Source organism: Dyadobacter sp. NIV53 (assembly GCF_019711195.1).
Taxonomy (GTDB): Bacteria; Bacteroidota; Bacteroidia; order Cytophagales; family Spirosomataceae; genus Dyadobacter.
Map to the genome: position 1 here is coordinate 6,006,010 of NZ_CP081299.1, position 115,343 is coordinate 6,121,352.

A 115,343-nucleotide genomic window follows, 5' to 3' on the forward strand; every position below is an offset into this window, starting at 1 on the left:
TAAATACTACATCCACATAATAATTGCTTGATCCGTAGGAATCAGTTGGAAAAGCAGGTACAGAAGTGTATGAATAAACACCATTATTTCCATCTTCCCCATTCGCCAGACCTCTCAGAACGCCGTTTATTTTGGCCTCGGCAAAATACATATTGGTAGCCGAATAATAACCCGCACTGCTATGGTACGAAATGATATAAGTGGTATTGGCAGTGATTGCTACCGGCGATGCAAAACTTACCTGCTGCCAGCCGGATGCTGTTTCATTTACAAAAGTTGCCTCAGCTAATTTCACACCGGCACTATTATATAATTGTCCGGTGTGTGTGCCCGAATTACCGGCTTGTTTATAAAAGCGTACGCCTGTGACAGAACCATCGGTATTGGAATGAAATTTCATACCTAACTGAATACCATTGCCATTGTCGTTATATAATGAACCTGCAGGCGCATCAGTTGCCTCGTTAAATACCGTGCAGGGACAGGATTGCGCCACTGGTGGTGTCACGGTTACATTAACCGTAGCAACCGCACTTATATTTCCTGAATCATCAAAAGCACGGCTGCGGATCACAGTATTTCCCTGTGTGGTTGGGGTCCACGCAAAAGTCCAGGTATTTGTTCCTTTTGCGAGCCGCCAGGTAGTGCCTCCGTCCGTAGAAACCTCTATACCGGCAATGGTGCCGGCATCTGCCGCTGTACCCTTTATGGTGAATGTGGAACCACTTGGAATATTGCCCGAGGCAGAAGGCGAAGTAATGGTATGAGTAGGGGCCTGTGTATCATTAGAAGCAGTTGCTGCTACCAGACCGGCTTGTAAAGTGCCTGGCTGAACGTGCATGTCCGCAAATAAATTAATTGTCGCCTGTTGTATGGCCGGGCTGACTGGTTCATTATTGTACCTGTCGTGATTGATATCTAGTCCCCAGGTCCATTGTACGGTACCCGCTGCAAATACCAGTGCACCGCTATTATGTTTGTAAAGGGTAAGATGGTGGGTCTGGCCATCCAGAATGGTCGATGACAAAATAATCCTTCCTGCCGGATAAGACGAACGGTAGGATTCCTGTTCCGGGTCCCATTCATAACCAAGTGTATTGGGCGTCAGGCTGGCAGTTTCCCCGTCATCCAGAGAAGCCACTGAAGTATTACGCCAGAAACGCAGATTTTTATATTCACTCGGTACCTGTATCGTACCTGAAACGCCATTCCAGCTGGCTTGCCCGCTGAGTTCATTTTCGGGTTTACAGCCATTGGCACCGCCATATTCACATCCGCTTCGCCAAAGCCCTGTCCATTCGGAAGTTGGGTCACATTTGGTACCACATGTATTTTCACCTGAATTTCCTTCTTTGTAACATACCAAAGTGCGGTAATTATTAGTAAGATCGTTAGAAGTATCTGTGATGCTTCTTTCCCAGCGGGTTTTCCAGTACACCTCGTTACCGCCAAAAAAAGCGAGGTGTTTTCCTGCATTACGCGCAGCTGCAACATTGTCCCGCATGCCTTTAGACCAGTATTCATCATGGCCGACTGACATAAATACATCATGATTTAGGATCAGGTTTCCTCGACGCTCCGTATCTACATCGGTCGTATAGGACATATCGTAACCGTTTCTTTCGAGGAAGCGGATCATCGGATATTCGGAATTAAATAACCAGTCTTCTTCGGCACCACCGCCACCTCCGCCTTCACGCGTGAGAAATGGCCGGTTATAGCTCACTTTCGGTGATTTGACGCCACTAACTCCGGTATACAAACTCTTACCATTCGTACTGATATCACCAAATACATTGTAAGCCTGCCAGGTAGCATCCGAAGTCTGGAAAAAGAGGTCAGAAGTGCTCGCGTCATCTCTCACAACAAACGCAATATGACTGGCTCCTAAGTTGTCATTCCGTATCAATTTGGCAAGATAAATACCAGAAACCGCTGTGGCTGGAATAGCCCATTGAGCTGATACTGCCCAGTTTCCGCAATCTACAAGCCCGGTACCATCGGTCTCACATGCCGGTTGTGCTGTAACACCTGTTACATTTAAGGTTGTGATAAGCCTCGCACCATTGCCCTGATAATAACCAAGCCTGTAAATTTTTATCAGGTAACTGCTGGCATTGGTTTTAATCTTGAATATTGCGGTTTCACCTTTATTATAACTGATATCCGTTGCAAATCCCTGGATACTTCGGTCTCCGGCACCGTCTATATCCCATTCGCTGGCAGGATTTCCGGTTTTGGCATTTTCGGTTACAATAGCATTTGTCTGAGCGGATAATTCTGAAAAGCGCAGAAGACAAATCAATAATAAACTAACTGTGAGATGTAATGATCTTAACATATTAATTAATTGATAAGTGAGAAACTGAACAGATTAATCAGGTAGTCAAAAAAAGGAATCGTAATTATTTATTAATTCAAATAGGGCAATACAAGAAACTATGGCCTGTATTTCAGGTCATTATGGACTGGTTATTGCAGGTAAGGTGTTGTTACATTAATACAGGAATATCCACTGAAAAAATATTCATTGCCTTAAATTTATTATGGACGGGTTTATTTTCTGCTAATATGAATTTGATAATATAAATTAGAATTCTGTTGTATCTGCAAAAATAGAAACAAATTGAAATTAACAAGTAAGTACTTCAAATATTATTGTAAATATTTAATTTACAGCTAGTTAAGTAAAATTAGTTCTGTTTTTAGATAAATAAAATGTATTTTCTCTATCTAACTAAAGCGAGCACTTATAGGAATCATTAGGAAGTTGTTTAAAGATATTATTGCAGCACTTATAGTTACTCTTATATATATACGTTTTAACATAGTTGAAAAAACATATCCAAACTGACTACACAAAAAAATACCATAAAATGTACCCTATACCATGGATACACTTTGTGGTATTTTTGCTTTATGCAACTTTGTGTAAGGCAATAAATATTAGCTTACGTTTACTTCCTGCGCTGGTTTATTGGTTTCAGGATTTTTAGGCAGCGTTACGGTCATCACACCATCAACATAACCTGCACTGATGTTGTCGGTCAGTACTTTTCCGTTTAGCTGAAATAAACGTTCAGAAGGAACCAGGCTGATATTCCTGATAAACATACTTGTTTTTACTTTCTTCGACGTTTTCCGGCACACTGTAAGAGATAGCCAGTATATCGTCGCTTACGGAAATTTTGAAGTTGCTTTTATCAAGGCCTGCAGCATAGAGGGAAATAATAAATGAAGTATCATTTTCTTCAATATTGGCGGCCTTGCGATTACCAAAGCGACCGCCGGATGTTTTTCCCCATGGTGATTTGCCACCAAACTGACCGCCAAATCTTTCTGCAAATTTTTTGAAAGGCCCTCCGCCGCATGCATGGTTTTTAGGCCCAAATCCTTGTTGATTCTGTGAATCGGTTGCTGTGTTCTGATTAGTATTCATGACTTTTGTTTTTACGAGTTTTTAATTTGTATTGAATTGTTTTTGTTTAATCGGGCAGCTTATATTCTGCCCGCTTTTTAATTAATAGGCACAATAGTGGCTGCTCTAATGACAGGGTCTGCATTTACAGTCACACGGCTTGCCCAACGATTATGTTTACCAATCGGGCCGAATCCGCCATGGCCAACTTGTCCGTACTCGCCGGAATTTTGCATCATATAATGCCTTCCCGAACTGCGTGCTATCAGCGTCGCTACTCCGGCAATTACTGCAAGTGCTGCCAATAATTTAAAAAGTGTGATCAGAATAAATGAGGCAATACCTACGATCACTGTTGCGCCGATGAGGCGGGGGAATATAAAACGAAATTTATTGTTCATGTTTTTTTGTTTTTAATGGTTAACTTTTAATGATGACGTTTGATTAAAATTTTTACTTTAACTATTTTAAAAATATTTACTTTTCTTTTTTAAGGCAGACGATCCATCCAGGTTTTTACTTTATTTAGTGTAAAACTTTTTTTCGGTTCTGCCTTTCTTATCTGGGTAGACGGATGAGGAAATCGTTTTACTTTAAAGTTTTTGAAAATATTTTTACAGCAATAATTCACCGGGATTATCTGGGAGTTATCCGCATAAGAAAATTGTAAAAACAGAATAGCAGGAAACAAAAAAAGGCCAGCATAAGCGAGGGCACTGAAAAAGCTTCTCAATTATAGGACTACCCAGAGCGGTCAGGTAAATTTTATTTACTTGACCGCTTTTGTTGTTTAAATGTGATCTGCAAATGGACTACCGTCCCAAAATGTTCGAATTTAGGTTTATCAGTGTTTGTCTTTAGTTTTGCGAGCCTAGTTGGTAAGTTTGATAATTCTTTTCAGATTTACTGCGAAGATGGCTAATGCTCCCTGCATCTGCATATTTTCAATTCCATAAGATGTTGCGCGGCCATAGCCATGGACATTCTTTAATTCACTGTTTTTTGCTTCGATCTTATACCGATGTTTTATTTTCTGCTTGTAATAGTCAGTTTCCTGAAAGGCTGTCTGTTGGAGGTGCGAGTCCGATTTTATGCTCACTGAATAGGATTTCGTTTTGGCCCCCCGCTTATAACAGTTCTCACTTAAGGGACAGATTTTACACTTCTCGACATCGAAATAGTAGGTATAGGTCTGATTTGTCCCCACATTCTTCCTTCCCTGACGTGCCTTTCGAATGGCCAGATGCCCGGCCGGGCATACGAACATGTCCGCATCTTTGTTGTAATCGAAGCGGTCTTCATTCTTTCTGGATCCTTGGGTAATAGAAGGGTTCAGCTTGGCAACCACCTTGATATCCTGCTCACTGGTTAGTTGAAGATTATCCTTTCCCGAATAGGCTGAATCGCCGATGATCGTGTCTACTTCAATGCCGTTGTCCTGGCTGATCTGCAAAAGTTCAGGAAGTTGTGGACCATCTCCCTTTTCTCCCGAGGTGACCACTGCGGCGGTAATAATACGTTCTTCTGTCATGGCAATATGGGTCTTGTAGCCAAAGAACTTGCTGTCAGACGATTTATGGCCCGTCCTGGCATCGCTGTCTTTGGAGAGCGTATAGTTCTCCAAAGTATCCTCCATTGTTTCCTTTAACAGGTTTAGTTTTTCCTTGATCGCAGGGATATAGATCAACGTCTGATCCGATTCTATACACTTCGCAAGCTCATTACAATAGGCAAGCTCCTTTTCGAGCTCGCCCGAATCATTCTTTTTAGGCATACGCTCTTTAATGTCAGCATCCACAGCATAAACGGCTTTGCGTAAAAGCTTTGAATGCTCCCTAAGCACCTTAAGGGCTGAATGTGGATTAGATCTGGAAAGCGAATGGGTAGCATCTACGATAATGGATCGAGAGCAAACAATACCCTTTTCAATCGCTATGGAGACTGTTTTGCCTATCAACAGCTTCAATAAGTCGGCATCTTTCAAACGCAATTTTCTAAACTTTGTCAAAGAGCTCGGATTGATGACTTCATCCTCGGGGGCCATGCCAAGGAAATACTTGAAGGACATATCGTAGCGGGAACGTTCGACTACATCTACGTCTGAAATGGTGTAGATTGTCTTCAGCAACAGGAATTTGAACATCCGTACGGGGCTCTGTGCTGCACGTCCGTTATCAGAACAATATTTACCTGCAAGCTCATCATAAATGAAGCTAAAGTCGATCAATTCATTAATCCTGCGAAGAAGATTGTCCTTGGGAATGATCAGGTCATACAATCCGGCGAACGCAGTAAATTGAATTTTTTGTTGGTGAATTAACATCTGAATCCCTTTCTAAATCCACCTTAAGATACCAAAAAAGGAGCAGAAAAACTTAATTTCCTACTCCTTTCTCTGACTCAGATACAAGAGGACTTTTTCAGTACCCTCGCATAAGCTGACCCTTTTCTAAGTTTAAATCTCTGGTAATCGAATGCTGTTTACTGAAACGGATGCATTACCAGCGAATACATTTTATGGTTACAAACATTATTTTACAAACCGAAACCAAGTGCCAGACCTTTTGTCGCACTGCTGAATCCATATTTAAGCTGTGCAGCTCCCGTTACAAGGTCGACTGTGTAAACGCTGGTAGTACCGCCAACTGTAAAAATACCATAAGCAGTACCGGTAGTGTTGCCAATATCAAAACCCAGATCCGGACTTACATCAACACCAAGATTTTTGGGGTCAGTTAAAATTCCATCATTCGGCGGTGTTTGCTTGTAAAGTATGTTAGCCTGGCTGTCTATATCATACAAGGCAGTATTGGCTGCAACCACACCAGGATAGCTATTGGTATAAGCCACTGCGGTGATGAAAGGAGAGGTGCCCGTAATGGTTCCGTCTACAATAGTAACACCGTCTGTGACATTAATCCGAAGGTTTTGTCCATTGTCGCTCACAACCCTGAGCCTGTCTGCTGCGGGATTAAAATCCACTCCAAAGTACGTTCCGCTTAACGTTACAGGCGAGCTGTCAGCAAGTTTCAGGCTCACAAGTTCAGTTGCAAGGCCCGAACCTAAGTCTACTCCGTAGATTTTACTGTTATTTCCCAGTGCATGCAAGCGACCGTTAACAGGCCTGATGTCAATTCCCAAAAGCACTACGCCAGCCGGCAACCCGCCAATAGCTTTGCTTCCCAGCTCACTTCCCGATAAGGGGTTGAAAATGGTGAGTTTGTTTGCAGCATCGAGTGCATAAGCAACAGGCAGCGAAGGAATCGCAATACCAACAATATTTACTCCTGTTGGCAGGTCACCCAGTTTTTGAAGTCTGCCTGAGGTTAAATCCACAAAATCCAGCTCCCACTTTCCATCAAATTTCACTGATGCGATCGGGTATACATCCGATGCATTCACATCCGGTGATATGTCAAATCCGCCTACTTCGCTGATATCCAGGCCAAGTCCGCCAACCGCTACGAGTGCTCCCGGATTAGGAGGATTTTGTATGTAAAGCATATCGGCAGCCGGATCAATATCGTACAAAGTAGTGCCGACACCAGCCGGTGCAGCAGTTACGCCCGCACGGCTATTGGTATAAGCCACCGCGCCAACCATCGGATTGGCCGGTCCGTTCAAAGGAGAATCGCCCGCAACAACGGCTCCGGTTTCAGGATGTAAGCGCAGGTTTTGTGCAGTACTCGTTACCACACGGATTCGGTCGACAGTTGGATTAAAATCAAATCCGATTTCGGCACCTGCGAGTGTAGTAGCAATAGGCGCTGTGCCAATTCTTGTTGCTTTACCCTGCTGGTCACCAGTTTTAAAATTTACCTGGTAAAGGTTACTTTGTTTGCTGATGGCGTATAACTGTCCGGTTGCAGGACGGAAATCAATTCCTGCCAGAACATCCCCGCTTTCAAGTCCGGTAATTGCAAACGAGCGCAGTGGTGAAGCTGTGTTTTTAACATTAATTTCGTGAAGCTGGTTGTTATCGGATAAAGCAAAAAATATACGGTCAGGCAGTGTCTGTTCTACGGGAGGCATGCGATGATCTTCGCAGGAAAATAAAGCCAGCGAAGATGCAAGAGCCAGGACGGATAGTGTTTGTTTTGAAAAATGGTCAAAGAATCTCATAGATTATGTAGATATGGTTAGTAATAGCTATTCCTGACCATATACGTGTAACTGACCTGTTCAGATTAAAATTTGTCAATATTTTTAATATTAATTTAATCCCGTTTTAATGTGAAAATTAATTTGTTCATTTTAAAGCTGATAATCAGTTATTTGTGGTTTTTTTTTTAACCAAAATGATTTTAACTCTTTTGAAAACGAATGTTAAGCATCTAACCACTTAATCCATAAAAAATGCTCAGATTAATATGAACCAGATGTGTTTAAACATCATTTCATATTAATCTGAGCATTTGCCTTTTGAAACATTAAAAGACAGTAATCCTGTTTAAAAATAGTTCATCAAAAGTATTTGCCGGTTACCCGATTACCTTTCTGATATTTTTGTAGCAAAGGTCAACACTGTCAAAAGACGGTGCAAGATCGTATTCTACAAAGAAGTATTTCAATCCTGCAATATCCGCAGCTTCGAAGATCCGTTTGAAATCCACAACACCTGTACCAACTTCTGTGATCGTCTGCAAATCACTTTTGATATCTTTTACGTGCCACAAAGGAAAACGGCCGGGCTGTTCTTTAAACAAAGCAACAGGGTCTTTTCCAGCCTTGGTTGCCCATGCAAGATCCAGTTCCATTTTTACCAGATCTTTGTCGGTTTGGGATAAAACAAGTTCATACGGGGTTTTTCCGCCTTCAACAGCATCAAATTCGGTAGCGTGATTGTGGTAAGCAAAACCAATCCCGGCTTTTTTACTTGCTTCACCGGTTTTTTGAAATACTTCAATAGAATTTTTAATCTCTTCCATGGTACCAACCGGCGTACTTGCGCAAACCAGATAACTGAGTTCACCTTCTGCGGCGTCGTTTACCAGTTGCTGGTAATTGTCACGGAGGTTCATCATAGGCGGAATGGTAATGGGTTTGCCATCCGCACCGAGAGGCATTTTACCACCTGCCGGCATTTTAAAAGGTGCGCCCAGCGCGTGGTGTGCGCGCCATTTCATTCCCAAACCTTCGACCAGTTTTTTAAATTCTTTGGGTGTATAACCATAATAGCCACCGCGTGTACTGAATGCAGATTCTATTTCTTTGTATCCGATAGAAGCTATTTTTTCAAGCGTTGCTTTCGGATCATTATTCATTTTTTCAAATACAGTAAACAGCTGAATTCCGGCCGGCCTTTCAGCCGGAAAAAAACCGGACAAATTTTCAGCTTTTGACAAATAAGGAATTGCAAGGCTGCCTGCTGCCAGTAATCCTGCTTTTTTTATAAAACTTCTTCTATCCGTATTCATGTTGATACTATTTATGAGTTCGTAATGGGATTATAATTTAGCTTCCTGCTGAAATGTGATTTTTGAGAATGAAAGCAGGGGTTCAATAGCTTTGGCCTTATCGTTTTTGAATACCAGATAAATGTCATGTTTACCCTGCGTATCTTTCAAAGTGAGAATAACCGGCGGCCTGGCAAACGGATTGCGTTGCTTTACAACCTCACCGGGCTTTGCATTTTTCTTCTCACTTTCCATTTCCGCCATCACTTTCGCAATATCCACTTCGGGTGCAATTTCTACTTTCTGTTCCCCTACAAGCTGGCCAGTTGGAGAATCCAGCCTGATTTCAATGGTGCCGCCCACGCTGCCTTCTCTTCGTTGTGCCGCAGCGTTCAGTTCTAACTGCTGAATACCACTCAGATCAATTTCTTTGAAACCAAGATAACTGTTCGAGAAAGCAACAGCACTAAATCCCAGTCCGGCTACACCCAATGCTTTTAATTCTATTCCTTTTTGTATCGGCGCTTCGGCTGCATTCATTTCAGGACTTTTTAGTACGATCATTTCTTCCGAAGTCTGCGCAGGAATTGGTTTTGCTCCGTTCACTGCATGGTCTGTAAAAGCCGCACGAATCAGGACCGAACCTTTGCCATTATCACCTTTTGGGATTTCCGGTTTATATTCGCCGGCCACGGGCAAAGTACTCAGTGTTTTATCGGTACTGTTCAGGATATATTTTACAATAACTTCCGCATCGGCAACCGGTAGGGCCGGATGAGCAGCCATCGCTACTTCTCCCCAAACGCCTGAACCGCCTTCCAATACTTTTTTAACCAGCTTGTCAATAGCACCTGGCTGCCCTTTGTATTTATTGGATACATCCGCAAATGATGGACCGACCGATTTGGTATTTGGCTGGTGGCAGACCTTGCAATCACTTTTACTCATCAACACCTGGGCAACGGCGAACTGTGTGGATGCATCAACGCTGCGCTGGTTCTGAATTACTTCTGCATAATCGAAACCTTCGGAAGTGTAATCAATACTTACAGCAACCTGGTCGGCTTTGATCTTGCCATCCGCGAGGCTTCCATCTTCTTTATCGTCCACGGCAACTGCGTATTTGATTGGTTTATTCGGGAAGAAAAACGATTTATTTCCTGCCAGATTTACCGAAACCTGTGGCGGTTCATTGCCAGCCACTATTTTTACCGACTGGCTGTTACTTGCGCCTTTCGCATCCGTTACTGTCAGCGTTGCGGTGTAAACACCATTTTTATCAAATGAAACGGTAGGATTTGCAGTTACAAATTGTTTTGGAGTCGTACCGGGGCTGGTTATTTTCCAGCTGTATTTCAATGCATCTCCGTCAAAATCTTTTGTTCCTGCTGATGAAAGTACAGCCTGAAAGGGAACTTTGCCACCTTTTTTATCAACCGAAGCCTGTACAACAGGTTTGCGATTTCCACCGTTATACTCAATCCGGATCAGGCGTGAATTGTCGCTTTTACGAAACCAGTTGCTGCCATATTCAAGTATATACAAATCTCCGTCGGCCCCGAATTTGATATCAATCGGTTGTACCGGATGGTAATTGGGCAATACGCGTTCCATAGAATCAAAGTCTCCGTTTTCTTTCATCGCGATCGCCATGATCCAGCCACGGGAAAAATCAGCCGCAATCCATTTTCCTTCATAATACGCAGGCCATGGGCGTTTTGGGTTTTTAAAATCTGTACGGTGGTACACCGGCCCGCCTGTTGCACTCCGTGAACCGGAACCAACCAATGGGAATTTCTCCGAAACACCGTATGGATAATAAATAAAGGTAGGTTCGGTCGGAAACAATTCTTTTAAACCGGTATTGTTTGGGGAACTGTTGACCAGTTTTTTAGGGTCTTTTTTTGCCAAAGGTTTATTGGTACCATAATCAAAAACCGGAAACGCCTGGTCGTCGGCTACAAACCATGGCCAGCCAAAATTACCCGGTTTGCGTGCCTGGTTCAGTTCATCATAACCTCTTGGCCCGATCTCGGAATCTTCGCCCGCATCCGGTCCCACTTCACCCCAGTATACGTAGCCTGTTTTGCTGTCCACAGAAATTCTCCATGCATTGCGATGGCCCATTGAATATATTTCAGGCCTTGTGAGTGCAGTTCCTTTTGGATAAAGATTTCCTTCTGGTATTGTATATGTTCCATCGGCCTCAGGATGTATTCTGAGGATTTTTCCTCTCAAATCGTTCGTATTTCCTGCATGTCCCTGATCATCCCAGCTGCTGCGGCCAGGGCGTTCATCTGTTTGTGCTGCCTGCTGGTTTCCGGTATTATTACCCACAGTCAGATAAAGGTTTCCAGCTTTATCCCAGGTCATTCCACCGCCCGTGTGACAGCAAACTTCACGCTGGGTGGTAACTTCCAGAACGACTTTTTTAGAATCATCCACGAGTTGATCGTCACGCATTTCCCAGCGGCTTAATACATGTTTTTTTTCAGTAGGGTGGGCATAATACAAATAAATCCAGTGGTTTTTGGCATAATTCGGATCCAGTGTCAGGCCCATCAGTCCTTCTTCTGCTTCTCTGACAACACCTTCTGCACTGGTATATTTGGTGTTTACAGGTATGGTAGCGATCAGGTCCGTAGTTTTGGTTGCAGCATTGTATTTCTTTAAAGCGCCCTTTCTTTCGGCAATGTAAGCACTGCCATCCGCAAGTACTTCAAAAACCATGGGTTCGTCAAGATTATCAGCAATGACAACAGGAGTGAAGCGGCTTTCGTCGGGTTTGGTGCTATCCTGTAAAGTGAAAGAAGCCAGGAAAGCTATTCCAAAAATATTGACAGAAAGTATAGCCGGCCGAATGAACTTTCGGCGAATAGCATACAAATTTATCATAGGTTTTTTTAAATTTTAGGTTTTGGAAATATACCACTATTTAAATAAAAAATAGTCAATAATAAAGAGTAGCCAATTTTAAAAATATGACTGTTCCCACTATTGACTATTTATATGAAAAAGTAGCTCATAAAAAAGTTGTCAGATCAAATGACCTGACAACTTTCAATAATTAAAATCCGGCATTCTGTTTCAATGAAGAAACACCGCTTTGCGTGCTCAAATCAATCTGACGCTGCGGGATTGGATAGTATTCATTTTTATTGGCACTGAAATTTCCACCGCGAATATCGGTTGTTACCGTACTTTCATAAGTAAAGTAAGCATTAATTGTAGTCTGCGCTGTGCCCCAGCGAACCAGGTCAAAGAAACGGTGGCCTTCCATTGCCAGTTCCAGTTTACGTTCAAAATAAATAGCTTTTAACGCCCCGTCTTTTCCTAAGCCAGCAAAAGCACCGGTTGGATAAACAGCGATTTTATAGTTGGCAGCAGGAGTTGTTGAAAATCCTTCCAGCGGGGCACTGTCATTTTTATATTTATACAAATAATTAACAGGGTCTGCCGCTCTTGCACGAACCATATTTACATAAGTCTGAGCCTGAACAAGGTTATTCAATTGTGCCTCAGTTTCTGCTGCCATCAGCAATACATCAGCAAAACGGATCACATTGTAATTGATGGCCGTTCCCGGTGCCCATGAACTCTGGTCAGAATAAATATCCTGCGTTGCCTGCCAGTATATGTTTTTCTTAGGTGAATAAGGCCCAGCATAAGTTTGCCCCGGACTACGAATCCAGGAAGCTCCAGGATGGTATCCCCAGTCGTGATATGGCAATCCGCGACGTCCTACTGTCCAGTCAAGGCGGGGATCAAGCGTACCAGCATCCGGCGTAAAAGCCTGATTGGAAGCAATTCCGATATCACTTTTTACTACGTGTGAATTGTAATCATTTACATAAGGCAAACCAGTTTCAGCAGTCCGGTAAGAGTTCGCCAGATCAAGGCTAGGCTGATAGAATCCGCAGCAACGGAAAGGGCTGTCTCCATAAGGGAAGTTCAGCATGTCACCCTGATTGGCATTGGCGATATTGTTCGTTCCGTCATTCGCTGCCATTTGTATAGCAAATACAGATTCAGAGCTGTTATCGGTTGCAGCATCAAAATTGTCTTCGAACCGTTTTGTCAAAGCATATTTTAATCCGTTTACCGTTACACCCTGTGCTATTACAGCGTCGAACATAGTTTTGGCTTCTGCATATTTGTGCTGATACAGATAGGTTTTTGCCAGATAAGCACCTGCCGCCCATTTGTTCACTTTGCCAACCTGAGACTGGGTAGCAGCCATATTATCGTAAGCATACTGGAAATCGGCTTCAATTTTAGGCCAGATATCCGTTGTGTTAGGCTGGCTTCCTGCATCAATGGTTGCGATCGTTTCATCAATCCATGGAACATTATTGAACATCTTTTTCAGTTCGAAATAATAATGTCCGCGTAAAAAACGGGCCTGTCCGCTGATATTGGCGCGGTCAGCATCGGATATCTCAGGTACCAGTGCCAATACCCTGATTACAGAGTTGGCACGGTTAACTCCTTCGTAAACGGTTCTCCATTTACTGTTAAAATAACCATTACTAGGGTCGGCTGAAAATTTGGCAATGGCGTCAATCGCAGGCTGATCACTTCCATCACTGCCTTTATGCGCATCCCCGCCTGCAATACTTCCGAAAGTCCAGTTGTCGGGGGAAGCCTCCCATGCGTTTGTTCCTGCAAGATTCAGTGCACTGTTATTTGCGTAAGACTGGCCATCAAGAGCGGCATAAGCACCTGTTAGCAGTGCATCAACACCGGCCGGAGTATTTAGCTGCTCTTCACTTAATGCACCTTGTGCACCAATATCCAAAGCATCTTTGCAGGAATCCAGGACTACACCGCCAAGCAAAACGGATGCAGCTAATATATAATGTTTAAGTTTCATTTCTTTTCGAGTTTAACAGATTAGAATGTTAAATTAAGTCCTATCAGATACTGGCGCTGGTTTGGATAAACCCCTTCGTCAATTCCGAATGAAGTTGTTGAAGAAAAAGATTGATTGGAACTTCCGCCAGAAGTATTGTTGGTGTTGGAAGTGGTGCCAATTTCAGGATCCAGGCCGGAGTATTTTGTTATGGTAAACAAGTTAGCTGCCTGAACATAAACCCGGAGTTTTTCAATCTTAATTTTCTTTAACATAGCAGCAGGAAAGGTGTATCCGATCTGCGTATTTTTAGCCCGCAGGTAAGAACCTTTTTCAACAAAGTAAGAGTTAGGAACATTGGAAGTACTGAATGAACCAACTGTTTCCTGAATTGGGGCAGTTGCATCATGATGATCCGGAGTCCATGAATCGTAAAGGGCTGTCTGACTTTTTGCACCCTGGAAGTTTGAGTTGAAGTCAGTCCACCATTTTACGTTGTTCCAGATATCGTTGCCTTGTGATCCATACAGGAATATGCTGAAATCGAAATTCTTGTAATTTGCTCCCAGATTAACCCCGTAACTGAATTTAGGATTAGGATTACCCAGGTAAGTCCTGTCAGCTTCATTAACAATACCATCTTTATTTGTATCAGCATAACGGAAACGGCCTACTGCCACATCTGTCTGGTATACTGTTGAAGTACTGCCGGTTGTTTGCTGAGCAGTTGCATTGGCAGCATTGATCTCTTCCTGTGAGTTCCAGAAACCGGCAACTTTGTAACCATAGAACTGGCCGATAGAATGTCCGACTGAGTTACGTACAATGTAACTTCCGTTAAAACGGCGCCCTTCCTGATCAAAATAATCAACTCCTTTGGTCAGAGATTTGATCTTGTTGTTATAAGTAGTCAGCGTAACAGTAGCATTGAATTTCAGATCTTTGGTTACATCCAGTGTAGTAGAAGCCGAAAGGTCAATACCATGATTTCTCATTTTGGCAATATTGACAAACGGAACAGTACCTAAACCAGCCGTTGCCGCCAACTCCGGGTTGTATAAAAGATCACGAATTTCTTTGCTGTAGTAATCAACAGTCAGGTCCAGTTTTCCTTTGAAAAGACTTGCATCAATACCAATATTGCTGTTGATATTCTTTTCCCATTTGGCATCCGGGTTTCCAATCCTGGTTCTTTGCAGACCCATGATAGTTTTGTTGGTTCCGTTGATGTCATAAAAGGAAGAAGTCCTGTCCTGACCATAAGTTGTATACGCATTGGCTGCATCTACGTTCAGCTGGTTACCCATTACTCCGTATCCACCTCTTAGTTTCAGATCATCCACCCAGGTAATATTTTCCATGAAAGCCTCTTTGGATACGCGCCATCCTGCACTTACAGCAGGAAACACTCCATAACGGTATCTCTGGAATCTGGAAGAACCATCACGGCGAATTGTAGCTCCGATCAGGTATTTGTCACGAAGGGAATAATCGATACGTCCAATTAAAGAAGACAAACCATCTTTAAAACGTGCACTGTAATTGGTTGGAGTTCCTGAACCTGTTGAAAGGGTTGTGAAATCAGGATCGAAGCTGAAATATCCGGTAGTGGTTCCACCCAGGTAACTTCCACGGTTTTTGTAGTTTTCAGTACCAACCAATATTTTCAGGTCATGGATGTCTCCGAAAGTGTGCTGCCAGTTGATGGTATTACTCCATGTGTAGTTAAATCCGCTGAATGAATTCTCTGTGTAAGAATTTATTGTATTGTTTTCCTGATTTTCATATTCAGGATAAGCGAATGACCGGTAAGAACCTGTGTACAATTCACCTCCAAAACTTGACCTTAATGTAAAATCTTTGAAAAGATCAATTTCAGCATACATGTTTCCGAAAAGACGGTTACTCAGACCGCTGTTATTACGTGTGCGCTGCTGAATGGCAACCGGGTTTTTGGCATTTCCTAAACCTTGTCCGTAACCACCCGCAAAATTTCCCATAATATCATAAACCGGGATAATAGGCTGCTGACGGAAAGCCATACCAATGGCACTTCCTTCTGTAAGCGCATTTACACGTGGATTGTCTGATACCGAGAAAGCAAGATTTTCTCCAACACGAATGTGCTCTGTAATATTATACTGACTGTTTGAACGGATTGTATAACGTTTCAGGTAAGTATTGGCTAATGTACCCTGCTGATTGAAATAATTCACAGAGAACAGATAATTGCCTTGCGGGCCTCCGCCACTTACAGCCAGGTTATGGCTCGTAATTGCAGCCGGATTAAAAATCTCATGAAACCAGTCCGTACCGCTTTTGTTGGCTTTTGTAATTCTGTAAAAACCATTGTAAGCGTCCGTGTTGGTATAATTCGGATTTACATTATATAATGCAGGGTTTACAGAAGCATCTCCTTCACTTGCTCCTTGCGGAGAAATATAGTCAGGAAGAACAGGAGTCGTTCCGCTTCCGTACAAAGGATCATCAATGGCTGCATTTGGATTTACATTTCTGAGCGCATTGAATTTCAGCTGAGCTGTTTCCTGTGGATTCAGAAGATTCCATACATTTCCGCCCTTAGGCTGCTGCGTTCCAACATAAGCGTCATACTGTACTTTCACTTTACCATTTCCACGTTTGGTCGTGATAATGATAACCCCATTCGCAGCACGTGAACCGTAAATAGAAGCCGAACCCGCATCCTTTAAAACCTGCATAGTGGCAACGTCATTGGAGTTGATATCGTTGATATTCTGAGTCGGAACTCCGTCTACAACATATAAAGGAGCATTATTTCCAAATGTGTTGATACCGCGGATACGTATCTGCGGCGCTTCACCAGGTTGTCCTGAACCCAAAACCGTAACCCCCGAAGCGCGCCCCTGCAACTGGCTTGTGATCTGGGAAGTTGGCTGCTGCTGCATATCCGAAACATTTACAATAGAAACAGCACCTGTCAGGTCTTTCTTTCTTTGCGTACCATAGCCTACCACTACCAGCTCATCCAGTGATCTGGCATCAGAGGCAAGTACCACGTCCACGGTTGTTTTATTACCAACGAGCACTTCTTTTGTAGTGGATCCTACGAAAGAAAATACCAGTGTTGCAACGGCACCGTCAGGAATGTTTAAACTGTATTTTCCATCTGCATCCGTAGTGGTTCCGGTTTGAGTACCTTTCAATACCACACTTACTCCTGGTAGTGCGTCGTTGTTATCTCCACGTACAGTACCTGTAATAGTCCGGTCAATATTACTTGCCATGTCGGACGAAACATTATTTTTGTTTCGGACCGGATTACTTTCTGTTTCCGATGATGGCAGTTCGTTTTTTTGATTTCTGCTGATAATAATCAGGTTTTCCTGTACCCGGTATTTCAGGTCCAGTGGAAGTAATGCATCATCTAATACTTTGGAAAGCAGCTGATTTTCAGCCTTCACGTTCACTTTGCGTTTGGACTGGATTACTTTTCCGCTAAATACGAATTTTGCACTTGTTAGTTTTTCGACCTGACTAAAGAAAGCTTCCACTTCCTGATTCTGAATATTCAGACTTACTTTCTGATTCAGCAGTGCCTGAGCGTTGCCATCCTTGGCATAGCCACTGCTCATTACACCTACGGCGATCAGCCATTGAAATAGCGAAATACGCATGACCCGTAATACTAATTGAAAATTGTACCTTTTTTTCATACATTTAACATGTTTTATTGAGGTTAGATTTGGTAAAACAATCCCCTTCATCTTTTTTGAAAGATGCTATTGATTAGGAAAGCAATAACGGGGATTTCATAGGGGTCGGAAATGTTGGCGCATTATCCGACTCTTTTCTTTTGAGTGCACTGCATTATATTACATACGCTGGAAATTAATGGTTAACAAAAACAAACAATTTAATTTTTACATCCTTTACTATATACGACAATCCTGCCATCCAGCATTTCGTAATGTGCTTCTATCACTTCACAAATAATGTCAAGCTTTTCAAACAGGGATTGCCGGGTTAGCGAAGCAGTTACCGGGCAATCATTGAGCAGGTCTTTATCAAAAATAATATCGACCTGATAAGCATCCTTCAGATCGTTCAGAACGGCTGAAGCAGGGATATTTACAAAATCAAAAGTTTTTGGTTTTTCATTGGAAATAACCACTTCGGGTTTGTCGCGTAATGTTTTTAACATGTTCGAGCTTTCGTCCTCGTAGACCATTTTCTGGTTGGCCGTTAGTACCATTCCTTTGGATTGTAACGCTTTCGGGTTTTTTGTCTCGGAAAAATCAGTCTGCCTGAATACCGAAACTTTTCCTTCCGTTACTTCCACCGTCGTTTTATTATGCGCGTTTCGTGCATTGATAGCAAAACTGGTACCAAGGACCTTGGTAACCAATTCATTGGCGTAAACTAAAAATGGCCTTTTCGGATCTTTAGAAACCTGGAAAAATGCTTCACCAGAAAGGTATACTTCGCGTTTCTCGGCCAGAAACTTTTCAGGAAAACTGATTTTTGAATCGGGTTTAAGGATCAGCTTACTGCCATCAGAAAGTGCCACGATTTTATTTTCATTCGTTTCATTAACAATTTCGGTAAGTAATTTCCCTTTCGTGAGATAGGAGTAACTATTTTTTTTGCCGGAAATTGGTTATGATACAGCCAGCCAAGCCCTAATACAAAAAGAATAATTGCTGCTGCTGACAACATGGTTGTTTTTTTGAAAAAACGATTTTGCCAGGATACATTCAATACAACTGGTTCGGAATAACTGTTCTTATTTTTATCCGCACGTACTTTATTTAATAGTTCATGGATTTCATGATCTATTTCAGCATCATTCAAATGAGTTTTGTAGTGGCTGTAAACACTTTCAAGCAACGTAGAGGCTTGTAAAATATCCTGCTGCTGAGAAGGGTTTTCTTTCAAATAGTTTTGCCATGATGCATTAGCAACCGGACGTTTGTAACGCACCCAATCCTGAAACTGAGCATCCAACACAAAATCTTCGAGGCTGTAATCTTTGTACCGATCCATGTTATTTTTGTCTTCTACTTATACATAGGCAGAGACTAACATGAAATAATCAAAAAATTTCACTTTTTTTTGAAAAAGTATGAAAAACGGCTTTCCCGGGCTTTACAGTTTATAAACGTTCTTTAAGTTCCTGTATCGTGCGATACAACAGATTGGCAACGGCTTGTTTGGAAATAGTCATGACCTGGGCAATAGATTCATTGTCCAGGTTTTCAAAAAAACGAAGGTAAATAACTTCCTGCTGGCGTTTGGTAAGAAGTGTAATTTGTTGGTTAAGAGCCTTTAATATCTCTTCGTTCGTCTCTGTTTCAATGATTTTCTGTTCAATTGAAATTTCCCCAAAATCTTCTGCTTCAAAATCCAGATCATCTCCGTCTGTCAGCCATTGCTGTTTAAGGCTTTCCCGGTGAATTTTACGACGTAAAGATTTGAGAAGATAAAATTTTACAAAACCAGTATCACCGAGCGTTGCGCGTTTAGCCCAGAGTTCCAGGTAAAGATCCTGGATACAATCTTTCACAAATTCAGAATCTTTTGAAAATTTGATACCATAGCTGTATAAACTACGGTAATATTGCCTCGCGATTTGTCCAAAAGCAATGTCATTTCCTGCACGGAAGGCATTCCAACGTTCAGAATCTTCCAGATTAGGGTCGATAGAATGCGTCATTTAAAATTAGGAAGTAATTCACTTAATTGTTTACGCTAAAAAGTTAAGATTTGTTGAGTTTTACGGATACAGTTAAATCTTACCGTATCCTGTCTATAAATTGACTTATCCATAAAAATAGTATTACATTTTCGAATTAAAACTATAATCATTTAAACTTTGACTAAAACAGAAACCTTCTAAATGACCCCTTTAAGTATATTGTTGAAAATTTTTATTGTGATGCAAACCAGAATTTCATTTAGTTTACTGATAGTCACATACATGTCTGTTTTTTCTATATTTCTTGTTTCATGCAATGAAAATAAGGATAAACAGCAAATTGAGAAATTGGCAAAACAGGAAAAATTAGTTGGCCAATATTGCAGTTCCTGCCACTTAAAACCCGACCCGTCACTGCTCGACAAAGAAATCTGGCGGGACCGGGTTTTGCCTGCCATGGCAAAACAACTCGGCCTGGAAGTGTGGCGCGGAAGCAAATACTACCAAAACGAAAAGTCTGCTATTTCACTTTCCGACTGGATGCAGATCGTGGCTTATTATGATTCACTTGCTCCGCAGCATCTTCCTGTTGCCAAAGCACCCACGCCATTAGTGAAAGACCAGGCTATTTTTTCTTTGAAAATGCCGCAGGAAAATGCTGCAAAAATTGCCATGACAACGCTTGTTGCAATAGATTCCGGGACAAAGCAAATTTACACGAGCGATGCCGGTTTGGCTGGTTTGTATCAGTGGAACGGCGCTTTACAACAAACTGCGTCCACGCAACTGCCTTCCCCAGCCGTACAAGTAGGTTTTGCAAAAGACAAAAATGCGGTTTTGACCTGTATTGGTGAATTAAAAGCCCAGGATATTCCTTCGGGTAATTTATTGAATATCAATTTAGCAGATAAAAAATTCAGTTCCGAAATTATTGCCTCAAATCTGATAAGGCCAATCCATTCTGCATCTGCGGATTTTAATAAAGATGGGCTCATGGATTATGTTGTGAGCAGTTTCGGGCACAATAGGGGAGGATTATTTTTAGTAAAACAGCTTGCCGGTAAAACTTTCCGGACTATCCCGATCCGGGAAATTGCAGGTGCCACACAAAGTGTAGTCCAGGATTTTAATAACGATGGCTGGCCGGATATTATGGCTTTGTTTGCGCATGGTGATGAGGGAATCTGGCTTTTTCTGAATGACCGGAAAGGTGGATTCACGACTAAAAATATTCTGCGTTTTCCACCGGTTTATGGTTCGAGTAGTTTTCAGGTGGTGGATATGAATAAAGACGGGAAAATGGACATCGTCTATACGTCAGGTGATAACAGCGATTATTCACGGATTTTAAAGCCTTACCACGGCCTTTATATTTTCACTAATACAGGAAATATGGATTTCAAGAAAACCTATTTTTACCCGGTCAACGGCTGTACCAAAGCAATAGCCACAGATTTTGATCAGGATGGAGATATGGACATTGCAGCCATTGCCTTTTTTGCAGATTTTAAGGATAAACCCGAAGAGTCGTTCATTTATTTTGAACAGGACAATACTTCTCTAAAAACTGCTTTGAAGTTTAAAGCGCATGCTGTTCCAATCTATAAAAACGGAAGATGGATCTGTATGGATGTCAATGATTATGATGGAGATGGGGACCAGGATATTGTATTGGGAAATTATTCAAAAGGATTTTTGAATCAGGAAAAATTCAAACCAAACTGGAATATGCATATTCCGTTTATGATTTTGGAAAATAATTTGAAGTAATAAATGTGTTTTTTTACACATGGGAATGTGCAGATAATGCTGGCAAACCGGCAAATTGTATAAGTCGGGTAAAAGAATGTAGCGTAGTTTTGTGATATTATTTAGAATGAGTCTACTTATTGTTAGGTTCGCAGTGATTGCCGATAACTGGTGCTTATCATTGTCAGTTCTTTATTTTTCCACATTTCAGGCTCTTTTACCCGAAAATATATAATATGACAACCTTCAAAAAAATCAACAACTGGCTCCATTTATGGTTGGGCCTTATTTCAGGGATTGTTGTACTGATTGTTTGTATTACAGGTTGTGTATGGGTTTTTAACGAAGAAATTGAAGGATTGCTTAATCCGGAAACTAATATTGAATGGCAGGATAAACCGGTGATCCTGCCGTCACGTATCATGCAGATCGCCGCTGTTGAGCAGCCTGGTGTGAGAGTTTCCTATGCCATTTATCAGCAGGGCCGAACCGTTAATGTTAGTTTGGGCGAACGTCGCGGTTCTAATACCATGTTAAAATTAGATCCTTATACAGGAGAAGTGATCCGTAAGGAAGTACACAAGGAAGGAGAAACCGATTTTTTTCGGTGGGTACTCAATGGCCATCGCTTTTTATGGATGCCATACGAAATCGGAAGGCCGATTGTCAATTACAGTACACTCGTTTTTGTTATTCTTTTGATTACGGGCCTAGTCTGGTGGTATCCTAAAAAGTGGACAAAAAGTACAACAGATAAAAGTTTCAAAATTAAATGGGGAGCATCATTTAAACGTGTAAACCTGGATCTGCACAATGTACTTGGTTTTTATTCGCTCCTGTTTTTAATGGCTATTGCGATGACCGGCATGGTGTATGGCATAAAATGGTATAGCGAAGGGCTGTATTGGGTCACCTCGGCAGGAGAGTCTTTACCGGATGGTAGAGAAGATGCAGCTTCTGACTCCTTAATGGCAAACAAATTTTACACGCCACAGCAGGCAATAGACAAAGCCTGGAATAGAGTAATTGCAAAATATCCCAAATCGGAAGGCTTTTATTATACCTTCCCGGATACATCCAAGGCTAAAACGCCTATTTATGTTACGGTTTATCCCAATAAAGGACAGTTTTACAATCACCGTGGTTTTATTTTTGACCAGCATACCCTGAAAGAACTGACACAGGATAAAGTGTATGGAGCACTTTATGAGGAAGCATCTTTCGGAACGAAACTCAGAAAGATGAATTACGATATTCATGTGGGAAGTATACTTGGTTTTCCCGGAAAAGTTCTCGCATTCCTTGTCACACTGATTGGCGCGAGCCTGCCTGTAACCGGTTTCCTTGTTTGGTGGGGACGTAAAGGTTTTGGCAGGAAGAATAAAAAAGGGAGGAAAAATAATCCGGATACGAGTGCAAAGGACTTAACAGGAAAAGCGGATGAAGGCCAAATCAAAAAAGTACGCCCTAAATTCCAGCCTAACGCTAAAAAAACCTTGATTGGCGAAAACTCAATCATAGATTCATCAGCCAGATAAGCAGTTTAGTACTGACTTTTTTATCGGCAGGTTTAATTTTTATTGTCAAAAACGTATAGCGAATATCGTTTATTTATTGCCTCTGAATTCTTATGGATTATTCTGTTTTAAAAATCTAAATATGTTATTGTCTAAAGAAATTGTTGCTTACTGTGAATCCAGAAAGTTACGTTGCACAGCCAAGCGGCTCATGGTAGCGGATTTCCTGCAGGAAGCTAACGGACAGGCAGATGCAGATGTCTTATATATGATGTTTCGTAGTAATTCGATCCGGATCAGCCCGGCTTCCATTTATCAGATACTCGACTGGATGGTAAAAATTGGTTTTGTAGAAAGAATGCCCGGAAATGATCGCAAGAATATTTATTGCATCAAAAAATATAATGTCTAGTTGTAATCGTTCATAAAGGTTTTGCTTCTTTATTGTTATTTAGAATTGAAATAAATAACTTAGCAGCTTCATTTAATCAGTTCTGGTACGGATTATATCTGTCAGAATGAATAAATACTTTATGAAATACCAGATTACCCATTCCTTGCAGCAAAGTCATGATACTAAAATAAGCCGGAATGCAGATCTGCCTTTGCATGATATGGGCCAGGATTTTTTCGCAATGGAAACGATTCAGGATGGTAACGATTATCATTTTAACGGAACACATCGTCATGATTTTTATGAACTGTTATGGTTTACCGACGCCACTCCCAGGCAGGCACATTTTATTGATTTTATAAAATACCCCATCCATCCAAATCAGTTATTTCTTCTTTTGCCGGATCAGGTTCATAGTATAGAGAAAAAAGATAAAACTGGTTTTTTATTTGCTATTTCCAAGGACTTTTTCGAACGGTTGATTGGAAAGGATATTTTTACACTCTTCTATTACACAGTAAATTTTTCTGTCTTAATCCCTGATTCCCAGTTGCATATTTTTCAAACTTTACTGAAATTAATAAAGGTTGAGTCGGACGGAGCAAAGCGCCCTGCCATATTGGAATCTTATTTGCGGAGCTGGTTTTTACATTGTATTGAATTACAAAAGGCGGGCAGATTTGAGGAAAAGCGGGATATTCGTATGCAATTTTTAATAGAATCCATTGACCGTCATTTCAAGGAAGAACGTAATGCCGGATTTTATGCACACGAATTATCACTAAGTGCAAAAAGACTTAATGAACTCTCAAAGGATTATTTTGGCAAAACGATCAACCAGATTATCAACGACCGGCTCATTCTTGCCGCGAAAAGGGAAATCAGTTCCTGTGAGAAATCCATCAAGGAAATCAGTTATGAACTAGGCTTTTCCGAACCTTCTTATTTTACGCGTTTTTTTGGAAAACAAACCGGATATACTCCCGAGAAATTCAGGGAACGCATGTCGAATATTTTTCAGTAATTGCGTTTAAGCCATACCAAGGATTATCAAACAATCCTGTTAATCCTGCAATCCTGTCTAAAACAATATTTCTCTCCAATTCTATCAGAAACAACGCCCTATTTTGAATACAGGCCTTTTGCCAATTCCACTTTTAAATCCACAGTTTTCCACAGATTCCAAATCCGGCTTTAAATGATTTTCCGTCTGTTTTTGAATAAAAAGTTACATTAAACCACATGTATTACAATTACTGTGAGATACTGAATAATTATCTGAGGAGAACAGAAAACAAAATATTCCCACTGTCCTGATGGAACAGGTTTTGTAAGCACTCGCTCAATTACTCAAAATCAATTATCATCATGGAAAAGGAAACTGGCACTGAGCCAAAATTTAAAACTAAAACTTCTGCCAAAGCGGAGCCGGCTTTAAACGAATTATTTCTGGACAGTATCCGCGACATATACTGGGCTGAAAATCACCTGGTAAAGTCGCTTCCAAAAATGATAGCTGCTGCAACTTCCAAAGAACTAAGCAGTGCTATTCAGGATCATCTTGAACAAACGAAAGAACATGTAAGCCGTCTGGAGCAAATCTTTGAATTACTTGGAGAAAAAGCCATTGCAAAAAAATGTGATGCAATGGAAGGATTGGCGAAGGAAGGTGAAGGCATTGTGGAAGATACTGAAGAAGGAACGGCTACAAGAGATGTAGGTATCATCCTGGCTTCTCAAAAAATAGAACATTACGAAATCGCAACTTACGGCGGACTGACCCAACTTGCAAAAACACTTGGCCTGGATGAAGTTGCCGAAATACTTGGCCAGACATTAGGCGAAGAAAAGGAAGCGGACGAGCTGCTTACCCAGATTGCAGAAAACGATATTAATTACAAGGCATCAGAAGAAGCCTGAGACAACATACTATTAATTAAAAGAAAAATTTCAATGGCAATTAAAAAAGATTTAGCCAAAACTGCTGAACAGCCCACAAACGACAAAATCACTGAATTGGCGCCCGAAGTGAATGATGCTACGGGGCAGTTTATGACAACAAACACTGGTTTGCGTATTAACGACGATCAGAATTCATTAAAAGCCGGAGATCGTGGCCCATCGTTACTCGAAGATTTTATTCTCCGTGAAAAAATAACACATTTTGATCATGAGCGCATTCCTGAACGTGTAGTTCATGCCCGCGGTTCGGGCGCACATGGTGTCTTCAAAGTATACGAATCACTCTCGGATGTCACCAAAGCTCATTTTTTAAATGACAGCTCTTTGGAAACGCCTGTATTTGTGCGTTTTTCTACTGTTGCCGGTTCTCGTGGTTCAAGTGACCTGGCAAGAGATGTAAGAGGATTTGCAGTTAAATTTTACACACAGGAAGGCAATTTTGACCTGGTTGGAAATAACATACCGGTATTTTTTATTCAGGATGCTATCAAATTTCCTGACCTTGTCCATGCTGTGAAACCTGAACCGGATAACGAAATTCCACAGGCTGCATCTGCACACGACACGTTCTGGGATTTCATTTCGATTTTGCCAGAGTCTGCACACATGATTATGTGGGTAATGAGTGACCGGGCACTACCGCGCAGTTACAGAATGATGGAGGGTTTTGGCGTACATACCTTCCGCTTTGTAAATGATCAGGGTGTGGCCAGTTTTGTAAAGTTCCATTGGAAACCATTACTTGGCGTACATTCCGTTGCCTGGGACGAGGCTCAGAATATTTCAGGAAAAGATCCTGATTTTCACCGTCGTGATCTTTGGGATGCTATCGACAGTGGTGCATTTCCTGAATGGGAACTGGGTGTGCAGATTGTACCCGAAGAAAATGAATTCAATTTTGAATTCGATCTGCTGGATTCTACCAAGCTGATACCGGAAGAACTGGTGCCGGTACAACGTGTTGGAAAGATGACACTGAACCGCAACCCTGACAATTTCTTTGCTGAGACTGAGCAGGTTGCATTCCATCTCGGACATGTAGTTCCGGGAATAGATTTCACGAATGATCCATTGCTTCAGGGAAGATTATTTTCTTATACCGATACACAGCTGACGCGTTTGGGAGGTCCTAATTTCCAGGAAATACCTATCAACCGGCCAATTGTTCCTGTGCATAATAATCAGCGGGACGGTCACATGAGGCAGGCAATCAACAGAGGAAAAACCAGTTATAATCCTAATTTGATTGGCGATGCATTTCCTGTTCAGGCTAAAACTTCCGAAGGTGGATATGCTTCATATAATGAAAGGATTGATGCCAGAAAAATAAGGGCAAGAAGTAAAAGCTTTTTTGACCATTTCAGCCAGGCGCGTTTATTTTTTAACAGCCAGTCGGAACCGGAAAAAAACCATATTGTCGATGCCCTGAGTTTTGAATTGGGGAAAGTTCAAAAAATTGCCATTCGTGAAAGAATGCTTGGTTTATTATCTATGATTGATAAAAACCTAGCGGCGGAAGTTGCTTTTGCACTCGGACTGCATGTTCCCCAAAATCCTGAGCAGCCGGTTAATCACAGTATTTCGGCAGATGCAAATTCCGCTGATTATGAGCCGGTTCAGTTTGAAAGTTCATTAAAATCTTCCGCTGCTTTAAGTATGGCCAATACGCCAAAAGACAGTATTGTAACGCGTAAAATTGCTTTCCTGGCAGCTGATGGAGTAGACGACAAATCGTTGAATACGGTTAAAGCCGCTCTTTTATCAGCCGGCGCAATTGTTGATATTATCGCTCCAAGATTAGGATATATTATTTCTGAAAATGATGAGCAGATTCTTGCCGACCAGAGTTTCCTGACTGCTGCGTCTGTCCTTTACGATGCCGTTTACGTGCCAGGTGGTACCAACAGTGTTGCATCCATAGAAGCCGAAGCTGATGCAATTCATTTTCTGAATGAGGCATTTAAACATTGCAAAGCCATAGCAGCAGATTCTCAGGCAATTCAGGTTTTGGAAGCAACTTATTTCAGCAAGAAACTCCCGTCTGATTTTTCGGACAGTACTGTTTTAAGAGAAGGCATTGTGATAGGTGATGATGCGAATAAGCTGGCAGATCAGTTTACAATGGCCATTGCTCAGCACAGATTCTGGGAAAGAGAAAAACCAAGAAAAATCCCTGCTTAATTTTTGATTGAATAATGACAAAAACACCCACTTAACTGATCATTAATGTGGGTGTTTTTTGTAAATCCAAACAGTGCTTTGCCGGCTTGTTATTGTAAAAGTACAATCGCCTCTTCATTTCCCTGCTGTGCTGCGAGATCGAGCACTGAAAGCCCTCTTACATCTACAATGGTTTTGTCGGCTCCGTGATTTAATAATAATTTTACCATTTCATTTCGGCCGAACATTGCTGCAAACATTAAAGCAGTACCTCCGTTACCATGCCGCAGGTTCAGGTCAGCACCGTGTTTAATAAGTAATCCCGCAATATCTGCATAACCTTTAAAAGATACGCCCATCAAAGCAGTATTACCTCCAAAATCCTGTGCATTTACATCTGCTCCGGACTGAAGTAAATATTCTGCCGCTTCATAATGATTATTGTAACAGGCAATGATAAGCGGCGTGTAACCTTTATCATCCCTGGCATTCACATCGGTTTTTTGTGCAACCAATTCTTTCAGCACATCGGTATTTCCCAGCCGGGCAGCATGTATGATAACATGATCGTAATTGTCCATAAATTTTATTTGTTGAGCTTTTGTATAAATTAATATCTGAAATTATAAATTTAACCTGGTCTTTAGATTCTTATTTTGCCGGTTTGAACTGAACCAGCTGTATCGAAAATTCATTGGCAGGACGCTTAACTGGATCTGCAAGTTCATGCCAAACAAAAGTCGGACGTGCACTGCACATAAATGATTATTACAAAAAACCTAAAATGACGATTTAATGGCTATTTGCAGCACATTGTTTCGCACATTCACATCTTTGTCGACCAGATAACGAAACATGTAATCTGCTTCTAAATCCAGTTTTTTATTGAGCCTGTAACCCAGACCGATGTAAGTCCGGTTTTGGTCGAATACATGATTATTGATTTTGCTTTTTCCCTGGATATTTAAAAACAGCTCATTTTGAAAAGCTGCATACATTCCTTTTGTAAATTCCTGATTTGCAATCAAAGGAAACTGCGCCTGAATATTATATCTGAATCGCTGTGCAAAAAAGCGGTCGTTTGGCTGATGGAAAAACCGCTGTTCGAATCTGATACGGTTTGAAACCGTAATATTTTGAATTTTATTTTCGACCTGATACTGTTCGAAGATCCGGTTTTCCGGTTCGTAAACCATTTGGTCGTTTTCTTTTTCCCAGGTGCCTAAATAGGTATAACCTACTGTTAATGTCTGATTTTTAGCAACATTGTAGCCAATCCCCGGCCGGATCAGTACTGTATTAATATATCCAGGCAGATTTGCAGTTCGCACCTGGATATCAGAACTGAATTGCCATTTTTCTGTAATTTTTTGTTGGTGTGACCAAAAAATCCACCCATTGTGTTCAACCGTCTGACTAAAAGAATTGTTAAAACCTGCTAACGGCAACGTGACTAATATCAATAATTTGATCCTCATTAAAATATGATAGGCAAAAATAAAAAGATACTATTTGTATAGATTATATCCGTGCCAGTTACCCTGAGGACTTTTATGGGCCATAGTTAACTTTGTAGAAATAATTTGTGGCTTTTAGGGAATAGTTATTGAAATTGTAGTGTTATTAAGAAAGCAAGTCCGCTTACGGGTAATGATCAATGACTTGTAATACGAATCATATATTTTGCAAATAATTTTATCTGTCTAATAATCAGACAATAACAATCTGAATGTTGAGCCGTCAGATTATTTTCAGAAACAATACTTATGTCAACTAATATAACTAAAAACATTTTAAAAACGGATCAAATCATTCCTGATAACGAACTGGATAGGTTACTTCAACTTTCTGGCTTTGATCTGGACTATACTGAACATCAGAACAGTTTTAAAAATCTTGTTAAACTGGCAGCAAAAGTTGCAGGAACAAGTATCTCACTTGTGAATCTGGTTGATTCCTACACCCAGTGGACGCTTTCAAATTATGGTCTGGAACTAGACCAAATGGCGCGAGAGGATTCAGTATGCCAATATACGGTCATGAGCGATGATCATTTTGAAGTATTGGACTTATCAGCGGATGATCGTTTCAAGGATAAGTTTTATGTAAACGGCGATCCGCATGCCAAATATTATTTCGGGATACCTTTAAGGGTTGGAAATGGCATCAATATCGGAGCCTTATGCGTACTGGATCAGGAAGAAAAGGATCTGGATCCTGAAAAAGTGGAGCTTTTAAAAATAATCGCTGATGAAATTGTGAACCGGCTGAAAACTTTCAAAGTGCTCGAAGGGCTAAAGCTGAAATTTGCAGAAGTAAATCAGATACAAAATAAGGTAGTACATGATATTCGTGGGCCATTGGGTGGTATTATTGGCCTTGCTTCCATTATCCATGATCAGGGCGAAAATAATCAGATGGAGGAAGTGCTTGAATATGTCGACATGATATACAAAAGCGGAAATTCCATTCTTGAAATGGCTGATGAGATTTTAAATGTGCATAAACAGGAACTTGGTGCACAAAGTAACACCAGAATAAGGCCGTTTAATCTGATGGTTTTTAAAGATAAACTGGAAAGATTGTATCAGCCTCAGGCAATTAGCAAAAATATCAATTTTGTTGTCAATACGACTTTTGAAACCGAGTCCATTTCTATTCCAAAAAGCAAATTATTACAGATTACCGGTAACCTGATTTCCAACGCTATAAAATTTACTTCCGACGGCGGGGAAGTGACGGCAGGGTTAACACTGGTTGTAAATAAAGCAGAAAAAATGCTGGTGATTACTGTTCAGGATAGCGGTGTAGGTTTAACGGATAGCAGTAAAGATTCAATTCTGAGTGGAACTGCATGGTCTACCGACGGAACCAGTGGTGAAAACGGATATGGCCTGGGACTGGCGTTGGTTAAACACCTGATTGAAAGCCTTGCCGGAACATTTAAAATATGTTCTGAATCAGGAAAAGGAACCACTTTTACAGTGCAGATCCCTCAGGAATGACAAACTATGGAAATAAATTGAAGATTCAGAGCTTGTTTAAAAATTTAAGCAGGCTCTATTTTTTTGATTTAAAGGGAGGTTTGATATAGATTTCAAGGGATGCGGCCAAGCCCGAAGTCCGGACCGGGATAATTCCAAGAGGAAGTGTGTTGCTTATGTTTTTTCTGTATCCGGCAAATAATTCCACGCCAATCAGTTTGTTAATTTGCCTGTCGTATTGTACGCCTGTATCCAGGTCAATCAGCCGGAATAAAGCACCTTGTTTATCAGCACCGTAGGTATAATAATTTTTGGAAACTGCTTCGCTTCTGAAATACAGGATATCCTTGGGGGATAAATTATATCGGTATGCTACTTTTTTCGGAAGCATAATTTCAATTCCTGATTTGCCGGATGGATTGTTATAGTTAAATACCAAAATTGGCAGAATCCTTAAATTCTGACTTTTGCTTACCATGATACCAAAGCCTATTTCTTTACGATCAGACTTTTTCTTTATAAAAGCTGACATCAAAGTATAGTTCAGAGGGACATTCTGATCAGAATAATTGGTAAGATTTCCGCTTTTGTTAATATTTGAGCCAGCGACCAAATACGAAGTACTGTCCAGCTTTATGAAAGATTTGATATCGACTCCCATCGAGCGGAGCCGCCAGCCAGATAACTGATTGATCGGATTTTCACCATAACTTTTTAATTCCAGCTGTTCCGTTCGGTAATGCGGACCGACAACCAGAGCAAAATTGGATTTGTGAAAAACCGGAATCCATGCCCTTATGTAACAATCTTCCTGTGTATATTTTTTTGACGGGCCATCAATGGATCTGTAAACCTTGCCGGGTGCCATCGAATGTTTTATGGTAATCCACTTAGAAGGCGCCATTCCTGTAAGTCCCGGTTTTAAATCCTGGCATCTACAGGGTTTCATGAAAAGTGCGGAACAGCAAAGAAACGACAATAAGAACCGGTAGTCCATGAATTCAGTGTGGTATTTTTAATATAATAGATATAAAACGGATTAGTGATTTTGAAAAAGCCTGGCCTAAATGCGTAGCAACTTTTCTAATATTAATCGATACTATAAAGATAATAAGTTCTTATTAACTTGAAATATACACGAAAAAATTATTAAACCGTTAATAGTAGAGTTATTTTCTTATAGATCAGGGACTTTGGCTCGCTACGGCAACAAATTCGGGGATTTAATTAGTTCCTTAGAATACAGTTTATAGAATTTTTCAGGCCAATGGTCTTGATGTAAACAAACTTTTATTGGTTAGGAATTAACGGCTCCTTTCTTTTGAAAACTGTAAATCAGATAGAATAACGCAGGTAAAATAAAAACGCTGCCAACAAGGAGTGCCATTCCCAATGTATAAATGGTTTTGTCCTGGCCGCTGTGTTCCATCAGTGAAAGATAACCGCCGTTTTTCAGGATAATAATGTTTGGAAAATGCCTGTAAGTGGTGGTAATCAAAATCATTGTTACCTGAAAGCCTGCAAGCGGGCGAAGTAGAATTGTTTTGCCCTGATATAATAAATACCACATAAACACCAGCGATAATGTAGCCGATAAAATGGCAATTCTTCCTACCCAGTTTCCGAAAACCCATTCAATCAGCGGAATGTTTTCCACTATGGAAGCTATAAAGACGAGTACCCCGCAAATAACCGCAGCTATATTGAAAAACTGTGCTTTATGCGCAAAACGTAACCGGTCCTGTTCATTATCTGTTTCTCCGATCAGATAAACCGATGCAAGGAAACCACAAATCGTAACGGTAAATAATCCGACGGAAACAGCAAACCAATGCAGCCAGCTGAATATATATGCTTCAGGAAATGTATTGGCCTGCGGATCGATATGCCCGGAAACTGCACTTCCCGCAATAATTCCCAAAAAGAATGGTGTAATAAAACTTGACCAGGCGAAGATAGGATTGTAAAGATTCTGCATATCGTCAACCACTGCATCATAATGCCGGAATGTAAATGCAGTTCCACGCGCTATGATACCTAATAGCATGATTGTCAGCGGAATGTGCAGATTGACCGACATGGTGGTGTATATAGTAGGAAAGCCTACAAATAGTATTACAATGGCAATAATCAGCCACATGTGGTTCGATTCCCATATTGGGCCGATGGCAGAATACAAAGTTTTACGGGTTACACTTTTATTTTTCCTGGATGTAAAAAGTTCGATGATACCGGCACCAAAATCTGCACCGCCAAGCAGCAGATAGAGTAGGATGGAGGTCCAAAGAAAAACGATAACAACGTAGAGCATCTTTTTAATGGTTACGGGTTAATTGTTAATTTAATTGGTAGTTAAACCACTTTTTGTCTATTGTTTATGTGATGTTATCCCGCATGTTTTTACTTCGTAAGAAAGTTTAAATTATCGGTGTAACAATTTGTCCTTAACCATTAACAATTACTTTGCCGGGAGATCATACAGTTTTCCTACCATTTTGATCTGGCGATATAACATGAAAATCACGATCATGGCAAGCGAAACGTAGACGGCTGAAAAAATGTAAAACGAGTAAATAATACCAGGCATTGGAGTTACTGCTTCTTCGGTCCGCATAATACCATTGATAATCCAAGGTTGCCGGCCGACTTCTGTTACCGTCCAGCCAGCTTCTACGGCAATAAATCCGAGTGGAGTTGCTGCTACAAAAAGTTTTAAAAGCCATGAACTGGTGAGCCATTGCTTTTTCTTCCATAACGCAATAAAATACAAAACTGCAACCAGCATCATCAGCATACCCATTCCCACCATCAGCTGAAATGCATAATGTGCAATAGCGACAGGCGGATGATTTTCAACGGGTATCTGGTCAAGCCCCTTTACTTCCGAAGTAAAATCACCATGAGCCAGAAAGCTCAGAAATCCAGGCAGCTTAATAGCATAATCCACTTTTTTATTTTCAGTATCGGGAATTCCGCCAAGTACCAGCGATGCGGATTTCTCGGTATGGAAGTGCGCTTCCATTGCGGCAAGTTTTGCGGGCTGTCTCACTGCAACATCCTTAGCAGAAATGTCTCCACTCAACGGCTGAATGATAGCCGCAGCGCAGCCAAATATGGCAGCAATTGTAAATGATTTGGTATGAAAATAAACGTTTTTTCCTTTCAGGATCATAAATGCGTGAACTCCTGCAACAGCAAATCCGGTGGCAACAAAAGCAGCGATTGACATGTGTAATGCCTGTGAAAACCATGCATCGTTGAACATCGCCTGAATAGGGTCGATGTTAACATACTGACCGTCAATGAAGTCAAAACCGGCCGGACTATTCATCCAGGCATTTGCAGCCACGACAAGGATTCCCGAAGCCAGCCCGCTCACACCTACGATAACACCTGTAAACCAGTGAAACCATTTATTGAATTTATCCCAGCCATAAAGAAAAAAGCCCAGTGCAATCGCTTCAATAAAAAATGCAGTGCCTTCGAGCGAAAATGGCATTCCGAAAATCGGTCCGGCGTGTTTCATGAATTCCGGCCATAACAGTCCCAGTTCAAACGATAAAACTGTACCGGAAACAGCTCCGGTCGCAAAGAAAATAGCTACGCCTTTACTCCACGCTTTGGTTACATTTTTATAAACAATATTATTGGTTCGGAGGTAGTAAAAGTGGGAGACGGCCATGAAAAAGGGCATAACCATACCAATGCAGGAAAATATAATATGAAAACCCAGCGAAAGGGCCATTTGTGATCTGGCTGCTATGAAGTTATCCATGAAAATTTATAATTTATTGACAAAACGTTAAGTTGTGATGATACAGAATTGACTGAAAACCAAGTAGCTCAAAACTAATTAAGTCTTATGATAAGAACCATCAATATCATGAAAATTGTCTTTAAAATATCCGTTTTTATATTTCAACCAATCCCCGGATTTACATGAAAAAAATCATTGCTTTCCTGTTATTTACAGCTTGTACAAGTTACGCTCAAAATATGCAGGATTTAATAATAGACAGTAAATTGATAAAATCGGATGACCTTTTATGGGATTTAGAAACATTAAGCAAAAGCCCGGAAATCCAATTGACAGGTAAAAAAGGAAAAGTACAAACATTACTATACAAAAGTGTTAATTATCAAGGTAAGCCTACACAGGTTTTTGCCTATTACTGCAATCCTGATTTGCTGGCTGGAAAGCCTTCTGGTAAAAACAAGTTTCCCGGCATTGTACTGATTCATGGAGGAGGCGGAAAAGCTTTTAAAGTATGGGTGGAAAAATGGGCAGCGGAAGGATACGCGGCTATTGCTATGGACCTGGCCGGAAACGGAGAAGATGGCAAAAAACTAGTACTGGCCGGGCCGGATCAGGGTGACGAGGACAAATTTGCAAAAATGGAAAATGGAAATCTTAAAGATGTATGGACATATCATGCAGTTGCCAGTGCCATTCTGGCTCATTCGTTGTTATTGAATCTGCCCGAAGTAGATGCTTCCAGAACCTGTGTTACCGGAATAAGCTGGGGTGGATACCTGACGTGTATTGTTGCAAGTCTGGATAACCGTTTCAAGGCTGCTGCTCCGGTTTACGGATGTGGATTTTATGATGAATCTGATGTTTTTAAATTCCCCTTACAACAGCTTTCTCCGGATAACCAGTCAAAATGGATGAAGCATTTCGATCCGTCATCTTACCTCGCTTTTGCAAAACCGGGATTTCTATTTGTTAATGGCAATAAAGACAAGTTTTATAACGTGGTTCCTTACGACAAAACGTACCGTCTTATACCTGAAAACCAACGTACCATATGTATCATACCAAATATGCCGCACGGTCATGAGTCCGGTTGGGAACCACATGAAATCCGGTATTTTTTTGAAAGTATGTTGAACCATAAAAGCCAGGTAATCACAGTAAATACAGTTTTAAAAAATAGTGACTCGTTAAATGTGTCTTACAGTTCTCCGGTATCACTTTGGCATGCGGAGTTTTATTATTCCAATGACACTGCTTCAGCCAATGAACAACGTGTCTGGAACAGCCAAAAGGTAGTCATCAATCCTGAAAAACAAACAATTTCCTGTCCAATACCAAAAGAAGGATTTAAATACGGATTCTTTTATCTAAAAGATCACCGGAATATTTCCACTTCCAGTGAGTTTATAATTAATTGATAGATAAAAAATCACACATCTTTATTCTGTTTTTCTGTTAATTTTCTTTTGACCAGGTCAACAGGATAACGAAGTGCCAGTTCTCTGATTTCGTAGGTAAACTCCGTGAAAGTTTCTTCCCATAAACGTGCTTCTTCCGGCGTGTAATCATAGAAACCCTGTGCATTGGAAATACCTCTTCCACCTTCACGCACGATTTTGTCTATCAGTTCGGGCACTTCTGTGCTGTTATTAAGAGTAGGGAAAAGCCGCTGCATTACAGTATGATATGCAGGAACGCCGGTTAGGTCCATCCAGCGGAAAATACCAACAAAAGTCATAAAATAACCAGCATTGTTCCTGCACGATCTGTCCACATCTTCAACGGTTGCATAGCCATTCTCTACAAGGCTTATCGCTTCCCGGTACATGGCGTACATAAGCCGGTTCGTAATAAATCCTGCAATATCTTTCCTTACCAGAATAGGTTCTTTGCCCCATAAATAAGAAAGTTCGTATAAGTATTCACCATTTTTAATATCGCTGTCGTCACCACAGATGATTTCAAGAAATCGCGTTGTATGCGCAGGCTCAGTCCAGTGCAGGCCTAAAAATCGTTCAGGATGGGCCGTCAGTTTTTGTAATGTACTTATTGGAATTGCAGATGTATTACTGGTCAGTAACGCCTCAGGAGTAATAACATTTTCTATTTTCTTATAAACACTTTCTTTAATTTCAATATTCTCAATGGTACATTCAATCACTAACTGGCAGGAACTTAATCGGGAATAATCTTCCGTAATGATCAGATTTTTAAAGTAGAAATCAGGTGTATTCCGGATTATACCGTTTTCAAATGACTTTTCAAGATGTTCCCTGATCCTTTTTTCGGCATGCAGCAAATCGGCACTGATTGGGGCAATGGCAACAACAGGATGGTTTGCCAGCAATAAACAGGTAACAATACTGCACCCCATTAAACCAAGTCCGACAACGCCAACAGGAATTTCTTGAGTATTTATCATTTTATGTTAAATAAGGTATTTGTGATAATTTAATATGAATGATGTAAAAGTGTTTTAGTTTTGCTTCTTGCCCTAACTATTCAACTTTTCTATCATTTTAGCTCTATGCAAAAGTTACTACTCGTTATATTAATTCTGATTTCAACAGGTATTATTAAGGCTCAGGATAAAATTGATTTACAAAAAGTAAAATCGGCAGCTCAAGATAGCGTGTCAGAGTTTTACTTTCCTAAGCTCGTAAAAGAATTTTCGGTAGCACCAGAGTATTTTCCTTTAACAAAAGGAAAATATCTGTATTATAGGTACATATATTCGCCAACTTATAAAGTTTACGATTTTAGTAAGAATAGAAGTGAGTTTGATAAGTTTTTTGACCGGAGAAATTGGAAAAAATCGATTCCGCTTGGAGAAAAGATTTTGTTAGATAATCCTATAGATGTGGGAATGCTGAATAGAATGGTTTATTGTTATAACCAGACTAACGAATTGGACAAGGCTGCCTTGTTAAAAGGGCGTGCTGATGTCTTATACCGGGTCATTTTATCCAGCGGAGAAGGAGAAAGTGAAGAATCCTGTTACAAGATCATTAATATAGGGGAGGAATATATTATAATGGCTGGCAAAGGAATAAAGGGCATATCCCGGATATCAAAAAGAAAAGAAAACTCTGTAATGGATATTTGGATGACAAAAGATTCTAAATCAAATCAGGAGAAACGCTTATATTTTGAATTACTTCAGAATATGGATGCAATGCCTAAATTCAAATAAGTATCCTTGCGCTAATCCATTTTAAGTTGGCTAAACCGCGTAAAACTTTTCCTAAGCTTGACACTAAAAAAGCCCCTGAAACGATTGTTCGAGGGGCTTTTTATCAAATATTTATATTAAAAAACTAGTTTGACCAGCTATTCACTTCCGTTTCTACTTCTTCACGGGTCTTACCTAATTTTTTTGAAGTTTTCCAAGAAGCTCATCTTCTTTTCCTTCTTCATATAACAAATCGTCATCAGTTAAATCAGCATATTGTTGTTTGAATTTTCCTTTCAGGTCATTCCAGTTTCCTTTTATTTGTTGTGTGAAAGCACTCATGATTTCTAAAATTTAAAGTTAAAAACTGCTGCTTTTTTTAAAGCATTTGTTTCTAAAACAAAAAATAATCATTCCAGACATGAATACCAGATCTTGTAAATTTTAGAATGTAAAACTTAAATTACAGAGTAGGTTTCAAACCGCTGGTTTAACGGGAATTAGCTGTATAAGTGAATTTTAAAACCACGCAATTTTTATAAGAATTTATTAAATGTATAAATTGAAACCGAGAACGTTTTTCCCGAAACTGCCGAATTTCTTGCGTATCTGATACGAATTATCTACAATAATATCATTTTGCCTTGAATGGATATGTTTTAATTTATTTTCAATTCTTCGCCAATAACTTATCCAACCGGATTATCCCCTGTACCATTGAGCGAACAGAATGATAATTGACTTTCCATGAATGACTCATATGCTTCCAGATCGGTTCTCCCTGCCGCGTTAATAATGGCAGCCATTCACCCACTTCATGATGGATCATTTTGTCAAAAACAAAGCGATGCGTGGCATCATAAGCTTTCAGATATTTTTCGTCTCCATAAACCCTGTAAGCATCCAGCATACCAATGATCACTTCGGCCTGCTGCCAGAATTCTTTTTCACGGTCGTACACCTCCCCTTCATGCGAACCTTCTACATAGACTCCGCCAAACTCCCAGTCAATTCCATGCTGAACGGCATGATTAAATGATTTGAGTATCTGACTTTCATAAGTAGAATAGGGAATACCTGCTATGTCCAATGCATGCATGAGGAGCCAGGCAAACTCCACATTGTGGCCATAACTGGTGTTATCTTCCGCGGAGCTCTTGAAACCATCTTCCGAAAAGCGGTCCCAGCCCCAGATAATGTCAAATTTAATCTGGGGTGCCACAGCCCAGTCTGCCCAGAACTGCGGTATGCCGGTTCCATAAACAGGATGCATAATTTTGTTGACCAGCAATTCAATAATTTCGATCAGTTTGCGACGGTGAACCTGTTTGCCACTTGCTTCGTACAAAGTTGTAAAAGCTTCCATGAGGTGCATATGAGCATCCAAAGTTTTGCGATCTCCACCTGCGGGACCAGCACCTTTCAAATCCCAGTTTTTGTGGAACATTTCAAAATAGCCACCATAACACGTATCTGCACCATATTTTTGAAGCAGGTCGAATACCTTTTCAGCATATTCCAATCCACGCGGATCGCCGGTTGCGAGTGTATATTCGGCCAGGCTATATATAGCAAAGCTGTGTCCGTAAACAATTTTCTCATCAATTTTCACATTTCCCTTCCGGTCCATCAACCAGTAAAAGCCACCATTTTCGTTGTCCCACATTTTGTCAATCAGAAATTCAACACCATGTTTGGCAATATCAGCATAACGTCCTTCACCATAACCGGCACGGTGGGCAGCTGAAAAAGTATAAACTGTTCTGGTTTGTGCGATCAGTGATTTTTCATCTTCGCCGGAATCATTACCTGCATTGTCAAAATGAGTAATAAATCCGCCGTTTTCCTTATCCACACAACGCGTTTCCCAGAATGGCAACAGTTCCTTTGTCAAATGATGCAATGCTTCTTCGCGGTAACTTTTAATCTGTTCAGGGTTCATGGAAAAAGTTTTTTGATAAATGTTTTGTGAAAATGTTGCTGCCTTTGCCAGTGTTGTTACCTGTTATTTTGTGCCGTTGCTGGTGTTATTACCAGCAATTTCAGGAGCATACTGAAAGACTTTTAAGATATTAGTTACAAAACTCCCATTAGTTTAAAGCGCATTGAAAATTGTAAGTTGGCTATTGAGAATTAAAGTTTTTTCCTCAATAACATATTAAGCCAATTTTACAGTCTTCCCAGTTTTTGCGGCCTGGTAAATAGCCTCTACAATACGGATATCCCGCATACCTTCCTCACCCGGAACCATTTGCGGTTTACTTTGCATGATCGCCATGGCATCTTCGTCCATTTGTTTTGCCTGTTGGTTATCAACCGGGAAATTGATTATGCCCAATGTGCTTTCACCTTTGTTGCCCGTATAAGCTGAGAAATTATCCATGTGTAAAGACCCTTTGTCGTAATTTACTTTCAGGAAATTGGTATTGATTCCGTGGCTTCCGGTACAATTTGCAACAGCACCGCTTGGAAAATGCAGCTGAAAATGTGTGATCTCATCCGCATTTTTAAAAATTTCCGGACGGTTTACCACATGTTCTGCTGTTAGCGAAACCGGTTCTTCGCCCGCAGCCAAACGTGCTCCCTGCAAAGCATAAACACCCATATCGTACATAGCGCCACCACCCATCGCACGATCTACTTTCCAGTTTCCGGCACGGCTTTCCTTATACCCGGCGGCACAGGATATCAGCTGTACATTTCCTAATGATTTTTCTTTGGCAATGCGCATAAATTCCTGTGTGTTAGGATCATGCTGACAACGATAACCAATCGACAAACTTCTTTTGTTATCATTACAGGCCTTTATCATTTCCTCGCATTCCTTTACGTTCATGGCCATTGGCTTTTCACAAAAAACATGTTTTCCGGCTTTTGCTGCTCGAATTGTGTACTCCTTGTGCATAGATGGCGGTAATACAATGTAGATCACATCGATGTCAGGATTGTTGGCAATCTGATCAAAGCTTTTATAATCGTAGATATTTTTATCAGGAATATTATACTTTTTCTTCCATGTTTCGGCCTTTTCCGGAGACCCGGTTACAATACCTGCCAGATAACAATTTTTGGTTTTTTGTAAAGCAGGAGCCAGCAGATCGGTGCTGTAATAGCCAAGTCCCACCAATGCCACACCTAATCTGTCTTTCGGTTTTCCCAAAGCAAATATGTTCGGCGAAAAAAGCGACGCAGTAATTATGCCTGTGCCGGCAACAAGAAAATCGCGGCGTGAAAAAGGAGTGATTATTTTTGTATCCATCGTTCAGGTTTTTTTCTATTTAAGACCCGGGTTTAAAATAACTACTTAATTTAACTGCAATGGATGCACTAGTTTAACGCAAAATGCATAATTGATACAATGAATAACAGAGATGGATATACTAAGTTATCTTACTCCCATTGTATTAATCTATTGTGCCCATTGCGGTTTCGATTTGTATATTCGCAGATATTTTTTAACCCGTTTTCCCTATGAGCAATCCCGAGATTGTAGAGTTACTCGAACTTACTGCCAAACTGCTTGAACTCCACGGCGCTGATCCTTTTAAAATTAAGGGCTATTCCATTGCTGCTTTTTATTTGGATAAATATAAAGACGGAGAACTCGAAAACATGTCCCAGGAAGAGCTTGTTAAGCTTCAGGGTGTAGGCAAAAGTACAGCTGCAAAAATTATTGAGATTGTTAAAACAGGTACATTTCCGGAGTTGGAAGAATTACTTCAGAATACGCCCTTAGGTGTAATGGAAATGTTCAATATCAAGGGAATTGGTCCAAAGAAAATTGCCGTTTTATGGAAAGAACTTGGTATTGATAACCTTCATGAACTGGAACTGGCCTGTCTGAATGGTTCGGTTGCGAAACTAAAAGGATTGGGTGGCAGTCTTCAGCAAAAAATACTGGATTCCCTGGCTTTTATCAAGGATCAGGCAGGGAAGCTGCGCATGGATAAGGCCGAGGTGGTAGCAGGTTTGATTACGCAAGAGCTTAAGAAAAGTTTTGAAGATATAGAACTCGCAGGAGACATTCGCCGGAAGGCTGAGATTGTGGATACTATAAAGATACTGGTAAAAACAGATTCTCCGGCACTGCTGCAAACGACATTGGGAGAGATTGAATTTCTTGTCCAGAATGAAAAAGTGTCTTCTCCGTTTACATGGCGCGGAAATGTACTGGATTTTGCTGTTAATGTAGAAATTATCGCTGTCAAACCTGAGCGTATGGTAAACGAGCTGTTTCTTGAAACCGCATCTGCTGACCATTTAGGTTATCCGACTGCTTTGGGAAGTACGGTTTGGCGGCATGCAAACTTTGATGTGCTTGATAATGAAGAAACGATATTCCAAAGTGCGGGATTGCCATATATCGTTCCTGAAATGCGGGAAGGTGCTGGTGAGTTCCAGTGGGCTGAGAAATATGCGGCAGACCAGCTTGTAACCTGGAACGATCTGAAAGGTATTCTGCATAATCACAGTACTTATTCCGATGGGCAAAATACATTGGAACAAATGGCATTATACTGCCGGGAACTGGGTTTCGGGTATTTAGGAATTGCGGATCATTCCCAAACAGCCACTTACGCACAGGGATTAAAGGTGGAGGAAGTTATTAAACAACATGCAGAAATTGAAAAACTGAATGCAAGATTTGCTGCTGAAAATCCGGAAAAACCATTTAAGATTTTAAAAGGAATTGAGTCGGATATTCTGGGTGACGGTTCGCTGGATTATCCTTCCGAAATTCTTGCAAGCTTCGATTATATAGTGGCATCCGTGCACAGCAACCTGACTATGACATTGGAAAAAGCTACAAACCGATTGTTAAAAGCAATAGAAAATCCTTATACAACGATTTTGGGGCATCCGACCGGCCGCTTGTTATTATCACGCAGAAGGTTATCCGATCGACCATAAAGCCATCATTGATGCCTGCGCAGAACATCAGGTAGTTGTTGAAATTAATGCTTCTCCCTGGCGTCTTGATCTGGACTGGCGCTGGATCTCTTATTGTATGGAAAAAGGCGTGCTGCTTAGTATTAATCCTGATGCGCATTCAACAGCCGGTTATCTGGATATGCATTACGGAGTGGCTGTTGCACGTAAAGGTGGCCTGACTAAGGACATGACTTTCAATGCATTGTCGTTGGACGAGATGGAAAGATATCTAAAGAAAAGACTGGGAAGGTAATTTTATATTTCTTATCCTTAATTCCATTTATTTCCATTCTGCCTCTAAAATCAAAAATAGTTATACTATTTTTATGGTGTACATGTAAAATAGTATAACTATTTTTGATTCAGAGAACTACTTTGGTATTGGCAAATTTGAATTAACTATTCCACAAAATCAGGCTTCACAAAACCCTCATTTCCTTACTACCTTCAAAAACCACCTGCGGTACATATTCCATTATTCCGGTTTTCAGGGCTTCAATTAATCTTGTCTTCATTTGCTCGCGGTTCACAACCAGACAAACTTCACGTGCTGGTTCAGGATATTTGAAATTGCGGACATATTTTTTTCGGTCTTCCGGTAATTCAGCAATGGCGAGTTCGGGTAAAATAGTGATCCCGCCGTTACGGTCAACCATGCGCATAAGTGTTTCAATACTTCCTGACCGGTAATTAAAACTATTGCCAAACTGACTGTTGCGGCTCAGTTCGCATAAACGCTGGATTTGTGTCCTGAAACAATGCCCTTCTTCCAAAAGCCATAATTCATTGGGTTCGATATCTCCCGGAAGAATATATTGCTTGTTATACAAACCGGTATTTTCTGACACGTATGCATAGAAACGTTCCTTATATAAAGGGATTTCCTGCAAACTGCTTTCACCGGAAACAGACGCTACAACTCCAACGTCCAGATTTCCCAGTTTCAGTTCGCTGGTAATTCTTTCTGTAATCATTTCCGAAACATGCAGACGAATATCCGGATAAGCTTCTATAAATGGCTGAACCAAATGCGGTAGCAGGTAAGGCGCGATGGTTGGAATAATACCAATTCTTAATTCACCCGAAAGATCTCCATTAAAATGTTTGGCAATTTCGTTCATACGGCCTGCTTCCTGTAAAATCGTTTTGGCCTGATCAATAATTTTTCTTCCAATGCTGGTTGGAACAATGGGTTGTTTGGTACGGTCAAATATTTTTACTGCCAGTTCGTCTTCCAGTTTTTTAATCATCATGGAAAGTGTAGGCTGCGTCACATTGCAATGCTCGGCCGCCTGAACAAAATGCCGGTGATTATCCACAGCCACAATATATTCTAATTGCTGAATATTCATAAAGGGTACAGATAGTATAAATTAAATCTATGTAAATATATGAACAATTGGTTTGATTGATAATTTATATCATGTAGCCTGCTGAATATTTTAAAATTCCATGTACTCTATTTGCATTAAATTGATATTAAATTTTATTTATATCTTATTTTGGTGACAATTATGCACTGTGTAAGTCTTATTTTTACATGGCAAATGTTAACCATTATTCACATATCATAAAAGCATATGAAAAAGTTAAAAGCATTATTGATCGCAGTGTTTTTCTTAACAGTTGGAAATAGTTTTGCGCAAACCACGCAACCTGCAACGTCAGCTGCAAAAAGTGCAAAGAAGGAAATTAAAACCAAAGCAGACGGAACTCCGGACAAACGTTACAGCGAAAATCAAAAACTGAAAGCGGATGGCACACCGGATAAACGTTACAGCGAAAATAAAAACCTGAAAAAAGACGGTACACCGGATAAAAGATTCAAAACTGCTAAAGCTGATTCTATAAAAACGGCTAAGAAAAAGAATTAACAAGTATTTGTAATTGAAGTAAGTGTCTGGTTACGTTATTGTTATCAATAATATAGCCAGGCACTATTTTCTTATAAAAGAGCTGGCGGAACGGAAAATACAAAAACTGTTTTCTTGACAACTTGTAAGGTTTATTGATTTATTTGTTTACCAAATTTTTTTATAACCATGAAAACAATGACTGTGGGTGAATTCAAAGCCCAGTTTTCCAATGTGATTGAGCTGGTAAAAAAGGGTGAAGAAATAGCAGTGACCTTTGGTAAAAAAGAAGGAAAGCGTCGGATACTATACTCCAAAAGTAATGGATTTCAGAAGAATCTGGTACTCATATCAAAAGATGTAAATATGCCACCTTATATTCATGAAGGTTTGCAGTTGCTTTGGTAGTAATATATTGATGTTGTATCGTAAACAAAAAGCTGCCCGTTTAAAGCAGCTTTTTAAATCATTACGACAAATAATAATATTTTCTAAAATAATTCCTTCGCTTTTTCCAGTGCTGTATCCAAACCGGCAACATCCGATCCGCCAGCAGTTGCAAAGAAAGGCTGCCCGCCACCACCGCCACGAATTTCTTTTGCCAGTTCTTTTACAATTTTCCCTGCATTGAGGCCAGCCGACTGCACCAGATTTTCAGCAATAAAAACAGAAATCTGTGGTTTTCCGGCAATATCAGCACCAAATACCGCAATCAGATTTTCTACCTGGTCTTTCAGTTCGTAAGATAATTGTTTAAGCGAATCAGCGTTGGGTACATCTACTTTTTCAATGATTAAATTGAATGACTGATAACTTTTAGCTTTTTCAATCAGTTGATTTTTAAGTGCCTGTACTTTTTCATTTTCCATTGCACTGATTTTTTTCTGCAATGCATTACGTTCGTCCAGCAAATTTTCAACTGCTTTAACGACATCGGTAGGCCCTTTTAGAAGATCCTTGATTTTGTTTAAAGTTGCTTCCTGCTCGCGCATTAATTCAAGTGCTTTTTCTCCTGTAATGGCTTCAACACGGCGAACTCCGGCAGAAACTGAGCCTTCTGATATAAACTTGAAAATACCAATTTCACCAGTCGATGGGATGTGTGTACCACCACAAAGTTCAAATGAAAAGTTCGGATCAAAAATAATCAGACGTACAAAATCCCCGTATTTTTCACCAAATGTGGCTGTTGCTCCTTCCGCTATTGCCTGTTGGATTGGTACATTACGCCTTTCTTCCAAAACTATGTTTTCCCTGATCTTCTCATTAACGCGGTCCTCAATTTTTTGCAGTTCTTCATCTGTTACTTTGGAGAAGTGAGAAAAGTCAAAACGCAGAACTTCATCATTCAGGAAAGAACCTTTTTGAACAATATGCCTTCCCAAAACTTCCCGCATGGACGAAAGCATCAGGTGGGTTGCCGAGTGGTTTGCCTTTATCTTAAGACGACGATCGTGATCAATTTCTGCTAAGACCAGACCTGCCTGCTGTAAAACTACATCCAGGTTTTTATCCTTTGAAACATGTACGAAAAGATCATTTTCTTTTTTTGTATCAACAATATTTACAATGATCTGCTCTACACCATCATGCCACCGCAATGTTCCTGTATCTCCAACCTGTCCACCCATTTCTGCATAAAAAGGTGTACGATCGAGTACAATATGATATTCCTCGCCGGTCTTGGTTTTAACCTTTTTGTACTTGACAATATGGCTATGTGTTTCTTCAAAATCATAACCCAGGAATTCAACGCCATCCGATTCACGAAGTTCGATCCAGTCGGTAGCTTCTTTTGTGGCATCCTGTCTGGACCTTTTTTCTGTTCTGCCAAAGCAGACTGAAAACCGGCTTCATCAATCTGGAAACCTTTTTCCCTTGCGATAAGCGCAGTCAGATCAACCGGGAAACCGAATGTGTCACTCAGTTCAAATACTTCATCACCGGCAATTGTATTGATTTCTTTGTCCTTTAACGAATTTGTTATAACGTCAAGGCGTTTCAACCCGGATTCAAGTGTACGTAAAAAGCTTTTTTCTTCTTCCAGGATTACTCGCGTTACAAACTCTTCCTGAGATTGTAATTCGGGGAAAACATCTTTAAACTGAACAGAAAGAACAGCAACAAGCTTATAGAAAAATGGCTCCTGAAAACCTAAATAAGAATAGCCATAACGTACTGCGCGACGCAAAATCCGGCGGATAACATAACCGGCTTTTACGTTGGAAGGAAGCTGCCCGTCGGTAATAGCAAAAGCAACAGCACGAATGTGATCAGCAATAACACGCATCGCAATATCCGCAAACGGCTCACTGTTGGCGCCGTAAGTTTTGCCAGACAATGTTTCCAGAACGTTAATCGTATTCTGAAAAACGTCGGTATCATAATTGGACATTTTGGCCTGAACCGCCATGCAAAGACGTTCGAAACCCATTCCGGTATCCACGTGTGTAGCAGGAAGAGGTATCAGCGAACTATCGGCTTTACGCTCAAACTGCATAAATACGAGGTTCCATATTTCTACAACCTGCGGATGGTCATTATTAACCAGTGACTTGCCGGATATAGCCGCAACATCAGCCGCGGGGCGTAAATCAATGTGAATCTCCGAGCAGGGACCGCATGGGCCTGTATCGCCCATTTCCCAGAAATTGTCTTTTTTGTTACCTAAAATAATACGGTCCTCTCCAACAATAGGCACCCATAAATCCCAGGCTTCCTGATCAAATGGTACACCATCTTTCGCATCACCTTCAAAAACAGAAACGTACAGGCGGTCTTTTGGCAATTGGTAAACCTCAGTCAATAATTCCCAGGCCCAGGTAATGGCTTCTTTTTTGAAATAATCACCAAATGACCAGTTACCAAGCATTTCAAACATGGTATGGTGATAGGTGTCAAAACCTACATCTTCCAGGTCATTGTGCTTGCCGGATACGCGAAGGCACTTTTGTGTATCCGCGATTCTTGATGACGGAGGAGTTCCGTTTCCTAAAAAGAAGTCCTTAAACTGTGCCATTCCTGAATTATTAAACATCAGGGTAGGGTCGTTTTTAGCCACAAGTGGTGCGGATGGAACGATTAAATGTCCTTTACTTCGGAAAAAATCAAGAAAAGCCTGTCGTATTTGATGCGAGGTCATAAAAATTAGTTGCGATTTAGCATGTTTGAATCCGAAATTTTTATCAGATTCTCGTCTTTAAAATTCCCGCAAAGGTAGTGAAAAAATATGTGTCTGATATGAACTGATACAGTTTGTATTATCCTGATGATGGCTTTAAATGTCCTTCTAATCCGCATTGATGGATTGCCCGGAATAAAAATCGGAAGGTTTTCCGGAACCCAAACAATTCGTAAACCTGTTCAATTACATTGAGTATAAAATTCAGGTTGATTTCTTTTTTTAATTGACACGTCGCGATTTATAGCACATTGGTAAGATCGGAAATGACCTGTTATCATCAATATCATTGAACAAACTATTACTATAACGAATTAACGTGCTGTACATGAAACCGTATTCGGATTATTCGGCCGAAGAGTTAGCGATGGAAAATCTTTTTATAAGATGGGTCCGTTTTCCGGATGATCCTTCTATATGCACTTTTTGGGAAAACTGGATGACTAAATATCCTTCCAAAAAGGATACTATCGAAAAGGCCCGCGAGTTGGTGCTTGTTGCGTCCGACTGGAAACCAGATGTACTTTCCAATCAGGAAATTAATTCATTATGGGGCAGGATCAGGAGTTCACTGGAAATAATTGGTGAAGCAGAACCAATCAGCCCATCCGTGACATTGTTAGGAAACAGCAAGTTAATCGGTGGAATAATCCTATTAATTATGTCGGTTACCTTCCTGTTTATTGTGCTTTATTTCTTCTTTGGTAATTTCTGATTGCCAAAGATAACTCCATCGTTGCACAGCTGATTTTCCCCTCTCTTTTTATTCCTTCCCAGATCAGGTTTATTTTCTTTCACCAAGTCAGTTCTTCCCAAAGAAAAATTCGTCATAATCTTAGGTGCGCAAAGGATATTTTTGATAAAATATAAGCTGATATTCGCTAATTGTGTTTTGTGGTTGAAATTAAATCTGAATAATTGAAGAGTAATCTTCTCAGATTTATATTGATTTGGGCAAAGATTGATTCTTTTTTCTTATCCGTAAAATACTGATAGCAAATAAATTATGACCAGTAATTTTCTGCAAATTTGATTACCTGAGAAAGTTTTTTTTAATTCAAATTGGAATTTTATATTGGTAATGTACTATAAATGCTTGTGTATTACATATGACGCAGTTTCTACAGGCGCATCATATTGGCGATAATCTACAATTATTTATTTGATGAATTCTAAATTGGCAACGTTCCCGATAACGATTGCATAAATAAAATTGACAATTCGCTTCCAATTGTCTGTTCCAATTTCTAATCTCATACTGTATTCATAATTGTATTATCTGTTCAATTAATTGACTTATTAGATATATCCTAATTCTATTTGATTGAAAAAACATTCCTTAAAAAAGTAATTCTTCCTTTAAATTTTATCACAATATACATTCTGAATTAATGAAAAATCAAAGTTGCGCGTATAAGAATCACAGTGCTGTTTTTTAATAATTTAAATAATAAATTGAATATTATTGTAATGGTGCCCAACCTAATCCTCGTCTTCTAAATTATTTACAAGAATCCTTAAAATCCTAATTGATAAATCCAATGAAAAGAAACTTTACAAGTATCAGGCAGTACTTATTTCAATGTGCCTTGGTGAGTGTAATAGGAATGGGCACTCTTGCTCATGGATCTCCTTTGAATTTGCCCGACTTGAAAAACGAAGTACGTATTGACAGAGCAGTGACGGGACAGATCCTGTCAGCGGACGATAACACTCCAGTCCCAGGTGTATCGGTCGTTGTGAAAGGTACCAGATCAGGTACAAATACAGATGTTGACGGAAAATTTAAAATAGATATCCAGGATAATAATTCAATACTGGTTGTTTCCGCAGTAGGTTTTGTGACTCAGGAAATTACCATTGGCAACCAAAGCGTTGTCAATATCAATCTGGTCAGTGATTTGAAAACACTGAGTGAAGTAGTAGTAGTAGGTTATGGTACGCAAAAGAAAAGCCAGCTGACAGGTGCTATTTCATCAGTTAATTCCAAGATGATCAATGAAATGCCTATTACCAATTTGGGCCAGGCATTACAGGGAAGAGTAGCAGGAGTCGATGTGGCTCAGTCGGGAAGTAAGCCGGGAACCGTGCCGAAAATCCTGATCCGTGGCCGCCGTTCATTCAGTGCAGGAAATAATCCATTATATGTAGTGGATGGTATTCCACTTTCCGGTGATCGTAATGAATTACTTGCTACCCGCCCATTTGATTTTGTATCAGGAGGTTATGAAGATATGAACCCAAATGATGTAGCGTCTATGGAAATCCTGAAAGATGCCACCGCTACAGCAATTTATGGTGCAAGAGGCGCAAACGGTGTTGTACTGATCAGTACTAAAAGAGGTGCAACCAAAGGTAAAACAACAGTAAGTTACGATACGTATGTGGGTGCTACAAATGCATTGGACAAGGTAAATCTGATGAACGGAGCGGAATATGCTGAATTAAAAAGAGAATCCCGCAGGACAACAGGTACTTATAAAAATGAAGCAGGTGTTGTAGTCCCAACCGGAACTGTTGACGCCTACGCGGATTCAAAACTGTTTGAAGCGATTGAACTTGACGGAATTGCTAAAAACCGCACCACAAATTATCAGGATATGATGGTTCGTACCGGTTTCCAGCAGAATCATTCTCTCGGGGTTCAGGGAGGAAATGAAAAAACGCAGTTTTATATTTCAGGAGGGTTCTTTAAAGATAAAGGTATTATCCCCGGACTGGATTTTACACGTACTTCGGTTCGGGTAAATCTGGATCACAATATTAACAAGCGTGTTAGGGTCGGAATTTCGTCGTATACCATGTATAGTGTGCGTAACGGGGCCACAAGAAATCCTTACGGTTTTACTTTGCCGCAAAATCCATTGGCGCGGGCTTATGATGACGAAGGGAAAATTATTTTCGCCCAGACTACGGATGCCTTGCTGACTAATCCAATGGCAGAACTTGTTGAAGGTGCACAGATTGACCAAACCAAGAAATACCGTTTCTTTAACAGCTTATACGCAGAAGTTCAGATTCTTCCCGGATTAAAATACCGTGCGAATTTTGGCCCTGATTTTAGTATTTCGCGCGCCGGCCGTTTTATCGGAGGGCAAACTAATGATATCAAAGGTGGATTGCCAAGAGCAAGTATTAATAACCAATATGGTTTTAACTACACAGTTGAAAATATCCTGACTTATGGTAAAACAGTAAATAACGTCCATAACTTCAATATTACAGCACTTCAATCCATCCAGAGGGATAACTTTGAATACAATAGTTCATCCGTACAGGGTGTGCCGGTTGAACCCCAGGAATTTTATAATATTGGCAACGCCGGATCAGTCTTGTTACCAACCAGTAATCTGATTCCATGGACACTGAACTCCTATATGGTTCGTGTGAATTACGATTATAACGATAAATATCTTGTTACGGTTACAGCCCGCCGCGATGGATCAAGCCGTTTTGGTGAAAATACTAAATATGGTAATTTTCCCGGAGTTGCGCTTGCCTGGAACATTTACAATGAACCATTCTTCAAAGGAGTTAAATGGATCGATCAGTTGAAAGTACGTGCCAGTTATGGAAAAACAGGTAACCAGGGAGTGGCACCTTACCAGACTCAGGGGTTGTTAAAACGGACTTCTTATGCATGGGGAACCAATGCGGCTTATGGCTACCGTCCAAATTCAATCGGAAATAAAGATTTGAAATGGGAGTCATCTGCAAGTAAAAACATAGGTATTGATTATAGTTTCTTTGGAAACCGCGTTTCAGGTTCTATTGAATTATATCAGACAAACACGACTGATCTGTTACTTTCCGATCAGCTTCCAACTTCCACTGGCTTCAATGCGGTAACCCGTAATGTTGGTGAAACCCGTAACCGTGGTATAGAAATCGGAGTTTCGACAGTTAACGTCAATACGAAAGGCGGTTTTAAATGGAGCACTGACTTTGTGTTTTACAAAAATAAAGAAGCAATTCTTTCTCTTTACAACGGTAAAGTGGATGATACAGGTAACAAATGGTTTATCGGACATCCGCTTAATTCATTTTACGATTACAAAAAACTGGGAATCTGGCAATTAGGAGAAGAAGACGCAGCCAAAGCGCAAGGTTTTGCAGTAGGGCAGGTTAAGCTTCAGGATACTGATAAAGATGGCAAGATCACAGCAGCAGACCGAGTGATTTTAGGATCTGATATTCCTAAATGGCAGGGTGGTATTACCAATCGTTTCAACTATAAAGGTATTGACTTGTCATTTTTTATATTCGCCCGTGTAGGCCAAAAAATTCTGAGCAAGTTTCACCAGGATAACCTGACCTTACAGGGACGTTACAACCAGATTAAAGTAGATTACTGGACACCAAACAATCCTACAAACGAATTTCCGAGACCAAACTTTAACCAGGAGTTTCCTGTTTACAATACCTCGTTCATCTATTTTGACGGTTCTTTCGTGAAGGTTCGTAACATCAATGTTGGTTATACTTTCTCACAAAAATTTGTACAAAAACTTGGCCTGGAATCACTCCGTTTGTTTGCAAGTATTCAGCAGCCGTTTATTTTCTCGAAATACCGTTCAAAATACAATGGTATAGATCCTGAATCTTCTGATGGAAATATCAACAGCGACGTAACACCTGCAACAAGGATCTCGACTTTTGGATTAAATGTTAAATTCTGATAGGATTGCCGGCCGGATGGTAATTATAACCATTTCTGAACGGATCAATATCAGTAGCCAGTTACTAACACTTTTAAATTTCAAAAAATGACACGTACATATTTATCAAAATCTTTTAAAACGCTAAGCATACTGGCTTTCCTCTTTATGGGCCAGTCGTGTAAAGATTTGCTGGATGAAAAAATAGTTTCCAGTATAAACGACGATTACATTTCAACCGCCCCCGGTTTCAATTCTGCCACTAACGCCGCTTATTCTTCGTTAAGAAATTTTTACGGAACGGAGAGGGGAATCAGTATGACTGAATATGGAACAGACCTTTATTCGGCCGGTGCAGATGGAAGTTTTAAAGGTTTTCACTTTTACGATTCCCAGCTGATCGGTACCGTAAGTATTATCCAGGAGGTTTGGGAAGAACTATACAAAGGTATCAACACCTGCAACGCGGTTATTGAACGTGCGCCAGAAGTAACAGGATTAACTGATGCTGTAAAAGCACAAAGAGTAGCCGAAGTGAAATTCCTGCGGGCGCATTATTATTTTATTCTTTTGCAGGAGTTTGGCGGCGTGGATTTACGTTTGACAGAAACGATCCTGCCTACAAAAACGACTAAGCGTGCTACGGAGGCGGAAATGTATTCTGCCATTATCAAAGATTTAGAAGAGTCATTGCCAGGTTTGGAAAACAAAGCAAAATCATCTGAATATGGACGTGCAACCAAAGCAGCTGCTGAGAATTTACTTGTAAAAGTTTACCTGGCCAAGGCAACATCCAGCGTAAAAGCAGCGGATGACTACGCGAAAGCGGAAACATATGCTAAGAATGTAATAAATAATTACGGCTTCAAATTGCTGCCGGATTTTGCAAGTGTTTTTGCGCAGGGTGCCGGTGAAATTAATGATGAAGTTATTTTTTCTGTTCAGTATACAACAGATCCGCTTACCAATATTTCTGATCCGACTACAAACGGAAATGGTAACAACCTTCACTTAATTTTTGGGATGCAATATGACGTACAGGCTGGTATGGTCCGTGATATTTTCTACGGCCGTCCGTTCAAGCGTTTGAAACCAACCCCTTATGCATTGGAAACGGTGTTTAAAGACCGGGTCAATGATTCACGTTACAAAAAGACTTTCAGGGATACGTGGCTTTGCAATACAGCGGGCGGTACTTTTACCAACGTTTTTGATAATTCCAAGAAATCCGTAACATTCAAACCAGGTGACACTACTATCTTTATTCCGGGAGTAGAATGGACATTAGCGCAGCGTGCTGCTAAGCCTTATCAGGTTCTGGTACCAAGTTTGTATAACCTTTCGCTTTTCCCTACACTTGTGAAATTTATGGATCCTAACCGTATTGACAGAACTTACGAACCAGGAAGCCGCGATTTTCTTGTTTTCCGTCTGGCAGATACATACTTAATGTTGGCAGAAGCACAGGTAAAACTTGGAAAAACTGCTGATGCTGTTACGTCAATAAATATGGTTCGCCGTCGTGCAGCATTTGCTGGTAAAGAAGCTGCAATGGAAATTACAGCGGCTAACGCAACGATGGACTTTGTCATGGAAGAACGTGGACGCGAATTGCTGGGAGAACAGACACGCTGGCTGGATTTGAAACGCTGGGGAATTCTTGTTGATCGCGTTAAAAAATATAACACAGACGCTGCTGCCAACATCAAAGAAACCCACAATTTACGTCCCATTCCACAAACCCAAATCGACAGAAGTGATAAAGGTACCGACGGAAGTTCTGTATTTCCACAGAATCCGGGATACTAAATTGTTAACATGATTTATGCATTGAATAAAACCAGTATAGATGAGCTTTTGAATAGCTGTCTTTATTGGTTTTATTCGTTAAGACCATATTTGAAATAATAATTTCCAGATACAAAATCCTTAATCATGAATGATCATAACATAACACATCGTCGCGAATTTTTACGAAATATTGTATTGGCTTCCGGGGCAATGCTTACAACTTCGGCGTGGGCAGAGGCTCAGTTAAAAAAGGGCGATATCAAAATAGGATATTCGGCCATTACCTGGGGTGGAAAAGACGAACAGGCAATTACGGATCTGTCGTCACTTGGTTTCAAAGGTATTCAGTTGAGAGCCAATACTTTTGCACCTTACCGGACCAAAGTATCCGAGTTAAAAGATATGCTGGTTAAACATGATTTAAAATTAGCCATGTTTTCGAGTGGCAACGTGGAAATCGATCCGGCCAAATTACAGAGTACGATTGATACACATGTTGCACACGCAAGTTTTGTAAAAGCTCTGGGTGGAAATGCATTGCAACTAACCAATAGCCTGCGTCCCAAAGACCGTGCTCCATCAATGGATGAGCTGAAAAAACTGACAAAAGTGATGAATGAAATTGGTAAACAAACCGCAGATTTAGGCGTGCAGACTGCTTATCATAATCACATGCATCAGCTGGGAGAAACACCGGAAGAAGTGGATGTAATTGTACAGGCAATGGATCCGCGTTATGTCAAATTATTACTGGATATTGCACATTACAAACAGGGCGGAGGAGAGCCGGAACAAGCTGTAATAAAATATAAAAGCATACTTCATTCGCTTCATTTAAAGGATACAAAACCAGCTGATACCAAAAATGGTTACAAATTTGTAGAGCTTGGACAGGGACGTGTGAACGTTCCGGCGGTTTTTGCTGCTTTGGATAAAATCCAGTTTAAAGGATGGGCAGTTGTGGAACTCGATGGTGTGCCTGATCCTGAGAAAACACCGCTGGTTTGCGCTGAGATTAATAAAAAGTATATCGTTGAGACTTTGAAATATCCTTTGGCTTAATAGATATCAATACAGTTTTACATAACCTAATTAAAATTTTAGTTACAAGGTTCTTAAACATTTATATCAAATCATTGCTTTCTAAAAGCTGAATTAAAAGATTGTCCGGAATATCACTTTGAGCAGATTTGTCGTAAATGGAAATAAGAGTAACACTTTCATTAACGATTTTAATGCAGGTAATTATTCTTGCACCACCAGATTTGCCCTTGTTTTTAGAAGAAATAGCCATGCGCACTTTAAAACAGTTATTTCCCAATGCATTGCCCTGAAAGGGATTTTGGGTTAAATCCAGAAGTAAAGTTTTTAGATCTTTTATGATGGAAGGATACTTTTTGACGAGTTTCTTTAATTCGCGATCAAAATGCCCGATCGTATAAATTTGATACATAAAGTTGTAAGAAAACTAAGCGTCTAATTCATCTAACAGTGCCTGTATCGGACGTGCTTTGTGGTTGCCTTGGTCAACCAATTTTAGTTCTTCAAAGCCTGTTCTTATGTTTTCCCATGTTTCTTTTTGCTCGGGAGTTAAACTTTCTTCATGCTGGGAAGATTCTGCTACCTGCACAAAATTCAACTCTTTAATCAATTTCATAAAAAAAGAAAACTTACTTTCAGGAATACTAAGCGTTATTTGTTTCATGACTATTCGAGAAATAAGTACAAACCAAATTTAAATCATAAATCAGACACAAGCAAAACAATCAGTTTTTCTCTTTACAATTCATACTAAATATACTAAACCTTTTGTCAGGGTAAAGACATCATTCTGTCGTTATATAATTCAGAGTCTGATTCTTGATAGAAGACAATATTATACTCCATTTTTACCAATCGTCGTCACATCATATTTATATGAAGAAATACACAATACAGATTGCAATTTTACTTTTTAGTGTATCCATTTCTTTAACGCACGCTCAAAAATCCAAAGATGGCTGGCAGGATTTATTCAATGGAAAAGACTTGGCTGGCTGGAAACAATTGAACGGCAAAGCCAAGTACGAAGTTAAAGATGGCGCCATTGTCGGTACTTCTGTCATGGACACACCCAACTCATTCCTGACAACTGAAAAAGACTACGGTGATTTTATTTTGGAATGTGATGTAAAGGTAGATAACAAACTGAATTCGGGTATACAGATCCGGAGCCTTTCTACGGAAGATTATCAGAATGGCCGAGTACACGGATATCAGGTAGAAATTGATCCAAGTGACCGGGCTTATTCCGGCGGATTATATGATGAAGCACGCCGGGGATGGCTTTATCCGATGGATATTAATCCGGAAGGAAAAAAAGCATTTCGGAAAGATGCCTGGAATAAATACCGGATTGAAGCTATTGGAAACACTATACGCACATTTGTAAACGGAATTCCAACTGCTTACGTAGTAGATGACATGACAGCGAGCGGATTTATTTGTTTACAGGTTCATGCAATTGGCAATAAGGACAAAAGCCTCAGAAGGCACACAGGTAAGCTGGAAAAATGTCAGGATTAAGACAACAGATCTTAAACCAAGTCCTGAAACCAATATCCGGATTGTAAATCTGATCCCGAATCTGATTACGGATCCTGAAAAAAAACAGGGCTGGAAACAATTATACGATGGTAAATCGGTGGATCAATGGCAGGCTTATGGTGGTACTGATTTCCCTTCCAAACGCTGGTCTTATAAAGACGGTACAATTACAATAGAAAAATCGGACGGTTCTGAAACTGGAAATGATATCATTACAAAACAACTTTATGGGCCTGCATTTGAATTTCAGTTCGAGTTCAAATTAACAGAAGGAGCCAATAGCGGTGTCAAATATTTTGTTGATCAGAAATTCAGTTCAGGTGGAAAATCCGGGATTGGCTGTGAATTTCAGGTATTGGACGACGAAAAACATCCTGACGCTAAATTGGGTAAAAATGGCAATCGTACTATTGGATCTCTTTACGATATTATAGCTTCGCAAAAACCTGCCAACGCCATTAAGAAAATAGGAGAGTGGAATCAGGGAAGAATTGTGGTACAGAAAGATGGTACTGTTCAGCATTTCTTAAATAATTATAAAGTTGTAGAGTATGTTCGCGGATCACAGTCTTTTAAAGACTTGGTAGCAGAATCGAAATTCAAAGGTTTTCCCGGATTTGGGCTTTCTGAGAAAGGAAATCTATTGTTACAAGACCACGGCGACAACGTTTCATTCAGAAGTTTAAAAGTAAAGGAAGTAAAGTAAGTGAAGAGTTCTGGAGGACCATTTAACCGTTGACCTTTTAACCATTAACCTTTTTGCCTTTTTCGAATATTCCAATTGATAATTAACCATTAACAATTAAAAAATAATGACAACAAGAAGAGATTTTATAAAAAGTGCTGCCCTGGCTTCTGCAGGAGTTGCAGTTGGTAGTAATGCTTTTAGTGCATCCAGCTATCGCCGCATAGTAGGCGCTAATGACAGAGTTCGCGTTGGTATTATTGGTTTTTCAGATCGTTTCCGCAGTTCTCTGGCGCCAAGTTTTGCCGAACATTCCAAAGATCTGAACTTTGAATTTATGGGCGTTTCGGATATCTGGAACCGCCGTCGCGATGAGGCTGAAAGTTTTATCAAAGGCAAAGGCTGGTCGGCAAGTGAATTTGTGAAAGCACGGAATAATGAGGAACTGCTTGGACGCAAAGATGTGGACGCCGTGATAATCAGTACTGCTGATTTCCAGCATGCTTTACATTGTGTTGAAGCGGTAAAATCCGGTCGTGATGTGTATGTGGAAAAACCCTTTGCTGAATCATTGGCCGATGGAAAACTGGCACTGAAAACAGTGGAAGGTTCCAAGCAAATTGTACAGGTAGGTTCGCAACGCAGAAGTGCGCCAAACTATCATGCCGCCAATGACTTTATCAAATCGGGTAAGTTTGGTGATATTTCGATGGTTGAAATGACCTGGAATGTAAATCAGCCTGGCCGGTGGAGAAGAAAAGAACTGGTTGAGCAAATCAGAAAGGAAGATACCGACTGGGACCGCTTTTTGCTGAATCGCCCTAAGGTTGAATGGAACCCGCGTTTTTATTTAGAGTTCCGTTTGTTCTATCCGTATTCATCAGGTCTGCCGGGTCAATGGATGTCGCATCAGATTGATACGGTTCACTGGTTTTCAGGCTTGGAAGCGCCTCGCAGCGTAGTGGCAAACGGAGGTATTTACGTTTGGAAAGACGGCCGTACAAATGCTGATACATTCTCAGCTACGTTTGATTACGGCCCGTTTGATAATCCGGATAAAGGCTTCCAGGTGATTTATTCTGCTCGTATGCACCAGGCTGCTGGTGATGTGAAAGAATATTATTACTCGAATGGCGGTATGATAAATCTGGATACAAATAAGATTACTTCGGAAGGTGGATTGAAAGAAAAAGATGCGGCGGCAATGGGTATGAAAGCCAATTTGTTGCCGGAAACATCTCTGAAAACGGATGATAAAGTTTCTACGGACGCTAATACAGGTTCTGACCCGATGACATCACTTCACATGCGTAACTGGATGGAATGTGTACGGAGCCGTAAAGAACCTAATGCTCCTGCCCGTGCCGGTTTCAACCATTCGGTGGCAAACATTATGTCCACGCAGGCACTGCACACAGGTAAAAAGGTTACCTGGGATCCCAAGAAAAGTGATATTGTTCTAAGTTAAATTTTTTAAACGCACTTTTAAACGCATGGTAAAAGGGAGTCTGACGCTGAGTTTCATGAGATTTTAATAAAAAATAACTTTGTGAAACTCTGCGCCAAATCCATCAAACTCTGCGTTTAAAATGCGTTTAATATAATCCGGCAAACAGGTGAATCTAAAAAATACAATTACGGTACTAGCACTTCTTTCGTTTTCTGCCATTCCGGGTTTTGCCCAAAAGGTTGATCTGGTTGATAATAAAAAGGATAAAAAGGTTGAGGTTAGTATTGATGGTAAGCCATTTACATCATATTTCTATCCGGGAGAGGATGTATTGAAAAAAGCGGTGCTTTATCCGGTTATGACTGCAAAGGGAACGCTAATAACCCGTGGCTGGCCATTAGACCCACGTGGGAGTGAGCGAGTAGATCATCCGCATCATGTGGGAATCTGGCTGAATTATGAAGATGTGAATGGTAACGATTACTGGAACAATTCCAATGCTGTCGATCATGCGAAACGTGCGTACGGTACGATTGTTCACACAGGAATTAATTCCATGAAAAGCGGTAAAGATAAAGGTGAACTAACCGTTACTGCCGACTGGATTGATAAAGATGGAAAACTTACATTGAAGGAAATAACCACTTTTACGTTCAGCGGCAAAGGTGATACACGTATAATTGACCGCTCGACAACATTAACTGCTGTTAACGGAGAAGTTGCAATGCCCGACATTAAGGATGGAATGTTTGCAATTCGTGTAGCCCGGGAGTTGGAACTTCCATCCAGCAAGCCTGAAATATTTACAGACGCCAGCGGTATTGCCACCAAAGTTCCTGTGATGAATAACAGAAGGAATTACTGGAAATTACCGTAACAGCAATGGAATTGAAGGTGAGGAAGTTTGGGCAAAAAGAGCCATCTGGTGTAACCTGACTGGTAAAATTAAGGATGAAGATATCAGTATTGCAATCATTGACCATCCTAAAAATGTAGGTTATCCTGCCTATTGGCATGCAAGAGGTTACGGGCTGTTTGCAGTAAATCCATTAGGACAAAAAGCATTCAGTGATGGAAAAGATGTGCTGAATTTTAAACTCAAAAAAGGAGAATCGACAACATTTCGTTACCGCCTTGTTGTTGCCTCAGAGCATTTAAAAGATGATACATTAAATGCACTTGCGGCTGATTATGCCAAGACAAAATAAGTATTATTTAGATTATAGTAAGAAAAGCCATGGAATCATCCGTGGCTTTTTTGCTTTTATTAAGTAATATGGATATTCCTTTAGTTTAAATTTAATAAAAATCGGGTGGAACAAAACCAATCTATATGAACACATACATAGCAATCCTGCGGGGAATTAATGTAAGCGGTAAAAATATGATCAAGATGCCGGCTCTTATAAAAATATTTGAAACCCTCGGTTTAGAGAATGTAAAAACGTATGTTCAAAGCGGGAATGTGATATTTAAGTCTGAATCGGTAAATCCGAAAGATTTAGAAAAACTAATTCAAGAGCAGATTAATAAAGATCTCGGGACAGGAATTCCTGTTATTGTTTTAGAAAGTTACTCTATTTTAGAAATCCGGAAAAACAATCCATTTACTAACAAACAGGATATTGACCTGACCAAACTGCATATTACATTTTTGTCGGAAGAGCCGGGCATGGTGAATATTGCTAAAATTGATCCTGCCAAGTATATGCCTGATGAATTTATAATTGATGCAAAAGCCATTTATTTATATTGTCCGGGAGGTTACGGAAATACGAAACTGAATAATAATTTTTTCGAGAATAAGTTAAAAGTGATTGCTACAACACGAAACTGGAATACAGTGAACAAGCTGGTTGAGTTGACGGAAGAATGATTAAATCATTGTGATAGGCACTTTTGAATACAATTACTTTATTTTTGAATACAAATTTTACCTTACTTTGTTTTATAAGATGGGCGTAAACTTGAAATTTACCCTGGTATTTTAAAATTAAGATCCCAACACAAATAATCCCCGCTGTAAATACAGCTTTTTAAATCACAATTATGGAAAACAAATCAAGACGCAAATTTTTACAAAATGCCGGATTGGCTACCCTCGTATCAGTTTCGCCATTGGCTGCTGAACCTGAAAAAACAAAAGAGCTTTTTATACATCACGTTTATTTCTATCTGAAGAACAAAAACAATGCACAGGATGAAGCCAAATTAATCGAGGGCCTGAAAAAACTAGCTAAAGTACCCACAATTCAGTATGTGCATATCGGCACGCCGGCAGCAACGAGCCGACCTGTGATTGTGAAAGATTACGCGGTTTCCTGGATGTGTTTTTTTAAAAATATTATTGAAGAGGAAATCTATCAGACGCACCCGATCCATCTGGAGTTTATCAAGGATTATTCTCATTTGTGGGAAAAGGTAGTTATTTACGATTCAATCGGGCCTAAAAAGGTTGATTAGCGGACAATCGACAGTCGGCTCTCTGATGTATTTCATTGAGAGAACCGGCTGTCGGTTTTTTAAAATTTGATTCGGCGTTATACTAAACTTCACATGACTAATACTCTGCGTTTCTTCCTATTTTCTAATCTTTTTTACTGCTTCTCATTTTTTGATTCTGCATTTGCCCAAAAAGTTTCAACTGAAATCCGGCTAAATCAAATAGGCTTTTATCCAAACGGAGAGAAGATTGCCGTCATATCAGGAGAAAAAAATACTGATTTTACAGTAAAGGATGCAGGTACCGGCAGAGTTGTTTTTAAAGGAAAATTAAGTGAGCCAAGAACCAGCCAGTATTCCGGGAAAATTAATAGGATTGCCGATTTTTCAACAGTTCGGAAAAGCGGAAAGTACGTTGTTGAAGTTGCAGATATAGGTAAATCTTTTCCTTTCGAGATTAAAGATCAGGTACATAAAGAAGTAGCAATTGCTTCAATAAAAGGATTTTATTATCAGCGTGCCTCAACCGATTTGCCTGAAAAATTTGCAGGGAAATGGGCAAGAGCGGCTGGCCATCCTGATGACAAAGTATTAATCCATGCATCGGCAGTTTCACCAGGGCGTCCGGAAAATGATGTGATCAGTTCTCCGAAAGGCTGGTATGATGCCGGCGATTATAACAAATACATAGTGAATTCCGGAATTACAATGGGAACATTGCTGTCACTTTATGAGGACTTTCCCGAGTACTTCCAAACTTTTAACACTAACATTCCGGAAAGTAATAATTCAGTGCCTGATTTGCTGGACGAAGTAATCTGGAATCTTCGCTGGATGCTGACTATGCAGGATCCGGGTGATGGCGGTGTTTATCATAAACTGACAAATCCCAAATTCGATGGTATGATCATGCCGGATGCATGTAAAAATCCTAGATATGTAGTTCAGAAAAATACGATCGCAACCCTGGATTTTGTTGCTGTAATGGCACAGTCGGCCAGAATCCTGAAAAGCTTTGATGCACAATTACCCGGCCTTGCAGATTCGTGCATAACAGCTTCCGTAAAAGGGTGGGAGTGGGCAAAAAAGAATCCGATCGTTTTATACAATCAGGATGAAATGAACAAAAAGTTTGATCCGGATATTGTTACAGGAGGATACGGGGATAAGAATGCAAGTGATGAATGGATTTGGGCGGCAGCGGAAATGTATGCTTTAACCGGGAAAACAGACTATCTACAAGGAATTTCTTTTGAAACAGACAAGATTATGCCTTTGCCATCATGGAATCAGGTAAAAGCGCTGGGTTATTATACGATTGTACGTACTAGTGAAGCATTAAAAACAGAGAATAATTTTACCAACCAGGTTCAGCAAAGCATTCTTAAATTTTCAAATGACCTGTTAAACGATCTGGAAAAGCAGCCTTATCACACTGTTATGGGAAAAACTGCAAAGGATTTTGCGTGGGGTAGCAATGCTGTGGCAGCAAATCAGGGAATCGCTTTAATATGTGCTTTTAAGATATCGAAGGATAAAAAATATTTGCAGGCTGCACTTGGAAACCTGGATTACATTTTGGGCAGAAATGCAACGGGCTATTCGTTTCTGACTGGTTATGGCTCAAAACAGGTTATGCATCCGCACCATCGGCCATCTGTTGCGGATGGTATTTTAGCACCTGTTCCGGGACTTTTATCAGGAGGCCCAAATCCCGGACAACAGGATAAATGCACAACCTATACGAGCAGGTTTGCAGATGAATCTTTTACCGATGACTATTGTTCGTATGCATCCAATGAAATCGCAATTAACTGGAATGCGCCAATGGTATATCTGACAGCGGCAATCGAATCAATAATGGAGGAAAAAAGTAGTAAATAATCAACCGATTACTGTTTTGTTGATTTTACAGGCACCGTTGGTGGTGTTTCATTGTAGCCCTTTTCTTCCGTCATATTACCTTTTTCAGACTTCTGAACTGATTCCTTTTCTACCACTTTTGATGGCTTTCTGCTATCATCCTCCTGTTTGGGCTTGTAGTTGTGCGGCCCGGAAGGCGATGGTGAACCGCCTTCGACTTCTTTGTCTTTCTTTTTCATGATCTTAACACTTTTTTTATAATATCTCAATTCTTGTGCCGATACGTGTACTTGCCCAATATTTGTGAAAACAGACTCTTGTACATTTGTTATGTTTACTCAATTCCCCACTTTGCCGCGTCCGGGTCGTAGTCAACAAAAATGTAAATCCAAATCGCCCTGCCAAGGCGCGTGATAACGGGTTGTAGAAGAAAAAGAGATAAAGTCAGAATTACAAAGAAATGATCAAGGGAAAGTTTAAAATAAGCCAGCAGTGAAATGGATAAAAGTGCCATAATAAATATGACAATTGGAAAACTTGTCCATAAAGCGCCAATATAAAACCCTGGTTCAATCTTGAAATCCTGATTACAAACCGGACAGGAATCATACATTTTGGTTCCTTCTTTAAAGTTATAAGGATTTTGTGTCGTAAATAAATTCCCTTTACGGCAACGCGGGCACTTTTGCCGGGCCACGCTTAGCAATTTTGATCTTTTTTTGATTGCACTTTGCTTTTTGCCGTGATCCATTCTGGGTATTAATATCGCTGGTTTAAACTTTGTAGTAAAAGTAAACTATATACTTTAACAAAAAATAATCCAATCGACGTAGAAATAAATCAGAATGCGTATCTTTTTGACCACCTAACCTTTAAGCATCCATCATGAAACCATCATCATCCAGAACTGCCTTAATTGTAGGGGCAACCGGACTTATTGGAAGTCAATTATTTACAAAACTTTTACATACGCCTTACTATGATAAAGTGGTAGTATTGACAAGAAGATCACTGGAAATTACAAATACAAAACTTACAGAAGTAATCTTCAATTTTGATGAGCCGGATACTTCTAAGGTGGTAGCGGATGATATTTTTTGCTGCCTGGGTACTACAATTAAAAAAGCAGGTTCAAAAGATGCCTTCAAAAAAGTTGATTTAGAATATCCGTTGACAATTGCCGGGTTAGCTCAAAAAAATGGTGCTGAAAAGTTTATGATTGTTACTTCAATGGGTGCTGATGCAAAATCTGGTATTTTTTACAATAAAGTGAAAGGAGAGGTAGAACAGGGATTAATTGCCATGAAGTATCCTGTATTACATATTTTCCATCCATCATTATTATTGGGTGATCGTAAAGAATCCCGGTTGGGAGAGCAGGTTGGTGAAGTACTGGCTGCGGTTTTCAAACCTTTGATGTTTGGCCCGTTAAAAAAATACCGTGCAATTGATTCCGAAAAAGTAGCCAACGCGATGCTTTCTTTTGCCAAAAAAACAGATAAAGGAATCTTTGTTCATGATTCAGCAGAATTGCAGGCTTTTTAAAAATATGGATAAATTATTTATCAGAAAGGTAATAAAGGATGATGAGGAAACGGTCTATCAGATGATCTGTGACCTGGAAAATGCAGTTATAAACCGGGCGAATTTCGATATGGTTTTTCAGAGAAATCTGGTTTCAGACAATATCACTTATTTCATTGCTGAATTCAATGGAAAGCCGGTTGGAATGGTGAGCTGCCATATCCAGCCTTTGTTGCATCATGCTGCACTGGTGTCAGAAATTCAGGAAATGTTTGTCGAGCCGGAATTCAGGTCGCATTTTATCGGACGTGCCTTAATACAGCATGTTACTGAATTTGCACAAACTAATGGCGCGATTCAAATGGAAGTAACATCCAGAAATATCCGTGAGAGAGCACATCAGTTTTATCAGCGGGAAGGTTTTGAAAAATCACACGTGAAACTGGTCAGGTATTTTTAAACACAATAAAACCAAAAATCATAGTCATAAAAAAACATCCCGCACAAAACAGGATGTTTTTCCTAATTACCTTAAACCTTCAACTGTCTTATCTTAATATCTGCCGCGTTCACGCGCCCAGTCGTTTCCTCTTCTGCTACTCATTCTATGGGTATCAGCCATTAGTCTCTGCAATTCTGATCTAAGAATTCGTGCTTCTCTATTCGATAACCTGCCTCTGTGACTAAATTTTCTTTCCAGATTTTCAATACGGCGGTATTCGCGCATCAATACATCCGCTTCACGTCTGGAAAGTGTCCTGCGCTCAAAACCTGCATCAATACGTTGGCGTGCTTCTCTCTGCAAATGATTTATTTCTGAGTCTCCGCCACGTTCGTAATCATCTCTTCCGTTTGGATATTGAGGATAATTGTTATCCCGGTTATCGCGGTGATCGTATCTTGAATCATATTGGGCATTTGCGTTTGTAAAACCTAATGCAAGAATAGCGGCAACAAAAAATATCTTTTTCATGACTAATAAATTTTAAAGTTCATGGGTTAGAGGCAAAGGATTGAGATAAGTTTAAAGAAGGTTTGTTAACGATTTGTTAAAGGAAAAAAGAAAGGAGAAAGGGGGATGGAGTAGGAGGAATGGAGAAATGGAGGAAGGGAGGAAGGGGAAAAATGGAGGAGGGGATTTTCCGTAGGTTTTGTTTTTTACGGCCAAAGTTTGCAAAGACGCAAACTTTTAAGTCTGAGTTCATAGTTTGGACACAAAAAAGTTGGTGAAGACCCTAACTTGAGTGGAACTACTGGTAAAAAAAGCGAATTTTCGACCGCCGACCGCCGACCGCCGACCGCCGACCGCCGACCGCCGACCGCCGACCGCCGACCGCCGACCGCCGACCGCCGACCGCCGACCTTACTCTTTGCTAAGTATATTCTGAATGGCTGTTTTTGCTTCTTCGAGGATATCTTCTACTTTCTTTCCGGATGGTTCAATGCCGGGCAGTACTGTCCATGAAAGTTTTGAAAAGGATTTTAGCGGGAATATTCCTTTGGGATTAAATGCACCGGTTCCGTTGATTGCAACTGGGACAATCAGTGCATCAGGTGCTCTTTTCAACAATGTGGCTACTCCGCCGGCTACAAATGGTTTCATAATTCCAGAGGCAGTACGTGTTCCTTCCGGAAAAATAATAGCAGATCCTTTCTCGTCCTGTATCAATTTTCCCAGCCTTGCAATTTCAGTAATTGCCTGTTTTCCATCTTTACGGTTAATCAATGCAGCACCGCTTTTACGAAGATTATACGAAATGCTTGGCACGCCTTTTGCGAGTTCAATCTTGGAAACAAACCGTGGATGGTATTTTCTTAATAACCAGATAACAGCAGGAATATCAAAGGTGCTTTGGTGATTTGCCACGAATATTATGGGACGGTCGTTGGGTAAATCAGTCAGATTCCTCAGGATAACATTAGCACCGGTTAAGTACAATCCGAATGTTAGAAAAAAATTGAGGTAATCGACTGCAACCTTATGCACCTTTTTTCCGAATACATTAAAAGCAATGATCTGAATTACATGAAAAACCAGCAGGGTTAAACCGAAATGGATCAGATATATAATACTCAGGATGTAGTCGATGATTTTTTTCATTCAGGTTTTTTTACGCAAAAATAGCTTAAAACTGTCTGGATTGTAAAAAATTATGAAGTATGAAATGAGGAATATCATATTAAACTTACATTAAATTACCGTACTTTGTCAAATAGTAGCAAGAGCTTAAACTCAAATTAACAATGGAAACCGCACTTTCAGCAGAAAGACTAGAAGTCATGCAACATGTAGAGAAGGATTTGGACTCACTCATGACCGAATACTTAAAGCCAATCGAGGAAAATTGGCAGCCTACTGATTTTTTGCCGGATTCCAGCAAAGATAATTTCTTTACTGAAGTAAAACTGTTACAGGAAAGCTGCCGTGATTTGCCTTACGATTATATGGCCGTATTGATTGGCGATACCATTACAGAAGAGGCTTTGCCTACTTATGAATCATGGTTGATGGATGTAATCGGTGTAGATCAGGTAGGCCATCCATCCGGCTGGGCCAAATGGGTGAGAAGCTGGACAGCAGAAGAAAACCGTCATGGCGACCTTCTGAACAAATATTTATACTTGTCCGGCCGTGTAAATATGCGCGCTCTGGAAGTATCTACTCAGTTTCTGATCGCTGATGGATTTGATATCGGAACGGATCGTGACCCATACAGGAACTTTATTTATACTTCATTTCAGGAACTGGCAACCAATGTTTCCCATCGCCGTACTGCATCGCTGGCAAAGAAATTTGGCAATCCGCATTTGTCCAAAATATGTGGCGTAATTGCTGCTGATGAAATGCGTCATGCAAAAGCGTATAAGGCATTCGTAAGCAGGATTCTGGAAGTAGATCCGTCAGAATTAATGCTGGCTTTGGAAGATATGATGAGGAAAAAGATCGTAATGCCTGCCCATTTCCTGCGTGAAAGCGGAGTGAAAATCGGGGACACGTTTTCGCATTTTTCCGATGCAGCTCAGCGATTAGGAGTTTATACAACCAATGATTACATAGATATTCTCGAAGCTTTGTTGCTGGAGTGGGAAATAGGAGCCGTACGTGATATTAATGAAAAAGCCGAGAAAGCGCGCGATTATCTGATGGCATTACCTGCTCGTCTGAGGCGTATTGCAGACCGGACCAGAATCCCGGAATTACAATACGAGTTTAGCTGGATCAACTGATTTCCCAGGATATTATTCTGTTATTAAGAGAAGTCAGCTTTTTAAAAGCTGACTTCTCTTTTTTTGCTTTAATTTCTTATTTATATTAAATTATTTTCAGTTGCCAGATAATCCTCAAACGCTATAACTTTTATACTTCCAACAGTAGGGGACATATTTTGCCAAACCCAATTATAATGTTCTATAATTGCTTTTGCGTTTAAATGTGGCCTGTCTGCGGTGGTATGGCCATCTTCTATAACGGTAATTTGATAATCTTTTATCAATGCCGACTGAATAGTTGCCTCTATGCAAAAATCGGTTGCGCTGCCCGTGATAGTGATGTGACTGATGGCATTTGTCTTCAAAAAACTATCCAGATTTGTTTGATAAAATGAATCATTGACTGTTTTGGAAACAAATACATCAACCGGATCAATGATTAGCTCAGGAAGGATTTCCCAATCAGGAGTAACCGGAAAATAACAATCTTCCTTTGTACCGTCGTGCTGAACGAAAATTACTTTGTTGCCGGTTTCACGATATAAAGTGGATAGGTGATTAATTTTTTCAATTAGTTTTTCTGTATCGTATCTGGGAGTTTCAGGGGTAAAAGAGCCGGCTTGCATGTCGATGATCAGGAGTGCTTTCATTAGTTTGGTTTTAATTTTTGTAAATAAAACGAAATTTTATGGATTCGCTTTTCCGTACCAAATATTTAGAATACTGCTGTTTCAATAAAATTATAACACTGAAATTTGAACCATTTATCTGATCAGTAATACAGTACCTTCTTTTTTTATTGTTTTTCCTTCTTCTGTAATCCCTTCAAGTTTAAAGACATAATGACCTGCAACTGGTTCGGCGGTTTTAAAACGACCATCCCATCCCTGGTCCAGCTGATTTGAATAGAAAACCACTTCACCCCAGCGATTATATATCTGAAAATAATTCAATGCCGTAATTTTATTTGTTACGAGCCTGAGTATTTCATTTTTGCCATCTCCATTTGGTGTAAACGCCGAAGGAACAAAAATGGAAGGAGGTGGAATAACATTCAGATTAACCTGGGAAGTGCCTGCACAACCGTCCGGAGATGTAATTTTAATCACATAAGTTTTGCTTGATAAAATCGTGGCAACAGGATTTTCAATAGCAGGATTGTCCAGTCCTGTTGGCGGCATCCAGATATAAATTACTCCAGCCTGGCCATCGAGCTGAGGCGAAGATGCACTGAGCTGGAAGGGTATTCCTGGCTGAATTTCAGTATCCGGAGTAACTATCACTTCAATATCCGGGACAACAGTAATCGTTACGGTGTCCTGCACCGGACAATTATTTTTGGTGGCTGTTACTATATATTGGGTCGTGACTGTTGGCGCTGCAATGGGGCTTACAGCTGACGAATTATCCAATCCGGTGCCCGGAAACCAGGAAAAAGCTGTGGCATTACTGGTTGTCAAAAGTTTTACCTGCTGCCCTTCACAAATGACAGTATCACCAATTGTTTGTACAGCAGTAATATCCAGCGAATCCACGGTCACTTCTTTAATAGAAATGCAGCCTTCGCCATCCTTTACATAAACTCTATAAGTAGCCGGTGTTACCTTAAACTCTGTTTCTTTCTGGTAATTAACAGAATCAATAGAATATTCATATGGCGAAACGCCATTTATGGCCGTTACGGTAATTGTTGCCTCATCGGTATTAGTACACGCACCTGCGTCTAATGAAGTTACCAAATCCAGGCTGCTTATATTGGCCGGTTTCTTGTTGGTCAAAGTTTTATTGCAGGATGTATTCGTTACAACCAATGTAATATCCTTTGTCCCGGGTGTATTCCAGTTCACTACAAACGGCCCCATGCCGGTACCCGAAACAACGGTGCCGCCATCCCAGTCCCAGTCGAAAATGTAGCCGGTTCCCGGTGCTTCTATATCACCTGTATATATAACATTAACATTTGCCGGATACCCACAGCTTGGATTAGGATTAATTGCAAAGTCGGCGGTTGCATTAATACTGGCTGTGTAACAAATCTGTTCCGCAACAGCTTCAACATTACTTTGTGTAGAATACTGGTCAGTGAATGATAAATACGCAAAATTAGCCTCACCGGAATCACAAGCCGTAGCAGCATCGTCCCTGAATATATAAATAGGTACTCCGGCTTTTCCAACATACATACCCCGGGTATCATTATATGAAGCAAATAAGGTATTGTTTACATAAACGTCGAATATACCGGTTAGTCCGTTCCTTGTAAATGTCAGAAGATAATAGGTAGAACTATTAAAATAGGGACAGGAACCAACAATTCCGAAAGGGTAAAAATCAAGACACCGTTCCTCAGAACCGGCTGTGTTTTTGAAGTAAATCCCTTCATCTGCTTTTCCAATAGAAAAATCTATAATCCGCGACCATTCTTTTCCCCAGTCAGTAACCCTGACATACATCTGAATGGTGTAAGTTCCTTTTATAACCCCGGTAGTATTCGGATACGCCAGTCCCCAGTTTAAATTGTTGTGATAAACCTGACGTTTTGCACCGCAGGGAAGTGCATCTTCTATAAAATCACCAGGGGTTGGAGCAGAGGGGCAGTTTCCGAGGGGCTGCGCCTGTGTAAGATCCGGGCCGCATTGAGGGAGTGCAACAGAAAAATTTCCGTAAAACCGGTAGGTATGTTTTACTGCTTGGGCATTTACTTCTATTACTGAAAACCAGGCGAAAATGAAAAACAACAGAACCCTGGATTTCATATAAACGTATAAATCATAAATTTGAAACTTAAAAATCCTGAAATTAAATTAAAAATTAATTTATAACTGTCCTGCCCGTTGCAATATCATTATGAAATATCAACAAACGGATAATAATTCAAATTACGTGATATTGATTGAAATATGTAAATATATTCGATTTATTTTATACAAATAATTCTATTGTTTTGCATCGTTTAAATAAATTATGCCGGAATATATTTTTGTTAGAAATATTCAAAGACTTTTAAACAAAAAAAGACCTGAAATGTTCCAGGCCTTTTTAATATGTAGGTCAACGCATTTTTAATTATTCAGCAATGGTAAATGATCGGTTCTGATCATGCGGTTTTCTTTTACCTGAAGGTTATCCCTGTACATGTGTGACGTTACAGCTGCAACTCTTTTCGTGGCACCAGTTCTCAGATCGGTGCTTGCCGGGATTCCCATTACATCAAGTGCTTTCCGCAAAAGTGTTTCATTTTCATCACCAAACGGCAGATAAGGAACGCTTGAATCTTCCACAATATAAGTTGGTGTCATTCCATCCACGGTGCCATAATCGGATTGATCATTGGCATTGGCAGTTTGGCCCAGCATCATATAAATTCCCCATTTCCAACGACCCTGATCGTCGCTGATCAATGAGCCGAAAAGGTTTTTCCCGGCAGTATGTTCTCCGATCGTAACTACGTCCATATAAGGCTTTAATCCGTTGATTACGAGCTCGCTGGCTGATGCAGTTCCATTGGAAGTAAGCACAAATACACGGCTGAGGCTGGAACCAATATTATTTGCTTCATCCAGGAAACTGTAATTCAGTGCATTGGCTCCATTTGCTTTTTTCCAATATGCAGTATACTTATCATTCCATTGTTCTTTATAAAAAATTTTGGAACCGGATATACTTTTTCCAACCAATGATGCAAGTGTTTCTGCGGAACTGATGTATCCTCCTGAATTGAAACGCAGATCCAGAACCAGTTCATTTACACCCTGGCTTTTAAAATTAGCAAATACGGCACGGAGTTCATCATCATACTTTTTGGCGTCTGCATCAGTACCCGGAACGAACTGTGTATAAACTACATAGCCAATCGTTTTGCCATAATCTGCTTTGGTAATAACACTGGAAAAGACAACGGGATCTTCATTTACCACAGCTCTTGTAACTGATATGGTAGTGCTATTAACTACAATTACTCCATTTGTGAGTGTTCCAAGCGTAAATACTGCGGTTTCACTGCTGCTTAAAAGTGATGAATAATTGCTGGAAGTGAGCTGAGTCCCATTTACTTTCATGACAATATCACCCCGTTTCAAACCCGCAGCCTCCGCCGGACTTCCTTTCACCACCAGATTCAGGAACATGCCAATGCTTGTTTGGGTATTGTCGAGATATGATAAGGAATAACCAATTCCATAAATTGTACTTATGCCATTAAATTCATTCTCCAAATCATCAATGTCATCGGTTATCATCGAAAACCTGTCAACGGTTGTACGTTGGTAAATTAGTTTTTCAAAGAAATCAAAAGGGCTGATAGTTTTGTCCAGCGTGCTTTCCGTAGGCATATCGTCGTACCAGAAATACGCATCGTTCATTAATTCATAAACCCAGCTGTTGACAGAAGTATAAGTAGTATCGGTGGTGCTTACGACTTCCGGATCGACATCACTTGTTTTACAACTTACTGTAAAAAGCAGTAATGCCAGACATCCGGTTAAACCATAATTCTTAAATTTTAACATTTTTAATCAATTTGAAATGAGGAAAATCAATTAGGTACAAACGACGAAGCGTATTTATTAAATGTGTTAACGCATTTAACTAGTATTACGTGAGGCCAGGAACAAGTGTGGCGGGAAACGGAAAATATCAGGCATAAAAAAAGTCCGGGAAAACCCGGACCATTTTATTCAGATAACATCTTTTCAGGGAAGTTTTAATAATATCAATTTTTAAAGGTAACCGGAAATGCAACTTTAAATACCTGTAAGGCCTCTGAAATATTCCCGCGCCATCATGGCATATTCTAAAGGATTTGCTTTTGCCGGATCCTGTTCGGCTTCCAAAACAATCCAGCCATTATAATTACTTAAACGAATGACTTCGAAAAGCGAAGGGAAATCTATACAACCTTCCTGATCACCGGGAACTGTAAATACACCTTGTTTTACCGAGTTTAAAAAGCTCCATTTTTCATCATGTACTTTTTGCAAAACATCAGGACGGACATCTTTCAGGTGTATATGAGCTGTGCGTCCGATGTATTTTTCCAAAGCGGCAACCGGATCTTCTCCTGCAAAATAAAAATGCCCGCAGTCATAATTCAGATATACATTTTCAGGATCAGTTTCATTGAGCAAACGGTCCGTCTCAGCAATGGTTTGAATGCAGGTTCCCATATGATGGTGAAAAGCCAGTTTCATACCACGGTCCTGCGCAATTTTCCCCAATTCATTTAATCCAAAAGTGAAACTGCCCCATTCTTCTTTTGTATTTAACATGCCTTTTCCCTCAAAAACCGGTACATACATTTGTCCCTGACAGCTGTTCCCTGTTTCGCCGCCACCAATTACTTTTGCTCCCATTATTTCCAGGAAGTCAAGAAGCTGCGTGAAATTCGCCCTGTTTTCGGCAAAGGATTTTGTTGTCAGTTCATAACTGTTCCATTGATTGCAGATTTGCAGGCCTCGTAATTCCAGCGCTTTACGTAATACATTGGTGTCGCGAGGAAACTTGTTTCCAACCTCGCAACCTGTAAATCCGGCCAAAGCCATTTCGCTGATACATTGTTCAAAGGTATTTTCACCGCCAAGTTCCGGCATATCGTCATTGGTCCAGTTGATAGGAGCAATGCCCAGTTGTATGTTTTCGTAGTTCATTTTTAGATAATGGATGGTAGAGGAAAGGGAGGAAAGTGGGAAAGTGGCATTCCCTTGTTCATCATCCGATTCCAATTTTTGTATAATTATTTAAAAGACGTTGAGTAAGTGGGCACATTTAATTCCGAATATTTTTGACGTTTACAAATGATTAAAGATATAAACCTGATTGCTTCATTGATTTTAATAAAGCAGTGATTATATGCCGCTTAGCGGCTACCGTTTGTAACAATTGGTTCAATCCTTTTTTAATGACTAATTTGTCCCAGATTCTTATTAATAATTACCAGAAAGTAAATTAGTCCCTATGTAAGTCACACTTTTCATCTTCCTGTATTACACCCTTTTACAAAAAGATCCTTTGTTCTTTCTTGTTCTCTTTATAAGTTTCAAATGCCTTTTTAACCGATGCAGATTCTGAAACTTCGGCTACCGGAACTTCCCACCAGGCATGGTAACCTTTTACCGTTCTGTACAAACTGGTTTCAATATAAATGACCGTAGTTCGGGTGTTAATTTTTGATTGTTCCAATGCTTCTTCCAGCGAAGTGCGGTCAGTAGCTTTGATGACAATAGCTCCCAGACTTTCCGCATTTTTTGCCAGATCAACAGGAAGGAAATCTCCGGATAATTGTCCTGAGTGTTCGTCACGGTAATTGTACATAGTTCCAAAACGTTCACTGCCAATGCTTTCGGAAAGCCCGCCAATACTTGCATATCCATTATTATTCAAAAGTAAAATGGTGAATTTTACACCTTCCTGGATTGAAGTAACAATTTCATGGTTGTTCATCAGATAACCGCCATCGCCGCAAATCACATAAATTTCACGCGTAGGATCAGCCATTTTTGCACCTAACCCGGCAGCAATTTCATAACCCATACAAGAAAAACCGTATTCTAGATGGAAGTTTTTTGGATCGGTTGCACGCCACAGTTTATGTAAATCGCCCGGTGCACTTCCGGAAGCATTGATCATCACATCACGGCGGCCCATAAAGTTGTTTAACGTTCCAATCACTATGGCCTGATCAATAGGAGGGACGGTACTGTTTCCTTTCAGATAGATTTGTGTAACTTCTTCATCCCACGCCAGGTTGTAATCCGAGATTTTTTTACGGTATTCTTTTTCAACTTCATAGTCACCTAGTAATACGGATAATTCCTCCAAAATTACCTTAGCGTCGCCAATTAGCGGTAAAGCAGCATGTTTGAAAGCATCGAATTCACTAATGTTGATATTAATAAATTTGACATCAGGATTTTTAAAAATAGACTTCGAGGCAGTTGTAAAATCACTGTAACGCGTCCCGATCCCGATTACTACATCGGCTTCGTTGGCAACTTCAATCGCGTATTTTGTGCCTGTAGCGCCCAAGCCGCCAATACTATATGGTTCGTCAAATTTAACTGCTCCTTTTCCGGCAAAGGTTTCGCCCACTGGAATTCCGGTTTTTAATGCAAAATCGTGTAAAATACCATCTGCACCGCTGTAAATTGCTCCGCCACCAGCAACGATCACCGGGTTTTTACTGTCACGGATCAATTGAGCAGCTTTTAGTAGAGTCGGCAGATCTGGGCGCGGGCGGCCAACATGCCAGACTCTTTTTTGAAATAATTCTTCGGGAAAATCATATGCATGCGTTTGTACATCCTGCGGCATGGATAGTGTTACAGCTCCCATTTCTGATTGTGAAGTCAGCACACGCATCACTTCCGGCAAAGAATATATCAGCTGTTCAGGCCGGCTGATCCTGTCCCAATATTTGGAAACAGGTTTGAAACAATCATTGACAGAAATATCCTGTGTGGATGCACTTTCCAGTTGCTGTAAAACCGGATTGGGCTCACGGGTTGCAAAGATATCTCCGGGTAATAGTAATACAGGCAGCCTGTTGATCGTCGCCAGTGCAGCACCGGTAATCATATTAGTTGCTCCCGGGCCAATTGAAGTCGTACAAACGAACGCACCAAGCCGGTTTTTTACTTTGGCATAAGCTACGGCCGTATGAACCATGGATTGTTCGTTTCGGCTTTGATAATACCGAAAATCAGGATTTTGCTGTAATGCCTGGCCTAAACCAGCCACATTCCCATGACCAAAAATACCGAAGCAACCACCGAAATAGCGTTCTTCAATGCCATCGCGTTCAATGTATTGATTTTTTAAAAATGTTATAGTAGCCTGGGCTACCGTTAGTCGTCTTGTCATAACTGATCCTGTGTTTCAATTTTGAAATTCACTGCCTTTGCCCGAACATCCGAACAGATCAAATTTTTTCAACATAAACTTTTTATATTCTTCCATGAAAGTCTTTCCTGGTGTAGTAGGAGCGAATTCTTCCGGTTTGTTCCTGAAAAATTCCCGGTTTACCATCGTCCACAGCAAACGCATATCTGTTGCAATGTTAATCTTGCAAATACCCAATGGAATTGCTTTTCTGATTTCATCTTCCTGTACACCTTTTGCGTCTGTTTTCAGGTTTCCGCCCGCTGCATTAATGCGTTCAACCACTTCTGCGCTCACGTTGGAGCCACCATGAAGCACCAAAGGAAAGCCAGGTAAACGAGCCTGGATTTCTTCCAGGATTTGCAACTGCAAACCTTGCCCGCCCGAAAATTTATAAGCGCCATGACTTGTTCCGACTGCAATTGCCAGACTGTCACAATCCGTTGCTTTCACAAAATCTTCTACTTCCTGCGGATTGGTATAAAATGAATGTGCTGCGTCCACAGTCAGGTCGTCTTCTACGCCGGCTAAAACACCCAGTTCTGCTTCCACACTAATATTTTTTTCATGTGCTTTTGCTACAACAGCTTTGGTCCTTTCTATGTTTTTGTCAAATGGGTCATGCGATGCATCTATCATTACCGAAGTGTAACCGCCTTTATCAATGGCCTCGAAAATATGTTCTTCATAACCGTGGTCCATATGAATGGCATATACTGTTTTCGGATAGATTCTGGCCGCTGACTCAATCATGGAAAGCAACATATCTGCATGCGCATAATCACGGGCAAAAGGGGTTGTCTGCACAATAAACGGGGCGTTAGCTTCCTGTGCTGCCGCAAAAAGGCCATGAATTTCTTCCATAAAAAACACATTCACAGCCGGAATAGCATACCGGCCATAGCATTTCTGGAAAAGTTGTTTAGTAGTTAAAAGCATAGTTTAGCAGTCGGATTTCGGCTGTCAGCTATCGGCAGTTTTTCAATGGCCGACTGCTGATAGCCCAAAGCAATTATTTAATTTTACCAGAATACCGTATACAAAGCCGCAATGATTCCACAAACGAAGATTGAACCAACCACAAAACTTCTGCCCGGACTGAACATTGCTTCGTTAATTTCGAGGCCTTTTGGATTGCTTTTACTATTAGGATCAGCCAATGTGATGACTACGATAATGGCCGATAATGCCAGAAAAATAATTCCCATCCGATCCAGAAAAGGAATTTCGGGCCAGAGAAATTTACCGGCCGTTGAAAGCGGAATAGTAAGTAAAGCGGCAGTCAGAGCGGCGGCGGAAGTGGTTCTTTTCCAGAACATTCCAAAAATAAAAATCGCGAAAACGCCTGGTGTGATAAAGCTGCTGTATTCCTGGATAAACTGGTAGGCCTGATCAAGAACACGAAGCTGTGGAGCCACAATAATACCAATTCCCATAGCTACCCAGATGGTCCATCTCCCGATTTTGACCAGTTGTTTTTCACTTGCTTCCGGATTGATGTATTGTTTGTAAATATCCAGCGTGAAAATGGTTGAAATACTGTTTGCTTTTCCTGCCAAAGAAGCAACGATGGCAGCGGTTAATGCAGCAAATGCCATTCCTTTTAATCCGGAAGGAAGCAAATTTAACAGTACCGGATATGCATGATCAGGTTTTACAACACCAGCCGGATCAAGCATTTCCTGCTGAAACATGCCGTTTTGATATAATACATATGCTGCAATTCCTGGTATTACTACAATAATCGGAATCAATAATTTGAGCACAGCTGCAAATAAGATACCTTTTCTGGCAGTCGATAAATTAGCGCCTAAACTTCTTTGGATAATGTATTGGTTACAACCAAAATAGGCCAGATTGTTGATCCACATTGCACCGATGATGACAGACAGACCAGGAAGATCTTTGTAAAAAGGATTTTCTTTTGGAAGAATCATGTGAAAATGGCTTTCGCCTTTTTCCTTTAATAATGCCAGAGCGTTAAATATTCCGGGCCTGTTGAAATGCTCAGATACCAGTTCCAGTGCCAGATAAGTAGTAGCCAAACCGCCCAGAACCAGCACAATTACCTGTACCACATCCGTATAACCGATCACCTTCATTCCGCCAATTGTAATGATAACGGCAAATATGCCCAAACCAATAATTACATAAGTAAAATCAAGCCCGGCAGTAACTTCCAGCGCCAGTGCACCGAGATAAAGAATGGAAGTGAGGTTAACAAAAACATATAACAACAACCAGAAAACAGCCATAATTGTGGCAACCGTCGGATTGTACCTTTGCCGTAGAAACTGCGGCATGGTATAAATTTTGTTTTTGAGATAAACCGGAAGGATGAAAACTGCTACAACGATGAGTGAAGCTGCTGCCATCCATTCATAGGAAGAAATGGCCAGACCGATTGCAAACCCTGAACCGGACATGCCGATAAAATGCTCCGCTGAAATATTGGAGGCTATAATGGATGCGCCAATCGCCCAGAAAGTAAGGGAACCTTCTGCCAGAAAATAATCCGTCGAACTTACTTCTTTCGACTTTTTCTTTTTGTAAATCCAGTAACCATAAGCCGATACTCCAATCAAATAAATAAAAAAAACGATGTAATCCAGAGGCTGCAATCCGGTATTTAACATACGGAGGATATTTATATAATTTAAATAAAAAATAATTGAACTTTTCCTATTGCAAACGTTTGCAATTTTCGAATGTATGCAATGTATTGCACACTATGCGTTACATAGACAAGAATTTTATTTGAATAAAGGCAGCTGTATTTGTATTTTGACGGTAATAAAATGCAGCAAACCTTTTCTTCAAAAATCCTAGATCTGGCTTAATTCAAGTATTTCATCTACCCTCACAATACGATTTTCAGTAAGTGATTTCATCGCTGCAATTCCGATTGCCGTTGCCATCAGACCATCATGTGCATCCACTGGTGACGGGGTGTCATTTTGGATACAGTCAATAAATGATTTCAGGCAGTTGCGATAGGCCGTTTCATATCTTTCGAGGAAAAAATGCAGTGGTAAAGCAATATGGCCTCCATCGTTATCATATCGTACCAGATTATCGGTAGTATTATTTTCCGCTTTTGCCATCCCTTTTGAACCGAATATTTCGAGCCGCTGGTCATATCCATAAACTGCTTTCCGGCTGTTATCAATTACCCCAATCGCCCCGTTTTCAAAAGTGAGCACAATAACGGCTGTATCAATATCACCGAATTCTTTGATTTCAGGATGGATTAAAGCGTCTCCTTTTACAAAAACCTCTTTTACCTCACTGCCGACAATGTAACGCGCCATGTCAAAATCGTGAATGGACATATCCAGGAAAATCCCACCGGAAATTTTCAGATATTCAACAGGTGGAGGTGCTGGGTCACGGCTCGTAATACGAAGAATGTGCGGATTACCAATTTTATCATTTTTTACCAAGTGGCGCACATTGATGAAATTGGTATCGAAACGCCGGTTAAAGCCAAGCATTAATTTCACCCCGTTATCATTAACCGCTTTTTCAGCAGCAAGAATGGCCTCGATAGTTACATCCAAGGGTTTTTCGCAAAATATATGTTTTTTTTGCTGAGCTGCTGCTACTGTATAAGGAACATGAAATGGAGTAGGTGAGCAAATAATAATCGCCTCAACATCGGGATGGTTGATAACATCGTAAGCATCTGTTGTCACTTCCGGAACACCCAGCTCAGTCGCGAAAGCCAATGATTCGGGTGATACGTCTGATGCAATAATAACTTCTGCATCAGGCATGTGATAAATGAGATTGCTCAGGTGGATCCGGCCAATCCGGCCCAGGCCAATCACACCGGTTTTAAGTTTTTTTGACATAAATTTAATGAGAAAAAGGGGTTAAGGGTCAAAAGATTAATGGTTAAGGGAAAAGGGATAAAGGTTAAAAGTTAAATGGTCAAAAGTGTTAGCGGTCGAAAGCTGATAGCCGACTGCCAAAAGCCATCTTAAAATTTCCTGTTCCATTCTTTCAGCCATCTTTCAATGACTACTTTGGTTTGGGTGAAAAATTCTACTGCATGTTTTCCCTGCCCGTGCAAGTCACCATAAAAACTGTCTTTCCATCCTGAAAAGGGAAATTGCGCAACCGGTGCAGCCACACCAATATTGATACCAATATTTCCTGCTTCGGCTTCATGACGGAACTTGCGGGCATTGGAACCACTGCTGGTAAAAACACAGGCCATATTCCCATATCTGCCCGAATTGATAAACCGGATCGCTTCATCAATTGTATTAATGTGTACTAAACTTAAAACCGGCCCGAAAATCTCTGTGGAAGCCAGTTCTCCATCCAGCGGAATATCTTCAATGATAGTAGGGGCAATGAAATTTCCCTGCTCAAATCCCGGAACCTGTACATTTCTTCCATCGACAAGTACACGACCTCCTTCGCTTATTCCCTTATCTATTAAATGATTTACCCTGTTTTTACTATCAGCAGTAATCACCGGACCCATTTGTACATCACTTTCCAGTCCGAAACCTGTCTTGCGGTTTTTGGCCGATTCTACCAGGCTTTCTGTAATTTCTTTGTGTTCGCCTACTGTAATGATTGTAGAAGCCGCAAGGCAACGTTGCCCGGCACAGCCATAAACACTGTCAATTACGATTTGCGTCGTCATGTCAATATCTGCATCCGGCAATACAATAACCGGGTTTTTTGCACCTCCCTGAGCCTGTACGCGCTTGCCATTTGCGGCACCTTTTGCATATACGTGTCTGGCAACATTGGAAGAACCTACAAAACTGATTCCTTTAATGACCGGATGTTCCAGCAATGCATCCACTACCTCGCGACCACCCTGTACCAAATTCAGGACGCCTTTTGGTAAATCAAGCTGTTCCATCAGAGCTACTATTTTGGTCATAGTCAGCGGTACTTTTTCGGATGGTTTAATGATATAGCTGTTGCCGCAAGCCAGTGCATAAGGTAAAAACCAGAAAGTGATCATACCCGGAAAGTTGAACGGAGCGATACATGCACATACACCCAATGGCTGCCGAATCATGTACTCATCAATTCCTTTTGCAATATCTTCGGAAAATTCGCCCTGCATCATGGCGGGCATTCCACACGCATTTTCTACGTTTTCTATCGCACGGATCATCTCTGCTTTTGCTTCCAGAAATGTTTTGCCGGATTCAAGTGTAATGGTCCTGGCGATGTCATCCAGGTTATCTTCCAGTATTGTTTTTAGTTTAAACAGGTACTGGACACGTTTGGAAACGGGCGTACTTCTCCACTCCTGAAATCCTTCGTGGGCAGCACTGGCAGCATCCGCAACATCCTGTCCGGTACCGAAAGGTACCTGCACCAGAACTTCCTGTGTGGCCGGATTGACCACATTCATAAATTGATCTGAATGACTATCAACCCATTTTCCGTTGATATAATTTTTTAACTTTTCCATAATATTATTTATGATTAATGTTTAGGTTACACAGAGAGCCACGGAGTTAAGGAGAGAACCACAGAGAGCTTTTTTTAAAGAGAATATACATATAAAAAAATCTCTGTGGCTCTCTTTTTAGTCTCTGTGGTTCTCTGGGTAACCTTCTAAAACCCACCACGACTTTCTACGAATTCCATTACTTCAGCATTTGTAGGCATAAAATTCGCGCAGCCTTCTCTGGTTACAATAATGGCTCCGCAGGCATTTCCCATTCTGACACTTTTATACAAATCCCAGTCATTTAGCAAACCATAAGAAAATCCGGCACAGAATGCATCACCTGCACCCAGGACATTCAAAACTTCTACGGGAAAGCCAGGGACTTTCACTTCCTCTTTATCAGGCTGAAAAATGGATGCACCATCTTTACCTCGTTTTACAACCAATGTTTTTACCCCGGATTTCATAATTTCCTGAATTGCATTGTCAATATTTCCCCTGATTTCCGGTGCGGATATTTGCTGATGTTTGATAAGCAGCTGTTCTTTGTCAGTAAGATAAGTGGCCAGGATTTCTTCTTCCGTTCCGACAACAATACTAAAACTGCTTAAAGCTGCACGCAGAGTTACGCCAAATGACCGCGGATCATCCCATTGATCAGCCCGGAAATCAATGTCAAGAAGTGTCGTAATATTATTTTTTTTGGCAACTTCCAATGCGTAAAACATGGCAGTACGGCTTGGATCTTTACTAAAAGCAGTTCCTGAAAAAGCAGCAGCTTTAAATTCCTGGAATGGAATAGCATTGACATGATCAATGTTCAGATTGATATCAGCACAATTTTCGCGGTAATATACCAGTGGAAATTTATCAGGCGGTTCAATTCCTAAAACCACGGCAGAGCTTCTGGTTCCTTCAATAGTCGGAATCCATTCTGTTGCAATTCCTTCCTCATTCAGGAAATGTTTGATGAAATTGCCAACCTGGTCGTTTCCTATACCAGTAAGAATGGCAGTTTTCAAACCTAAACGCTGGCCTCCGGTTGCAATGTTCAGTGGACATCCACCCACAAATGCATTAAAGGCAGATATTTTTTCAAAAGGACTGCCAACATTAGCCGAATACAGGTCAATGGACGAGCGGCCAAGAGTCAGGAGATCATATTTTTTGGTCATATTAATAGGCTATCGGCAGGAAATGCGGTCTGAACGCTCTTTGCGGGCTGAACGCGGAATACGATAAATTGAAAGTCTGTTATATTAGGCATACGAAATTTTTAACTTGGGATTCAGCCCGCAAAAATGCGTTCAGACTCCTTTATCATTCACCCATTCATTTCTGCGGTCACAAGCGGAAGTCTTGGATCTGAACCTTTCCATGTACCATATATCCAGTCGTGATCCGGATCGGACGTATTAGCTAATGACTGATCACTGCCTGCGAGAAAATTGAGATAATACACGTGATATCCATGGCCGGCCACAACAGGATGATAACCTCTTGGAACCAAAACTGCTTCATTGTTCTTCACACGGATAATTTCATCCAGAGAACGATCTTCTGTATAAACCTGTTGAATGGCGTATCCCTGCGGTTTATCAATTTTATAAAAATAAATTTCTTCCAGGTTGGCTTCTAATAAATTCCCGTCAGCATCTGTTTTTCTCTCATCATGTTTGTGTGCCGGAAAAGATGACCAGTTACCCGACGGCGTATACACCTCAACGCATACAATTTTGTGGCAATCAAAACCTGGTTCGAGCAGGCTGTTAATCTGGCGGTTTGCATTATCCCCTCCGCGGTATTCAATGGCTGCTTCCTCCGGACGTTTCATTCGAGGCGGATGGTCTTCATCAGATGCTACCCAGCAAATGGCAATGTCCGTCTTATCAGATTGTGCCGTTAAAATGTAATCCGTATTTCTTGACAAGTACATCGCATGACCAATTCCACTGAAAACGTCTTTTCTGCCATTTCCTGTTTCCCATGTTTGTCCTTTGGCTTCGACTTTAAAATTACCGCCAAGCAACGCAATGCAATATTCGTATTCACCGGTATTTCCTGTTATCTGTTCGTTCAGATCCAGTATTTTAGCCTCAAAATTCAGGTAAGTCCACCCGGCCTTTTCACTTGTTAAATGGTGATACGTTTTTTTGTCCGTTTCCGGTTTGATCAGTAAATCATTCATTTTTGTATTACATTTCATTTCCACAATAATAGCGTGGTATTAATGAAGTACAAAATATAAATTTGTTTATATTGTATGCAAACGTTTGAAAAAATTTATAAAATTAAATTGCAATTATCCTACTAATGAATTCTTCTCGTCCGGTTACAATTAAAGACATTGCAAAAAGATTCCGTTGTTCACCTTCCACCGTATCCAGAGCGTTGAATGACCATCCTGCGATTAATGAGGATACCCGGAAAAATATACAGGAATATGCAAGAGAAGTTGGTTACCAGCGCAATGAAGTTTCTCTTAGTTTGTTGAATAAAAAGACAGCTTCACTTGGCGTTGTGGTGCCTACGATTAGTAATTACTACGAAACAGCAGTGATAGAAGGGCTTCATAATGTGCTGCAGCCAATGGGTTACACGCTGAATATATGTGTGACGAACGAAAGTTATTTTTTGGAAAAAGAATATCTCTCAAAACTGCTTTCCAACAGAACGGAAGGTATATTTTTATCAGTTTCGCAGGAAACATACGACTCAGGTTATTATGAGCATCTGGAACAGGTTGTCTTAAGAAAAACACCATTGATCTTCATTGACCGTGAATATGAAGATTTTGAAACAAGCCGTGCTACTGTTGACGATTACCACGGGGCATTTGCCGCTGTTGAACATCTGATCACGATGGGTTACAAACAAATCGCACATTTGAAAGGTCCGAATGGTTTAACCGTATCTGAGCAGCGGCTGAAAGGATATATTGATTGTCTGAAAAAGTACGGCATTGGAATTAGGGAAGAATTAATTGTGAATACCAATTTTCGGTTTGAAAGTGCCATTTTACCTACGAGGCGATTGCTGGAAATGGATTTACCACCGGATGCGATATTTGGAGTAAATGACCAGGTGGCTATTGCTGCCATGCGGGTTGTAAAGGAAAAAGGGTTGAGAATCCCTCAGGATATAGGGTTAATAGGATTCGACAATTCACCGATTTCAGCCTATACATTTCCATCATTAACGACTGTGAACCGTCCCGGCCGGAAAATTGGAATGGAGGCATCACGCTTGTTTTTGAGCCAGTTGAACGGTTCTGTTGATTTTTCGCATGAAAGCATTGTATTGCCTTCGGAGCTAATAATCAGGGAATCTTCGCTGAGGGTTTAATGGGGATTAGAAATTTGGAACATATAAAACGTAATATTTATATTGAGGTAATTTATACAATGTATTGTAAAATTTATTCATAGTTTTAGGATATCAATTAACCCTCATTCTAAAATTATTCTATTGACTGGTACCACTAATTCCGTCAAATTTACTCTGTTAGTTTTTTTGGTTTTGATTTTTTCAGGAGTTGAAGTCATAGCTGGACCCTCGGTTGGTATTAAACCTGCACCCTCCTGGCTGCTTCCGGTCACTCCCGGTGGAAAAGCCCCATCATCCAAAGATTTCTCTGATGGCTATTATGTCGTATTTTCTGACAGGCAGGTTCATTTGGATAAAAAAACAGCTTATTACCATCATATCAGACAAATAGCGTCTGAAAGCGGCATTCAGAACGGATCCGAAATTTCGGTGGTTTTTAATCCTTCCTATGAACATATAGATTTTCACAAGATCACTGTATGGCGGGATGGAAAAGCTGTTTCCGAAATGAAAGCTTCGGATTTTAAGATTATTCCGGTGGAAACAGATCGTCAGCGGTTCATTTACAACGGAGATTTTTCTGCTTCGGTAATTCTGAAAGATATTCGCAAAGGTGACCGGATTGAATATGCATATTCTCTAACAGGCTGGAACCCCGTTTTGCTGAACAAGTATTCCAGCACTTTTAGCTTTGGCGTTTATGATTACATTTCACACATACATTATGCAGTGATTACCGATAGTGACCGCAAAATTTATTTTAAAGATTTTAATAAACCTCCTGGCAAAACAACCAGAAAGACAAATTCTGGTACAAGTTATGAATGGGATCTGAAAAGTATTAAGAATATTCGGTACGAAGATGATGTGCCATCCTGGTTCAGCAACCAGCCTGCTGTTCAGATTACAGAATATGAAACATGGAAAGAGGTTGTAGACTGGGGGTTGAATTTTTATCAGATACCAGCTGTTGGCGGTCCCCTCAAAAACAAAGTGGAAGAATGGAAAAAACTAGCCAAAGGTAGCCGGCATGCCTATATGGAATCTGCTGTTCGTTTTGTACAGGATGAAATCCGGTATCTCGGTATAGAAACAGGAGAAAATTCGCATCGTCCACATAATCCGGACGAAGTTTTCAGGCAACGTTATGGCGATTGTAAGGACAAATCATTTTTATTATGTGCGCTTCTTAAAGCAAACGATATTGACAGCGATCCCATGTTGGTTAATACTTATAAAAAATCGCATGTATCAGAGTACCTCCCTTCTCCGGCAGATTTTAACCATGTTGTTGTCCGTGCCAGAATCAGAGATGAAGGGCCAAATTTAAGTAAGGAGAATGCATTTGTCTTTATTGATGCCACTTTTTCATTACAAGGCGGTGCCATTTCGAAATTGTTTTTCCCGGCGTATGGAGCAGGCTTGCTTCTCAGAAAAGGGCAGGAAGATATTATTCCTGTTCCATTACAAAATCCCGGATATGTTACAGTTGAAGAAGAAATAGTGCTTCCGGCTCAGAATCAAGTGTTAGCAATGGGCTCATTTATCACAAAAACAATCTATTTTGAAGGTGAAGCAGATGATATGCGTTCTCAATTTCAGGATAACAACTTATCTGAAACGGAAGAAACGTATCTCAATTATTACCGGAAAAATTATAAAAATGCCGAGTTTGAAACTTTGAATCCACTGGAATATTATGATCAGCGGGAAGCCAATAATTTTTCCCTGATTGAACGGTATTCCATGAAAAATGCATGGCAGTATGATAGCACCAGACAAAAATATTATTTTAGTATTTGGGGTAAAATGCTTTATGATCAACTACTTGAATTACCAAATAAGCCACGTAAAGAGCCCGCATATCTGAAATTCCCATATCATCTCATGTACACAATACGAGTACGTATGCCCGGTCCCTGGAACGTTCCTGATGATAAATGGGAAATTAAAAGAGATGCATATGAGATCGCTTTCAAATCAGAATTTGTAGCGGCTGAAAATGTCTGGCAGTTATATTATGAATATGAAACGCTAAAAGACCATATTACACCTGATGAGAGTAAACAGTTTAAAGAGGATATTTCGAAAATTGTAGATAACCTGGATTATGAATTAAATAGCCCAGCAACGGATACAGAAACCAAGAATATCCCGATGATGCTGTTAGGTTTTGCAGCCGTTCTGGTAGGTTCTGGATTTGTATTCGGATTAATAGGGGCTTTTGTTTTTCTTATTTACAAACTGGTTTTAAAATGGAGATCACGGGACCATTGATAAGAGGGAGGGTACAATTTGTACCTGTCCGTTCGTAGAAATTTCTAACTTTTATCGGAAATAAAAAGAAGAAGAAACTGAGCAAAAGGATAAAAAATCAGATTTTAAATAGGCAGAAAAAAAGAAGTCAAGTTTTTGAAACTTGACTTCTTTGGTTTAATATACAATTAAAATTTCTCAATACCCGTCATTCTGCTTCAGATACCCCGGAAGGTTCGAAGCGCCGTCAATGGCAGTTTGCGGAATAGGGAAGATCCTTTTCTTTACGTCAGTATTGGTTTTTTCAGTCCAGGTTCCCTCGTATTTTCCAAAACGGATCATGTCCGTACGGCGAAGCATTTCCCAGTAAAATTCAAAACCGCGTTCACGGAAAAGTAGATCCAGAGTCATGGATGTAAGTGCAGGAGGCGGATTAGTTGCAGTACGTGATGCCCTTACAATATTAACATCGGCCAATGCACCGGCTGCATCGCTTTTACGTAACCTGGCTTCGGCACGCATCATGTAAACATCAGCAAGACGTATGATCGAAATATCAGCTTCTCCTTTATTTCTACCCGTATTGGATACCCGGCTGAATTCATATTTTTCTACACGATAGCCTGAATTGTAATTACTTCCGGCAGTTGTGAAATCTATATTCTGAGAAAAGCTTACAGCCAGATCCGCTCTGTTCCGCGTTACATAAGTAAGTCTCCCCACTTTTAGTTTGCCATCAGGACATCTTACAAAAGCACCGTTTACACGAAGTGCGCCGTATTGCTGACCTCTGAGAATACCACGGTTGATTTTATAATCTGCATCGTTAAGACAAGTGTCAGCTTTATTTGTATACACCGACATGTTTTCTTTATAAAATCTCGGATCACGTGTTGGGTCAACAGTACCATAAGCCTGTACCCACGACTGGTAAAAATCGGAGGTTATGGCTGGTCCGTCTGTTCCGTTTGCTGCCGGGAATTCTGCCAATGGGAACTGGTCGCCTGATATAGAGAAATAGGCCATACGGTTATGACCATTCAGATCCGGGCGCTGGTCAACTGCAAAGATCAATTCCTCATTGGTATGGTTGTCGTTACCAAAAATGGCAAAGTAATCACTTGATAACTTGGATTGCCCGGATGCAATGATCTTATCACTGTATGAGATCACTTTATCCATATCTGCGCTCGGGAAATCAAACGTGGTACCGTAAATGTTTCTGTAAACCGGCGCGTTCAGATAAAGCCTGGCGAGTAATCCCCAAACGGCCGCCTGGTTCAGTCTGCCCGGACCAACTACCGATTTTGGCTGCATCAATGGTTCGATGGCCAGCAATTCACTTTCAATATACTTCACAGCTTCGTCGCCGCGGATAATCTGGGAAGTAGTACCAGCGTCCTCTTTTACGAAAACAATACCAAACATATCCAGGGCAATCAGATTATAGTATGCCCGCATTCCTCTTGCCTCGGCCAGAAATGTTGCCGCATTTGGATTAGCTGAATTTTTAAAACCTGCAATAGCTGTAATAGATCTCGAAATAGATTGGACCAGCGTATTCCATGTACTGTTGACGTTAGGATCCGTACTGGTTGTATTGTGCTGATGCAGCGCCAGGTAAATTCCATTGTCACCCCAGTCAGTTCCTCCCCGATAAGGCAAAATGGCCTCATCCGTAGAAATTTCCTGTAATGCGAAGTAAGTGGTATGCTGAAACAAGTTAGGCAACAAAGCATATACTGGCGCAAGCAAACCGTTTGCTTCGTTCTCTTCGGACAGTTCTGTACTCAGGGTTTCATCCAGAACCTGTTCATTCAGATCGGTACAGGCAGTGGTTAATAATAAAATTCCTGCAACCGTAAATATGAGAGATAATTTCTTTTTCATCGTGTATTTATTAAAAACCTAGATTAACACTGAAAATAACTGTTTTAGCTTTTGGATAACTGAGGTAATCAATACCATAAGAAGTAATCCCATTTACCGAACGGTCATTGTTTACTTCCGGATCGTACCCATTGTATTTTGTCCAAACGAACAGATTCTGGCCGGTTACTGAAATGCGTGCAGTTTGAATCCATTTTTGGATGCCTAATTTGGTCGTGTTCAGATTATAGCCAAGTACAAGGTTGTTTAATCTCAGAAAAGAGCCGTCTTTCAGGTATCTGGTTGATACAGGCGCTGAATTGTTAACAGATTCAGCCGCGTCTGCCAGTGCTTCCGGTGTTACGTTAACTCCTTTTGATAATTTAAGTTTATAGAAATTGGAGTTGGCAGTATTGTCATATACTTTATTTCCTGCAACACCATTGAAATTTGCAGTCAGGTCAAAACCTTTGAAACTAACATTACCATTGAAATTGTACATTTTGGTAGGAAGTGCAGTTCCGGCAGCAACTCTATCTTTATCAGTAATGATTCCGTCACCGTCCACATCCCTGAAGGTACTGATTCCGTCTTCATCAAATCCGGTAAATTCTTTCAGGAAAAAAGTACCAATAGGCTCATTATTGATATATCCGTTAATCGTAGCAGACGTAAGCCCTGAACCTTGTGCAGCTCCTGACGGAATTACAGAATAAGGTGAGTTTTTTACAGTGTTTTTGATAAATGTAATATTTCCGCCAATCGAATATCTAAGCCCGTTATCAAGGGATTTTCTGAAATTTAAATCAAACTCAAGCCCTTTGTTAATGATTTGCATATCGGGAACGTTAGTCCAGAATGTACCGGCTGGCTGAACCGGATCGGCTGGGATTACTTCCAGAAGGATTTTTTCGGATGTTTTTGTGAAATAATCGATCTCTCCGCTCAATGCACCTTTAAATAAAGCAAAGTCTAACCCCAGATCTGTTTGTGATGATACTTCCCACTGGATATCCGGATTGGCTAAACGGGTGTATGTCGTTCCGGCAGGGTAGGGCCCCGTTCCATTTAAGGGATAGCTTGTGGTTCCGGATACTACTGAAGTAAATCGCGCCTGGGTAATTTTAGATGGTATTTCCTGGTTACCTGTTCTTCCCCAACCTGCACGAAGTTTCAAATCCGAAAATGGGGATGATTTCATAAAGGCCTCTTCTGAAATTCTCCATCCTAATGAAAACGATGGGAACGAACCATATTTATTGTTTTCACCAAATTTTGATGAACCATCGACCCGTACTGTTGCGGTTACCAGATATTTATCTTTAAAACCATAGTTGACACGGGAAAAGAAAGATTGCAGTTCATTGATCGTCGCAAAGCCACCCGGCTGATTTAATATCAGCGTCAGATCCTGTCCTAATCCGGGATTATAAATCGGTTCGATTTCAGAGATCGGGAATTTATTGATACTGAAATTCCTGCTCTGGATAAAAATCCGCTGATACGAATGACCTGCCAATGCAGAAAAACTATGATCTTTTTTATTTAAAGTATAGGTCAGATAGTTTTCAATTAAATGATTGGAATTTTTTAAGCCATAAGTGTCCAGCCTGCCAATGGAATACGGAACTTCATTCGGAAGGCTCTGGATATCCTGAGTTGCAGTTGAATGATCAATACCGAAATTCAGTTTATACACCAGTCCTTTTCCAAGATTTACAGATGGCGAAATACTGGCCAATACTCTGTTTGTACTTAGCAGCTGTTTGTTTAAAGCCAGAGGGATCAACGGGTTGGTGCCATCCTGATACTGAAAAGGATTGCCATCGGCGTCATACGGTGCATAAGTCGGGTTTGCAGTAATTGCTCCTCCTATCATTCCTAAAACATCCGGTTTCTGGTTTTTAGTATTGGTAGCATTCAGGTTCACATCAAGCGTAACCCGGTCGTTCAGTAGTTTTTGTGAAATGTTGATACGCCCTGTGTAACGATCCTGCTGGCTGCCTTTTAATATTCCTTGTTGCCTTTGGATACCAAATGAACCATAATAAGTCATTTTATCGCTTCCTCCGCCAAGAGAAATATTGTGATTGTGCGTAGTTGCTTTTCTGGAAATTTCCTTTTGCCAGTCTGTATCGGCGCCACCATTAATTACAGTTGTTCCAAGTTTAGCAGCTTCTGAAACGAATTCAGGGCCGGATAAAACATCCAATGGCCGCGCCATAGTCGATAAACCCAGACTTCCCGAGTAGGTCACACTTGCCTGTCCTGATTTCCCTTTTTTTGTTGTGATCAGGATAACACCATTTGCACCTCTTGCCCCATAAATAGCAGTTGCAGAAGCATCTTTTAAAACATCCATAGATTCGATATCCTGCGGGTTTAAAAAGTTGAGCGGATTGGTGTCGCCGCCTGTGCTGCTATTGTCAAGTGCCATACCATCTACTACAAATAACGGTGTACTTCCGGTACGAACTCCACCCGGACCGCGAACAGTAATACTGGTTTTTCCGCCGGGTTCGCCGGTAGCTGAGGTTACATTCACACCCGAAACTTTGCCCTGCAATAATTGTTCAGGGGAATTAATAATACCGGAATTAAATTCGGCGCTTTTCAGAGATTTTACCGAGCCGGTAATGTCCTTTTTTACAGTACTTCCATAACCGACAACCACAACTTCTCCGAGATTGGAAGCTGACTCTTTCAATTTTATTACTATTGAATTTTTGTTCGATTCAGTCAGAAGAAAATCATTCACCGACTGCTTGTCAAAACCAATGTAACTGAACTGGATATTGTAGATCGTACCTGTCTGTAACCTGGTAAACGTGAATGATCCTTTTTCATCCGTTGTTGTCCCTTGTTTATTATTGCCGTTCACATCGCTGATGAGAACCGTGACGCCAGGTAATCCTTCATCACTTTCTTCGGTGGTAACCCTTCCTGTTAGGGTAGTTTCCTGAATCGTTTCCGGCTGGCTAATACCGGTATGGATTCGCGGGTATGTGGCGTTTGCGAGAGCTGCTACGCAAAGCCCGCATAAAGCAGTCAATTGCAGTATACTATTTCTCAGTAATCGCCTCTTGCTAAATAGAGTCGAAGTTTTTTTCATAGATTAGATGGATTAGATGTAAATGGTAATATATAAAACAGATATTCCGGTATCCTTCTTATAGAATACCGGCACAATTTAGTAATTGTATTAATAAAATAAATAATATAAGTTACCTAATAAATAGTGCAAACGTTTGTAATTTTTTGAAGCCTTTCGTTTATGAGCATTGCAAAGTAATTCCGTCGGTGCCAGCTGACCTATGATTCTATTTTAACTTTATATTAACAAAAAATGGCCATCCAATCAGGAAGGCCATTTTTTGTTAACGGAACTTAGCATTATAAATTTATATCAAAAAAAATTTGAAAATTATTTCTAACAATCCATTGAGGTAGTATTTCACTGTTTTTTGGATATTCTGAAATTAAATTATCAGTTACATCTATCAGGCGTATTGAATAAAATAATTTACGGTTCTGATTAAAGAATGGTATTGTATTATCATACATTTCCTTAATAATATCAGGCTTTACTTCATGCCCACCATTTAAATGTCGAATTCTTGCTCTGTCGAAGCAAAGTTCCAGATTATCAGTAAAAAATAATATCAGATGTACCTGAATGGATTTTCCAATTGATAAAATAGATTTGAGATAATCATAGTGCGACGGAAAACCTAAATTCAGTTCAAGGGCAAAATCCTCTCCTGAAAATACATGATCTTTAATTTTCTGATTCGAGCTAAAAGAGGCCAAATCATGATAATTGTTAAAACCTAGTTTTTTATATTGATAACCTGCTAAATCCTGATCAATAATTGGTATTCCTTTCGGTATCAGTTCTTTTGCATTTGTACTTTTTCCAATTCCTGGCGGTCCTGCTACCAAGTATACGTTCATCGAATTATTTGAATGCTGCCGTTTTTATATTCAGCTACAGTATGACCGTCATATCGTTTGTAGACCAATGGTTGACCGATAGAAAACAGATAATCTCTGGCATTTTCAGCACACTTTATTTCCCAGACTTTTCGCTCCTTATCTGTCATACTACGTGGATCTTTTACCATTTTGCCAACCTGGTATTTAATATCTTCGTTCATGTTAGTATATTTTTATATCAAAAATAATGAAATCGTACCTGATATCATAAATCATTAATTGCATTTATCCATAGCCTTTACACATCCTGCCGTAAAACTTCCAATGGCGGTCGGGACAAGATTCCCCGGCTGTTAATCAACCCAATGATAACGGTTAATGAAGATACAAAAAGGAAAACTACGATAACTGGTAAAATCTCCGGCTTAAATTCGGCTTCAAAGCTGAATTTGGCTAGTGACCAGCTTCCTGCAACAGCGAGCAGAATTCCCGTAAATGAAGCCAATGCACCCAGAAAGAAATATTCCAAAGCGGTAATTGTAAAGATCTGTTTTCGGCTTGCACCCAAAGTCCTTAACAAAACACTTTCCTGCAATCTCTGATATTTACTGATCAGAACGGATGAGATTAATACGATCAGTCCGGTTAGGATACTGAAACCAGCCATAAACCGAATAACAAAACCGATCTTGTTAAATATGTCATCCAGTACTTTTAATACCAGTGCCAGATCAATAATAGAAATATTGGGAAATTGCCGGACAATCGCCTGCTGAAATTCCGCAGATACTTCGGGATTGGGAACATGGGTTAATATGACATGGAATTGAGGCGCTTCTTCTAAAACACCATTCGGGAAAATAACAAGGAAATTGGTTTGTACTTCACCCCAGTTTACTTCCCGCAAACTGGCAATTACGGTGGACATCATTGTTCCCTGTACATTGAAAACCATGGTATCACCAAGCGATAGTCTGCTTCGGTCTGCAAATCCCTGTTCAACAGAAATAGGGATCAAACCATCATCGGTTTTATAAATGCCTTTCCATTTCCCTTTTGTAATCTTTTCGGATGAAGTCAATGAATCGCGGAACGTTACACGGTATTCACGACCGAATATTCTCTGCGATTGTTCAGCTGAGGTATCTTTTTGGAAATAAGCAGCGTTGTGGCCATTTACTTCTTCAAGTCTCATATTAACTACGGCGACACTTTGATTAACCGGTACATTCTGAGCCTTTGCAATGGCCAATACACCACTCTTCTGATTAGACTGAATATCAAATAAAACAATGTTCGGCTGGTTACCACTGGTAGATAAATTAACGCGTTCCAGTAAAATTGCCTGCGTAAAGAACAAGGTACAAATCAATGCCGTACCTAGTCCAATGGAAACTATTAGTATAGCTGTCTGATTATTAGGTCTGTACAAATTGGCTAGCCCTTGTCTCCATAAGTAGCTCCATGAGGTTGGGAAATATTTTCGGACAAGCCACATTAATAACAAAGCCATTGCAAACAAAACCAGAAATGCACCAAGAATACTGCCTGTAAAAACCAATGCTTCAATCCAGGTTCGCATTTGCAGGTAAGAAAAACCAAAAATGAACAGAATTATTAAAGCATACAACATCCAGGTAACAGGGTCTTTATCCAATGTTGTTTCGTCCGCAGAAACACGTAATACATTCAGCGGAGAAACCTTTCGGATTGACATCAAAGGGGGCAAAGCAAAAAGAATAGAAATTAAAACACCAATTGCCAGCCCTTGTCCGATTGCCAGCCAGGAAATATCTGTGGTTAACTCAAAAGGGAGGAAATCTTTAATGACTATGGGCAAAAATTGCTGAATGGTAGTTCCAAGTATTGCTCCCAAAACAGAACCAATTATACCAATTCCGACAATTTGTATCAAATAAATCAAAAATGCCTGAGTTGCTTTTACACCGAGACAGCGAAGAATTGCAATCGAATTCAGTTTTTCTCTGATGTATATATGAATCGCACTTGCCACACCAATACAGCCCAATAGCAAAGCCACAAATCCTACCAATGCAAGAAATCTGGTCAGGTCGCGGAATGACCTGCCGGTATCTTCTTTCTGGCTTTGTACCGTTTTATAGTCCAGATCGGCGGCTTCAAAACGTGGTTCCAGTGTTTTTACCAGCTTTTGAACGTCGGTTTTCGGCGCATATCTGATATAGTAACGGTAAGCAACGCGGCTTCCTTTTTGCATCAATCCGGTGGCATTCAGATATCGCATCGGAATATAAACCGACGGCGCGACTGTACTTGTCAGACCGGTTTGCCCCGGTGCTTTTTGTAAAATACCCGCAATAGCAAAAGTCACTTCCCCGATTTTGATGGAATCTCCCACTTTTGCCTGGTATTGCAACATCAGCGTTTGGTCTACCAATGCCTCTTTTTTGCTCCTGAAAGTTTTGCCTGCTGTTATTGGAATCGTTTCCAGATCGCCGTAGTAAGGAAAATTGCCTTCCAGTGCTTTTACCTGGGCCAGACGGTTTCCTCCATTTTTTGGAAAGAGTACCATGGATGCAAAACTTCTTTCTTCGGATCTTTCAATACCCAGGGAATCCACCAGGGTTTTTACTTTTCCATTTACCGCTTTATTGCCGGTCAGTGCAAGATCAGCACCAATTAATGTTGCAGCCTGGCTATCAATATTCTGGCGGAGATTATCTCCCAATGAATAAATTGCTACCAAAGCAGCAATACCCAATATAATTGAAGAAACGAAAAGTAATAACCTTGAACGGTTTTTCCGGCTATCGCGCCAGGCCATTTGAAAAAGCCACGGAAAATTTAAACCTTTTGTATTCATTATTGAAAATAATAACTGAGCAAAATTTTACTGAGATGGCGTATCTGAAATGATTTTTCCTCCCTTGATCCTGATAATCCTTTGGGTTTTTGCTGCAAGATCCAGATCGTGGGTTACCAGTACGAGCGTTGTACCTGCTTCTTTATTAAGGTCAAAAATTAGTTTTACCACTTTTTCGCTTGTTTCCGCATCCAGGTTTCCGGTTGGTTCATCAGCAAAGAGAATTTGAGGTTTGTTTGAAAAAGCACGCGCAAGAGAGACACGCTGCTGTTCGCCGCCGCTAAGCTGGGTAGGATAGTGGTGGCTGCGTTCTGCAAGCCCGACTTTATCCAGCAGATCCAATGCCCTTGGTTTGATGTTTTTTTCTCCTCTCAGTTCCAGCGGAACCATTACATTTTCCAATGCCGTAAGTGTGGGCATCAGTTGAAAGTTCTGAAATATAAATCCGATGTATTGGTTTCTGACGGCTGCAAGCTGATCTTCGCTCAAACCATTTAATTTGGTGCCGTGCAATTCAACAAGACCAGAGCTCGACCGGTCCAAACCCGCACATAATCCTAATAATGTTGTTTTGCCACTTCCTGATGGCCCGACTATTGATAGCGTTGAACCTGCTTTTACAGCAAAATTTATATTGTCTAAAACGGTTAAGGAGCGGTTTCCACTTTGATATATTTTACCTACCTGTTGCAGATCGAGAATGTTATCCATCAATAGTCTGAAATTTATGTTCTGTTATGCTTGCAAATTGCCTCCCGTTCGAGCAGGAACCTAAGCCTTGGCAACTGCTTTTAATTTAATTTGGTTCTTTTCAACCGGGTGTTCTATATAATTATAGTTTAAACGGCGTTTAAAAGGAAATGAATGGTTGAAGTCTTAGAAATCTCCTTTGAAATGTTACTTTTAAGATTCATCACAATCAGATTTTAACAAATTATTATACCAGGTTTCATTTTTAATCAACACATATGAATTATATACGCTCAATAGCAACATGCTTTATTCTCGCAGCACTGTTCTTTTCCTGTAATTCTGACAAAAATAAGGGCGCAGACAATACAAAAGACCCGGCACAAACTGCAACAAAAGTACCTGCTGCAAAAACCAGGACTATCGTTTTCTTTGGAAACAGCCTCACTGCCGGTTATGGCCTGGATGACCCATCTCAGGGTTTTGCCGGTTTGATACAAAAAAAGATTGACTCATTGGGAATTGCTTACAAAGTGATTAATGCCGGTGTAAGCGGTGAAACTACATCCGGTGGAAATAGCAGAATAGACTGGCTTTTAAAACAACACCTGGATGTGTTTGTACTGGAATTGGGAGGTAATGACGGGTTGCGTGGAATTCCGGTTTCAGAAACGAAGAAGAATTTGCAGGAGATTCTTGATAAAGTAAAAGCGAAATATCCTGATGCCAAACTGGTACTTGCTGGTATGCAGATACCACCCAACATGGGCAAACAATATGCAAATGATTTCAAAGCAGTTTACAAAGAGCTTGCTGATAAAAATAATATCACTCTTATTCCTTTTCTTCTGCAAGGGAGTAGGCGGGGAATCGAAACTTAACCAGGCAGACGGAATTCATCCGACAGCAGAGGGCCATAAGATTCTGGCAGAAAATGTATGGGTAATGATAAAAGATCTTTTATAAATGAGCCTTTTACCTGAAATACCGTATGCCGCATGACAGACCGGTGCATGAATTTATTATTCCAAAATGCCAGCGGCATGACCAATCTTGTAGCCATGGATTCATTCCATGGTTTAAAATAGTTTTCAAATAGTTGGTTTAATCATTTGCCAGAGTTCAAGTTTAGCTTTTAAAATTTCTTCCGGCGACACGTAATTGTCAAATGAATCTGTTTTTAAACCACCCTGGAATTTTGGGTTCATAATCCTGAGAATATAGTCCCGGTCGCTGAATGGATCCAGCCAGCGGTCGGAACCCGGTTCCTGAACAAAAATAAGATATCCCCAGTTTGATTTATTTTCGTGTACGTAAAGCCATACGGACACCTTGATACGTGTTCCATCTTTACGTGTGAATATTTTTTCGTGCGTCATTTTTCAGAATTAATCTGTATAACTTTCGTTTCCATGTAATTGTTTTCCACCTAAGCTATTCCAGACGGTGATAATTTCCAAACGGTCCTCCACTGTTTTTGGTGTAAATGAAATAATTGTTCCTCCTTCTTTAAGTGTGTTCTCATACATTTCCGCATGCTCCTTTGATATTCCCGATCCTACCAAAGCGCCGATAATCCCACCCGAAATTCCGCCTGCTCCTGCTCCGGCGACTGTAAACGCAGCCAGCATCGGGCCGCCAACGGCAATGCCGAGTGGTGGGATCAAAACGGCAGTGGCCAGCGTTGCCAGTGCCCCGATAATTGCTCCGGTAGTCCCACCAACTGCAGATCCTGCGGCCGTTTTTCCTGTATTATCCTTTTCTGAATCATCTGTATCACTGGTTATATGGACCTGGTGCATACTGTCTGATAGTAACACATTTATTTCGTCCGGCAGATAATTGCGTTTTAACAATTCATTATAAGCTTTTTCTGCATCCGACGGATTGGCAAAGGCTGCGTTAACATGCGTTGGATATTCGTAATCAGTTAAATTTTCCATAAGAAGAGTGACTTTATTTTTTTGTAAGAATCGGATACCATTTACACAAAAAGCTCCGGATTCATTTTATAGAAACCGGAGCCACATATATAATTTATTTTCCCCTAAACTACTCTGTCTCCTCTGATAACCCGCAGGATGATAGCTATAACCGCGATTACCAAAAGAATGTGAATAATGTTGCCCATTCCAAAACTTGCAAAACCAAAATAGCCGATAAGCCATAAAATCACAAGAATTACAGCAATTGTATAAAGAAGATTTCCCATTGTAATGATAATTGGTTAGATGTAAAGATGCTTTCTACCATTCAATTTAAATGCCAGGACAGTTTTTAGTATGAAGTTAACAGTTAAAAGTTTAAAGTAAACAGAGCTTAATTGTTGGTTATCAGTAATTTGAATACAATAATAAGCCCTAAACCACACTTAACTTAACATTTGGTGTAAATGTCAATAATTCCCGGTTTCTACAATAAATGATGTTAAAGGATTTTTTAGAGCAGGAAGTTGTAGAAAAATTCTCACAAAGTGTCTGATAATTACGAAATGTGAGATAATATTTTAATTGAGGCGCTTTTTTATAGTTTGTCTGCCCAATCTTCGGATTAACGGGGTTAATTTGTGCACTGATTTAATTGAAAAACAGAATGAAAATACTTCAATGCACCATTCCGGGGAAGTTTGAATATAAAAATGCGGATTATCCCCAATTACTGGAAGGTACAGCGATCATACGGATACGGAGAATAGGTATATGCGGAACGGATCTGCATGCATTTCAGGGATCGCAGCCGTTCTTTGATTATCCGCGGATTCTGGGCCATGAGCTTGCCGGTGACGTTGTAGAATACAATGGTGACGGAGATTTCAAACCCGGCGATATAGTAACCATTATTCCTTATTTCAATTGTGGTAAATGTATTGCATGCAGAAGCGGAAAGACCAATTGCTGTGCAAAACTGAAAGTTTCAGGCGTACATATCGACGGTGGCATGACGGAGTATTTGCGTGTGCCGGCTTACTCTTTGGTTCATAATGGCGGACTAAGTTATGATGAACTTGCATTGGTCGAACCACTTTCCATAGGTGCACACGGGGTAAGAAGGACGCAGGTCAAAGCAGGGGAGTTTATATTAGTTGTTGGTGCCGGTCCAATTGGTTTGGGTTGTATGGAATTTGCCCGGATTCAGGGAGGAAAAGTCATTGCTTTGGATGTAAATGAGCAAAGGCTGGATTTCTGTCAAAAGAGTTTAGGAGTTGATTATATTATAAACGCCCGTTCGAATGATGTTTTTGAACAATTGGAAAAAATTACCAACGGTGATATGCCGACTGTTATTATGGACGCCACCGGTAATCTGACGGCCATTAACAACGCCTTTCGCTTTCTCGCACACGGTGGTCGTTATATTTTGGTTGGTTTGCAAAAAGGAGATATTTCGTTCAGTCATCCGGAATTTCATAAAAGAGAAGCCACACTCATGAGCAGTAGGAATGCTACCCGTGCAGATTTTGAGTATGTAATGGATTGTATGCGAAAAGGTTTGATCAAACCTGAAACCTATATAACGCACCGGACTCATTTTGATCGGATAAAATCACAATTTGAATCCTGGCTTGATCCCGCCAACGGTACCATTAAAGCAATCGTGGAGGTTGATTAGGCTTCAATAATTATTTACTTTTTATTCCTTTTACAGTTTTACAAAATGAAAAAAGCGATTTTTCCTTGCCTTTTATTCCTGATAATATTTTCTTACTCTTTACATGCCGCAATTGTTGATACAGTTGATACTTACAGCCCGGCAATGAAAATGAAGCTCAAAGCAGTTGTGATCCGGCCGGATCATTATGTGTCGTTAAAAGAAATGCCGGTTGTTTATTTATTGCACGGATACAGTGACAGTTACAATGGATGGATTAAAAAAGCCGGCGGTTTTGAAAAAGCGGCGGATCTGTATAACATGATTATCGTTTGTCCGGATGGGGGATATGGCAGCTGGTACTGGGATAGTCCGGTGGACGAAAAATTTAGGTACGAAACTTATATTTCAAAAGAACTGGTAACCTGGGTTGATAGTAAATACAAAACGATTAAAGACCGCAAAGGCCGTGCTATTACAGGATTAAGCATGGGCGGACATGGCGCATTGTATCTGGCTTTGAAACATCAGGATATTTTTGGTGCTGCCGGAAGTATGAGCGGAGGCGTTGATATTCGTCCGTTTCCCAACAACTGGGATATGGCAAAACGACTGGGTACTTACGCCGAACAGCCGGAAAGATGGGAGAAAAATACGGTTGCCAATATGCTTTACCTGCTTACTCCAAATAAATTAGCACTTGTAATTGACTGCGGATCAGAGGATTTCTTTTTTAAAGTGAATGAAAATTTACATGAACAATTGTTATTCCGGAATATCCCGCATGATTATATTACCAGGCCTGGCGGACACAATTGGCCTTACTGGACCAATGCAATCAAATATCAGTTGCTGTTTATGAATGATTTTTTCAGCAGTGCGGAATAGGAGTTATGAATCGATCAGGTGCGTCACACAGTAAATCAGTGGCACGGCTGATTCTAATAGTTTTTTACGAAGCCTGATGGCTCAGCCATGCCACCGGCAACAACGCATCAAAAAGACAATTGATTTAAGTTAAATACCTAATCAAATATGAAAAAAGCAGCGCTACTTGTGGTTCTTATACTTGTCGAATATCAGGCTTTTGCCCAAAATGAAAACAATTTAAAACTTTGGTACAAACAGCCTGCATCACAATGGGAAGAAGCCTTGCCGGTTGGTAACGGACATATTGGTGCGATGGTTTTTGGCGGAGTTGAAGAAGAGTTGCTGCAGCTCAATGAAAGTACATTTTGGTCGGGCGGGCCGGTAAAAACGAGGATTAACCCTGAATCACCAAAATACCTTCCTCAAATAAGGGAAGCGCTTTTGAAGAGTGCCGATTATGAAAAAGCCAATGAACTCGCGAAAAAAATGCAGGGACTTTTTTCGGAATCCTATTTACCATTGGGTGATCTGAAAATTAGCCAGGATTTCAAAGGTGTTAAACCAACAGCGTATTACCGTGACCTGAATATTAAAGATGCGATAGCGACAACAAGTTTTACGATCAATGGAATTGAATATAAAAGAGAGGTATTTACTTCTGCACCGGATAATATATTGATGATCAGGATTTCTGCTTCGCAACCAAAGTTGTTGAACTTTACAGTTTCCGGAACCAGTCAGTTGAAATATACCATTCAAATTGCTAACAGGGAATTTCTTGTCAATGGTAAAGCACCTGCTCATATTAACCCTACTTATTACAATCCAACCGGACAGGATCCGGTAATTTATGAAGATACTACCGGCTGTTATGGCGCCAGGTTCCAGTTCAGGATTAAAGCAGCGAGCAAAGACGGGCTTATAGAAACGGACACATCCGGTATCCATGTGAAAGATGCCACGGAAGTTTGGCTTTTTGTTTCGGCTGCAACAAGTTTTAATGGTTTTGATAAATGTCCGGACAAAGAAGGAAAAGATGAAAATGCCCTGGCCAAAAACTATCTGGATCACGCAGTTTCCAAGCCTTATCCTGTTTTACTGAAAACACATCTGGATGACTTCCATGCTTATTTTGACCGTTTAACTTTGGATGTAAAAGATACAACGCAAAGTAACCCCAATATCACTTTACCTTCTGATGAGAGATTACAGAGTTATTCGAAAGGAGCTTACGATCCAGGAATTGAAATGTTGTATTTCCAATTTGGCCGGTATTTACTTATTTCTTCTTCACGGCCCGCACAATTAGGTGTTCCCGGCAGTCCGCCTGCCAACTTACAGGGAATTTGGAATAAAGAAAAAAGAGCACCGTGGAGCTCAAATTATACGATTAACATCAACACGCAAATGAATTACTGGCCGGCTGAGGTAACCAATCTTTCAGAAATGCATGTTCCGTTGTTAGACTGGATTAAAAATCTTTCAGAAACCGGTAAAGTAACGGCCAAAGAGTTTTATGGTGTCGGTGGCTGGGTAGCGCATCATAATTCCGATATATGGGCAATGTCAAATCCGGTTGGCAATTTGGGTGATGGTGATCCGGTTTGGGCCAACTGGTATATGGGTGGAAACTGGATCAGCCAGCATTTATGGGAACATTACAGGTTTACAGGTGATAAAGTTTTTTTAAAAGAAAAAGCATACCCAATCATGAAGGAAGCGGCAATATTCAGTATCGGCTGGCTTGTTGAAGACAAAGACGGGTATCTGGTAACAGCACCTTCCACTTCTCCTGAAAATAAATTCAAGGATAAAGATGGCGAAGAAGTTGCAGTTTCAATGGCCACAACGATGGATATGTCTATCATTTATGATTTGTTTTCAAACGTAATTGATGCAGCGGATGTACTGGGAGATGATACTGATTTTAAAAAAATGCTGATTGCCAGGCGGGCGAAATTGTATCCTTTAAAGATTGGCGGTCAGGGACAATTGCAGGAATGGTACAAAGATTTTCCTGAAACAGATCCTCAGCACAGGCATGTGTCACATTTGTTTGGCCTGCATCCCGGCCGGCAGATTTCTCCGATTACAAGCCCCGAATTTTTTCAGGCTGCAAGAAAAACGCTGGAAATCAGAGGTGATGCAGGAACGGGCTGGAGTAAAGGATGGAAAATCAATTTCTGGGCCAGGCTTCTGGACGGAGATCATGCATATAAACTGATACGCCAGCTGATGCAATACACTAATACGAATTCTGAAATTTACAAGGGAGGCGGGACATACCCTAATTTTTTTGATGCACATCCGCCATTCCAGATCGACGGCAATTTTGCTGGTACGGCCGGAATGTCTGAAATGTTAATTCAAAGCCATTTGACTGATATTTATCTTTTACCTGCATTGCCATCTGTTTGGAAAGAAGGTGCCGTAAAAGGATTGAAAGCAAGAGGTGGATTTGAGGTAAATATGGATTGGAAAAAGAACAAACTGGTCCGTGCTTCTGTGAAATCTTTTTCCGGACAAAAATGTGTGATCAGAACGAATAATCCTATTGTTGTAACAGGCGTAAAAACCATTACACAAAAAACAAATTTTGGATACCTGAACACTTTTCCGACTGAAAAGGGGATGGTTTATGAAGTTGTTGGGAAATGATATTTAGACAGGATTACAGGATTGTATGATTGAGAGAATTAACTGCCGCATGATCGCCTGCAGCAGGATCGCCTGCCGCTGTGATTTATTGATCTGACAAAATAATTTATATTAATGGATAACCGACGGGATTTTTTAAAAAAATAATAGCAACTACTTCTGTTGCAGCTGTATTGCCAAAGTTGGTAAATGCTCAGTATATAAATAAGAATATTACTAATAAACCCCAGGATGGAATTACAATCCTGTTCCAGGGAGATTCTATTACGGATGGAAACCGGACCCGAAATGAGGATTGGAACCATGTGATGGGACACGGATATGCATATTCAGTTGCCAGTAAATTATGGTATGAACATCCATCAAAAGGTTTTCATTTTCTGAACCGTGGAATTAGTGGTAATCGCATTACGGATCTGGCAGCACGCTGGCAAACAGATACTTTGGATCTGAACCCCAATTGGTTGAGCATTTTAGTAGGCGTTAATGATACAGAAGCAGCAATCAAAGGAAACACAGCATCTACCGCAGAGCAGTTTGAAAATGATTACCGTGCATTGCTCAAACAAACTCAGGAAAAACTTTCTCAGGTACGTTTTATACTTTGCGAGCCGTTCGTTTTACCAGTAGGAAGAGTAAAGGACAAACTGGAAATGTATCAGAGCGAAGTTGGAAAAAGACAGGAAATAGTGAAACGACTTGCTATTGAGTTCAATGCAATACATGTACCTTTTCAGGCTGCATTTAATGAAGCATTGACACAGGCTCCTGCCGATTACTGGATATGGGACGGAATTCATCCGATGCCTGCCGGACACGAATTAATGGCGAGATTGTGGATTGAAAAGGTAGGGGATGAATTAGGTATTTGATTAAGTCGCCAATCAAAAATCGGTTTGCTTAAACTCCGTTTTATTTCGTACGTTTAGTTTTACGAAATCACTCCTGAAAATGGAATGATATATCACTTCATCAAAACTAAAAATACACGAACTTGAAACGCGACGACACGCTTTGGAAAGGTATACTTGAAAATTTATGTAACGATTTTATCCGCTTCTTTTTTAAAGATGCTGATACTTTGTTCGATTTGGATAAAGGCTTTCAGTTTTTGGATAAGGAGCTCGAACAATTGTTTCCCAATCAGGATAGCGAGGCTCCCAAATTTGTAGATAAGCTGATAAAGGTATTTACTAAAACTGGTAATGAAGAATGGATTCTCTGCCACGTAGAAGTCCAGGGATACGATGATAAAGACTTTGCCAAACGTATGTTTACCTATTTTTATCGTATTCTGGATAAGTATGGTAAATCAGTAACGGCTATTGCCATCTTTACCGACGACAATAAGAAATTTCGTCCAAATGTCTACGAGTATGAATATTTGGGCACGAAAAATACGTTCCAATTCAATACATACAAGATTTTGGAGCAGGACGAAAAAATACTGACACAAAACGATAACCCTTTTGCTATCGCAATACTAACCGTTTTACTGGCATTGAAAAAGAAGAAACTGGACGATGAAAGCCTTTATAATTTGAAGTATACACTGGCCAAAAAACTTCTTCTGAAAAAGATACCCAAGAAGAAGATAGATGATCTGCTGATCTTTTTACAGCTCTATGTAAGATTTGCAGATTCAGGATATAATGTTAAATTTGAGAAGGTAATTGAAGAGTTAACTGAAAATAAGACAACTATGGGTATCAGGGAAATGGTGATGGAAAGAGCCAAAAAAGAAGGGTTGGAAAAAGGTTTGAAGCAAGGCTTAGAACAAGGTATTGAACAAGGTATTGAACAAGGTCAGGAAAAGGGTATTGAATTAAGTAAAATCGAGTTCGTTAAAAACCTGTTAGCAACTGGCAGATTTACAATTAATGAAATTACCAATCTTGCTAATGTTAGCGAAACGTTTGTTAATGAGGTAAAGAATAGTTTAATATAAATTTTTGTATAGACTTGATAGCTTTATATACAGGGATTCTTTGATTTATAATCTGGTTATGTAGCAAGAAACCATAATAATGTCAGGTTTGTATTTAAATCTTCAATAATAATAGTTGTACTTACTTAACTGATAATAATCAGCATTTGTACTAATCCCTATCAATTTTTCTATCCTGTCAAACTCCTAGTTTTGGATCTTGAAATTTACCTGCAAGATCATGATCCGGAACAACTCAATACATACTTTTCATATCCCGGTTTTAGGACTGGGCTATTCTGTTGATACCCCTATAAAAGTTTCCCCATACGGTATTTCTTCTGTTGCGTCCATTGTGGATGATGAGATGATAGAACGTATGAGAAAATTCCATTCAATTAAAAGCGGTGAAGAATTTATTCCCATTCTTTCCAATGAACATGATTTCCGGAGCAATCGAATTACGGCTTATCTGAATCTGATGGAAAGGATTATTAATACACAATTTGATATCATTCGCCAACAACCTTTTGAAGAAGGAACTGAGATTACCCGTTATTTTGATCTGTTGCCTGAAACTTCTCTTTTAAAAAGGGAATATCTGAGAATGCTAGATTCGAAGGATCCGGAAGAGAAAATATGGATGCAGGGGTCATTGCGGAATAAAATGGTAAAAGGAGCTATTGATGTCAATATTATGTCCAAAGTGGATAAGATAAATGTTGATGTCAACGGTAAAATCCTTGAAGACCAGTATTCGGATGCGTCGGCTGCATTACGCGGTTTTGCTAATAGTATGCTGACGTCTTCGTTGGTTTTATCAGCTGGAATGAACCCGCGATTATACAACTATCTTGAAAATTTCAAAGATTTTTATCCGGATGAAAACGGTCAATTACAAAAAAAGATCATTTTAAAAGTAAGTGATTTTCGTTCTGCTTTTATTCAGGCTAAGTTTCTTGCAAAGAAAGGAATCTGGGTTTCAGAGTTCAGGATTGAATCAGGATTAAATTGTGGCGGGCACGCTTTCGCAACGGAAGGTTATTTATTAGGGCCAATTCTGGAAGAGTTTAAAGCCAGGAAACAGGAGATGCTGACGGATCTTTTTGCATTATATCAATCCGCATTAAACACAAAAGGAATAGAAATTAGTCACACACCTGCTTTGAGAATTACGGTACAGGGTGGAATTGGAACAGCAGAAGAAGACCGCTTTTTACGGGATCATTATCAGGTAGATGCAACGGGTTGGGGAAGCCCTTTTCTGCTTGTGCCCGAAGTGACCAATGTGGACGAACAAACATTAAAAGATTTAACAGAGGCTAAAAGTGAAGATTATTATGTGAGTAATTCGTCTCCGCTTGGTGTTCTGTTCAATAATTTCAGAAAAAGTACAGCCGAAAAACAACGATTGGAAAGAATAGCGCAAGGCCGGCCGGGAAGTCCGTGTAAGAAAAAATACCTCGTTTCAAATACTGAATTTACCACTCAGCCGATATGCACAGCATCCAGACAATATCAGAATCTGAAAATTAAACAGCTGCAATCCATGGAGCCCAGGCCGGCAGATTTTGAACAGCAAATGAATGCAATTACGGAAAAACTTTGTCTTTGTGAAGGTTTGAGCACATCCGTATTACTGAAAAATCATTTGCTTTCACCACGGGAGAATAAAGCCGTATCCATTTGTCCGGGACCCAATCTCGCCTGGTTCTCAAAAGTATATTCGCTGGATGAAATGGTGAATCATATTTATGGGAAGATTGACTTACTAAATAAAGTAAACCGGCCTAATATGTTTATCAACGAGCTGAATCTTTATGTAGAACATTATAAAAAAGAAATGGAAATCCACGCCCGGAATCTGAATGATAAAAAGTGGAAGTATCTGGTGAAATTTAAGGAGCAGTTGTTGCTGGGCATTGAATATTATAGGGAATTGATTCCGCAGCTGGCAAATCAGAATGTTGAATATCGGAGGGAAATGATTGGGCAGTTGGAAGGAGTGGAGAGTTGGTTGAAGGGAGAGAAATGTTTGGTTTTGGGCTGAGGTTGAAAAGGGACACAGAGAGTCATAGAGCTGAAAGAGAGTCACGGAGATTTTTTCTGTGGCTCTTTTCTTGCATTTTAGTTTAATGTCAGATAGAATAAAGCATTTTGTGTCTTATGTGAACGGTAACCATAAGTTTTTCTTTTGTCACCTTTCCCGCTCTGAATGAGCCGCTTTACGCTCAGATTGGCGTTCATATTTGTCGGGTAGGACATGATGTAAAAAACTTTGATTGGAAACAGTTTTTAAATTTCTCTAATTTACAATTTAATAAATAGAACCTACCTTACATTTAATTTTACTATTCGACTAAATGAGCAACTATTCCGCGCCTGGCAAAGTACTGGCCCCTGCCAAATTTACTGATAAAAAATACCTCATAACCCTCATTTTTGTCACTTCCCTGTTTATGTTTTGGGGAATTGCTATTACGATGGGTGACGTTTTAAATAAACATTTTCAACATGTTTTAAGTCTGACTAAAACCCAGTCAGCCTTTGTACAGTTTGCTATTTTCGGGGCTTATGGGGTAATGGGCATCCCTGCCGGATTATTTATGAAACGCTTTGGATATAAAAACGGCGTTTTGTTTGGACTGACACTTTTTGCCTTAGGTTCGTTTTTGTTTGTTCCGGCAGCGGCGGCTGCATCATTTCCATTTTTTGGTGGTGCTTTATTTATCCTGGGATGTGGGATCTCCACACTCGAAACAGTAGCGCATCCATTTGTGGCTTCACTTGGAGACCAGCGGACCAGCGATCTCCGTATCAACTTTGCTCAGGCTTTTAACGCGCTGGGCACTATTATCGGGCCTGCAATTGGTTCCTATTTTCTTTTAAGAAGCAATGTTCCGGGCAGTACGGATCTTACTTCGGTAAAAACATTGTATATCGTTATTGGTAGTGTAATAGCAACAATTGCCGTATTATTTTCCTTTGTGAAAGTTCCTGCACTGATTGATCCTCATGCCGTGGCAGATGTTGATCCGGAAGCGGTTAATGTTGATGCCGAACCGGGAAAAACACTTTTTCAACATAAACATTTTGTTTGGTCGGTAATTGCGCAGTTTTTCAATGTGGCGGCACAGGCCGGTACCTGGGCATTCTTCATCAATTATGGACACGAAAAAATGGGTTTCACGGATGTAGTGGCAGGAAATTACATGATCTTGTTTTTCGTGCTTATGCTAACCGGTCGTTTTGTAGGCACTTTCCTGATGCGTTACATCGCCCCACACTCCTTGCTGGCTATTTTCGCGGCTTGTAATATCGTGATGTGTTTGCTGATTACGCAAAGCCTTGGCTGGCCTTCATTTATTGCATTACTTATGCTGAATTTCTTTTTCAGTATTATGTTTCCAACCATTTTTAGCTTAGGATTGAAAAACCTTGGTTCACATACACAACAGGCATCGTCCTTTATTTCGATGGGTGTTGTTGGAGGAGCTTTTTTCCCGTTTGCTATGGGAGCGGTTGCGGAGTATGATGTTGCGGCAGCTTATTATTTGCCGATCATCTGCTACACAGTAATTTTCCTTTTCGGTTACAAATTTTATAAAGTTCATTGAGGTTTAGAAATGGGTTTGATTGAAATCCATTTTAAACTTAATTTAAATAAATAATAATTTTTAATACAACGAAAGCTGATTGCTAAAAGCCGACAGCCAATTAACATGAAACTCTGGGGAATAGACTTAGGAGGCACCAAAATAGAATGTGCCGTTTTGGATTCAAATAATAATCTGGAAGTGGTGGTGCGTATGCGTCTGCCAACAGAATCGGACAAGGGATATGAGCATATTTTGTCCCAAATAAAAATGCTGATAGATCTTGTTGCAGAGCAGGTAGGGGAGAAACCATCCAAAATTGGATTTGCTACTCCTGGTGTACTGGAACCGGATTCACAACTGATGAAAAATTCCAATACGATCTGTCTGAATGGGAAACCAATGCAAAAGGATTTGGAAGATGTTCTGGGTATTCCGGTTCAATTGGCCAATGATGCCAATTGTTTTGCGCTGGCAGAAGCATTGATCGGTGCCGGGAAGGAATACCCGAAAGCAGAAGTTGTTTTTGGTGTCATTATGGGAACCGGTGTTGGCGGTGGACTGGTGGTTAATAACCGGATCATTGGCGGACATCATGGTATTGGTGGAGAATGGGGGCACAATATTCTGGAAGAAAATGGGGATCAGTGTTATTGCGGGAAAAAGGGTTGTGTTGAACAGGTTATTTCCGGTCCGGCATTGGAGCGTTACTATGAAAAAGTGAGTGGTGAAAAGCTTTCTATGAAAGTGATTTTAGAACAATACCGGGAAGGCAGGAATGCACATGCAGTTGCCACGATCGAACGCTTACTGGAATATTATGGCAGGGCAATTTCTACTTTGATCAATGTTCTTGATCCGGGCCTGATCGTGATCGGCGGCGGGGTTGGGAATGTAGATCTGTTATATACGGCAGGTTTTGAAAAAGTTAAAAAGTATATATTTAACAAAGGGGTTTGTACTACGCCAATTCTGAAACCTAGATTGGGTGACAGTGCCGGTGTTTTTGGTGCAGCATTGCTTTAAAAGTATCTTACAACTCAAATCACTTATCTATATGAAAAAGCTATTATTGGTTATCCAGTTTGCAGTCATTTCATTTGGAACCTTTGCACAGACCAAATGGCAGAATGACAAAAATCATTCTCAGTTGAAATTCGATATTACGCATATGGGTGTTTCGACTGTAAGCGGCGCCTTTACTGACTTTGATGCTACCATCGTTTCGGCCAAACCAGATTTCAGTGACGCTACTTTTGAGCTGACTGCCAAAACAGCCTCAATTAATACAGGAGTTGAAAAACGTAACGACCATTTAAAATCAGCTGACTTTTTTGATGCTGCTGCCAATCCTGAGATGACTTTCAAAAGCACCGGTTTAAAAAGTACCGGTAAGGATAGATATGCACTAACAGGCAATCTGACTATGCATGGTGTAACCAAGCCGGTAACTTTGGAGCTTACATTTCGGGGATTAATCGAAAACCCGATGAACAAAAAGCAGATTGCCGGTTTCCGTGCAACCGGAACGGTGAAACGTGCAGATTTTGCCTTAGGAACAAAATTTGCTCCTCCTATGCTAAGCGAAGAAGTCACGATCATAGCAGATGGTGAATTCGGGCCGATGATGTAGTCATTAACCAAACATTTATGTACAAACTGAAAATCATTTCCTCCACAGTGAGGCCAGGAAGAAAAGGCCCGATTGTGGCTGCATGGATACTGGAAACAGCAAGGCAATACGGCAGTTTTGATGTTGAGCTTTTAGATCTGGGCGAAATTAATTTGCCTATGATGAATGAGGCTAATCATCCTTCCATGAAAAAATATGAGCATGAGCATACTAAAAAGTGGAGCGCAGTTATTGACGAAGCGGATGCTTTTATTTTTGTAACAGCTGAATATGATAATAATTATCCGGCTCCACTGAGAAATGCTTTGGATTATCTGGTTCAGGAATGGGCTTATAAGCCGGCTGGGATTGTCAGTTATGGAGGTATATCAGCCGGGACCCGTGCAGCACTTCATCTGAGAGGTGACCTGGCATTTTTCAAAACTGTACCATTAACAGAAGCAGTAAACTTTCCCTTTTTTGAACAGTTTATTAATGAACAGGGAGAATTAATTGCCAACGACACTTCTAAAAAAGCAGCGAAAAAAATGCTTGATGAATTAGTGAAATGGACAAAGGCGCTGAAACCTATGAGGGAAGAAAAGTAATAACAAATAGATTTCACGGGAGCGCCCGCAGCGCAAAGAGGTAAAGTTTAAAAGCAAAGAGCGCAAAGTTATTCATAGCGTTCTTTGCTTTTTCTTTATATGCTTTGCGCTGCGGGCGCTCCCGTGAAATCTTTCTTATTTTATTTCTGAATAAGTATCTTGCAACTTCATATCTGTCAATTAGTTAATCAATAATTTTATGGCGTCTCGGAATGTGATTTACAGTGAACCTTCTTTACGGATAAGATCCATCGATACAATTCGTGGAGCCATTATGATCATCATGGCATTGGATCATACGCGCGAATTTTTTTTATTACTGCTTTTACTGCCAATCCGCTTAATCCTGAAACAACAACAGTAGCAGTTTTTTTTACGCGTTGGATCACTCATTATTGCGCTCCTACTTTCATGATGCTATCCGGCATTTCAGCTTACTTATCAGGAAAGAAGAAAACGGTTTCTGAAACCAGTGGTTTTCTGGTTAAAAGAGGCTTGTGGCTGATTATTGTAGAGATATTAGTGATGACGTTGATCTTATCATTTGATTTCAAATACAAAATAATAATCCTGAATATATTATGGGCGTTAGGAACCAGCATGTTAATACTTGGTTTGTTGGTGCGTTTTCTTCCAGTTAAGAGTATTTTTATTGTTGGAATAGTTCTGGTATTTGGCCATAATCTCCTGGATTTTGTGAAAGTTATTCCTGATTCTCCTCTGGATATTTTTCTGAGTATTTTTTTAACCGGAGCGGGAAAATTCATACCCCGTGGTGATGGCGGAACGATAGGGATCTTCTATGTAATTTTACCCTGGACAGGCATAATGTTAAGCGGTTATGGACTTGGGCAGATTTATGATAAAAACATTGACGTTCTGAAAAGAAAGAAATTGTTGTTGATGCTGGGGATTGGCGGTACTTTCTTGTTTTTAATTTTAAGGTTGCTGAATGGATATGGAGATCCTTCATTATGGGTACCCCAAAAAGAAGAATGGCGTACAGTTTTGTCATTTTTTAATGTTACAAAATACCCGCCATCATTACTTTTTACACTCATGACGCTTGGGCCAATTCTTATTCTTCTGGCTTTCACTGATAGTACAAATAACAAGTTTACAAAATTCGTATCTGTTTATGGAAAAGTACCTTTCTTTTATTTTATCATACATTTTTTACTTATACATATCACCAGTGCCATTGTTGTGTTATTATCAGGCTACACTTGGGAACAGGCGACAGACGAGAAATTATTCTTCAAATTCCGTCCGGAAGATTTTGGTTTCGAATTGGGCTGGGTATATCTGATCTGGATCAGTATCGTGTTAGTTATGTATTTCCCTTGCAAATGGTTTGGGAAATATAAGTCGGGAAATAAGAAATGGTGGCTGAGTTACTTGTAATTTAAGGTTATTCAGAGGGCCACCGGGTTAAGGAAAGAACCACAGAGAATTATGAAATCTGTGGTTCTATTTTTTACTCTATGGTTCTATGTAACCTATGTTTTCAGTAGATATTAAGGAATTCATATTTATAATCGTGAAATTCTAAATTATCAGATCGATGAAGAAAATTTTTCTATTTCTGCTCCTGCTTTCCCGGCAAAATCTTTCCGCACAGAATCCGACTGAAAATTACACTGTTGATCCCGCATCAGAAGAGCAATCCGGCGTTCCCAAAGGAGAGGTTTTAAAATTCATTTTTGATCAATCCAAAATTTTTCCCGGTACATGGCGTGAATACTGGGTATATGTTCCGGCGCAATATAAGCCTGATAAACCGGCTTGTGTGTACATAAACCAGGATGGAATCCAATGGAAAGCGCCTACCGTTTTTGATAATCTCATTCATAAAGGTGAAATGCCGGTAACTATCGGTGTTTTTGTGATGCATGGAAAAGTGAAAGCCCAAAATGAAAATGAGGCGTTGGACAGGTTCAACAGGAGCTTTGAATATGATGGGCTTGGAGATAACTACGCGCGATTTATTCTGGATGAAATTCTTCCGGAAGTAGAAAAACAAAGAACCAGTGACGGGCGGATCATCAGGTTATCCGGAAACGGGAATGACCGTGCTATTGGTGGATCAAGTAGCGGTGCCGTTTGTGCTTTTACTGCTGGATGGGAACGTCCGGACGCTTTTACCAGAATTTTTAGTGCAATTGGTACGTATGTTGGTTTGCGAGGAGCCGACCGTTACCCGGCCTTGATCCGGAAATATGAACCCAAACCATTACGGATTTTTTTACAGGACGGAAGTAATGATCTCAACATTTACGCAGGTGACTGGTGGATGGCAAATCAGACCATGCTTCGTGCATTGGCGTTTTCCGGTTATGAAGTAACACATCAGTGGGGAGAAGGCGGGCATAATGGCAAACAGGGAACAGCGGTATTTCCGGAAGCCATGCGGTATTTGTGGAAAGACTGGCCAAAACCGGTTAAAGCTGGGAAATCGCAAAATCAGTTGCTTTCTGATATTTTGATAGATGGCCAGAATTGGGAATTAGCCGGCGAAGGATATAAGTTTACTGAGGGCCCTTCCGCAAATCAATCTGGTGAAGTATTTTTTCAGGACATTCCCAATAGTAAAACGTATAAGATCGGGTTAGATAAAAAAGTTGAAATCATTAATCAGATTTCACAAAACGCTTGTGGTACCGAATTTGACAAAGTTGGGAACCGCTATGAAGTGGCCAAAAAAACTTTATCAATTGTTAAGCATGGTGCGGATAGTAAAAAGCAGGATTTCGCCAAAAATATTTCCGCGAACGATTTAACCATAGCACACAATGGAAATATGTATGTTACCGCACCAGACGGAAAAGAAAAGCCCTCGGTATTGTATCTGATAAGGCCGGATGGTGAAAAAATAGAAATTGATAAAGGATTGCTGTTTGCAAATGGGCTTGCACTTTCTCCTGACCAGACGTTGCTTTATGTAACAGAATCTACTTCTCATTGGATTTGGGCATATCAGATTTTAGCTGATGGGACATTGGGACACAAACAAAAATTTGGCTGGCTGCATGTTGGAGATTCCGAAGAAAATGCATGGGCAGATGGTATAACCTGTGACCGGAATGGGCGGATATATGTCGCGACCAGTTCAGGAATCCAGATTCTGGATCAGACTGGAAGGGTGAATGCAATTCTTCCAACACCTAACGGCTCAGCTTCGAATGTTGCTTTTGGAGGTAAGGATTTTGATACCATGTATGTAACTGCAAATGATAAAGTATACTGCCGTAAATTAAATATACATGGTGCGAATGGCTGGGATAAACCTAATAAACCTGTTGCTCCTAAGTTGTGAAAAAAGTGTCTCACGCTATGTCTCCTCCCTCCGCGGGAACCCACTTTAATGTAAATAGGTAGCCAGAAACTTTTTGATCTTATCCCGATGCGCTTCCACATCAAACATTTCACCATAATGTGGTGCGTCTTTTACAATCGTAATGTCATGTTTCACACCTGCCAGTTTTAAATAGGAAGCCAGTAAAAGTGATTGTGTATAAGGAACCGATTCATCTTTTTGGCCATTAAAAATCAGGAACGGCGGATCATTTTTATCGACATAAGTGTTTGGGCTGGCCCATTTGGCAAGATCCGGCCTTTCAATAATTGTTGCCCCAAGCAGTTTGCCAATTGCATCATCCTTATTAGGTGCATCAGTTTGGGGAGTAAATGCCAGAAACTCCGATGGCCCGTAAAAATCAATTACCGCTTTTATTTTAAATGCGGGTGTTTTTCCGTTATAATAAAATTGTTTGACGTTATTGTTTCCGGACAAACCCAATAAAGAAGCCAGATGACCGCCGGCAGAAAAACCAATTAATGCAATTTTGTTTTGGTCAATTTGGTATTTCGTTGCGTTTGAGTAAAGGAATTCAACGGCCTGGTTGCAATCCTGAATTTGTGCCGGAAATATTGCATCTGTACTTTGCCGGTAATCTATGGATGCAAATGCATAACCATCATTCAGAATTTGCTGAATTGTGTTTTTCATGTAACCCATATCCGCATATTTATCTCCGTGCATCCATGCTCCTCCATGAACCCAAATCACCAGCGGTAATGGTCCTTTTACATTCGGAGGAAGATAGATGTCAAGCAAGTGCTTTTTTAGGGTATCTTTTGCATAGGATATGTTTTCATGAAACACAGTTCCCTGAGGAAAAATATTTCTGATCCTGTCCGGCATTTGTGCAGATGTCTGGTTTGCCATCCATATCACCAGCAGAGCGATCTTTATTGAACTTTGATAATATTGCTTCATGAACCAAAAGTAGTTTAGTTATTGGCAAAATTTAAAAACAGATCTTCTGCTTTTTCTAATGCTTGTTTTTGCGATTTGTTCAATTCCTGAAATGGGAAAGTTTCAACTGTGATATTCTTTCCTTTTACTATTCGTTTCCAGGTTCCGGCTAACATTCCCTCAATAATAAACAGGTGATAATTCCCGGCTTTTACTGCCTGTTCGAGCAGAGGTTTTAACTGGGGAGAAATCAGTGCGCTCCGGTCTTTGTAGCCCATACCATATTCATCATAATCTGGCATGAGAAATGTAGGTTGGGGCACTTTTAAGTCAGGAACATCAGTCAAAAATATCAATTCCTGGCCATCCGCCATTTCTCTTTTAAATTCATGAGATAAAGAATTAGCACCATCGCGTGCGTCTTTCATCGTCAGTCCGGACCAGGTCACAAAATCCTTTAGTGAGGCCGGGCCTCTGCTTGTGTAATAAATATTGCACAATTCGTACAATGCTTCCTGACGTGTTAACTGTCTGACTTTCGGAACCCTTTCTTCCAATAGTGCATACGTAAATTGCTTCCCTTTTCTGGGGCCGCTGCAAATAATTCCATCCAGTTCCGCATGCATCATAATACAGCTTAAAGCTACACCGTCAGCATATATGTTTTTTTGTTTGAGGATTTCCTGCAATTCAGTTCTGGTCAGATATTTTTTTCCTTCCAGTTCACTTGCAATTAAATCATTTGTTCTGGCCAGAAAACCTGAGTCGTAATTCAATTTACGATACC

The 115,343-nt window shown here is 40.3% G+C and carries 90 protein-coding genes and 5 pseudogenes (2 of these 95 only partly in view); 41 read left to right on the plus strand and 54 right to left on the minus strand.

Features of this window, described 5'->3' with window-relative positions:
• The 13 genes from KZC02_RS24730 to KZC02_RS24790 all read right to left on the minus strand — a co-directional run.
• Positions 1-2,341, minus strand: partial view of a N,N-dimethylformamidase beta subunit family domain-containing protein gene (locus KZC02_RS24730; protein ID WP_221391117.1) — the 5' portion only. Its footprint begins 5,912 nt before the window's first position; the window shows 2,341 of its 8,253 coding nt (coding positions 1-2,341); its start codon is at positions 2,339-2,341; its stop codon lies off the left edge, out of view.
• A 605-nt stretch (positions 2,342-2,946) separates the two neighbouring features.
• The gene (locus tag KZC02_RS24735) at positions 2,947-3,114 is read right to left on the minus strand and encodes an Hsp20 family protein (protein ID WP_221391118.1); all 168 of its coding nucleotides are present in this window, start codon (positions 3,112-3,114) and stop codon (positions 2,947-2,949) included.
• Positions 3,080-3,439: an Hsp20/alpha crystallin family protein gene (locus tag KZC02_RS24740; protein ID WP_221391119.1), complete on the minus strand. Its 360-nt coding sequence runs from the start codon at positions 3,437-3,439 to the stop codon at positions 3,080-3,082. The genes KZC02_RS24735 and KZC02_RS24740 overlap by 35 nt, the downstream gene beginning before the upstream one ends.
• Before the next feature lie 77 nt (positions 3,440-3,516).
• Positions 3,517-3,819, minus strand: coding sequence for a hypothetical protein (locus KZC02_RS24745; protein ID WP_221391120.1), 303 nt, complete (start codon positions 3,817-3,819; stop codon positions 3,517-3,519).
• 470 nt (positions 3,820-4,289) lie between these two features.
• Positions 4,290-5,741, minus strand: coding sequence for an IS1182 family transposase (locus tag KZC02_RS24750; RefSeq protein WP_221390362.1), 1,452 nt, complete (start codon positions 5,739-5,741; stop codon positions 4,290-4,292).
• A 212-nt stretch (positions 5,742-5,953) separates the two neighbouring features.
• Positions 5,954-7,540: a DUF4394 domain-containing protein gene (locus tag KZC02_RS24755; RefSeq protein WP_221391121.1), complete on the minus strand. Its 1,587-nt coding sequence runs from the start codon at positions 7,538-7,540 to the stop codon at positions 5,954-5,956.
• A 359-nt stretch (positions 7,541-7,899) separates the two neighbouring features.
• Positions 7,900-8,835: a sugar phosphate isomerase/epimerase gene (locus KZC02_RS24760; RefSeq protein ID WP_221391122.1), complete on the minus strand. Its 936-nt coding sequence runs from the start codon at positions 8,833-8,835 to the stop codon at positions 7,900-7,902.
• 30 nt (positions 8,836-8,865) lie between these two features.
• Positions 8,866-11,709 (minus strand): PQQ-dependent sugar dehydrogenase, encoded by a 2,844-nt coding sequence (locus KZC02_RS24765; RefSeq protein ID WP_221391123.1) that lies wholly within the window; start codon positions 11,707-11,709, stop codon positions 8,866-8,868.
• A 172-nt stretch (positions 11,710-11,881) separates the two neighbouring features.
• Positions 11,882-13,687: a RagB/SusD family nutrient uptake outer membrane protein gene (locus KZC02_RS24770; protein WP_221391124.1), complete on the minus strand. Its 1,806-nt coding sequence runs from the start codon at positions 13,685-13,687 to the stop codon at positions 11,882-11,884.
• Positions 13,688-13,707: 20 nt separating this feature from the next.
• A complete protein-coding gene (locus KZC02_RS24775) occupies positions 13,708-17,322 on the minus strand; it encodes a TonB-dependent receptor (protein WP_229253776.1) in 3,615 nt (1,204 codons plus the stop codon).
• 239 nt (positions 17,323-17,561) lie between these two features.
• Positions 17,562-18,215 (minus strand): FecR family protein, encoded by a 654-nt coding sequence (locus KZC02_RS24780; protein WP_221391126.1) that lies wholly within the window; start codon positions 18,213-18,215, stop codon positions 17,562-17,564.
• The gene (locus KZC02_RS24785) at positions 18,188-18,691 is read right to left on the minus strand and encodes a hypothetical protein (protein WP_221391127.1); all 504 of its coding nucleotides are present in this window, start codon (positions 18,689-18,691) and stop codon (positions 18,188-18,190) included. The genes KZC02_RS24780 and KZC02_RS24785 overlap by 28 nt, the downstream gene beginning before the upstream one ends.
• 109 nt (positions 18,692-18,800) lie before the next feature.
• Positions 18,801-19,361 (minus strand): RNA polymerase sigma factor, encoded by a 561-nt coding sequence (locus KZC02_RS24790; RefSeq protein WP_221391128.1) that lies wholly within the window; start codon positions 19,359-19,361, stop codon positions 18,801-18,803.
• Between the two features lie 222 nt (positions 19,362-19,583).
• Between KZC02_RS24790 and KZC02_RS24795 the strand changes: the two genes are divergently transcribed.
• The 6 genes from KZC02_RS24795 to KZC02_RS24820 all read left to right on the plus strand — a co-directional run bounded on the left by KZC02_RS24795 (position 19,584) and on the right by KZC02_RS24820 (position 27,146).
• Complete coding sequence (locus KZC02_RS24795; protein ID WP_229253777.1) at positions 19,584-21,113, plus strand: VCBS repeat-containing protein; 1,530 nt, start codon at positions 19,584-19,586, stop codon at positions 21,111-21,113.
• Positions 21,114-21,328: 215 nt separating this feature from the next.
• Positions 21,329-22,630 (plus strand): PepSY domain-containing protein, encoded by a 1,302-nt coding sequence (locus KZC02_RS24800; RefSeq protein WP_221391130.1) that lies wholly within the window; start codon positions 21,329-21,331, stop codon positions 22,628-22,630.
• Between the two features lie 121 nt (positions 22,631-22,751).
• Positions 22,752-23,021: a Fur family transcriptional regulator gene (locus KZC02_RS24805; RefSeq protein ID WP_221391131.1), complete on the plus strand. Its 270-nt coding sequence runs from the start codon at positions 22,752-22,754 to the stop codon at positions 23,019-23,021.
• A 106-nt stretch (positions 23,022-23,127) separates the two neighbouring features.
• Entirely contained in the window at positions 23,128-24,027 is a 900-nt protein-coding gene (locus KZC02_RS24810) for an AraC family transcriptional regulator (protein WP_229253778.1), read from the plus strand.
• Between the two features lie 344 nt (positions 24,028-24,371).
• Entirely contained in the window at positions 24,372-24,923 is a 552-nt protein-coding gene (locus KZC02_RS24815) for a ferritin-like domain-containing protein (RefSeq protein ID WP_221391132.1), read from the plus strand.
• A 33-nt stretch (positions 24,924-24,956) separates the two neighbouring features.
• Complete coding sequence (locus tag KZC02_RS24820) at positions 24,957-27,146, plus strand: catalase (RefSeq protein WP_221391133.1); 2,190 nt, start codon at positions 24,957-24,959, stop codon at positions 27,144-27,146.
• An 89-nt stretch (positions 27,147-27,235) separates the two neighbouring features.
• On the opposite strand, the gene KZC02_RS24825 is transcribed toward KZC02_RS24820, so the two are convergent.
• Positions 27,236-27,706: an ankyrin repeat domain-containing protein gene (locus tag KZC02_RS24825; protein ID WP_221391134.1), complete on the minus strand. Its 471-nt coding sequence runs from the start codon at positions 27,704-27,706 to the stop codon at positions 27,236-27,238.
• Between the two features lie 198 nt (positions 27,707-27,904).
• A complete protein-coding gene (locus KZC02_RS24830; protein WP_221391135.1) occupies positions 27,905-28,603 on the minus strand; it encodes a DUF2490 domain-containing protein in 699 nt (232 codons plus the stop codon).
• A gap of 288 nt (positions 28,604-28,891) precedes the next feature.
• Between KZC02_RS24830 and KZC02_RS24835 the strand changes: the two genes are divergently transcribed.
• Positions 28,892-30,130 carry a GAF domain-containing sensor histidine kinase gene (locus tag KZC02_RS24835; protein WP_221391136.1) on the plus strand — a complete coding sequence of 413 codons (1,239 nt, stop codon included), beginning with the start codon at positions 28,892-28,894 and terminating at the stop codon, positions 30,128-30,130.
• A gap of 55 nt (positions 30,131-30,185) precedes the next feature.
• Here the strand turns inward: KZC02_RS24835 and KZC02_RS24840 are convergent, their stop codons facing one another.
• From KZC02_RS24840 to KZC02_RS24850, 3 genes are all read right to left on the minus strand, one after another.
• Positions 30,186-31,058 (minus strand): DUF6268 family outer membrane beta-barrel protein, encoded by an 873-nt coding sequence (locus KZC02_RS24840; protein WP_221391137.1) that lies wholly within the window; start codon positions 31,056-31,058, stop codon positions 30,186-30,188.
• A 348-nt stretch (positions 31,059-31,406) separates the two neighbouring features.
• Positions 31,407-32,420 (minus strand): cytochrome d ubiquinol oxidase subunit II, encoded by a 1,014-nt coding sequence (locus KZC02_RS24845; protein ID WP_221391138.1) that lies wholly within the window; start codon positions 32,418-32,420, stop codon positions 31,407-31,409.
• A gap of 147 nt (positions 32,421-32,567) precedes the next feature.
• Positions 32,568-33,884: a cytochrome ubiquinol oxidase subunit I gene (locus KZC02_RS24850; protein WP_221391139.1), complete on the minus strand. Its 1,317-nt coding sequence runs from the start codon at positions 33,882-33,884 to the stop codon at positions 32,568-32,570.
• 164 nt (positions 33,885-34,048) lie between these two features.
• Here KZC02_RS24850 and KZC02_RS24855 point away from each other — a divergent pair, with 164 nt between their 5' ends.
• Complete coding sequence (locus KZC02_RS24855) at positions 34,049-35,284, plus strand: S9 family peptidase (RefSeq protein WP_221391140.1); 1,236 nt, start codon at positions 34,049-34,051, stop codon at positions 35,282-35,284.
• 11 nt (positions 35,285-35,295) lie between these two features.
• Here the strand turns inward: KZC02_RS24855 and KZC02_RS24860 are convergent, their stop codons facing one another.
• Positions 35,296-36,288: a 3-hydroxyacyl-CoA dehydrogenase family protein gene (locus tag KZC02_RS24860; RefSeq protein ID WP_221391141.1), complete on the minus strand. Its 993-nt coding sequence runs from the start codon at positions 36,286-36,288 to the stop codon at positions 35,296-35,298.
• A 105-nt stretch (positions 36,289-36,393) separates the two neighbouring features.
• On the opposite strand from KZC02_RS24860, the gene KZC02_RS24865 reads away from it, so the two are divergent.
• A complete protein-coding gene (locus tag KZC02_RS24865) occupies positions 36,394-37,059 on the plus strand; it encodes a DUF4919 domain-containing protein (protein WP_221391142.1) in 666 nt (221 codons plus the stop codon).
• Between the two features lie 124 nt (positions 37,060-37,183).
• Here the strand turns inward: KZC02_RS24865 and KZC02_RS24870 are convergent.
• From KZC02_RS24870 to KZC02_RS24880, 3 genes and pseudogenes are all read right to left on the minus strand, one after another.
• Positions 37,184-37,380: pseudogene (locus KZC02_RS24870) on the minus strand (CsbD family protein).
• 328 nt (positions 37,381-37,708) lie between these two features.
• Positions 37,709-38,980: an AGE family epimerase/isomerase gene (locus KZC02_RS24875; protein WP_221391144.1), complete on the minus strand. Its 1,272-nt coding sequence runs from the start codon at positions 38,978-38,980 to the stop codon at positions 37,709-37,711.
• A gap of 216 nt (positions 38,981-39,196) precedes the next feature.
• Positions 39,197-40,297, minus strand: coding sequence for a Gfo/Idh/MocA family protein (locus tag KZC02_RS24880; RefSeq protein WP_221391145.1), 1,101 nt, complete (start codon positions 40,295-40,297; stop codon positions 39,197-39,199).
• Between the two features lie 212 nt (positions 40,298-40,509).
• Here KZC02_RS24880 and KZC02_RS24885 point away from each other — a divergent pair, with 212 nt between their 5' ends.
• Positions 40,510-41,949: a helix-hairpin-helix domain-containing protein gene (locus KZC02_RS24885; protein WP_310590374.1), complete on the plus strand. Its 1,440-nt coding sequence runs from the start codon at positions 40,510-40,512 to the stop codon at positions 41,947-41,949.
• Between the two features lie 97 nt (positions 41,950-42,046).
• Positions 42,047-42,223 (plus strand): hypothetical protein, encoded by a 177-nt coding sequence (locus tag KZC02_RS33155; protein WP_310590375.1) that lies wholly within the window; start codon positions 42,047-42,049, stop codon positions 42,221-42,223.
• A 166-nt stretch (positions 42,224-42,389) separates the two neighbouring features.
• Here the strand turns inward: KZC02_RS33155 and KZC02_RS24890 are convergent, their stop codons facing one another.
• Positions 42,390-43,322 carry a hydrogen peroxide-inducible genes activator gene (locus KZC02_RS24890; RefSeq protein WP_221391146.1) on the minus strand — a complete coding sequence of 311 codons (933 nt, stop codon included), beginning with the start codon at positions 43,320-43,322 and terminating at the stop codon, positions 42,390-42,392.
• 228 nt (positions 43,323-43,550) lie between these two features.
• Here KZC02_RS24890 and KZC02_RS24895 point away from each other — a divergent pair, with 228 nt between their 5' ends.
• Positions 43,551-43,844 carry a hypothetical protein gene (locus KZC02_RS24895; RefSeq protein WP_221395254.1) on the plus strand — a complete coding sequence of 98 codons (294 nt, stop codon included), beginning with the start codon at positions 43,551-43,553 and terminating at the stop codon, positions 43,842-43,844.
• Between the two features lie 168 nt (positions 43,845-44,012).
• On the plus strand, positions 44,013-44,231 hold the full coding sequence (locus KZC02_RS24900; RefSeq protein ID WP_221391147.1) for a type II toxin-antitoxin system Phd/YefM family antitoxin: 219 nt from the start codon (positions 44,013-44,015) through the stop codon (positions 44,229-44,231).
• Positions 44,232-44,314: 83 nt separating this feature from the next.
• Here KZC02_RS24900 and alaS read toward each other — a convergent pair.
• Positions 44,315-46,965 (minus strand): annotated as a pseudogene (alaS, locus tag KZC02_RS24905) (alanine--tRNA ligase).
• A 367-nt stretch (positions 46,966-47,332) separates the two neighbouring features.
• Between alaS and KZC02_RS32120 the strand changes: the two are divergent.
• The 4 genes from KZC02_RS32120 to KZC02_RS24925 all read left to right on the plus strand — a co-directional run bounded on the left by KZC02_RS32120 (position 47,333) and on the right by KZC02_RS24925 (position 54,515).
• Positions 47,333-47,719 carry a hypothetical protein gene (locus KZC02_RS32120; protein ID WP_229253779.1) on the plus strand — a complete coding sequence of 129 codons (387 nt, stop codon included), beginning with the start codon at positions 47,333-47,335 and terminating at the stop codon, positions 47,717-47,719.
• A gap of 826 nt (positions 47,720-48,545) precedes the next feature.
• Positions 48,546-51,683: a SusC/RagA family TonB-linked outer membrane protein gene (locus KZC02_RS24915; protein WP_409014221.1), complete on the plus strand. Its 3,138-nt coding sequence runs from the start codon at positions 48,546-48,548 to the stop codon at positions 51,681-51,683.
• An 87-nt stretch (positions 51,684-51,770) separates the two neighbouring features.
• The gene (locus KZC02_RS24920; RefSeq protein ID WP_221391148.1) at positions 51,771-53,471 is read left to right on the plus strand and encodes a RagB/SusD family nutrient uptake outer membrane protein; all 1,701 of its coding nucleotides are present in this window, start codon (positions 51,771-51,773) and stop codon (positions 53,469-53,471) included.
• A gap of 126 nt (positions 53,472-53,597) precedes the next feature.
• Positions 53,598-54,515, plus strand: a complete 918-nt coding sequence (locus KZC02_RS24925) for a sugar phosphate isomerase/epimerase (protein WP_221391149.1) — start codon at positions 53,598-53,600, stop codon at positions 54,513-54,515.
• Between the two features lie 61 nt (positions 54,516-54,576).
• Here KZC02_RS24925 and KZC02_RS24930 read toward each other — a convergent pair whose 3' ends face one another.
• Both KZC02_RS24930 and KZC02_RS24935 read right to left on the minus strand, forming a co-directional pair.
• Entirely contained in the window at positions 54,577-54,906 is a 330-nt protein-coding gene (locus KZC02_RS24930; RefSeq protein WP_221391150.1) for a hypothetical protein, read from the minus strand.
• Positions 54,907-54,921: 15 nt separating this feature from the next.
• A complete protein-coding gene (locus KZC02_RS24935) occupies positions 54,922-55,158 on the minus strand; it encodes a hypothetical protein (RefSeq protein ID WP_221391151.1) in 237 nt (78 codons plus the stop codon).
• Positions 55,159-55,370: 212 nt separating this feature from the next.
• On the opposite strand from KZC02_RS24935, the pseudogene KZC02_RS33425 reads away from it, so the two are divergent.
• The 6 genes and pseudogenes from KZC02_RS33425 to KZC02_RS24965 all read left to right on the plus strand — a co-directional run bounded on the left by KZC02_RS33425 (position 55,371) and on the right by KZC02_RS24965 (position 62,500).
• A pseudogene (locus KZC02_RS33425) lies at positions 55,371-56,745 on the plus strand (DUF1080 domain-containing protein).
• Between the two features lie 106 nt (positions 56,746-56,851).
• On the plus strand, positions 56,852-58,192 hold the full coding sequence (locus tag KZC02_RS24945) for a Gfo/Idh/MocA family oxidoreductase (protein ID WP_221391152.1): 1,341 nt from the start codon (positions 56,852-56,854) through the stop codon (positions 58,190-58,192).
• A gap of 166 nt (positions 58,193-58,358) precedes the next feature.
• Positions 58,359-59,382, plus strand: a pseudogene (locus KZC02_RS33160) (PmoA family protein).
• A 125-nt stretch (positions 59,383-59,507) separates the two neighbouring features.
• Positions 59,508-60,050 (plus strand): DUF1697 domain-containing protein, encoded by a 543-nt coding sequence (locus tag KZC02_RS24955; protein ID WP_221391153.1) that lies wholly within the window; start codon positions 59,508-59,510, stop codon positions 60,048-60,050.
• A 173-nt stretch (positions 60,051-60,223) separates the two neighbouring features.
• Positions 60,224-60,637: a Dabb family protein gene (locus KZC02_RS24960; protein WP_221391154.1), complete on the plus strand. Its 414-nt coding sequence runs from the start codon at positions 60,224-60,226 to the stop codon at positions 60,635-60,637.
• Between the two features lie 93 nt (positions 60,638-60,730).
• Positions 60,731-62,500 carry a glycoside hydrolase family 9 protein gene (locus tag KZC02_RS24965; protein WP_221391155.1) on the plus strand — a complete coding sequence of 590 codons (1,770 nt, stop codon included), beginning with the start codon at positions 60,731-60,733 and terminating at the stop codon, positions 62,498-62,500.
• An 8-nt stretch (positions 62,501-62,508) separates the two neighbouring features.
• Here the strand turns inward: KZC02_RS24965 and KZC02_RS24970 are convergent, their stop codons facing one another.
• Positions 62,509-62,718 (minus strand): hypothetical protein, encoded by a 210-nt coding sequence (locus KZC02_RS24970; RefSeq protein WP_221391156.1) that lies wholly within the window; start codon positions 62,716-62,718, stop codon positions 62,509-62,511.
• 95 nt (positions 62,719-62,813) lie between these two features.
• Positions 62,814-63,230 (minus strand): DUF983 domain-containing protein, encoded by a 417-nt coding sequence (locus KZC02_RS24975; RefSeq protein WP_221391157.1) that lies wholly within the window; start codon positions 63,228-63,230, stop codon positions 62,814-62,816.
• A 134-nt stretch (positions 63,231-63,364) separates the two neighbouring features.
• On the opposite strand from KZC02_RS24975, the gene KZC02_RS24980 reads away from it, so the two are divergent.
• Positions 63,365-64,024 (plus strand): NAD-dependent epimerase/dehydratase family protein, encoded by a 660-nt coding sequence (locus KZC02_RS24980; RefSeq protein ID WP_221391158.1) that lies wholly within the window; start codon positions 63,365-63,367, stop codon positions 64,022-64,024.
• 4 nt (positions 64,025-64,028) lie between these two features.
• Entirely contained in the window at positions 64,029-64,463 is a 435-nt protein-coding gene (locus KZC02_RS24985) for a GNAT family N-acetyltransferase (RefSeq protein ID WP_221391159.1), read from the plus strand.
• A gap of 93 nt (positions 64,464-64,556) precedes the next feature.
• Here KZC02_RS24985 and KZC02_RS24990 read toward each other — a convergent pair whose 3' ends face one another.
• On the minus strand, positions 64,557-64,976 hold the full coding sequence (locus tag KZC02_RS24990; protein WP_221391160.1) for a hypothetical protein: 420 nt from the start codon (positions 64,974-64,976) through the stop codon (positions 64,557-64,559).
• A 390-nt stretch (positions 64,977-65,366) separates the two neighbouring features.
• Positions 65,367-66,104 (minus strand): 1-acyl-sn-glycerol-3-phosphate acyltransferase, encoded by a 738-nt coding sequence (locus tag KZC02_RS24995; RefSeq protein ID WP_221391161.1) that lies wholly within the window; start codon positions 66,102-66,104, stop codon positions 65,367-65,369.
• A 143-nt stretch (positions 66,105-66,247) separates the two neighbouring features.
• On the opposite strand from KZC02_RS24995, the gene KZC02_RS25000 reads away from it, so the two are divergent.
• Complete coding sequence (locus KZC02_RS25000; protein WP_221391162.1) at positions 66,248-67,231, plus strand: acyl-ACP desaturase; 984 nt, start codon at positions 66,248-66,250, stop codon at positions 67,229-67,231.
• Positions 67,232-67,311: 80 nt separating this feature from the next.
• Here KZC02_RS25000 and KZC02_RS25005 read toward each other — a convergent pair whose 3' ends face one another.
• The 11 genes from KZC02_RS25005 to iolB all read right to left on the minus strand — a co-directional run bounded on the left by KZC02_RS25005 (position 67,312) and on the right by iolB (position 82,725).
• Positions 67,312-67,863: a cysteine hydrolase family protein gene (locus KZC02_RS25005; protein WP_221391163.1), complete on the minus strand. Its 552-nt coding sequence runs from the start codon at positions 67,861-67,863 to the stop codon at positions 67,312-67,314.
• A 114-nt stretch (positions 67,864-67,977) separates the two neighbouring features.
• On the minus strand, positions 67,978-69,969 hold the full coding sequence (locus tag KZC02_RS25010) for a gliding motility-associated C-terminal domain-containing protein (RefSeq protein ID WP_221391164.1): 1,992 nt from the start codon (positions 69,967-69,969) through the stop codon (positions 67,978-67,980).
• 306 nt (positions 69,970-70,275) lie between these two features.
• A complete protein-coding gene (locus KZC02_RS25015) occupies positions 70,276-71,721 on the minus strand; it encodes a S41 family peptidase (protein WP_221391165.1) in 1,446 nt (481 codons plus the stop codon).
• A 234-nt stretch (positions 71,722-71,955) separates the two neighbouring features.
• Positions 71,956-72,933 (minus strand): myo-inosose-2 dehydratase, encoded by a 978-nt coding sequence (gene iolE / locus KZC02_RS25020; RefSeq protein ID WP_229253782.1) that lies wholly within the window; start codon positions 72,931-72,933, stop codon positions 71,956-71,958.
• 271 nt (positions 72,934-73,204) lie between these two features.
• Positions 73,205-75,070 (minus strand): 3D-(3,5/4)-trihydroxycyclohexane-1,2-dione acylhydrolase (decyclizing), encoded by a 1,866-nt coding sequence (gene iolD, locus KZC02_RS25025; protein WP_221391166.1) that lies wholly within the window; start codon positions 75,068-75,070, stop codon positions 73,205-73,207.
• A 15-nt stretch (positions 75,071-75,085) separates the two neighbouring features.
• Complete coding sequence (locus tag KZC02_RS25030; protein WP_221391167.1) at positions 75,086-76,027, minus strand: class II fructose-bisphosphate aldolase; 942 nt, start codon at positions 76,025-76,027, stop codon at positions 75,086-75,088.
• A gap of 83 nt (positions 76,028-76,110) precedes the next feature.
• On the minus strand, positions 76,111-77,724 hold the full coding sequence (locus tag KZC02_RS25035) for a sodium:solute symporter family transporter (protein ID WP_221391168.1): 1,614 nt from the start codon (positions 77,722-77,724) through the stop codon (positions 76,111-76,113).
• A 189-nt stretch (positions 77,725-77,913) separates the two neighbouring features.
• On the minus strand, positions 77,914-78,942 hold the full coding sequence (iolG, locus tag KZC02_RS25040; protein ID WP_221391169.1) for an inositol 2-dehydrogenase: 1,029 nt from the start codon (positions 78,940-78,942) through the stop codon (positions 77,914-77,916).
• Between the two features lie 128 nt (positions 78,943-79,070).
• A complete protein-coding gene (locus tag KZC02_RS25045) occupies positions 79,071-80,537 on the minus strand; it encodes a CoA-acylating methylmalonate-semialdehyde dehydrogenase (RefSeq protein ID WP_221391170.1) in 1,467 nt (488 codons plus the stop codon).
• Between the two features lie 146 nt (positions 80,538-80,683).
• Positions 80,684-81,694, minus strand: coding sequence for a 5-dehydro-2-deoxygluconokinase (gene iolC, locus KZC02_RS25050; RefSeq protein WP_221391171.1), 1,011 nt, complete (start codon positions 81,692-81,694; stop codon positions 80,684-80,686).
• Between the two features lie 149 nt (positions 81,695-81,843).
• A complete protein-coding gene (iolB, locus tag KZC02_RS25055; protein WP_229253783.1) occupies positions 81,844-82,725 on the minus strand; it encodes a 5-deoxy-glucuronate isomerase in 882 nt (293 codons plus the stop codon).
• A gap of 107 nt (positions 82,726-82,832) precedes the next feature.
• On the opposite strand from iolB, the gene KZC02_RS25060 reads away from it, so the two are divergent.
• Together KZC02_RS25060 and KZC02_RS25065 are read left to right on the plus strand one after the other, a co-directional pair.
• Positions 82,833-83,864, plus strand: coding sequence for a LacI family DNA-binding transcriptional regulator (locus KZC02_RS25060; RefSeq protein WP_221391172.1), 1,032 nt, complete (start codon positions 82,833-82,835; stop codon positions 83,862-83,864).
• A 168-nt stretch (positions 83,865-84,032) separates the two neighbouring features.
• Positions 84,033-86,123, plus strand: a complete 2,091-nt coding sequence (locus KZC02_RS25065) for a DUF3857 domain-containing transglutaminase family protein (RefSeq protein WP_221391173.1) — start codon at positions 84,033-84,035, stop codon at positions 86,121-86,123.
• Between the two features lie 177 nt (positions 86,124-86,300).
• Here KZC02_RS25065 and KZC02_RS25070 read toward each other — a convergent pair whose 3' ends face one another.
• The 6 genes from KZC02_RS25070 to KZC02_RS25095 form a co-directional block, all read right to left on the minus strand.
• Complete coding sequence (locus KZC02_RS25070; RefSeq protein WP_221391174.1) at positions 86,301-87,992, minus strand: RagB/SusD family nutrient uptake outer membrane protein; 1,692 nt, start codon at positions 87,990-87,992, stop codon at positions 86,301-86,303.
• A gap of 10 nt (positions 87,993-88,002) precedes the next feature.
• On the minus strand, positions 88,003-91,083 hold the full coding sequence (locus tag KZC02_RS25075) for a SusC/RagA family TonB-linked outer membrane protein (protein ID WP_221391175.1): 3,081 nt from the start codon (positions 91,081-91,083) through the stop codon (positions 88,003-88,005).
• Positions 91,084-91,364: 281 nt separating this feature from the next.
• Positions 91,365-91,925 (minus strand): hypothetical protein, encoded by a 561-nt coding sequence (locus KZC02_RS25080; RefSeq protein WP_221391176.1) that lies wholly within the window; start codon positions 91,923-91,925, stop codon positions 91,365-91,367.
• Positions 91,922-92,128 (minus strand): hypothetical protein, encoded by a 207-nt coding sequence (locus KZC02_RS25085; protein WP_221391177.1) that lies wholly within the window; start codon positions 92,126-92,128, stop codon positions 91,922-91,924. The genes KZC02_RS25080 and KZC02_RS25085 overlap by 4 nt, the downstream gene beginning before the upstream one ends.
• A gap of 77 nt (positions 92,129-92,205) precedes the next feature.
• Positions 92,206-94,749 carry an ABC transporter permease gene (locus tag KZC02_RS25090; protein WP_221391178.1) on the minus strand — a complete coding sequence of 848 codons (2,544 nt, stop codon included), beginning with the start codon at positions 94,747-94,749 and terminating at the stop codon, positions 92,206-92,208.
• A 27-nt stretch (positions 94,750-94,776) separates the two neighbouring features.
• Positions 94,777-95,460 (minus strand): ABC transporter ATP-binding protein, encoded by a 684-nt coding sequence (locus tag KZC02_RS25095; protein ID WP_221391179.1) that lies wholly within the window; start codon positions 95,458-95,460, stop codon positions 94,777-94,779.
• A gap of 257 nt (positions 95,461-95,717) precedes the next feature.
• Here KZC02_RS25095 and KZC02_RS25100 point away from each other — a divergent pair.
• Positions 95,718-96,405, plus strand: a pseudogene (locus KZC02_RS25100) (arylesterase).
• Here KZC02_RS25100 and KZC02_RS25105 read toward each other — a convergent pair.
• The 4 genes from KZC02_RS25105 to KZC02_RS25120 form a co-directional block, all read right to left on the minus strand.
• Entirely contained in the window at positions 96,317-96,502 is a 186-nt protein-coding gene (locus KZC02_RS25105) for a hypothetical protein (protein ID WP_221395255.1), read from the minus strand. The pseudogene KZC02_RS25100 and the gene KZC02_RS25105 sit on opposite strands and share 89 nt — an antisense overlap.
• A gap of 28 nt (positions 96,503-96,530) precedes the next feature.
• Entirely contained in the window at positions 96,531-96,818 is a 288-nt protein-coding gene (locus KZC02_RS25110; protein WP_221391180.1) for a hypothetical protein, read from the minus strand.
• A gap of 9 nt (positions 96,819-96,827) precedes the next feature.
• Positions 96,828-97,382 carry a hypothetical protein gene (locus KZC02_RS25115; RefSeq protein WP_221391181.1) on the minus strand — a complete coding sequence of 185 codons (555 nt, stop codon included), beginning with the start codon at positions 97,380-97,382 and terminating at the stop codon, positions 96,828-96,830.
• A gap of 104 nt (positions 97,383-97,486) precedes the next feature.
• Positions 97,487-97,651 (minus strand): lmo0937 family membrane protein, encoded by a 165-nt coding sequence (locus tag KZC02_RS25120; protein WP_221391182.1) that lies wholly within the window; start codon positions 97,649-97,651, stop codon positions 97,487-97,489.
• A gap of 380 nt (positions 97,652-98,031) precedes the next feature.
• On the opposite strand from KZC02_RS25120, the gene KZC02_RS25125 reads away from it, so the two are divergent.
• The 6 genes from KZC02_RS25125 (at position 98,032) to KZC02_RS25150 (ending at position 106,532) form a co-directional block, all read left to right on the plus strand.
• A complete protein-coding gene (locus KZC02_RS25125; protein ID WP_221391183.1) occupies positions 98,032-99,048 on the plus strand; it encodes a zinc-binding alcohol dehydrogenase family protein in 1,017 nt (338 codons plus the stop codon).
• 45 nt (positions 99,049-99,093) lie between these two features.
• Positions 99,094-99,915: an alpha/beta hydrolase family protein gene (locus KZC02_RS25130; protein WP_221391184.1), complete on the plus strand. Its 822-nt coding sequence runs from the start codon at positions 99,094-99,096 to the stop codon at positions 99,913-99,915.
• 147 nt (positions 99,916-100,062) lie between these two features.
• A complete protein-coding gene (locus tag KZC02_RS25135) occupies positions 100,063-102,555 on the plus strand; it encodes a glycosyl hydrolase family 95 catalytic domain-containing protein (protein ID WP_221391185.1) in 2,493 nt (830 codons plus the stop codon).
• Positions 102,556-102,728: 173 nt separating this feature from the next.
• On the plus strand, positions 102,729-103,427 hold the full coding sequence (locus tag KZC02_RS25140; protein WP_221391186.1) for an SGNH/GDSL hydrolase family protein: 699 nt from the start codon (positions 102,729-102,731) through the stop codon (positions 103,425-103,427).
• Between the two features lie 122 nt (positions 103,428-103,549).
• Positions 103,550-104,503 carry a hypothetical protein gene (locus KZC02_RS25145; RefSeq protein ID WP_221391187.1) on the plus strand — a complete coding sequence of 318 codons (954 nt, stop codon included), beginning with the start codon at positions 103,550-103,552 and terminating at the stop codon, positions 104,501-104,503.
• 220 nt (positions 104,504-104,723) lie between these two features.
• Positions 104,724-106,532: a hypothetical protein gene (locus KZC02_RS25150; protein ID WP_221391188.1), complete on the plus strand. Its 1,809-nt coding sequence runs from the start codon at positions 104,724-104,726 to the stop codon at positions 106,530-106,532.
• 77 nt (positions 106,533-106,609) lie between these two features.
• Here KZC02_RS25150 and KZC02_RS25155 read toward each other — a convergent pair whose 3' ends face one another.
• Positions 106,610-106,747 carry a hypothetical protein gene (locus KZC02_RS25155; protein ID WP_221391189.1) on the minus strand — a complete coding sequence of 46 codons (138 nt, stop codon included), beginning with the start codon at positions 106,745-106,747 and terminating at the stop codon, positions 106,610-106,612.
• Between the two features lie 98 nt (positions 106,748-106,845).
• Here KZC02_RS25155 and KZC02_RS25160 point away from each other — a divergent pair, with 98 nt between their 5' ends.
• The 6 genes from KZC02_RS25160 (at position 106,846) to KZC02_RS25185 (ending at position 113,614) form a co-directional block, all read left to right on the plus strand.
• The gene (locus KZC02_RS25160; protein WP_221391190.1) at positions 106,846-108,099 is read left to right on the plus strand and encodes a sugar MFS transporter; all 1,254 of its coding nucleotides are present in this window, start codon (positions 106,846-106,848) and stop codon (positions 108,097-108,099) included.
• A 105-nt stretch (positions 108,100-108,204) separates the two neighbouring features.
• Positions 108,205-109,104, plus strand: a complete 900-nt coding sequence (locus tag KZC02_RS25165; RefSeq protein ID WP_221391191.1) for an ROK family protein — start codon at positions 108,205-108,207, stop codon at positions 109,102-109,104.
• 31 nt (positions 109,105-109,135) lie between these two features.
• Positions 109,136-109,711 carry a YceI family protein gene (locus KZC02_RS25170; RefSeq protein ID WP_221391192.1) on the plus strand — a complete coding sequence of 192 codons (576 nt, stop codon included), beginning with the start codon at positions 109,136-109,138 and terminating at the stop codon, positions 109,709-109,711.
• A 17-nt stretch (positions 109,712-109,728) separates the two neighbouring features.
• The gene (locus KZC02_RS25175) at positions 109,729-110,298 is read left to right on the plus strand and encodes an NADPH-dependent FMN reductase (protein WP_221391193.1); all 570 of its coding nucleotides are present in this window, start codon (positions 109,729-109,731) and stop codon (positions 110,296-110,298) included.
• A 411-nt stretch (positions 110,299-110,709) separates the two neighbouring features.
• Positions 110,710-111,702 (plus strand): DUF1624 domain-containing protein, encoded by a 993-nt coding sequence (locus tag KZC02_RS25180; RefSeq protein WP_229253784.1) that lies wholly within the window; start codon positions 110,710-110,712, stop codon positions 111,700-111,702.
• A 160-nt stretch (positions 111,703-111,862) separates the two neighbouring features.
• Positions 111,863-113,614 (plus strand): SMP-30/gluconolactonase/LRE family protein, encoded by a 1,752-nt coding sequence (locus KZC02_RS25185; RefSeq protein WP_221391194.1) that lies wholly within the window; start codon positions 111,863-111,865, stop codon positions 113,612-113,614.
• Between the two features lie 45 nt (positions 113,615-113,659).
• Here the strand turns inward: KZC02_RS25185 and KZC02_RS25190 are convergent, their stop codons facing one another.
• Together KZC02_RS25190 and KZC02_RS25195 are read right to left on the minus strand one after the other, a co-directional pair.
• The gene (locus KZC02_RS25190; protein WP_229253785.1) at positions 113,660-114,577 is read right to left on the minus strand and encodes an alpha/beta hydrolase; all 918 of its coding nucleotides are present in this window, start codon (positions 114,575-114,577) and stop codon (positions 113,660-113,662) included.
• A gap of 14 nt (positions 114,578-114,591) precedes the next feature.
• Positions 114,592-115,343, minus strand: the 3' portion of a protein-coding gene (locus KZC02_RS25195; RefSeq protein ID WP_221391195.1) for a winged helix DNA-binding domain-containing protein. Its footprint extends 307 nt past the window's final position; 752 of the gene's 1,059 nt are visible here — the last part of the coding sequence; the start codon falls outside the window, past its right edge — the gene reads right to left on this strand; its stop codon occupies positions 114,592-114,594.

Bases quoted from the DNA above. Each gene is read 5' to 3' on its own strand.
- KZC02_RS25185 (WP_221391194.1), top strand. From the start codon at position 111,863: ATGAAGAAAATTTTTCTATTTCTGCTCCTGCTTTCCCGGCAAAATCTT.
- KZC02_RS33155 (WP_310590375.1), top strand. From the start codon at position 42,047: ATGGAAAAAGGCGTGCTGCTTAGTATTAATCCTGATGCGCATTCAACA.
- KZC02_RS25135 (WP_221391185.1), top strand. From the start codon at position 100,063: ATGAAAAAAGCAGCGCTACTTGTGGTTCTTATACTTGTCGAATATCAG.
- KZC02_RS24985 (WP_221391159.1), top strand. From the start codon at position 64,029: ATGGATAAATTATTTATCAGAAAGGTAATAAAGGATGATGAGGAAACG.
- KZC02_RS24980 (WP_221391158.1), top strand. From the start codon at position 63,365: ATGAAACCATCATCATCCAGAACTGCCTTAATTGTAGGGGCAACCGGA.
- KZC02_RS25170 (WP_221391192.1), top strand. From the start codon at position 109,136: ATGAAAAAGCTATTATTGGTTATCCAGTTTGCAGTCATTTCATTTGGA.
- KZC02_RS24795 (WP_229253777.1), top strand. From the start codon at position 19,584: ATGCAAACCAGAATTTCATTTAGTTTACTGATAGTCACATACATGTCT.
- KZC02_RS24955 (WP_221391153.1), top strand. From the start codon at position 59,508: ATGAACACATACATAGCAATCCTGCGGGGAATTAATGTAAGCGGTAAA.
- KZC02_RS25005 (WP_221391163.1), bottom strand. From the start codon at position 67,863: ATGAAAGCACTCCTGATCATCGACATGCAAGCCGGCTCTTTTACCCCT.
- KZC02_RS24825 (WP_221391134.1), bottom strand. From the start codon at position 27,706: ATGGACAATTACGATCATGTTATCATACATGCTGCCCGGCTGGGAAAT.
- KZC02_RS24760 (WP_221391122.1), bottom strand. From the start codon at position 8,835: ATGAATACGGATAGAAGAAGTTTTATAAAAAAAGCAGGATTACTGGCA.
- KZC02_RS24900 (WP_221391147.1), top strand. From the start codon at position 44,013: ATGAAAACAATGACTGTGGGTGAATTCAAAGCCCAGTTTTCCAATGTG.
- KZC02_RS24810 (WP_229253778.1), top strand. From the start codon at position 23,128: ATGAATAAATACTTTATGAAATACCAGATTACCCATTCCTTGCAGCAA.
- KZC02_RS25105 (WP_221395255.1), bottom strand. From the start codon at position 96,502: ATGGCTACAAGATTGGTCATGCCGCTGGCATTTTGGAATAATAAATTC.
- KZC02_RS25010 (WP_221391164.1), bottom strand. From the start codon at position 69,969: ATGAAATCCAGGGTTCTGTTGTTTTTCATTTTCGCCTGGTTTTCAGTA.
- KZC02_RS25115 (WP_221391181.1), bottom strand. From the start codon at position 97,382: ATGGAAAATTTAACTGATTACGAATATCCAACGCATGTTAACGCAGCC.
- KZC02_RS24845 (WP_221391138.1), bottom strand. From the start codon at position 32,420: ATGCTCTACGTTGTTATCGTTTTTCTTTGGACCTCCATCCTACTCTAT.
- KZC02_RS25000 (WP_221391162.1), top strand. From the start codon at position 66,248: ATGGAAACCGCACTTTCAGCAGAAAGACTAGAAGTCATGCAACATGTA.
- KZC02_RS24945 (WP_221391152.1), top strand. From the start codon at position 56,852: ATGACAACAAGAAGAGATTTTATAAAAAGTGCTGCCCTGGCTTCTGCA.
- KZC02_RS25030 (WP_221391167.1), bottom strand. From the start codon at position 76,027: ATGCTTTTAACTACTAAACAACTTTTCCAGAAATGCTATGGCCGGTAT.
- iolG (WP_221391169.1), bottom strand. From the start codon at position 78,942: ATGTCAAAAAAACTTAAAACCGGTGTGATTGGCCTGGGCCGGATTGGC.
- KZC02_RS24770 (WP_221391124.1), bottom strand. From the start codon at position 13,687: ATGAAACTTAAACATTATATATTAGCTGCATCCGTTTTGCTTGGCGGT.
- KZC02_RS25075 (WP_221391175.1), bottom strand. From the start codon at position 91,083: ATGAAAAAAACTTCGACTCTATTTAGCAAGAGGCGATTACTGAGAAAT.
- iolB (WP_229253783.1), bottom strand. From the start codon at position 82,725: ATGAAATGTAATACAAAAATGAATGATTTACTGATCAAACCGGAAACG.
- KZC02_RS24990 (WP_221391160.1), bottom strand. From the start codon at position 64,976: ATGAAAAAGATATTTTTTGTTGCCGCTATTCTTGCATTAGGTTTTACA.
- iolD (WP_221391166.1), bottom strand. From the start codon at position 75,070: ATGACAAGACGACTAACGGTAGCCCAGGCTACTATAACATTTTTAAAA.
- KZC02_RS24865 (WP_221391142.1), top strand. From the start codon at position 36,394: ATGCAAAAGTTACTACTCGTTATATTAATTCTGATTTCAACAGGTATT.
- KZC02_RS25165 (WP_221391191.1), top strand. From the start codon at position 108,205: ATGAAACTCTGGGGAATAGACTTAGGAGGCACCAAAATAGAATGTGCC.
- KZC02_RS25080 (WP_221391176.1), bottom strand. From the start codon at position 91,925: ATGAACGTATACTTGGTAGCAGGACCGCCAGGAATTGGAAAAAGTACA.
- KZC02_RS24880 (WP_221391145.1), bottom strand. From the start codon at position 40,297: ATGGATACAAAAATAATCACTCCTTTTTCACGCCGCGATTTTCTTGTT.
- KZC02_RS25150 (WP_221391188.1), top strand. From the start codon at position 104,724: ATGATCCGGAACAACTCAATACATACTTTTCATATCCCGGTTTTAGGA.
- KZC02_RS24755 (WP_221391121.1), bottom strand. From the start codon at position 7,540: ATGAGATTCTTTGACCATTTTTCAAAACAAACACTATCCGTCCTGGCT.
- KZC02_RS24745 (WP_221391120.1), bottom strand. From the start codon at position 3,819: ATGAACAATAAATTTCGTTTTATATTCCCCCGCCTCATCGGCGCAACA.
- KZC02_RS24805 (WP_221391131.1), top strand. From the start codon at position 22,752: ATGTTATTGTCTAAAGAAATTGTTGCTTACTGTGAATCCAGAAAGTTA.
- KZC02_RS32120 (WP_229253779.1), top strand. From the start codon at position 47,333: ATGAAACCGTATTCGGATTATTCGGCCGAAGAGTTAGCGATGGAAAAT.
- KZC02_RS24930 (WP_221391150.1), bottom strand. From the start codon at position 54,906: ATGTATCAAATTTATACGATCGGGCATTTTGATCGCGAATTAAAGAAA.
- KZC02_RS25015 (WP_221391165.1), bottom strand. From the start codon at position 71,721: ATGTTAAAATTTAAGAATTATGGTTTAACCGGATGTCTGGCATTACTG.
- KZC02_RS24765 (WP_221391123.1), bottom strand. From the start codon at position 11,709: ATGATAAATTTGTATGCTATTCGCCGAAAGTTCATTCGGCCGGCTATA.
- KZC02_RS24855 (WP_221391140.1), top strand. From the start codon at position 34,049: ATGAAAAAAATCATTGCTTTCCTGTTATTTACAGCTTGTACAAGTTAC.
- KZC02_RS24790 (WP_221391128.1), bottom strand. From the start codon at position 19,361: ATGACGCATTCTATCGACCCTAATCTGGAAGATTCTGAACGTTGGAAT.
- KZC02_RS24775 (WP_229253776.1), bottom strand. From the start codon at position 17,322: ATGCGTATTTCGCTATTTCAATGGCTGATCGCCGTAGGTGTAATGAGC.
- KZC02_RS24960 (WP_221391154.1), top strand. From the start codon at position 60,224: ATGGAAAACAAATCAAGACGCAAATTTTTACAAAATGCCGGATTGGCT.
- KZC02_RS25045 (WP_221391170.1), bottom strand. From the start codon at position 80,537: ATGGAAAAGTTAAAAAATTATATCAACGGAAAATGGGTTGATAGTCAT.
- KZC02_RS24970 (WP_221391156.1), bottom strand. From the start codon at position 62,718: ATGAAAAAGAAAGACAAAGAAGTCGAAGGCGGTTCACCATCGCCTTCC.
- KZC02_RS25095 (WP_221391179.1), bottom strand. From the start codon at position 95,460: ATGGATAACATTCTCGATCTGCAACAGGTAGGTAAAATATATCAAAGT.
- KZC02_RS25155 (WP_221391189.1), bottom strand. From the start codon at position 106,747: ATGTCCTACCCGACAAATATGAACGCCAATCTGAGCGTAAAGCGGCTC.
- KZC02_RS25175 (WP_221391193.1), top strand. From the start codon at position 109,729: ATGTACAAACTGAAAATCATTTCCTCCACAGTGAGGCCAGGAAGAAAA.
- KZC02_RS24890 (WP_221391146.1), bottom strand. From the start codon at position 43,322: ATGAATATTCAGCAATTAGAATATATTGTGGCTGTGGATAATCACCGG.
- KZC02_RS24965 (WP_221391155.1), top strand. From the start codon at position 60,731: ATGACTAATACTCTGCGTTTCTTCCTATTTTCTAATCTTTTTTACTGC.
- KZC02_RS24735 (WP_221391118.1), bottom strand. From the start codon at position 3,114: ATGTTTATCAGGAATATCAGCCTGGTTCCTTCTGAACGTTTATTTCAG.
- KZC02_RS24935 (WP_221391151.1), bottom strand. From the start codon at position 55,158: ATGAAACAAATAACGCTTAGTATTCCTGAAAGTAAGTTTTCTTTTTTT.
- KZC02_RS25035 (WP_221391168.1), bottom strand. From the start codon at position 77,724: ATGTTAAATACCGGATTGCAGCCTCTGGATTACATCGTTTTTTTTATT.
- KZC02_RS24875 (WP_221391144.1), bottom strand. From the start codon at position 38,980: ATGAACCCTGAACAGATTAAAAGTTACCGCGAAGAAGCATTGCATCAT.
- iolC (WP_221391171.1), bottom strand. From the start codon at position 81,694: ATGACCAAAAAATATGATCTCCTGACTCTTGGCCGCTCGTCCATTGAC.
- KZC02_RS25125 (WP_221391183.1), top strand. From the start codon at position 98,032: ATGAAAATACTTCAATGCACCATTCCGGGGAAGTTTGAATATAAAAAT.
- KZC02_RS24740 (WP_221391119.1), bottom strand. From the start codon at position 3,439: ATGAATACTAATCAGAACACAGCAACCGATTCACAGAATCAACAAGGA.
- KZC02_RS24840 (WP_221391137.1), bottom strand. From the start codon at position 31,058: ATGAAACCCTGTAGATGCCAGGATTTAAAACCGGGACTTACAGGAATG.
- KZC02_RS24815 (WP_221391132.1), top strand. From the start codon at position 24,372: ATGGAAAAGGAAACTGGCACTGAGCCAAAATTTAAAACTAAAACTTCT.
- KZC02_RS25180 (WP_229253784.1), top strand. From the start codon at position 110,710: ATGATGCTATCCGGCATTTCAGCTTACTTATCAGGAAAGAAGAAAACG.
- KZC02_RS25060 (WP_221391172.1), top strand. From the start codon at position 82,833: ATGAATTCTTCTCGTCCGGTTACAATTAAAGACATTGCAAAAAGATTC.
- KZC02_RS25070 (WP_221391174.1), bottom strand. From the start codon at position 87,992: ATGAAAAAGAAATTATCTCTCATATTTACGGTTGCAGGAATTTTATTA.
- KZC02_RS24995 (WP_221391161.1), bottom strand. From the start codon at position 66,104: ATGAAAAAAATCATCGACTACATCCTGAGTATTATATATCTGATCCAT.
- KZC02_RS24975 (WP_221391157.1), bottom strand. From the start codon at position 63,230: ATGGATCACGGCAAAAAGCAAAGTGCAATCAAAAAAAGATCAAAATTG.
- KZC02_RS24860 (WP_221391141.1), bottom strand. From the start codon at position 36,288: ATGATAAATACTCAAGAAATTCCTGTTGGCGTTGTCGGACTTGGTTTA.
- KZC02_RS24800 (WP_221391130.1), top strand. From the start codon at position 21,329: ATGACAACCTTCAAAAAAATCAACAACTGGCTCCATTTATGGTTGGGC.
- KZC02_RS25190 (WP_229253785.1), bottom strand. From the start codon at position 114,577: ATGAAGCAATATTATCAAAGTTCAATAAAGATCGCTCTGCTGGTGATA.
- KZC02_RS24925 (WP_221391149.1), top strand. From the start codon at position 53,598: ATGAATGATCATAACATAACACATCGTCGCGAATTTTTACGAAATATT.
- KZC02_RS24915 (WP_409014221.1), top strand. From the start codon at position 48,546: ATGAAAAGAAACTTTACAAGTATCAGGCAGTACTTATTTCAATGTGCC.
- KZC02_RS25085 (WP_221391177.1), bottom strand. From the start codon at position 92,128: ATGAACGAAGATATTAAATACCAGGTTGGCAAAATGGTAAAAGATCCA.
- KZC02_RS25090 (WP_221391178.1), bottom strand. From the start codon at position 94,749: ATGAATACAAAAGGTTTAAATTTTCCGTGGCTTTTTCAAATGGCCTGG.
- KZC02_RS25120 (WP_221391182.1), bottom strand. From the start codon at position 97,651: ATGGGAAATCTTCTTTATACAATTGCTGTAATTCTTGTGATTTTATGG.
- KZC02_RS24920 (WP_221391148.1), top strand. From the start codon at position 51,771: ATGACACGTACATATTTATCAAAATCTTTTAAAACGCTAAGCATACTG.
- KZC02_RS25110 (WP_221391180.1), bottom strand. From the start codon at position 96,818: ATGACGCACGAAAAAATATTCACACGTAAAGATGGAACACGTATCAAG.
- KZC02_RS24885 (WP_310590374.1), top strand. From the start codon at position 40,510: ATGAGCAATCCCGAGATTGTAGAGTTACTCGAACTTACTGCCAAACTG.
- KZC02_RS24830 (WP_221391135.1), bottom strand. From the start codon at position 28,603: ATGAGGATCAAATTATTGATATTAGTCACGTTGCCGTTAGCAGGTTTT.
- KZC02_RS24850 (WP_221391139.1), bottom strand. From the start codon at position 33,884: ATGGATAACTTCATAGCAGCCAGATCACAAATGGCCCTTTCGCTGGGT.
- KZC02_RS24895 (WP_221395254.1), top strand. From the start codon at position 43,551: ATGAAAAAGTTAAAAGCATTATTGATCGCAGTGTTTTTCTTAACAGTT.
- KZC02_RS24785 (WP_221391127.1), bottom strand. From the start codon at position 18,691: ATGGATCGGTACAAAGATTACAGCCTCGAAGATTTTGTGTTGGATGCT.
- KZC02_RS24820 (WP_221391133.1), top strand. From the start codon at position 24,957: ATGGCAATTAAAAAAGATTTAGCCAAAACTGCTGAACAGCCCACAAAC.
- KZC02_RS24835 (WP_221391136.1), top strand. From the start codon at position 28,892: ATGTCAACTAATATAACTAAAAACATTTTAAAAACGGATCAAATCATT.
- KZC02_RS24750 (WP_221390362.1), bottom strand. From the start codon at position 5,741: ATGTTAATTCACCAACAAAAAATTCAATTTACTGCGTTCGCCGGATTG.
- KZC02_RS25160 (WP_221391190.1), top strand. From the start codon at position 106,846: ATGAGCAACTATTCCGCGCCTGGCAAAGTACTGGCCCCTGCCAAATTT.
- KZC02_RS25130 (WP_221391184.1), top strand. From the start codon at position 99,094: ATGAAAAAAGCGATTTTTCCTTGCCTTTTATTCCTGATAATATTTTCT.